Here is a 94,281-nt window from a genome sequence, read left to right as displayed (position 1 = left end):
AGTACGACTGCCAGTTCGTGTTCGCCACGAACGACGCCGCCGTGTTGAACGCCTGGTCCGCCGGGATCGACACGAACCCGAGCGAACCGGGCAGCGAACCCTGGAGACGCTGCATCAGGTACAGGAACAGCACGCTCACCGCGGAGAACGCGAGGACACCGCGCAGATAGGCGGGCCACCGCATCTCGGTGGACGGGTTGGCGCCGATGGCCCGATAGATCCACTTCTCGACACGCAGGTGCTTGTCGGAGGAGTAGACCCGGGCCATGTAGTCACCGAGGGGGCGATAGGCCAGAGCCAGGGCCGCGAAGAGGGCCAGGAACTGGAGGACGCCTGCGAGGACAGGAGACATGGCGGGGCTCAGAACCTCTCCGGATACACAAGGGCGAGGACGAGGTAACCCAGCAGGGCGACGGCCACGATCAGGCCGACGATGTTCTCGGCAGTCACAGCTTCGCCACCCCCTTGGCGATGAGCGCCACCAGCGCGAAGACCGCGACCGTGGTGACGACGAAGGCCAGGTCGGCCATCGTGGACTCCTCAGAGAGGTTCGAAAAGTACGGACTCCCTGAGCAAACCTCCTCACCAGGCGTTTTCAGCCGCCGTTGACGCCCCTCTGACGGCCCGCGGCACGTCCTTGACGGCTCTCATACGCCGATGCCCCCGCGGGCGGGCCGCAGGGGCATCGGGGCGATTCAGCCGTGTTGTCGCGTCGTTGACGCGGAGGGCTCGCGCTGCCGGGGAGCCGTGAACACCCGCGCGTCGCGGATCAGCTCGTGGGCGTCCGGGGCGCGTCGACGGCTTCGGCGGGCGTGGAGGCGAGGGTGGCCGGTGGAGGTCCGGCCACCCCGGGGTGGATCAGGCGGCCCGGCGGACCCGGGCGGCCTTGCGGGCCTCGGCGAGCTCGCGGGACTCGCCGGCGCGACGCGAGGTGCCGGCCCGGCCGGAGGACTGGCCACGTGCGGTGCCGCGGCCGCGGAACGGGGCCTGGCCGCGCTGCTTGGGGCGCTCCGCCGGGGCCGCCGCGGGGGTGACGGGGATGCCGGAGGGCGCCTGGGCGCCGGTGATGCGGCTCAGCTCGGCCTCGCCGGAGCGGACCTGGGTGATCGTCGGGGTGATCCCGGCGGTCATCATCAGGCGGCTCATCTCGCGGCGCTGGTTGGGCAGGACGAGCGTGACGACGCTGCCGGACTCGCCGGCGCGGGCGGTGCGGCCGCCGCGGTGGAGGTAGTCCTTGTGGTCGGTCGGCGGGTCGACGTTCACCACGAGGTCGAGGTTGTCGACGTGGATGCCGCGCGCCGCGACGTTGGTCGCGACCAGCACGGAGACGTCACCGGTCTTGAACTGGGCCAGCGTGCGCGTGCGCTGCGGCTGGGACTTCCCGCCGTGCAGTGCCGCGGCCCGCACACCGCTCTGGAGCAGGTGCTTGGTGAGCTGGTCGACCGCGTGCTTGGTGTCCAGGAACATGATCACCCGGCCGTCGCGGGCCGCGATCTCGGTGGTCGTGGCGTACTTGTCGGCGCTCTGCACGTGCAGCACGTGGTGCTCCATCGTGGTCACCGCGCCCGCCGAAGGGTCGACGGAGTGGACCACCGGGTCGTGCAGGTACTTGCGGACCAGGAGGTCGACGTTGCGGTCCAGGGTGGCCGAGAACAGCATCCGCTGCCCTTCCGGCCGCACCTGGTCGAGGAGCTCGGTGACCTGCGGCATGAAGCCCATGTCGGCCATCTGGTCGGCCTCGTCCAGGACCGTGATGGCCACCTGGTCCAAGCGGCAGTCACGGCGCTCGATGAGGTCCTTGAGCCGGCCCGGCGTCGCCACGACGACCTCGGCGCCGGAGCGCAGCGCACCGGCCTGGCGGCCGATCGACATGCCGCCGACGACGGTGGCCATCCGCAGCCGCAGGGCGCGGGCGTACGGGGTGAGCGCGTCGGTGACCTGCTGGGCCAGCTCACGCGTGGGGACCAGGATCAGCGCGAGGGGCTTCTTGGAGTCGGCGCGGCGCCCGGCGGTGCGCGCCAGCAGGGCGAGGCCGAAGGCGAGGGTCTTGCCTGAGCCGGTGCGCCCGCGGCCCAGGACGTCCCGGCCGGCCAGCGAGTTCGGCAGGGTGGCCGCCTGGATCGGGAACGGCTCGTTCATGCCCAGGCCGGCCAGCAGGTCGAGCACCTCGGTCGGCAGGCCGAGCTCGGCGAACGCCGTGACGGGCGGCAGGGCGGGGGTGATGGTGACGGGGAGGGCGAACTCGCCCTGCGGTGCGGCGGGCCTGCGGCCGCCGCCGGAGCGGTTCGCGCCCTGGGGCCGGAAACGGGCCCCGCGGTCGGCGCCGCTCTTGCGGGCGGCGGAGTAGCGGTCGTTCGTGCGAGCTGAACGGTTCAAGGAGAACCTTCCTCGATATGGCACGTATCGAGGGACTCCCGGTGGAATTGCCGCCGGGACATCGCAAGAACGAGCCGAAAACAGAAGTCGAATTTTCCGATCCGGCCGCACGAGGGCGTGGAAATTCCCCACCCGTTGTCGGAATGCCGGGAATCCGCCGCCTGGCTGGCGGACGGGCCGGATCGGGACAGCGGGCAGAGCCGGGCCCCGGCCGGTGGCCGTGGCGGTTCGTCCGCTGCGTGGCGGGACACCCGGGCGGCTGCCCGGCGTCCCGCGGGCCGTGTGGAATGCCGTCACGACGTGGCGGCGGGCCCGGTGGAACAGCAACGGGCTGGGGCCCGCACCCCAAGGTGCGAGCCCCAGCCGCGTGCAGAAACGCCTCAGCGTCAGGCAGGCGTGATGTTCTCGGCCTGCGGGCCCTTCTGGCCCTGCGTGACGTCGAAGTTCACCTTCTGGCCTTCCTGAAGCTCACGGAAGCCCTGGGCGGCGATGTTGGAGTAGTGGGCGAACACGTCCGGGCCGCCACCCTCCTGCTCGATGAAGCCGAAGCCCTTTTCCGAGTTGAACCACTTCACGGTGCCAGTAGCCATGTCACATCTCCTTCGGGGCCATGCCCGGGGGCCCGCACTGTGCCGACCCCGTCGTTACCGCGATGATTGCCCCGTCCGGAAAAAGCACCGGAAATACAAAAGCGCCCGACGGCATAAAACCATCAAGGCACTTGAAGTCTTTGGGAACCACAACTGCAACTGGGATCAACTGTAGCACGGATCCGTCAGGGCGGCACGGCGAATACTACTATTTCGCGCGCGCCACCAGGAAGCCTCGCCGCACTTTGCGTAAATTTCCGTGGCCGGCGCGACAAATATTCAGCTTCTGCCCTGTCGGCGGCACCTTCAACGGGATGTCCGGACTGGCCAGTTATGCACCCTCGCACTTGATCTTCCGCGGCGTCCGCGAACACTGGTCCGGGTGCACGGGCGCGGCCCGCGCCCCGGAGAAGCGAGAGCCGCCATGACCACTGTCCTGATCACCGGTGCGACCTCGGGCATCGGCGCCGCCTTCACCCACCGTTTCGCGGGCTTCGGGTGCGCTCTGGTGCTGGTCGCCCGGGACAAGGAGCGGCTGCGGCGGACGGCCGAGGAGCTGCGGGCCCGGCACGGTGTGCGGGTCGAGACCCTGGCCGCCGATCTGGTCGACCCGCAGGACTGCCGCCGGGTCGAGGAGCGGCTCGCCTCGGCCGAGGACCCGGTGGACGTCCTCGTCAACAACGCGGGCTCCGGCCTTCCCGCTCCCTTCCCGCACAGCCCCGTCGACGACGAGGAGCGGATGCTCGACCTGCTGGTGCGGGCGCCGCTGCGGCTCACGCACGCGGCCGTGCCGGGGATGACCGCGCGCGGCCGGGGCGTGGTGCTCAACGTCTCCTCGGTGGCCGGCCTGCTGCCCACGGGCACGTACGGCGCCGCCAAGGCGTGGCTGACCGCGTTCAGCGAGTCCCTGCGCGTCGACCTGGCCCCGCACGGCGTCCGCGTCCTCGCCCTCGTGCCCGGCTTCACGCGTACGGAGTTCCAGGAGCGGGCCGGGATGGACGTGAGCTCGCTGCCCGAGTGGGCCTGGCTCGATGCCGAGAAGGTCGTCGAGCAGGCCCTGAAGGACCTGCGGCGCGGGCGTCCGGTGAGCATCACGGGGCTCCAGTACAAGGCGTACGCCTTCGCCGTGCGTCATGTGCCGCGCACCGTCGCGGCGCGGATGGCCCGCTCCCGCCGCCCCGCCAAGTGACCGCCTGGCGTCGCGCGCGGGGCCTCGGGCACGGGGGTTGATAGCGTCGCGGCCGTGGGTGACATGCGCGGTCCGGACGGTGGTGGACCCCCTTCCCCTGTTCAGGCAGCCCAGGCAGTCGGGGCGGTCCGGGCGCTGCGGGCGGCTTCGGCGCTGCTGGTGCTCGGGGTGGCCGTGCCCGCCTGGCTCGCCGCCGGGGCGGGTTCCGGCGGGAGGCCCACCGTCGCGCTGGGCCTCGCCGTGGCGCAGGTCGTGGTCCTGTGGTGGGTGGTGGCCCGGCCCGATGCCGTCCTCGTCGTAAGCGCCCTGCTCGGGACCGCGATGTGGCTGCTCTTCCCGGCGCTGAGCCTGACGGGCGCCCTGCTCGGGGCCCAGCTCGCGCTGTGCGTCCTGTCGGCGCTGCGCCCGGCCCGCACCTCCCGCTGGTGGCTGCTCGGCATGCTGGCGCTCGCCCCGCTGGCCCTGGTCGGCGGCGGCCCGCTGATGCTCGTCAGCCACGTGCTGGCCGTGACGCTGGCCTGGACGGTGGGGCAGTGGCGCCGGGCCCAGCAGGACCGGCTCGCCGCCGAGACACGGCGGGCGGTGGCCGAGGAGCGGGCCAGGATCGCCCGCGAGGTGCACGACGTGGTGGCCCACACCGTGTCGGTGATGGTGATCCAGGCGGGCGCCGCCGAGGACGTCTTCGCCACCCATCCCGAGCAGGCCAGGCAGGCCCTGCGCGCCATCGACAGCGCGGGGCGCTCGGCGCTCGGGGAGCTGCGGCTCCTGCTGCGTACGGAGACCGGCGGGGACGGGGACGAGGGGCGCCGTCCACCGCGCGGGCTCGGGGATCTCGCCGAGCTGGCCGCGAACACCCGCGCCGCCGGACTCGCCGTCGAGCTCCACGAGGAGGGCCGGGCGGCCACGCCGCCGTCCGCCGTGGACCTCGCGGGCTACCGCATCGTCCAGGAGGCGCTGACCAACACGCTGCGGCACGCCGATGCGAGCCTGGTACGGGTGTCGGTCCGCTACGACGAGGAGTCGGTACGCATCGAGGTGACCGACAACGGCCGCCCCACCAAACGGAGTTGGCGCTCCCTGGGCGCGGGCCGAGGCCTGACGGGCATGCGCGAGAGAGCGACACTGCTGGGCGGCACCCTGACGGCTGCCCCCAACCCGGCCGGAGGCTTCACGGTCCAAGCGGTACTACCAACCCGCCCATCCCCCTGAACCACCCCGCCGCCCAGGAAGCACCCGAACCCAGGGGCGCGAGCAACCACACACGACCCGCAGGACGAGAGCGGGTCAGGGGCGCGGGGAACTGCGCGACCAGCCACGCACGGCCCGCGGACGAAAACGGGCCCAGGGCCGCGGGGAACCGCGCGATCGGCTCCCGGTCAGGAGGCCGACGGGACGGGGTCGCCTCGGGGCCCCTGACGGTCGGGCGGGAGCGGAACCGCGGAGGGCCGGGGCGAGCCGGGCCAGGGCGGGCCCTAAGGTACGAGGCGTGACGATCCGCGTAGTGGTGGCCGACGACCAGACCCTGGTACGCGGCGGATTCCGCATGATCATCGACGCCCGCGACGACCTCGAAGTGGTCGGCGAGGCCGCCGACGGTCGGCACGCCGTGCGCCTGGTCGCGGAGTTGCGCCCCGACGTCGTCCTGATGGACGTGCGGATGCCCGTGATGGACGGCATCGAGGCGACGCGGGCAATCGTCGCCTCGGGCAGTGCCACCCGGGTCCTGGTCGTCACGACCTTCGACCTCGACGAGCACGTACTGACCGCGCTGCGCGCCGGGGCCAGCGGGTTCCTCCTCAAGGACATCCGGCCCGCCGAGCTCGCCGAGGCCGTCCGGGTCGTGGCACGCGGGGACGCGCTGCTCGCGCCCACCGTGACCCGGCGCATGCTCGACCGCTTCGCGCACACCGCGCCCCCGCGCCCGGCCCCCGAGGCGCTGGCCGCACTGTCACCGCGCGAGCTGGAGGTGCTCACGCTGATCGGGCAGGCGCTGTCCAACCCCGAGATCGCCGCCCGGCTGCATCTCTCGGAGGCGACGGTCAAGACCCACGTCTCGGCGGTCCTGCGCAAGGCGGGGCTGCGCGACCGGGTGCAGGCGGTGGTCGCCGCGTACGACCACGGTCTCGTCGAGCCGCGCCGCGGCTGAGCGGATGCCCGCCGCCTCATCCCGCGGTATGAGCCACCCGCCCACTCATACCGGGGTCCCAGCGCGGGTCCATCCGCCGGGTGGATCCGCGCGCGGCGCGCGTTCCGTACCGTCGGTCGTATGACGCAGACCCTGTACGGCCGGATGTACCTCGCGGCCTACGACACCGATGCCGCAGCCCTGTACGACCGCACGAGGACCGGTTTCCTGCTGCGCGCGGCCGTCCTCGCCGAACTGGCTCTCCTGGGCCGTGTCACCGACGGGGCGGGCGACGTGACGGTCGCGGATTCCGGACCCACGGGCGATCCCGTCCTCGATGACACGCTGGCCCAGGCCGGGGCGCACCGGCGCACCTGGAAGGCGTGGATCCGGGCCGATCGCGCGGAGACTCTGGGGGCGGTCGAGGACCGGCTCGCCGCCGTGGGCCTGATCACTGTGGAGGAGCGGCCCGCCTTCGTCCGACCCGCCCGGCGCTCGGTGACGGTGCGGGACGCGGCGGGCGTACGCGCCCTCCAGGACGGGCTCGCCGCACAGCTGCACGGCGCTGGCCCGCTCGCGCCGCACGACGCCGTGCTCCTGGCGCTCGCCGCGGCGGGCGGGGTGCGGCACATCGTGTCCCGTGCGGACGCCCGCGCCCACCGGGACCGCCTCGACGCCGCCGCCGGACGGCTCGACGCGCTCGCACCCGCCCTCGGCAAGGCCGTGCGCGGCCTCGGGACCACGCTGGTCGCCGCGCAGGGCGGGATGGGCGGGAGCTGACGTACGACCGTACGACGCTCGGCCCCGCACCACCGTCAGGGATATGACGGGTCGTCAAGTCGTGTGCCGTCGGGGCCAGGACGGCCGGCGCCCGCTCAGATCGCAGGGAAGCTGAAGGTGTAGCCCTGCTGCGCCAGCCAGGGCAGCAGCTCCTTCAGGGCGGCGACCGTCTGGGCGCGGTCGCCGCCGCCGTCGTGGAACAGCACGATCGGGCCATTCTTGAGCTGCTGCTTCACCGTGTTCACGATGGTCGCGGTGCCGGGCTTCTTCCAGTCCTTCGTGTCGACGTTCCAGCCGAGCGGGCGCATCCCGTGGCCTGCGGCGATGTGACGGTTGTCGGGCGTGAAGGCGCCGCCGGGGGCGCGGAAGTACTGCACCTTGGCGCCGTCGGCCGCGTCCTCGATCATCTTCTGGGCGTCGAGCACCTCGGAGCTCTGGTAGGCCACGGGCTTCTTGTTCATGGCCTCGTCGTGGCTGACCGTGTGGTCGCAGAGGCGGTGCCCGGCCGCGACGACCTGCTTGACGATCCCGGGGTTGGCCTTGGCCTGCGGGCCGATCATGCAGAAGGTCGCCTTGACGTCGTACTGCTTCAGGACGGCGAGGATCTTCGGCGTCCAGACCGGGCTCGGCCCGTCGTCGATGGTGATCGAGACGGACTTGCCGCCGCTCTCGGTGGCGTGGTCGATCGTCTCGGATATCCCGCTCGCGCCGGGCGGCGCGGCCGGACCGGTCGAGTCGCCGGAGCCGTCGGAGCCGTCCGGTGCGCTGTCGCCGCCGGGCCCCGAGGGCTCCGCCGAGCCGCCGGGGCGGCCGGGCTTGTTGTCGGACTTGCCGGTGGTGCTGGTGTGGGCGAGGGCCGGGCCGGGGCCGTCGGCGGAGGTGTCACTGCCGAGGAAGACGGCGGCGGCGACGCCGCCCGTCAGGACCACGGCCGTTGCAGCGGCCATCACGATGCGGCGTGTGTGGGCGGCCAGTGGCGTCATGGTTTCCCCATCCCCTCGATACGTGCCAGTGCGGCTGCGGAGCTTCACCGGTTGGCCACGATCGCACGATCGCGCCCGAATCCCGAAATGTGAATTCTCCAGCCGGGTATCGCCGGAAAACACCCGAATTCCGGCAACTTCCCTGGCGGACAGGGAGGTTGACGCGACCTCAGTGGTGCAGGGGGTCCGGTGCGGACGCCGCGTGCCGGGACCTTCGTCCCTAACGTGCAGGCAAAGACCGCGCCAAGGGGGCTTCCGGTTCCCGCTGTGAGCAGGCTCTTCGGCGCGGGACCTTCGGCCCGGCGGCGGCCGTTCCCCGACGAGAGCCTCGTCACTCCCGGGCGGTGGGACCCCGGCCTCGGTCCCGGCCGGTCAGAACTCGTCGACCGTGTGCGGCAGTTCCCCGGTGCGCAGCGCCGCGTCCAGGGTGGCCGCCGCGTCCGGGGTGTGCTCCGTCACGAGGCCCGCGCGGACGAGGCGGCGGACCTCGGTGCCGCCGAGGTAGCAGGCGGCCAGGTCGCGGACGTCGAAGGTGAGGTCGGGCGCGGCCTCGGTCGGCTCGTAGGCGCAGCCGCGCGGGGAGGCCGTGAGGCGGAAGCGGCCCGCGTTGGCCGGGACGCGGTCGTCGCGGACCTCCAGGACGAGGAACGCCTCGGCCGCCCACGAGCGGGCGGTGAGCGCGGCGCCGACGTCCACGAGCCGGATCCACAGCGCGGGGAACTCGGCGACGGCCCGGACCTGGTCCCGGTCGGTGGCGAACAGGAGCAGCGGGTCGTCCGGTGCGAGGCCCCAGGCGCGGACGGTGCCGGTGAGGTCGATGCCGGCGAGGTAGTTCCAGAGCGCGGCCTCGCCGGCCGGGGTGTCGGCCTCCAGCTCGGCCACCTGGACGGTGCCGGGCCTGGCCGGGTCGTCCTCGCGCCGGGTGCGGTAGAGGGCGTACCCGGCGAGCGGCTCCCCGGCGGCGCCGAGGCCGACGATGCGGGGCGGGCCCAGCTCGTCGTCGTCCTCGTCCGTCTCGGGCAGCCACTCGCCGCGCCAGCGGCCGGTGTCGCGCGCGATGCGCCCGGCGCGCCGGGTGCGGGTCGCCTCGTAGTAGGGGCCGAGTTCGGCGGGCGCGTCGTCGGGGTCGATGAGCCGCAGGGGGCGCCGGTCCGGCTCGATGCGCAGGGCGAGCGGGCGGGTCGAGTTGATCTCGACCGAGGTGCCGTAGGTGCCCGCGCCGAAACCGAAGCGGCCGTAGATGGCGGCCTCGGAGGCCCACAGCGCCGCGATGGGGCGGCCGTGCTCGGCGCACCGGCGGAACACCTCGGCGATCATGCCGGAGAGCACGCCCCGTCGGCGGTGGGTGGGGGCCACGGAGACGAACGTGAGCCCGGGACACGGGAGTTCACCGCCCGGGACGGAGAGGGTGAAGCGGTGCGCGACGAGGAAGCCGACGAGCGCGTCCCCGTCGTACGCCCCGACGCGGTCGCAGCGCAGCACCATCGCCCGGTGGTAGGCGCGCTTCTCCTTCTCGTCGGGGCGGTCGTGGAAGACGAGCCACCAGAGCTCCAGGGCGCGGTCGACGTCGGACTCGGGTACGTCGCGGAACTCCAGCTCGCTCATGCGGCGACCCTAACCCGGTCGAAACCGGGCGGTCACCCGCATATCACCCGGGCCGGGGACGGCCGCGCCCTCCCGGGGCCCGCACACGACACCAGGGCCCGGGGCGGCGACCGGCCCGACGCGGGAGGCTAGGCCACCGAACCGATGCGGCCCACCGGGGTGTCCTTGCCGTCGTGGTGGATCGGGGTGTGGGCGCCGGTCAGCGAGACCCCGCTGCCGCCGCGCCGGTTGGCGACGATCTCCGCGGCGATGGACAGGGCGGTCTCCTCGGGCGTACGCGCGCCGAGGTCGAGGCCGATCGGGGAGCGCAGGCGGTTGAGTTCGAGCTCGGTGACGCCGACCTCGCGCAGCCGCTCGTTGCGGTCCAGGTGGGTGCGGCGCGAGCCCATCGCACCGACGTAGGCGACCGGCAGCTTCAGCGCGGTCTCCAGGAGCGGTATGTCGAACTTGGCGTCGTGGGTCAGGACGCACAGCACCGTACGGGAGTCGGTGGGCGTCCGCTCCAGGTACTTGTGCGGCCACTCCACGACGATCTCGTCCGCCTCGGGGAAGCGGTTCTTGGTCGCGAAGACGGGCCGGGCGTCGCACACGGTGACGTGGTAGTTCAGGAATTTGCCGACCCTGACCAGGGCGGAAGCGAAGTCGATGGCGCCGAACACGATCATCCGGGGGGCCGGCACGCTCGACTCGACCAGAACGGTCAGCGGCTGGCCGCACAGCCGGCCGTCGACGCCGAGGGAGAGGGTGCCGGTGCGGCCCGCGTCCAGGTAGGCGGTGGCCTCGTCGGCCACCGCGCGGTCCAGTTCGGGATGTCCGCCGAGCACGCCCTCGTAGCTGCCGTCGGGGTGGACGAGCAGGGCGCGGCCCATGAGTTCGGCGGGGCCGTCGGTGATCCGGGCGACGGCGGCGGCCTCGCCGCGTGCGGCGGTGGCCAGGGCGGCCGCGAACACCGCGCGGGCGGGCGCGTCGGCGTGGACCGGGGTGACGAGGATGTCGATGACGCCGCCGCAGGTCAGGCCGACCGCGAAGGCGTCCTCGTCGCTGTAGCCGAACCGCTCGAGGACGGTCTGGCCGTCTTCGAGCGCCTGCTGGCACAGTTCGTACACGGCGCCCTCCACACACCCGCCGGAGACCGAGCCGATCGCCGTGCCCTCGCTGTCGACGGCGAGGGCGGCTCCCGGCTGCCGGGGCGCGCTGCCGCCGACCGCCACCACGGTGGCCACGGCGAACTCGCGTCCCTGCTCGACCCACCGGTTCAGCTCTTCGGCGATGTCCAGCATGTTCGGTCTCCTTACGGATGTGTGGAGGGCGTCAACGGCACCGCCGCTACTTGACGCCGAGCCAGCTCTCGATGGGATGGAGGGCGAAGTAGATGGTGAAGACGGCCGTCAGGGCCCACATGAACCCGCCGATCTCGCGCCACTTGCCCTGTGCTGCCTTGATCACGGTGTAGGCGACGACGCCCGCGCCGACACCGGCGGTGATGCTGTACGTGAACGGCATGAGCGCCACGGTGAGGAACACCGGGATGGAGACGGAGCGGTCGCTCCAGTCGACGTGCTTGGCGGCACTCATCATCATCGAGCCGATCACGACCAGGGCCGCGGACGCCACCTGGGCGGGCACCAGCTGGGTGACAGGGGTGAAGAAGAGGCAGGCCGCGAAGAACAGGCCGGTGACGACCGAGGAGAGGCCGGTACGGGCGCCCTCACCGGCGCCGGAGGCGGACTCGATGAACACGGTCTGACCGGAGGCGCCGGTGACGCCGCCGATCGCGCCGCCCGCACCGTCGATGAACAGCGCCTTGGACAGGCCCGGCATGCGGCCCTGGTCGTCGGCGAGCTTGGCCTCCTGGCCGACGCCGATGATGGTGGCCATCGCGTCGAAGAAGCCGGCCAGCACCAGGGTGAAGACGATCATGCCGACGCTGATGGCGCCGATGGAACCCCAGCCGCCGAACTCGACGTGGCCGAAGAGGCCGAAGTCGGGCGTGGAGACCGCGCTGCCCTTGAGGGCGGGGGCGGTGCCGCCCCAGTCCGCGTCGGTCAGGCCGGCGACCTTGGTGACCACGAAGGCCAGGACGCTGCCGGAGACGATGCCGATCAGGATCGCGCCGGGGACCTTGCGGGCCTGGAGGGCGAAGATCAGGAGCAGGGTGACCGCGAAGAAGAAGACGGGCCAGCCGACGAGCTGTCCGGTGGCGCCGAGGGTGACCGGAGGTCCGTGCTCGGGACCCTTGCCGACGAATCCGGCCTTCACGAGGCCGAGCAGGGCGACGAACATGCCGATGCCCATGGTGATCGCGTGCTTGAGCGCCAGCGGGATGGCGTTCATGATCATCTCGCGCAGGCCGGTGACGACAAGGAGCATGATCACGACGCCGTACATGACGCACATGCCCATGGCCTGCGGCCAGGTCATGTTGGGGACCACCTGGGTGGTCAGGGCCGCGGACACGTTCAGGCCGGCGGCGAGCGCGAGCGGAACCTTTCCGATGAAGCCCATCAGCAGGGTGCTGACCGCGGCCGCGAGCGCGGTGGCGGTCACCAGGCCCGCGTGGCCCAGCGTGTGCTTGTCGACGTCCGGCGTCGACAGGATCAGCGGGTTGAGCAGGAGGATGTAACACATCGCCATGAAGGTGGTGATGCCGCCGCGCACTTCCTGCGCGAGCGTGGATCCTCGCTCGGATATGTGAAAGTACCGGTCGAGCCAAGACCTGCCGGCGGGGGGACGGGAGCCGGAGCCCGCGTCCTCGGCGGTGGTCTTCGGCTCCACAGACTGCTGGGTCATGGTGCCTACTCCCAAGGTTCACAGGGGCACCCGCATAAGACTTGAGTCCTCAGGTCAGACAAGCTGCGGGATTTGGGATGGTTCGTGGGCTGCACGACCCGGGGGACGGCCCGAGACGAACGGTGTCTGCTCCTGCCGGGGTACCCAGGTGCGGTACCGCAGTGCAGATGGCTACGGGTGTTGCTGGTGTGACTCGGTTGTGCGTGTCGCTCGTACTGCTGGTTACTGCGAGGACCGCGAGCGGTGCGGTACTTGAGTGCTCCGGGCGGTGCGGGCGTCGGAAGTGTGACGTTCCTGGAAGGCACGCACCGCCCGGAGTGCTTGTGGGGAGGGGCCCGGAGAAGGAATTCCCTTCACCCGCACCCCCCGGGGGGATCAGGCTCCTGTGCCCGTGAGGTGCTCGGGACGGACCGGGGTCTTGTTGAGCTCCAGACCGGTCGCCGCCCGGATCGCCGCGAGGACGGCCGGGGTGGACGACAGGGTGGGGGCCTCGCCGAGACCGCGCAGGCCGTACGGCGCGTTCGGGTCGGCGAGCTCCAGGACGTCGACCGGGATGGTCGGGGTGTCCAGGATCGTCGGGATCAGGTAGTCCGTGAAGGAGGGGTTGCGCACCTTCGCGGTCTTCGGGTCCACGATGATCTCCTCCATCACCGCGACACCGAGGCCCTGGGTGGTACCACCCTGGATCTGGCCGACGACGGAGAGCATGTTGAGCGCCTTGCCGACGTCCTGGGCGGTGGCCAGCTCGACGACCTTGACGAGGCCGAGCTCGGTGTCCACCTCGACCACCGCGCGGTGCGCGGCGAACGTGTACTGGACGTGGCCGTTGCCCTGGCCGGTGACGAGGTCGAAGGCCTGGGTCGGGCGGTGCCGGAACTCCAGCTCGACGTCGATCTCCTCGCCCTCCAGGACGTCCGCGAGGTCGGCGAGGACCTCGCCGCCGTCGGTGACGACCTTGCCGCCTTCGAGCAGCAGCTCGGCGGTGGCCCAGGCGGGGTGGTAGGAGCCGAACTTGCGGCGGCCGATCTCCAGGGCCTTGGCGCGGACGGCCTCGCAGGTGTTCTTCACCGCGCCACCGGTCATGTACGTCTGCCGGGAGGCGGACGTGGAACCGGCGGAACCGACCTGGGTGTCGGCCGGGTGGATGGTCACCTGCGTGACACCCAGCTCCGTACGGGCGATCTGGGCGTGCACGGTGACACCGCCCTGGCCGACCTCCGCCATGGCCGTGTGGACCATCGCGACGGGCTCGCCGTTGATGACCTCAAGGCGCACCCGGGCGGTCGAGTAGTCGTCGAAGCCCTCGGAGAAGCCGACGTTCTTGATGCCGACCGCGTAGCCGACACCGCGTACGACACCCTCGCCGTGCGTGGTGTTGGACAGACCGCCGGGCAGGGCGCGGACGTCGGGGGCCTCGCCGGCCGCGAGCCACTGCTGCTCGGGCGGCAGCGGGCGGGCCTTGACCCGGCGCAGCAGCTCGGCGACCGGGGCCGGGGAGTCCACGACCTGGCCGGTCGGCATGATCGTGCCCTGCTCCATGGCGTTGAGCTGGCGGAACTCGACCGGGTCCATGCCCAGCTTCGCCGCGACCTTGTCCATCTGGGCCTCGTAGGCGAAGCAGGCCTGGACGGCGCCGAAGCCGCGCATCGCGCCACACGGCGGGTTGTTCGTGTAGAGGGCGATGGCCTCGATGTCGACGTCGTCGATGACGTACGGGCCGACCGAGAGCGAGGAGGCGTTGCCGACGACCGCCGGGGAGGCCGAGGCGTAGGCCCCGCCGTCCAAAACGATCCTGCACTTCATGTGCGTGAGCTTGCCGTCCTTGGTGGCGCCGTGCTCGTAGTGGAGCTTCGCCGGGTGGCGGTGCACATGGCCGAAGAAGGACTCGAACCGGTTGTAGACGATCTTGACCGGCTTGCCCGTGCGCAGCGCCAGGAGGCAGGCGTGGATCTGCATCGAGATGTCCTCGCGGCCACCGAAGGCGCCGCCGACGCCGGAGAGCGTCATGCGGACCTTCTCCGGCGGCAGGCCCAGGACCGGGGCGATCTGCTGGAGGTCCGAGTGCAGCCACTGGGTGGCCACGTACAGGTCCACACCGCCGTCCTCGGCGGGCACGGCGAGGCCGGACTCCGGGCCGAGGAAGGCCTGGTCCTGCATGCCGAAGGTGTACTCGCCCTCGACGATCACGTCGGCGCGCTTGCGCGCCTCCTCCACGTTGCCGCGGATGATCGGCTGGCGGTGCACGATGTTCGGGTGCGGGACGTGACCGGCGTGGTGGTCGTCGCGGCCCTCGTGGATCAGCGGGGCGTCGTCGGCGAGCGCGGAGGCCTCGTCGGTGACGACCGGCAGCTCCCGGTAGTCGATCTTGATCTTGGCGGCCGCGCGGCGGGCGGTCTCCGGGTGGTCGGCGGCCACGAGGGCCACCGGCTCACCGTGGTGGCGGACCCGGCGGTGGGCCAGGACGGGGGTGTCCTGGATCTCCAGGCCGTAGTTCTTCATCTTGGCCGGCAGGTCGTCGTAGGTGAGCACGGCGTAGACGCCGGGCATCGCGACGGCCTCGGAGATGTCGATGTTCTCGATCTCGGCGTGGGCGACGGTGGAGCGGAGCGTCTGGCCCCACAGCATGTCCTCGTGCCACATGTCCGAGGAGTACGCGAACTCACCGGTGACCTTGAGGGTGCCGTCCGGGCGCAGCGTCGACTCGCCGATGCCGCCCTTGGTGTGGTTCTGGGTGACGTTGGTGGGTGTACCGGCCGGTGTGGTGCGGGTGTTCTGCGCCATGATCAGACCGCCTCTTCCTGACGGGCGGCCGCGAGGCGGACCGCGTCGAGGATCTTCTCGTAGCCGGTGCAACGGCACAGGTTGCCGGAGAGCGCCTCGCGGATGTCGGCGTCGGACGGCTCGGGGTTGCGCTCCAGGAGCTCGTCGGCGGCGACCAGGAGGCCCGGGGTGCAGAAACCGCACTGCACGGCGCCGGCGTCGATGAACGCCTGCTGGATCGGGGAGAGCGAGCCCGCCTCTCCAGTCTGCCCGTCCTGGGCCCGCGGGCGGAGCCCGCTGTCGGATCCGTGCGCCGTCCAGCGCTTGGCGGCGTCGATGGACGTACCGCAGGCGCCCGAGGCGCAGCCGCCGCCGGGGTGGGCGTCGGCGCGGTGGGCGGCGTAGTCGGCCAGGCCCTCCACGGTGACGACCTCGCGGCCCTCGACCTGACCGGCCGCGACCAGGCACGAACACACCGGCACGCCGTCGAGGCGGACCGTGCAGGAACCGCACTCGCCCTGCTCACAGGCGTTCTTCGAACCGGGAAGACCCATGCGCTCGCGCAGGACGTAGAGAAGGCTCTCGCCCTCCCACACGTCGTCGGCCTCCTGCTTACGGCCATTGACCGTGAAATTGACGCGCATGGTTATGCAGCTCCTTCAAGGGTGCGGCCGTTTCCGCCGCGGTACGTCTCCCAGGTCCACATCAGCGTGCGGCGCGCCATGACGCCGACGGCGTGACGGCGGTAGTTCGCGGTGCCGCGGACGTCGTCGATCGGGTTGCACGCGCCCGAGGCGAGCGTGGCGAACTGCTTCGCGACCGACGGGGTGATGATCTTTCCGTTGTCCCAGAAGCCGCCCTCTTCGAGCGCCGCGTTCAGGAACTCCTCGGCCGCCTTCGCCCGGATGGGGGTGGGAGCGGCCGAGCCGATGCCGGTCCGGACCGTACGGGTCTCGGGGTGCAGCGCCAGGCCGAACGCGCAGACCGCGATGACCATGGCATTGCGGGTGCCGACCTTGGAGAACTGCTGGGGGCCGTCCGCCTTGGGGATGTGAATGGCCTTGATCAGCTCGTCGGCCTCGAGAGCGTTGCGCTTGACGCCCTTGTAGAACTCGTCGATCGGGATGAGCCGCACGCCGCGCGCCTGCGACTCGACCTCGACGTCCGCGCCGGACGACAGCAGCGCGGGGTGGGCGTCACCGGCCGGGGAGGCGCAGCCGAGGTTGCCGCCCACGCCGCCGCGGTTGCGGATCTGCGGCGACGCGACCGTGTGCGACGCGAGCGCCAGACCCGGCAGCTCGGTGCGCAGGTTCTCCATGATCTTGGTGTACGGGACGGAGGGGCCAAGCCGGACGCTCTCCTGCCCGACCTCCCACTGGGCCAGCTCGCTGATGCGGTTGAGGTCCAGGAGGTACTCGGGCCGCCGGTGATCGAAGTTGATCTCGACCATCACATCGGTGCCACCCGCAATGGGCACAGCGGTGGGGTGCTCTGCCTTGGCGGCGAGCGCCTCCTCCCAGCTGGCGGGGCGAAGGAAGTCCATGAGTGGCTCTCTTCCGATTCTCAAATTCGGGGTCGTTCGCGCGGGTCCCGGGGACGGCAGGCCCTCGACATCTCAGTCGTTCATGTGCTGTTAACGCGGTGTGGAATCAGTACACAAGTCCCGATCCCTCGGGTGCAGTCACCGAAACCATGAAGGAGTTGGCTGGTCTCCGCTCACGTCTTGTAGATTCGTATGAAAGGCGGTGCTCCGTTACCTCACCGCTTTCCAACGGCAACATCAAGACAGATCGGCGGCGACACGCGATGCGGCTGCGCGCACTTCTGGAAACCGACGCGCTGGGGCTGCGGCTGCTCGGCGGCGAGGACGAGCTGGACCGCACGGTGCGGGGAGTCATGACCACTGACCTGCGGGATCCGAGCCGCTACCTGACCGGTGGCGAGCTCGTCCTGACGGGTCTCGCCTGGCGCCGGGACGCCGAGGATTCCGAGCCATTCGTACGCATCCTGGCGAGTGCCGGGGTCGCGGGGCTGGCGGCCGGCGAGGCCGAGCTCGGCGCCATTCCCGACGATCTCGTCATGGCTTGTTCTCGCCATCGGCTCCCGCTCTTCGCGGTGAACGAGTCGGTCGCGTTCGCGACCATCACCGAGCACGTCGTGCGTCAGGTCTCGGGCGAGCGCGCGGGCGACCTCGCGGCCGTCGTCGACCGGCACCGCAGGCTGATGACGTCGGGCCCGGCGGGCGGCGGCCCCGAGGTGGTCCTCGACCTGCTCGGCTCGGACCTCGACCTGCGGGCCTGGGTCCTCTCCCCCACCGGCCGCCAGATCGCCGGGGCCGGCGACCCGCTGACCCCCGCGGTGGGCGCCGCCCTGGCCGCCGAGCACCTGGGCGCGACCCGCACCGGACGGCGCGGCCCGCACCGGGCCACCGTCGGCGGCGTGACCTACTCGCTCTTCCCGATCCGCAACCACGGGCGGGGCGCCACGCCCGCCGCCCGGGACGTGCGCGAGACGGTGCTGTCGGACTGGCTGCTCGCCGTCGAGGCCGACGCGAGCGACTGGCCGGCCGCCCGGCTCGACCTCCTCCAGGGCGTCACCCAGCTCATCGCGGTCGAGCGCGACCGGCGCGACGCGGCCCGCACGGTGCGCCGCCGGCTCGCGCAGGAGGTCCTGGAGCTGGTGCAGACCGGCGCCGCGCCCGCCGAGATCGCGGCCCGCCTCAGAGTCGCGGCCCCGGTGCTGCTGCCCGGCCTCGGCTCGGCGCCGCACTGGCAGGTCGTGGTGGCCCGGGTGGACTGGGAGCGCGACTCGGGCGCGGAGATCGCGGGCGGCCCGGTCGCCCAGTCGCTGCTTGAGGAGATCCTGGTCGACCCCGCGGTCGTGGGCCCCGAGTCCTCCGACCGGATCGCGGTGGCCCACGCGGGCGACGAGGCGATCGCGCTCGTACCGCTGCCCGCCGTCACGCCCGAGGGCGCGGAGGGCGGCCTGCACGCCGACGCGCTGCTGTCCACCGTGCGCGCTCCGCTCTCGGCGGGCCTCGCCGACGACGGCCGCCTGACACTGGGTGTCAGCGCCGCGGTGCACTCCGCCGAGGGGCTGCGCGGCGCCCTGGAGGAGGCCCGGCACGCCCGCCGGGTCGCCGCCGCCCGCCCCGGCCGGGTGTGCGCGGCCGGCCACCACGAGCTGGCCTCGCACGTACTGCTGCTGCCGTTCGTCCCGGACGACGTGCGGCGCGCCTTCACGGCCCGGCTGCTCGACCCGCTGCGCGACTACGACCGGCGCCACCGGGCCGAACTCATCCCGACCCTGGAGGCCTTCCTGGACTGCGACGGCTCGTGGACGCGGTGCGCGACGCGCCTGCACCTGCACGTCAACACCCTGCGCTACCGGGTGGGCAGGATCGAGCAGTTGACGGCCCGTGACCTGTCCCGGCTCGAGGACAAGCTCGACTTCTTCCTGGCGCTTCGTATGAGCTGACAGTCGATCCCGGCCAGGGCCGGACGATTGTGAACTCATTCACGCACCCCCCTTGGCCCGGCGTGCCATTCCGTGTTGAGATGCGAATTCGACTCAGCAGCTCAATGGCGCGCTCGGGGAGGGCAACGTGGCGCATACCGCCATGTCTGGTTCCGGAACGACTGCAGATGACGGGGATCCGCTCCAGACCGCGGTATGGCGGCTGCGCTCGCGCGGCTGCTGGACGGACGCCGCCGCGCTGCTCGAACCACATGCGGACCAGGCGCCCCGCGCGCTCCAGCGCAGCGCCCTGCTGACCGAGCGCTGTGTGTACACCGAGTCCGGCTGGGCCGAGGCCGACGAGGCGCTGCGGGCCGCGGAGGCCGTCGCCCGCAGCGACGAGGAGCGCGGCGCCGCCGCCTGCGAGCGCGGCTATCTCGCGTACGCCTCCACGCTGTTCGGGGTGCGCGACCGGGCGGACGAGGCGCGCTCCGCGTTCGGCCGGGCCGCCGCCCTGACCGCGCTCGCGGGGCGCGGCCGTGCCCTGCTCGACTTCCGGCGCGGGCTGCTCGCCGAGAACGTCGCCGACGCGCCGCAGGCCGCCCGCGCCGCCTACGTCCGCGCCCACGAGGGCGCGGCCGCGCACGGCGACCCCCTGCTGCTGTCCTTCACCTGGCGCCATCTGGCCGGACTCGCCCTGCGCGACGGGGAGTTGGCGGAGGCGCGGCACGGCTTCACCGAGTCCCTGCGCATCCGGGAGGAGCTCGGCTACCTGATCGGCACGGCCCCCGCGCTCGCCGCGCTCGCCGACACCGAGGAGGAGCCGGTCTCGACCCGGTTGCGCACGGAGGCGGCCCGCCTCGTGCGCCTGCTCGGCGTTCCCACCTGGCTCGCGGCCCATCTGGGCGCCGCGCCGCCCCGGCCGTCCGCCGTGTGACGTGTCGTCAGGTGGCCGAACGGGCTTCGTCCACCAGGGACTTGAGATGGCTGGCGACCTGCTGGGCGTACCCCCACAGCGCGGCCCGGACCTCCGGGTGGTCCGCCAGGTAGACGACCGCCGCGACCAGCAGGACGAGCTGGAGCAGGCTGGTGAGCCGGCCCGATGAGCCGCGCCGTACGGAGGCCTGGGCCAGCCGGTGCGACTCGCGTCCCTGGTCGGACGCGCGCCGGGCCGCGTCGGCGGCCTGTCGGCTCTGCCATTGCTGCTGCTGCATCTGCTGCTGTTGCATCCACGGATCCGGCATGGTGGTCCCCCGAGGTGCGCTACGTCCCTGTACGGCCTGGGACGCGGCGATTGACGGCCCGGGTTCCTCGGCCGGAGCTCTGTTGCACGGCGCGGACGCGGCCGTGACGGGCCGGGGTTCGAGGGCCTGCGCTCAGAGCGCGGAACCCGTGAAGTGTTCCCGTACGAGCGACTGGACGACCGGCAGGTTCTGCGCGCACAGCGCGTCCAGGAGGGCCAGGTGCTCGGCGGCGTCGGCGACCAGGTCGGCGCGGCGCGTGACGGGCGCCGCGGTCAAGGGCCACTGCGCGCGCCGGTGCAGGTCGTCGGCGACCTGGACGAGCTGCTGGTTGCCGGCCAGGGCGAGGACCGCCCGGTGGAAGGCGCGGTCGCACTCGGCGTAGCCCGCCCGGTCGCCGGTGGCGGCCGCCTCGGTGGTGGCCTCGGCGAGCGGGCGCAGCTCGGCCCAGCGGGCGGCCGGGACGGTGCGGGCAAGGCGCAGCATCACCGGGACCTCGATGAGGGCGCGCACCTCGGCGAGCTCCGCGAGTTCGCGGGGGCTGCGCTCGGTGACCCTGAATCCCCGGTTCGGCACGACCTCGACGGCGCCCTCGATGCTGAGCTGCTGCATCGCCTCGCGCACGGGTGTGGCGGAGACGCCGAACCGCTCGCCGAGCGCCGGCGCCGAATACACCTCGCCGGGCACCAGCTCGCCGTCGACCAGGGCGGTGCGCAGCGCGGCCAGGATCTGGCCGCGCACCGAGTGGCGGTGAACGGTGCGGGGCGCCGAGGGCTCGCCGTGGGTGTGTTCGCCGCGCGCGCCGTCGAGGCGCTCGCCGCCGCGGGACTGGCCGGGAATCCGGGGTGACCCGTACGGCGGCACCACGGCCTCGCGCGCTCTGCCCTGCTCCACCCCGGCCTCCTACGGCTCCGCCTGCCCCACACAGACCATAGGCGGACAAAGCGCGAGTTCAAACATCGCCCTCATCCGCTAAGGTAAGGCTTACCTGCCAACGATCGTGATTCGGTGGTCCCGCATGACCGTCTCCACTCTGCTGCCCAGCCCCCTCGCCCCCTCCTACGCCCGCCTCGCCGAGGTCTTCCCCGGCCTCGGGATCAGGGAGCTGGCCGCGTTGGAGCAGGCGCCGGACGGCGCGGGCTGGGTCGGCGCGGCGGAACTCGCGGCGGGCGGCGCGGCCCTGGACGCCTTCCTCGCCTGGGACCACGCCCAGGTCGTACGGGACTACGGCCACCAGGCCCGGCCCGACGTCATCGCCTCCTTCGGCTTCCACCGCTACGCCTGGCCCGCCTGCCTGCTCGTGACGGTGCCGTGGTTCCTGCACCGCCGGGTGCCGCGGGTGCCGGTCGCCGATGTGGCGTTCCAGCGGACGCTGGGTCATATCGCCGTCCGCGTGCGGGAGTTCGCCTGTCTGCCGGACGACCCGGCCGCGGCGCTTCCCGGGGCCCAGGTCGTCGCCGACGAGGAGGCGCTGCGGGGCGAGGTGCGGGCCGCGGTGGCCGAGCACCTCGGGCCGGTCCTCGAAGGCTTCGGGCCCCGGATGCGGCGGGGCCGGCGGGCGCTGTGGGGCATGGCCACGGACGAGATCGTCGAGGGCCTCTGGTACATCGGCTCCCTGCTCGACGAGGAGCCCCGCGCGATGGCCGAGCTCGACGCGCTGCTCCCCGGCACCGCGAAGCCCTATGTCGGCACGCCGGGCTTCCGGGAGCTGACCGCGCCCGACGGGCGGCGTCTGGCGACCCGCGACCGGGCGAGCTGCTGCTTCTTCTACACGGTGCGCCCCGAGGACACCTGCGTGACCTGCCCGCGCACCTGCGACGCCGACCGGGTGCGGCGGCTCAGCGCCGCCTCCTGAAACCATGCCACCCGTCCGGGTGAGCGCCAGTCGAACTCAACTCGCGCGCCGGGCACGGCAGTTCGATGGATTCCCCCCTATCCGACTGCCCTCGGCATCCGTTGGCGCCCTCTTGCCCCGAAACCCCCTGCCGCCCCGTACGGCAGGAGCAGTATGGCGGCCGATACGCCCTACGCGATGCAAGGGACACCGCATGCGACTGACCGACATATCGCTGGACTGGCTGCTTCCGGGCGGCGTGATGATCGTGGGGGTCGTCGTGGCTCTGGTAGTGCTCGCGCGCGGCAAGCGCGCCGGTGACAACGCCACCGGCGACGACTCCTGGGAGCGCAGTGAGGAGCGCCGCAGAAGGAAGGAGGCGGTCTACGGCACCGCTTCCTATGTGCTCCTGTTCTGCTGCGCGGCGGTGGCCGCCGCGCTCTCCTTCCACGGTCTGGTCGGCTTCGGCCGGCAGAACCTCAATCTGACGGACGGCTGGGAGTACCTGGTCCCGTTCGGCCTCGACGGCGCGGCCATGTTCTGTTCCGTGCTCGCGGTGCGCGAGGCCAGCCACGGCGACGCGGCGCTCGGCTCGCGTCTGCTCGTGTGGACGTTCGCGGGCGCCGCGGCCTGGTTCAACTGGGTGCACGCGCCACGCGGCATGGACCACGCGGGCGCCCCGCAGTTCTTCGCCGGCATGTCCCTCTCGGCGGCGGTCCTCTTCGACCGCGCGCTGAAGCAGACCCGCCGGGCGGCCCTGCGCGAACAGGGCCTGGTACCGCGGCCGCTGCCGCAGATCCGGATCGTCCGGTGGCTGCGGGCCCCCAGGGAGACCTTCGGCGCCTGGTCGCTGATGCTCCTGGAGGGCGTGCGCACCCTGGACGAGGCGGTCGAGGAGGTGCGCGAGGACAAGCGCGCCAAGGAGGAGAACAAGCTCCGCAGGCGGGACCAGGAGAAGCTGGACCGGGCGCACTTCAAGGCGCTCAGCCGGCAGAACCGGGCCTGGGGGCGCGGCAGGAACGGCGGCCGCCAGGTCGACGTCCAGGGGATCGGCGCCGGGCAGGGCTCCCCGCCCAAGGCCGTCGCGGAGCCGGCCATAGCGGAGCCGGGACAGCTGCCGCTGCGCAACCGGCCCTCCCTCCTGGCCGTCGGGACCGCTGAGGCCTCGACTGCCCGCACCGTGGACCTCACCGCCGAGGACGACACCCAGGCGCTGCCCCGGCTCGACTCCCTGGAGCGCAAGCTCAAGGACCTTGAGCAGCAGTTCGGTTAGCACGGACGGGTGGTGCGGTCCCCCGCTGCCCGTCCGGATCGGGGCCGCGCGCGGCGGGCTTCCCCGGGACCTTCAGTACTGCGGCGCCGTGAGGTCCCCGAGTTCGAACCAGACGACCTTCCCCATGCCGTGCTCGCGCACGCCCCAGGCGTCCGCGAGCGCCTGGACGAGCAGGAGCCCCCTGCCGTGCGTACCGTCGTCGGCGGACGGTGCGTTCGGCGTGGGCCGCGCGGACACGAAGTCCCGCACCTCCACGCGCAGGCCGTTCTCCCCCACGGTCGCGGTCACCACGGCTCCGTGGTCGGTGTGCACGAGGGCGTTGGTCACCAGCTCGCTGGTGAGCAGTTCGGCCACCTCCGACGCCCCCGCGTGCCGCGAAGGACCGAGGAACTCCCTCAGCGCGCGACGTATCTCCCGCACCGCGGTCAGGTCCGCGTGCCCGACTCTCCTGTGCAACAGTCGCTGGTCCCCCTGCTGCACATCAGGCGCCCGGACGGGCCCGCTCCCCGCGGGGCCGAGCCCTGTCTGCTGCCCTGTCATAACCCCCACCCGCACGATGTGACGACCTTCCCCCTCGAACACGCACACGGGATGCATGCCCAACCGGGCCGTGGTCACTCATGGTGATTCCTCAACAACCGAACGGGCATGCCTTCAGGGAGCCGCGGGAGGAGACCGCATGCATGACGACCGAGCGCTGGTGGAGGGACGGCTGGAGCGGGCGCTGCGCCAGTTCGTCCGCCCGGCGCAGTACGCCGCCCGGACGCCGCTGACCCTCGCCGTCTGGCACGCGCCGGGCGAGCCGGTCCCCGTCGCAGAAGCGTTGACGGCGGCATACGAGCCGTTCACGCCCGGTACGCGGTGGGGCCGGCCATGGTCGACGAGCTGGTTCCGGATCGAAGGACGGGTGCCCGCGGCGTGGGCGGGTCGCAGGGTCGAGGCGGTCATCGACCCCGGTTTCACCGGAGAGGGGCCGGGCTTCCAGGCCGAGGGCCTGGTGTACGACGCCTCGGGCGTCCCGCTCAAGGGCGTCCATCCTCGCAACCGGCATATCCCGGTGGCAGCGCGGGCGACGGGCGGGGAAGAGGTCCGGCTGCTCCTGGAGGCGGCCGCCAATCCGGCGGTGCTGCACGACTTCGAGCCGACCCCGCTCGGGGACGTACGGACCGCGGGGCATCAGCCGATCTACCGATTCGCGTCTGCCGATCTCGCCGTACTCGACGACGAGGTGTGGCACCTGGTGCTGGACGTGGAGGTGCTGTCGGAGCTCATGCACGAGCTGCCCGCCGACCGGGCCCGCCGGCACGAGATCCTGCGGTCCCTGGAGCGCATGCTGGACGCGCTCGACCTGCACGACGTGGCCGGCACCGCGGTGGCCGCGCGCCGCGAGCTGGCCGACGCCCTCTCCAGGCCGGCGAGCCCGAGCGCCCACCGCGTCTCGGCGGCGGGCCACGCGCACATCGACTCGGCCTGGCTGTGGCCGCTGCGCGAGACGGTCCGCAAGGCCGCCCGCACCTTCGCCAATGTGACCGCGCTGGCCGCCGACTACCCCGAGCTGGTCTTCGCCTGCTCACAGGCCCAGCAGTACGCCTGGGTGCGCGACCACCAGCCGTACATCTGGCAGCGCATCAAGAAGGCCGTGGAGCAGGGGAATTGGGCGCCGGTCGGCTCGATGTGGGTGGAGTCGGACGCCAACATGCCGGGCGGTGAGGCACTGGCCCGCCAGATCGTGCACGGCAAGCGCTTCTTCCTGGAGGAGCTCGGCGTGGAGACCGAGGAGATCTGGCTTCCCGACTCCTTCGGCTACACGGCGGCCTTCCCGCAGCTCGCGAAGCTGGCCGGGGTGAAGTGGTTCCTCACCCAGAAGCTGTCGTGGAACCAGACCAACCGGATGCCGCACCACACGTTCTGGTGGGAGGGCATCGACGGCACCCGGGTCTTCACGCACTTCCCGCCCGTGGACACCTACAACTCTCAGTTCCACGGCGCCGAACTCGCCCACGCGGAGCGGAACTTCAACGAGAAGGGCCTGGCCACGCGCTCCCTGGTCCCGTTCGGCTGGGGCGACGGCGGGGGCGGGCCGACCCGGGAGATGCTGGAGAAGGCGCGCCGGCTGCACGACCTGGAGGGCTCGCCGCGGGTCACCGTGGAGAAGCCGTCGGCGTTCTTCGAGGCCGCGCACGCCGAGTACGGGGAGCAGGCCCCGGTGTGGTCGGGCGAGCTGTATCTGGAACTGCACCGGGCGACCTACACGACCCAGGCCAAGACCAAACAGGGCAACCGCCGCAGTGAGCACCTGCTGCGCGAAGCGGAGTCCTGGGTGACCGCCGCGGCCCTGCGCTCGCCCGACTACAGCGTTCCGTACGAGACTCTCGACCGGCTGTGGAAGACGGTGCTGCTGCATCAGTTCCACGACATCCTGCCCGGCTCGTCGATCGCCTGGGTCCACCGTGAGGCGCGCGAGACGTACGCGCGGGTACGCGAAGAGCTGGAGGGCGTCGTCGCGCACGCCGTCCGGGCGCTGGGCGGGGAACGGCGGCCCGCCGTGCTCAACGCCTCGCCCTACGCGCGCGGCGCGGTGGTCGAGGTCGCCGCCGAGGACGCGCCGGACGGCCAGCCGCTGCCCGGCGGCCGGGCGCTCCTCGCCGTCCAAGCCCCGCCGCTCGCGGCCACGGCGCTGGCGCGCGCGGCCACCCGGCAGCCCCCGGTCACGGCAACGCGGGACGGCTCAACGCTCGTACTGGACAACGGACTTGTGCGGATCGGCGTCGACTCCGCAGGGCTGCTCGGCTCGGTCCGCGACCTCACCGCCGGTCGTGAGGTGCTCGCCCCCGGCAGCCGCGGCAACCTCCTCCAGCTGCACCCCGATCATCCCAACCAGTGGGACGCCTGGGACATCGACCGGCACTACCGGCGCCGCCACAGCGACCTCACCGAAGCCGAGTCGGTGGAGCTGGTCGAGCAGGGGCCGCTGCGGGCGGCCGTGCGGGTGGCGCGGAGTTTCGGGAGGTCACGGCTCGTGCAGGAGATCCGGCTGACCTGCGGCAGCCCGCGCATCGACATCGTCACGGAGGTGGACTGGCGCGAGTCGGAGAAGGTGCTCAAGGCGGCGTTCCCGCTCGATGTGCACGCCGAACGATCCACCGCCGAGATCCAGTTCGGCCATGTGCACCGCGCGACGCACGACAACACCGGGTGGGACGCGGCCCGGTTCGAGATCTGCGCGCACCGCTGGCTGTGGGTCGCCGAGCCCTCGTACGGGGTGGCCGTGCTCAACGACTCGACGTACGGGCACGACGTCACCCGGGTTCCGCACGAGAGCGGCCTCGGCACCACCGTACGGCTGACGCTGCTGCGGGCGCCGCACAGCCCGGACCCGGCGACCGATGTGGACCGGCACCGCTTCAGCTACGCCCTGCTGCCGGGCGCCGAGGTGAGCGACGCCGTCGCGGAGGGGCTCGCCCTGAACCTGCCCCTGCGGGTCGCACCGGCCGCCGAGACCGCGCCGCTGGTCACCGTGGACTCGCCCGCGGTGGCCGTGGAGGCGGTGAAGCTCGCGGACGACCGTGGCGGCGACGTGGTGGTGCGGCTGTACGAGTCGGCGGGCGGGCGCGCCCGGGCGACGCTGCGGCCCGGATTCCCCTGCTCCCGGGCGCAGTTCACCGATCTCCTGGAACGGCCACTGGACGAGGCACCCCTCTCGGCGGACGGGGTCGCCCTGGAGCTGCGGCCGTTCCAGATCGTGACGTTGCGGCTGCGCAGGGGCTGACCGCGCGACCGGTCGGGCGCTTCTAGTAGGGCACCGTGCCGCACCAGGTCTGGGCCCAGGCCGAGGCACCGTACTTGTTGGCCGCGCGCACCGACACGCAGATCTCGTCCCCGGAGAACGGGCCGGTGATCGTGTAGCTGGAGCCGCCGGTGGAGTAGATGGTGTCCACGTTCTTCTGCGTGAAGTTGCTGCCCTTGTTGGTGTAGTGGACGTCGTACCTGGTCGCGCCCGAGACCCCCGACCAGCTCACCGCGAGCGGCATGGAGCACGCGCCGACGCAGGAGTTGGTGTACTCGACCTTGTATCCGGTCATGGCGGGCGGCGGGGAACCGGCGGACGAGCCGCCCGCATCGGCCGAGCCCGACGCACCCGATGAGCCGGACGCCCCCGACGAGCCCGTCTGCCCGGACGGCCCGGACCCGTCGCCGGCTCCGCCACCAGCACCGCCCCCGGCGCCCTTGGTGGAGCCGCCGCCGGGTGCGCTGCCGCCGCCGTTGGCGCCGCCCGGGGCCGGCCGACTCGCGCTCGGCGGGGCGCTCGGCCCGCCGTCCGGCCCCTTCGTGTCACCCTTGCCCTTGCCGTCGTCCGGACTCTTGCCGCTCTGGCTCGGCGACGGTGAACTTCCGTTGGGACTGGGCGAGTTGAAACTGCCGGGGGTGGCGCTCGCGGCGGCTCCGGGCGACTGGGCGCGGGCGCCGCCCCCGTCGCCGTTCGCGAAGGGCTGGAGCACGGCGATCGTGCCGCCGCCGACGGTGAGGACGGCGATGACGGGCAGCACGACGAGCCTGCGGCGACGGCGGGGCCGCTCCTCGCCCTCCCGCCGGGTGTCGCCCCCCGCCTCCGGCACGGCGCCGGGAAGCCCGGCCCGCGGCCGCAGCCCGACGGTCGCCCGGTCGACCGGCTCCTCCCGCAGCGGCGTGGCCTCGGCGTCGAGCAGCCGCGCGGACTGCTGGGCCAGACGCGCGACGACGCGGGCGGGCAGCCAGGCGCCGCGCGCGGCACCCGGCCGCGGCCGGTCCGGGTCGGCCAACAGCTCGTCCACGCCGGGCCGTTGGCCGATCTCCTTCGCCAGGCAGCGGGAGATGAGCGACCGCAGCGCCTCGTCCTGGACGCCGGTCAGATCGGGCTCGCCCTCCACGATCTGGAACATCACGGCGTGCTGGTTGCTGGCCCCGTGCCCGAACGGCAGCTGGCCGGTCGCCGCGTACGTCAGCACGCATCCGAGGGTGAACACGTCGCTCTTGACGCCCGCGCTCTGCCCGCGCACCTGCTCCGGCGACATGAAACCGGGAGAGCCGACGGCCATTCCCGTGCTGGTCAGCAACGACTCGACGGACGTCTCCAGGGCCCGTGCGATCCCGAAGTCGATGACCTTCGTGCCGTCCACGGTGAGCATCACGTTGGACGGCTTGAGGTCGCGGTGCACGATCCCCGCGCCGTGAATGTCCCTGAGCGCCTTCAACAGCCCGTCGGCCAGCGCGTGCAGGGAGTCGGTGGGCAGCGGGCCGTGCCGCCGCACGATCTGTTCCAGGGAGAGTCCGGGCACGTACCCCGTGGCGACCCACGGCGGCTCGTCCTCGGGGCCCGCGTCGAGCACCGGGGCCGTGTACCGCTCCCCGACCTTGCGCGCCGCCTCGATCTCCCGGCGGAACCGCTCCCTGAACTGCTCGTCGGACACGTGCTCCTCGTGCACGACCTTGACCGCGACGGTGCGTCCGCTGTCCGACCGGGCGAGGAAGACCCGCCCCATGCCCCCGGCGCCGAGCCGCCCCAGGAGCAGATACGGCCCGATGCGGGCCGGGTCGCTCGCCGCCAGCGGTTTGATGCCGCCGTTGACGTAGTCGTCCTTCTCGCCGTGCTCGTCCCCGTTCGTACCGCTCATGATGGTGTGCGTCCCCCGGCCCTTCTCGCCTGGTCATCGGCGTAACCCGGTTGAGCGTAGTCGCTGTTGAGGTACCGGGTGAAGGTGAGGACGCGGGGGGCGACGGAGGTGGTTCTGAGCGGCGCGGTGAAGGAGTGGTGACCTTTTCGCCTCCGTCCGCGCCCGGTTCTACGGCCTCGGCACGTTGCGCAGGTTGGAGCGGGCCATCTGAAGCATGCGGCCCACCCCTCCGTCCAGGACGATCTTGCTGGCGGAGAGCGCGAAGCCCGACACCATCTCGGCGCTGATCTTCGGCGGGATGGAGAGCGCGTTGGGGTCGGTGACGATGTCCACCAGGGCCGGGCCCTTGTGCTTGAAGGCGTCCTTGAGGGCGCCCGCGAGCTGCTTGGGCTTCTCGACGCGCACCCCGTAGGCCCCGGCCGCCCGGGCGATGGCCGCGAAGTCGGGGTTGCGGTTGGTCGTCCCGTACGAGGGCAGCCCGGCGACCAGCATCTCCAGCTCGACCATGCCGAGCGAGGAGTTGTTGAACAGCACGATCTTCACCGGCAGGTCGTGCTGGACCAGGGTGAGGAAGTCGCCCATCAGCATGGAGAATCCGCCGTCCCCGGACATGGAAATAACCTGGCGGCGCCGGTCGATGAACTGCGCGCCGATCGCCTGCGGCAGCGCGTTGGCCATCGAGCCGTGGCTGAAGGACCCGATGATCCGGCGCTTGCCGTTCGGGGAGATGTAGCGCGCCGCCCACACGTTGCACATGCCGGTGTCGACCGTGAACACGGCGTCGTCGTCGGCGAGTTCGTCAAGGACGGACGCCACGTACTCGGGGTGGATGGGGACGTGCTTGTCGACCTTGCGGGTGTACGCCTTGACGACGCCCTCCAGCGCGTCCGCGTGCTTCTTCAGCATCTTGTCGAGGAAGCGGCGGTTCGTCTTGGGCTTCACGCGCGGGATCAGACAGCGCAGGGTCTCCTTCACGTCGCCCCACACCGCGAGGTCCAGCTTGGAGCGGCGGCCCAGGTGCTCGGGCCGCACATCGACCTGGACGATCTTGACGTCGTCGGGCAGGAAGGCGTTGTACGGGAAGTCGGTGCCGAGCAGGACCAGGAGGTCGCACTCGTGGGTCGCCTCGTAGGCCGCGCCGTACCCGAGGAGGCCGCTCATCCCGACGTCGTAGGGGTTGTCGTACTGAATCCATTCCTTGCCGCGCAGCGCGTGCCCGACGGGCGACTTGATCCGCTCGGCGAATTCCATGACCTCCGCGTGCGCCCCGGCGGTGCCGCTGCCGCAGAAGAGGGTGACCCGGTCGGCCGCGTCGATGAGTGCGGCGAGCCGGTCGATCTCGCTGTCGCCGGGCCGCACCGAGGGCCGGGAGGTGACCAGGGCGTGGTCGATCGCCTTGTCGGGGGCCTGCTCGGAGGCGATGTCGCCCGGCAGGGACAGCACACTGACGCCGCCCCGGCCGATCGCGTGCTGGATGGCCGTCTGGAGCACCCGGGGCATCTGCTTCGGGCTGGAGATCAGCTCGCTGTAGTGCGAGCACTCCCGGAACAACTGGTCGGGGTGGGTCTCCTGGAAGTATCCGAGGCCGATCTCGGAGGACGGGATGTGCGAGGCGAGGGCGAGGACCGGGGCCATCGAGCGGTGCGCGTCGTACAGGCCGTTGATGAGGTGGAGGTTGCCGGGGCCGCACGACCCGGCGCAGGCGGCCAGCTGCCCGGTGAGCTGGGCCTCGGCGCCGGCCGCGAACGCGGCGACCTCCTCGTGCCTGACCTGGATCCAGTCGATGGCGGAGGTGCGGCGGATGGCGTCGACGACAGGGTTCAGGCTGTCGCCGACGACTCCGTACAACCGCTTCACGCCCGCGCGGACGAGGATGTCGACGAACTGCTCCGCAACATTCTGCTTGGCCATGGGTCCATCAACCCATGCCCGTGGCCATTACGCCTCCCAGACCGCGACGGCCGTACGGTCGTCGGCGTACCCCTTCACCCTCAGCCCCATGTCGGCGAGGAATCCGGCGAGCCCCGGCGGCTCGGGGCGGGCCCACCGTTCGGCGAGTTCCTTGGCGAGGGCGGCCTCGCCGCGCAGGGGTTCGGCGAGGCCGCCGCTGCACAGCAGGAGGGTGTCGCCCGGGCGGGCCACGGAGGCACGGAAGCGGAACGGTTCGCCGGGCGGCGCGGGCGGGTCGATGTAGGGGCGGGCGGGTTCGACTGTGCCGAGGTCCATGGTCAGGCGGTCGCCCTGCGGGGTCTCGGCGGGCGCCGAGCCGAAGCCGACCACCGGCGCCCCGAGCACTTCGCCGGGCTCGGGCACGGCGGGCTCGATGTCCTGCCAGACACCGCCGCGCAGCCGGAAGAGCCCGCCGTGGCCGATGCCGAAGAACACCCGGGTGCGGCAGGCGGGGTCCGCGGACAGCAGCAGACAGCGCAGGCTCGCGGTGTACTCCTCGGGCTCGGCCCCGAGCTCGGCGGCGCGGGCCCGCAGCATGCCGTAGCTGCGGTCGGTGAGGCGGTGCAGGCCCGATTTGAGGTCGCCCCGGCGGCCCGCTCTGATGTCCTCGGCGAGGCGGACGTGGCTGCGGCCGATGGCGCCGCCGATCCACTGGCAGGCGTCCGCGGCGGCGAGGTGGGCCCGGTCGCTGGTCCGCACGCCACTGGCCACGGCGACCAGGACCAGGGCGTTCTCGCCGGTGCCGAAGCGGGCGGTGAGCAGGGCGTCGCGGCGCGGCTCGCCCCGGAAGCGCGCGGAGTCCCCGCGCGAGGAGGCGGCCCGCAGGACGTAGGCGCCGTAGCGGGCCCCGTCGAGCACGGTGTCGGCGACGAGTTCGCCGAGTTCGTCGGGCCGGGCGGCGGGCAGCGCGGTGGGCTCGGCGTCGTAGGTGGGCGGTCCATCACCCACATGGCCGGTACGGGGCCGGGGCACCGGGACGAACTGCTCGGGCGGCGCGGTCTCGGGCGGGCCGAACTGCTCGTCGGGGGCGGTCATCGGCGGGCCGGACGGGTCGATCGCAGGGGTGCGACGGCTCCGCCGGGTGCTCGCGTGGCGCGGCTCGTGGGCGGCGCAGGCCGGATCGGGCGGGGCGGTGATCGGCGGCGTATCGGAGGGTGCGGGGTGCCTGCCTCCGGCGGCCGTGCCGGGCGGATCCGGCGGGGCGCCCTCCGTCCAGCCCGGCGGCAGATCGGGCAGGGGGGCCGGGGCCGACGGTGGGGGCGGGGCCGCCGGGACGGATTCCCACCAGGCCGCGGGTTTTCGTGGTTCGGGCGGGGTTTCGGGCGGCTCCCAGGGCGCCCGGGGTTTGGGAGCCGGGGCGGCGCCCGCGTCCGGCACCGTGGCAGGTGACTCGGCGCGTTCCGCGGGCGGATCCGTCGCCTCAGCACCCGCCGCGTCGGCCGGGCCCGGCTCCACCACGGCCGAACTCACCGTGTCCGCCGCCGAGTTGAAGCGGTCGTCGAGACTGTCGCCCGAACGGTCGGGCCCGGCGTCCGGTGCCGACTCGTCGTACAGCCGGTTCCACCAGTCGTCGTCCCGCGTTGGCCTCTCCCCCTGCTGGCTCATGCCCTTATTGTCCACCGCCGGAGCCATACGAAAACGGGGCATCGGGAAAATGTGCTCAACGGACAAGTGTGGCAACGAGACCGGAAGCCCGCCGGGTGTCCCCACCCCCCACGGGAGGGACACCCGGCAGACCGGCCGCGGTCGCCGCCCCCGGGCCCGTACGCGATATCGGGCGCATCGCTCCCCCGGGATCATTCCGGAACAAAGGGGACCCGTGCTCGACGTGCGCAAGTGCCCTGGCGCCGGAGGCTGTTGGTGCTGCGGTGGCTCCACATTGGCAGAGCGGCGGGCGGTGCGGGGATGATGTTGCGCGGCGGGTTTGCGCCGGGGCGGTTTCCCGCCATCGCGCAGGTGAGGAAGGCGGTCCGGGATGCTGGGAGCGATAGGGCTCGACGAGACGCAGGAGTCGGCGTACCGCGCGCTGGTCGCGGTCGGCGCGGCCGAGGTGACGGACCTCGCGCACCGGCTCGCGCTGCCCGAGATCGAGACCGAGCGGGCGCTGCGCCGGCTGGAGCGCCAGGGCCTGGCCGCCCAGTCCTCGGCCCGCACCGGGCGCTGGGTCGCGGCGCCGCCCGGCGTCGCGCTCGGCGCGCTGCTCACCCAGCAGCGCCACGAGCTGGACCAGGCCGAGCTGGCGGCGGCGCTGCTGGCCGCCGAGTACCGGGCCGAGGCCGCCGAGCCCGCCGTGCACGACCTGGTCGAGGTGGTGACCGGGGCGAGCGCGGTCGCCCACCGCTTCCACCAGTTGCAGCTGGGCGCGGCCGAGGAGGTGTGCGCGCTGGTGACGGGGAAGCCGGTCGCGGTCACCGGGGTGGACAACGAGTCCGAGGAGCGGGCCGCGATCCGCGGGGTGGCCTACCGGGTGGTGATCGAGCGCGAGGTGCTCTCGCTGCCCGCCGGGATCGCCGAGCTGTCCGCCGCGCTCGGCCGCGACGAGCAGGTGCGCACGGTGGACCGGGTGCCCACCAAGCTCGTGGTCGCGGACCGCGGTCTCGCGATGGTGCCGCTGACCGGCCGGGGCGCCGAGCCCGCCGCGCTCGTGGTGCACGCCAGCGGGCTGCTCGAATCCCTGATGGCGCTCTTCGAGGCGGTGTGGAAGGACGCGCTGCCCCTGCGGCTCGGCGGCGGGGGCCAGGGCGTCGTCGAGGAGGCCCGGGGCCCGGACACGACCGACCTGGAGATCCTTTCCCTGCTGCTCGCCGGGATGACGGACGCCAGCGCCGCCAAGCAGCTGGAGCTGGGACTGCGGACCGTGCAGCGCCGGGTCAAGGGCCTGATGGAGCTCACGGGCGTCACCACCCGCCTCCAGCTGGGCTGGCATGCCTACGAACGGGGCTGGGTGGCCCGCTGAGCACTCCGCGCCCCGGCATCCCGCGGGCGCGAACGCTCCGGAACTGCGGGAGCGCGCCGTGTACCGCACCCTGGGCAGATGAGCGTGTGGCAGCTCCTCGCGGTCGGGGCGGTGATGCTGATGGGCCTGTGCGGCGTGCTGGTCCAGGGCGTCCCCGGGCCCGCGATCGTCTGGGCCGCCGTGCTGTGGTGGGCGCTCGACGACATCACCGGGCTCGCCTGGAGCATCCTGGCGGGCGCCACCGGCGTCCTCCTGCTGAACCAGGCCCTGAGGCCGTTCCTGCCCCCGCGCCGCTTCAAAGCGGCCGGGGTGGCCAAGCGGTCGGTGCTCACGGCGGGAGCGGCCGCGGTCGCGGGGTTCTTCGTGCTGCCGGTGATCGGCGGGATCGCCGGGTTCGTCGGGGGGCTCTACGGCGCGGAGCGGGTACGGCTCGGCAGCCGCGGGGACGGCTGGGCGTCGGCCCGGACCGTGCTGCGCGCGGGCGGTTACTCGGTGATGGCCGAGCTGTTCGCCTGCCTGCTGGTGGCCGGGGCATGGCTGGGCGCGGTGGTCTGGGGCTGAGACGGGGCGGCGGGCGGGACCGGGAATCCCTGGTCGGCCTCCCGGTGACGGCGCGGCGGCGGGCGTGTGAGGGTGGCCCCATGAGCGAATTCAGCGAGGCCGAGCGCGCGTACCTCAAGAGCCAGCGCCTTGGCCGGCTCGCCACCGTGGACGGGAAGGGTCAGCCGCAGGCGAACCCCGTCGGGTTCTTCCCGCAGGACGACGGGACGATCCTGATCGGCGGGTACGCGCTGGGCACCACGAAGAAGTGGCGCAACCTCCAGGGCAATCCGAGGGCCGCCCTGGTGGTCGACGACGTGGTGAGCGTGCGGCCGTGGAAGGTGCGCGGGGTGGAGATCCGCGGCCGGGCCGAACTCCTCACCGGACCCCACGAGTTGGGCCCGCACTTCAGCGAGGAGCTCATCCGCGTCCACCCCGACAAGATCCACAGCTGGGGTCTGGAGTAGGCCCCGGCCGCTAGGCCGTCTTGAGTTCCGGCCGGTACAGGTCGAGCCAGATCGCCAGGTCGAGCGTGCGCTCCAGGCCGCGGCGCGAGGCCTGGTGGATCTGCGGGGCGCTCGCCTCGGCGGCCCGGCGCAGGCCCTCGCGGTCGATGAGGTCGAAGACGGGGTGGGAGGGCTGGGCCAGCAGGTCCTTGGCGTGGCCCTGGAGGGCGGTGGCGTACTTCGGGTCCTGCGTGGAGGGGTAGGGGCTCTTGACCCGGTCGTACACGGAGCGCGGGATGACGTCGCGGGCCGCCTCGCGCAGCAGGCTCTTCTCCCGGCCGTCGAAGGACTTCAGCGACCAGGGCGTGTTGTACACGTACTCGACGAGGCGGTGGTCGCAGAACGGCACCCGCACTTCGAGCCCGACGGCCATGCTCGCGCGGTCCTTGCGGTCGAGCAGTACGCGTACGAAGCGGGTCAGGTGGAGGTGGCAGATCTTGCGCATCCGGTACTCGAAGTCGCTCTCGCCGTCCAGGCGTTGGATGCCCGCCACCGCCTTGTCGTAGGAGTCCTTGACGTAGGCGGGGACGTTGAGCGCGGCCGCCAGGTCTGGGCGTATCAGACCGGAGTCGTCGCCGAACTGCTCGGCGAACCTGACCAGCCAGGGGAAGGTGTCGGCCTGGCGGGCGGTCTCGTCGAAGAACTGCTTGTAGCCGCCGAAGACCTCGTCCGCCGACTCGCCGGACAGCGCGACCGTGGAGTGTTCGCGGATCGCCTTGAACAGCAGATAGAGCGAGGCGTCCATGTCACCGAAGCCCATGGGGATGTCGCGGGCCCGGATGACTTTGGCGCGGACCTCGGGGTCGGCCAGCGAGAGCGCGTCCAGAACGATGTCCTGATGGACGGTGCCCGAGCCTCGGGCCACGTCGTGGACGAAGGGGGTGTCGGGGGTGGCGCGGAGTTCGTCGGCGACGAAGTTCTCCGTCTGGCCGACGAAGTCGACGGCGAAGCTGCGTACCCGCTCGCCGACTTCACCGAGCTGACGGGCGGCGATCGCGGTCAGGGTGGAGGAGTCGAGGCCGCCGGAGAGCAGCATGCAGCGCGGTACGTCGGCGACGAGCTGGCGCCGGACGATGTCGTCGAGCAGTTCGCGCACGTGGGCGACGCTGGTGTCGCGGTCGTCCTCGTGCGGGCGGGTCTCCAGGGACCAGTAGGTGTGGGTGCGCAGGCCGCCGCGGTCGAGGGTGACGACGGTGCCGGGCTCGACCTCCTTCATGCCGTCCCACACGGCGTGGCCGGGCGTCTTGACGAAGGTGAACAGCTCGCGCAGGCCGTCGAGCGAGACCGACCGGCGGGCCAGCGGGTTGGCGAGGATCGCCTTGGGTTCGGAGCCGAACAGCACGCCGTCGGCGGTCTCGTAGTAGTAGAAGGGCTTGATGCCCATGCGGTCCCGGATCATGACGAGGCGTCCGCTGCGCTCGTCCCAGATCGCGAACGCGTACATGCCGTTGAGGTGTTCGGCGACGGCCTCGCCCCACTCCAGGTAGCCGTGCAGGACGACCTCGGTGTCGGAGTCGGTGGTGAACCGGTGCCCGCGGGCGGTGAGTTCGGCCTTCAGCTCGGCGAAGTTGTAGGTCTCGCCCGAGTAGACGAGGGCGACGGTCCGGCCGCCCGCCTCGACGGTCATGGGCTGGCGTCCGCCCGGAAGGTCGATGATCGCCAGCCTGCGATGGCCGAGAGCCGCCGGCCCGTTGGCCCAGACACCGCGGTCGTCGGGCCCCCTGCAGTCCATCGTCTCGGTCATCGCGTCGAGGGTGTCCCGCTCCGCGCGCAGTTCACGGTCGAAAGATATCCAGCCGGTGATGCCACACATACGTGCCTCCTGCTCGGCCTCTCCGGACGGTGGGGGGACGTTCCGCCGGCCGAATCGGATGTATGGAGCAACTACCTTTCGATCGTCCGACCGGGAGGTCGTGCCGTCAACAAGGCTGTAACGGCGCTGACTCGAATGCTGCGCTTAGTCGGCCGGGAACGTACGCCGGGCGAGGCAGGAGACACGGAAGGAGTCGGAAGGAGTCAGGGGTTGACCGCGAGCTCGACGTACGCGGCGAACAGCGAGAGGTGCACACCGCCCTGCATCAGGGTGGCGCGGCCGGGCACCACCGTGAGGATGCCGACCGCCACAGTCAGGGCGAGCAGCACCATGTGGCTCGCACCGAGCCCGAGCACCAGCGGCCCGGGCAGCCAGATGGTGGCGAGCGCGACGGCGGGAACGGTCAGGCCGATGCTGGCCATGGCCGAGCCGAGGGCCAGGTTGAGGCTGGTCTGTACGCGGTCGCGGCGGGCCGCGCGCACCGCGGCGATGGTCTCGGGCAGCAGCACGAGCAGCGCGATCACGACGCCGACGACCGAGGCGGGCAGGCCCGCGGCGGCCACCCCGCTCTCGATGGTGGGCGAGACCCCCTTGGCCAGGCCCACCACCGCGACGAGCGCCACTGCGAGCAGGGCGACGCTGGTCCAGGCGGTGCGCGCGGAGGGCGGGTTGGCGTGGCTGTCGTCCCGCATGACGTCGCCCTGCTGGGTCACCGGCAGGAAGTAGTCGCGGTGGCGCACGGTCTGGGTGGCGACGAAGAGCCCGTACAGGAACACCGAGGCGATGGCGGCGAAGACGAGCTGCGCGGGCGAGAACTCGGGGCCCGGCTTGCTGGTGGTGAACGTCGGCAGCGCGAGGCTGAGACCCGCGAGGGTGGTGACCGTCGCGAACGCCGTGACGGTGCCCTCGGCGTTGAACACGGCGAGCCTGCGGCGCAGGGCGCCCACGAGCAGGCACACCCCGACGATCCCGTTGCAGGTGATCATCACGGCGGCGAAGACGGTGTCCCGCGCGAGTGAGGCGCTCTTGTCGCCGCCGTCCGACATCAGGGTGACGATCAGCGCCACTTCGATGACGGTCACCGCGACCGCGAGGACCAGCGACCCGAACGGCTCGCCCACCCGGTGCGCGACGACCTCGGCGTGGTGCACCGCGGCGAGCACCGCGCCGGCCAGGAAGCAGGCCACCAGGGCGACCAGCGCGGCGGGCAGCGAACGGCCCCACGTCAGCGCGAGCAGCGCGAGGGCGAGCGGCGGCAGCACGGCCGACCAGCGGTCCAGGGGCAGGCGTGCGAGACGGATCATGCCTTCGACGTTCTCAGAAGTGCCCCGGGCCCGCCCGTCGGACTACTGCTCCGCGGCGGGCTCGACCTCCAGGTGGCGCAGGGCGTAGGAGCGCCAGGGCCGCCAGGCGTCCGCTCCGGCCGGGCCCACGTCCGGGTCACCGAGCGCCCGCGTCAGGATCGTCCGGACGGTCGTCTCGGCCATGCCCGGGAGCGTGCGCAGGACCCGCGCGGCCTCCTCGCGGTCGGCGCCGGCGTCCAGACGCAGGGCGCCGTCGGCGAGCGCGGCCGCCAGGGCGGCGAGGTGCGGATCGGGGTGGGCGGCGAGCGCGTCGGGTTCGGGGAACAGATGGGTGAGCGTGCCGCAGGGCAGGTCGAGCCGTTTGCCGTACGTCTCCACGAGAGCGGCCGCGCGGTCCCGTCCGGCCAGCGCCCGCACCGCGCACTCGTCGGGATCGGCCGCGCCCGGCGAGCGGAGCCCCGGGGTCCGCGCGACGAGCGGGGCCAGCCGAGGATCGGCGCCGAGCCGCTCGTCCACGGCGTACGGGTCGGCGTCCAGGTCGAACAGGCGGCGCAGGCGCTGCACGGCGGTGGTGAGGTCGCGCAGGTCGGTGAGGTGGATCCGGGCGTCCAGCCATCCCTGGCGGGCCGCGGTGTGCGCGGGCGCCGCCTCGTCGACGGCCACGACCGCGGTGCCGTGGGGCAGGCGCAGGGTGCGCCGGTACGTGCGGGCGCCCGGCGCTCCGACGACCTCCTCCACGCGGGCCACGGCCTCGGCCGCCAGCAGGTCGAAGGTCTCCTTCGTCGCGTACGGGCCCCGGTGGGCGAGCCGGAGCGGCACTCCGGCGCTCGCCGCGACCCCGGCCTTCGTCGCCCGGGTCCCGGCCTCCTCGCGCAGGCCGCTGGGGGTGCGGGCGTAGATCTGCCGGATGGTGTCGTTGAACTGCCGCACGCTGGCGAACCCGGAGGCGAAAGCGATCTCGGTGACCGGCAGCGAGGTGGTCTGGAGCAGTACCCGAGCCGTATGGGCGCGCTGCGCGCGGGCCAGGGCGACCGGGCCCGCGCCCACCTCGGCGGTGAGCTGGCGCTGCACCTGCCGGGTGCTGTAGCCGAGCCTTCCCGCGAGGCCGGGCACGCCCTCGCGGTCGACCACGCCGTCCCCGATCATCCGCATGGCCCGGCCCACGACGTCGGCCCGCGCGTTCCACTCGGCGGAGCCGGGTACCGCGTCCGGGCGGCAGCGGCGGCAGGCCCGGAAGCCGTGGCCCTGGGCGGCGGCCGCGCTGGGGAAGAACCGGACGTTCTGGCGGCGGGGGGTGACGGCGGGGCAGCTCGGCCGGCAGTAGATGCCGGTCGTTTTCACGGCGAAGAAGAACTCGCCGTCGAACCGGGCGTCGCGGCTGGTGACCGCCTCGTACCGCGTGTCGTCGTCCATCACGCTTCCAGTGTGCGGGGTCCCTCCGGGGGTGGCTGGCGGATTTCGGACGCGGCGCTCCCCCCACCCCCTCGGGCTCCGCCCCAGACCCGGGCTCCGTCGCCTGGCACCTGGGGCTGCGCCCCAGACCCCGTTCGCGCCTGAACGGCGCTCGTCCTCAAACTCCCCCAAGGCCTCAAGGGCCAGGGGGGACCCCCATGACGGGCTGAAATGCCCCGTGCGGGCCAGCACCATTCCGCCAGGGGCGGGATGGTGAACTGCGCGAGAAGCGAGCACGATCCGCAGATCGAAGGGGGTTCGAGGGGCGCGGGGAACTGCGCGATCAGCCACCCGCGGCCCGCGGACGAAAGCCGGGTTGAAAGGGGCGCGGGGAACTGCGCGAGGGGGTGGGGCGGGGCGGCGCCGCGAGGGGGCGCGGGGGCAGCCCCCGCGCCCCGCAGGGTCAGCGCAGGCGCCCCCGCTTGGCCGACGCGTTCGCCCGCCCCTCCGCCCCCTTCGCCTTCCAGTCCCGCCGGATCTCCGCCCGCAGCCGCGCGTCCGTCTTCGCGACGATCCGCTGGTTCTCGCGCAGGAGCTTGCGGTAGCTCTCCAGGCGCCGCCGCGCGAGCGACCCGTCCTCGATCGCGGCGAGCACCGCGCATCCCGGCTCAGCCTGGTGCGCGCAGTCGTAGAAGCGGCAGTCGGCGGCCAGTTCCTCGATCTCGGAGAAGACCTGCCCGACGCCCGTCTCGGCGTCGTAGAGGCCGACGCCCCGCAGTCCCGGCGTGTCGATGAGGACGCCCCCACCCGGCAGTACCAGCAGGTTGCGGGTGGTCGTGGTGTGGCGGCCCTTGCCGTCGACCTCGCGGGCCGCCTGGACCGCCATCACCTCCGCGCCGAGCAAGGCGTTCGCGAGCGTGGACTTGCCCGCGCCGGACTGCCCGAGCAGCACGCTCGTACCGCCCGCGACGACCGCGGCGAGGATCTCGACGCCCTCGCCGGTGGCCGCGCTGACCGGCAGGACCTGCACTCCGGGCGCGCTGGTCTCCACGTCCCGGACGAGGTAGGAGAGTCCGACCGGGTCGGGGACCAGGTCGGACTTGGTGAGGACGACCAGCGGCTGCGCGCCCGACTCCCAGGCCAGCGCCAGGAAGCGTTCGATACGGCCGAGGTCGAGCTCGACGGCGAGCGACACCGCGATGATCGCGTGGTCGACGTTGGCCGCGAGGATCTGCGCCTCGGACCGGTTGGAGGAGGTGCTGCGCACGAACGCGGTGCGGCGCGGCAGGTAGGCGCGGACGAACCGGGGGTCGCCGCCCGGCTCGACGGCGGCCCAGTCGCCGGTGCAGATGACCCGCATCGGGTCGTGCGGGGTGACGAAGGCGGTGTCGGCGCGCAGGGTGCCGTCCGCTGTCACCACGTCGCACTGGCCGCGGTCGACCCGCACGACCCGGCCGGGCACCAGGCCCTGCGCGGCGTACGGGGCGAACTCGGCCGCCCAGGCGTCGTCCCAGCCGTATGCGGCGAGCGGGCGCGACGAAGTGGAGGTGTTGAAAGCAGAGAAAGACAAGGGGGACCCTTCGAAGGGCGGTCCCGGCGCCACGCGCTCAGGCGTGGAGGCAGTAGTCGGTCAGCCGGAGACCACGGGGGTGTGAGGGATGAACTTCGGGATGCGGGCAGCGCCCTTCGCAACGACAGCCATCGTTCACACCTCCCCAACCGACATACGCCGACCGCGGCGACCCTGCGTCGCCGCTCGAACAGTCCCCGACTCTAGAGACACCCCGGCCAAGGCGCCAGCTATTTAATCGCCGTGCCTGTGAGCGTGAGTGTGTGCGGGCATGCGGCGGGCCGCCACTCCCTGCCCGGTTCCGTCAACTCTTCGCCCCATCAAGGGACTTCGGGGCCGGATTCCGTCGCCCCGACTGCGGCCGGGCGCACGGACCGGCCGCGGACCAGTCGTACGCCCCGACCGGCGGGTACCGGTCGGCCCCGGCCGACCTCCCCGCACCGCCCACCCAGGACTTTATTTGCGTATCAGCGCAAGAAACGGCACACTGCACACGTCACAGGAAACCGCATCACCGAAGGGGGCAGCCATGGACGCCGATCCTCCCAGTCCGCGCCGCCCCGCCGGGCGTCGCTGATCCTTTCCCCACGCCTCCCGCCCGTCACCATGGGGCCGGTGCGGCGGTGCGGTGCGGCCGGGTTCTCCGGGCCCGCCGCCCTCCCCTTTCCTTTCTCACCACGTCGGGCTCCGCCGCGCCGGGGTGCGCGGTCGCGCCTCCGGGACTCCTGTGCCCACAGTGTGGTCGGAGGTCTCTTGTGATGTCGTTCCGGACGAGCGGTCCCCCTACCCGGGCCACCTCCCGCCTCGCCGGCCGCCTGGCCCGGCTGAGCTGGGTCGACGCGGTGGTCGCCGCGGCCGTGCTCGTGCTCTTCTACGTCGTGCTCCAGGTGGGCCACGGAACCACGGTCCGGTTCTCCACCGATCAGTCGCTCAAGGTCGACACCGATCCGTGGCGGCTGCCCTACGACGCCGCGCGCTCGCTGCTGCGGATGTTCATCGCGCTCGCCGCCTCGATCGTGTTCACCTTCGTGTACGCGCTCGCCGCGGCCAAGAGCCGGCGTCTGGAACGCATCCTGATCCCGGCGCTCGACATCCTCCAGTCGGTGCCGGTGCTCGGCTTCCTCACGGTCGCCGTCAGCGGGTTCATCGCCCTGTTCCCCGGCTCCATGCTGGGCCTGGAGTGCGCGTCGATCTTCGCGATCTTCACCTCGCAGGCCTGGAACATGACGTTCGGCTTCTACCACTCCCTGACCTCGCTCCCCCGCGAACTCGACGAGCTGTCACGGTCGTTCAGGTTCACCCGGTGGATGCGGTTCTGGCGGGTCGAGCTGCCGTCGGGGATGATCAGCCTCATCTGGAACGGCATGATGAGCTTCGGCGGAGGCTGGTTCTTCCTCGTGGCCTCCGAGGCCATCAGCGTCAACAACCGGGACTACGCGCTGCCCGGCGTCGGCTCGTACGCGGGCGCGGCCATCGCCGACGGTGACCTCGGCAGGGTCGGCTGGGCCATTCTCACCATGGCGCTCATGGTCATCGGCGTGAACTTCCTCTTCTGGCGGCCGCTGACCGCCTGGGCCGAGAAGTTCAAGAACGAGCAGTCCGAGGCCAGCGAGATCCAGCGCTCCGTGGTCCTCGACTTCCTGCGCCGCTCCACCTGGCCGCAGCTGCTCGGCAAGGCGCTGCGGCCGGTAGGGCGCGCGCTCGGCCGAGCGGGCCGCGTCTTCGGCACCGACGACCGGCCGCTTACCGTCGACAAAGCGCGCCGGCGCACCGGGGACATCACCTTCACCGTCGTCGCGGGCGCGCTCATCCTGTGGGGCCTGTTCGACCTCGGCCGCTACCTCCACGACAAGACCGGGCTGGGCGTCTTCGGCGAGCCCCTCCTGCTCGGCCTCGCGACGCTGGCCCGGGTGGTGGTCCTGGTGGCCGCGGCCACCGTGATCTGGGTGCCGATCGGCGTGAAGATCGGCTTCTCGCCGCGGCTGACCCGCATCGCCCAGCCCGTCGTGCAGGTCCTCGCGAGCTTCCCCGCCAACTTCCTCTTCCCGCTGGCCGTCTGGTTCTTCCTGAGGACGGGCCTGTCCATCAACATCGGCGGCATCCTGCTGATGGCGCTCGGCGCCCAGTGGTACATCCTCTTCAACACCATCGCGGGCGCCATGTCGATCCCCAGCGATCTGCGCGAGGCCATGGACGACCTGGGCGTCCACGGTTGGCAGCGCTGGAAGCGGCTGATCCTGCCCGGCATCTTCCCCTCGTACGTCACCGGCGGCATCACCGCGTCGGGCGGCGCCTGGAACGCCTCGATCGTCGCGGAGGTCGTCACCTTCGGCGGCACCACCCTGACGGCCACCGGCCTCGGCGCCTACATCGCCAGGGCCACCGCCTCCGGCGACTTCCCGCACCTGCTCGCGGGCGTGGCGGTGATGAGCCTGTACGTCGTGGGCCTCAACCGCCTGCTGTGGCGCCGCCTGTACCGGCTCGCCGACACCCGCTACGCCCTCTGACACCCCTGACTTTCCCTGGAGCCCCCTCATGGTGCTGAACACCCTTCGCGCCCTGCGCAACGCACGGCACGCGGTCACCCCGGCCGCTCCCCGCCCGGCCGACGGCGAGATCCTGCTCGAAACGGTCGGCCTGACCAAGGCGTACGCCGGCGCCGACGGCGAGCTGCCCGTCCTCGGCGGCATCGACCTCCAGGTGCGGGCCGGTGAGGTCGTGGCGCTGCTCGGCAAGTCGGGGTCGGGCAAGTCGACGCTGCTGCGCTGCCTGGCCGGGCTCGTGCCGCCGAGCTCCGGCACGGTGTCCTACCGCGGCGCCCCGCTGAAGGGCGCCAACCCGGGCACCGCCATGGTGTTCCAGACCTTCGCGCTGCTGCCCTGGCTGACCGTGCTGCAGAACGTCGAGCTGGGTCTGGAGGCCCGGGGCGTACCGGCGGACGCGCGGGCGGACGCGGCCCGCCAGGCCATCGACCTGATCGGCCTCGACGGCTTCGAGTCGGCCTACCCCAAGGAGCTGTCGGGCGGCATGCGCCAGCGCGTCGGCTTCGCCCGCGCCCTGGTGGTCGAGCCGGACGTCCTGATGATGGACGAGCCGTTCTCCGCGCTCGACGTACTGACCGCGGAGAACCTGCGCGGCGAGCTGATGGAGCTGTGGGAGTCGGGCCAGTTCCCGACCCGGGCGATCGTCCTGGTGACCCACAACATCGAGGAGGCGGTCCTGATGGCCGACCGGATCGTGGTGCTGGGCTCGCGGCCGTACGGCACGATCCGCGAGACCTTCGAGGTGGGGCTCGAAAGGCCCCGCGACCGCGACGCGCCCGCCTTCGACGAACTCATCGACCGGGTCTACCGCACGATGACCGGCCGTCCGAAGGAGACGGCCCAGCAGGCCGTGCGGGCGGGCGAGCCGTCGTCGGGCCGCGTCGAGGGCATCGAGGTGGACCGGCGCACCCCCGCGAACACCCCGCTGCCCGGTGCGAGCGTGGACGGCCTGTCCGGCCTGGCCGAGATGGTCGCCCACCGCGGCGGGCGCTGCGACCTGGCGGACCTCGCCGACGACCTCGGCCTGGAGATCGACGACGTGCTTCCGCTGGTGGACGCGCTCGAACTGCTCGGCTTCGCCGTCGTCAGCGACGACGACCTGATGCTGACCGACCGGGGCACGACGTTCGCGGGCGCCGACGTACAGACCTCCAAGCAGATCTTCGCGGAGGCCGCACTGGAGGCCCCGCTGGTCCGCCTGATCACTACAAGCCTGCGCCAGAGCCCCGAGGCCACCTTGCGCGCGGGCTTCTTCCGCGACGTGCTGGCCCACCACTACACGAGCGAACAGGTGGCCCAGCAGCTGGAGACGGCCACGGACTGGGGCCGGTACGCGGAGCTGTACGGCTACGACGCGGAGCGGGAGGAGTACCGGCTGGACGAGAGCGCCGCGTGACCCCGCGCCCCCGACGCCTCCCGCCTCCACGCGCCCCGTCCGCTCCCGCGGGGGTATTGGTGTTCGTCCGCGGGCCGTCCGGGGCTGGTCGCATGGTTCCCCGCGCCCTTCAGAGCGCCGCCGTGCCGGAGTGGAAACGGCTCACTGGTCGGTGACCGGGCGCGGGGCCCTGGCCCTGCGGGCGGCCCGCACCGGCACAGCACCCTCCGCCAGGGCGGGCGTCGGCGCGGCTCCCTCGGTCGACACGGCGAGGGCCACCACGGACGCCTCCTCCAGGAGTGAGCGCACGCCCGGCCCGGCCGCCCGGTAGAAGATCCGCGTGCCGTCCCGGCGCGACGTGACGAGCCCGGCCGCACGCAGCTTGGCCAAGTGCTGCGACGTGGCGGCGACATGCGCGCCGATGGTTTCCGCGAGCGCGCTCACCGGCAGCTCGGCCCCGCTGAGCGCCCACAGCAGGCGGTACCGCGACGGGTCCGCCACCGCCTTCAGTACGGCGACCGCCCGGTCGGCCCGCTCCGCGTCCCAACTCTCCATTTGCGCTCCCATGCAAATAGCGTAACGGAGCGGGGGCCCGGCGGGCGTGTCCGTTTCGTACAAGACCCCCGCGCGCCGCGCTGCCTACCGTGAGGCCATGACTCCACGACTCGACTCCATCGGCCTGGTAGTGGCCGACATGGCCGCATCCCTCGCCTTCTACCGCCGCCTCGGCCTGGACGTTCCGGCCGACGCGGACACCCAGCCCCATGTGGAGTGCACGCTTCCCGGCGGCACCCGGGTGCTGTGGGACACCGAGGACACCATCCGCTCCTTCGACCCGGACTGGACGCGCCCCGAGGGCAGTGCCCGTACCGGACTCGCCTTCGCGTGCGACTCGCCCGCCGAGGTCGACGCGACCTACGACGCGCTGACGGCGGCCGGGTACGACGGCCACCTCAAGCCGTGGGACGCGTTCTGGGGACAGCGTTACGCGGTCGTCCACGACCCGGACGGCGTCGAGGTCTCGCTGTTCGCCGCGCTCGCGTAGTCGGTCAGCGTCATCCCGGCCAGCGCGCGCATCTCCCGCGCCAGGTGCGCCTGATCGGCGCAGCCGGCGGTGAGCGCGGCCTCGGCGAACGGCACGCCCCTCCGTACGAGGTCCAGGGCGCGCTGGAGGCGCAGGATGCGGGCCAGCGTCTTGGGTCCGTAGCCGAAGGCGTCGAGGCAGCGGCGGTGCAGCTGGCGGGCGCCGAGCCCGGCCTCGGCGGCGGTCGCGGTGACGCTCCACCCGGCGGCGAGGCGCTGGGCCACCGCCCGCGTCAGCGGGTCGGGGACGGGCGCCCTCGCCAGGGCCGCGGCTTCGAGGGCGGTGGCCGGGTCGGGGGCCTCGGTGATCCGCTCGGCCAGCGCGCGCACCTCCGGGCCGGCCCACAGCGCGTCGAGCGCCACCCGGCTGTCGCGCAGTTCGTGGGCCGGAACCCCGAAGAGGGCGGGCCCGGCGCCGGGCGCGAACCGGATCCCGGCGTACCGCGTGCCGGGGGCGGCATCGGGCACGTACGCCCGGGTGTCGGGCCCCGCCACCAGGAGGCGCCCCTCGCACCAGAGCAGGTCCATGCAGCCGTCCGGAAGGACCGGCCGCTCGTCGCCCCCGGCCACGGTCCGCGTCCAGACCACGGCGCCGGACACCCTCGACGGCCGCTCTCGGTACATGCTGTCGAGGGTAGCTCCGGCCGCGGACGGGACGCCGGTCAGTCGGGGTCGCGCGGGAGCCTCTCGTGCTCGCGCGGCGCCTTCTCCTCGGGCCTCTTCGCATGGTGCAGCCGGGACTTCACATCGGCCGGGGGCAGGAACTTCGACCAGCGCTCGGGGAACTCGGACGGCATCCCGGGGTCGAGCGCCTCGTCGCCGTCCTCGCTCTCGTCGAAGAGCATCGGCTGGACGGGGTGGGCGCGGGCCACGAGCTGGGCGGCCTGCGCGGTGCGCACCCGGTCGCTCGCCTCGCGGGCGGCGGCCGTGGCGACCGACGGCCAGACCCGGTCGATGGCGGCGTTCACGGCCGCCCCCACCAGCACCGCGAACGCCGAGATGCCGATCCACAGCAGCACCGCGATGGGCGCCGCGAGGGAACCGTAGATGGTCGGGCCCTCCACCGTGCTGGTCAGGTAGATCCGCAGCAGGAACGAGCCGAGCACCCACATCGCGAGGGCGACCAGCGCGCCCGGCACGTCCTCGATCCACGGGGAGCGGACCGGCACCGAGACGTGGAAGAGGGTGGTGAGGAAGGCGATGGACAGCAGGATCATCGTCGGCCAGTACAGGAAGCTGATCACGTCCGTGCCCCACGGGATCAGCTCGACCACCCGGTCCGGGCCGACCACCGCGAGCGGCAGCACGACCGCACCGATCAGCAGCGCGACGACGTACAGGAGCAGCGACAGCAGCCGGGTCTTGACGATGCCCCGCGTCCCGTCGAGCCCGTACATGACGGTGATGGTGTCGATGAAGACGTTGACGGCGCGCGAACCCGACCACAGGGCGATGGCGAAGCCGATCGAGACGATTTCCGGTCGCTTGCCCTTGGTGACGTCGTCCAGGAGCGGCTGCGCGAACTCGTGCACACCGCGGTCGGACAGCACGGTTCCGGCCGCGTGCAGGATGTTCTGCTCGATGCTCGCCACGGTGTGGGTGTTGGTCCAGCCGTCCACGTAGCCGAGCAGCGCGATGACACTGAGCAGCAGCGGGGGCAGCGAGAGCAGCGTGAAGAACGCGGCCTCGGCGGCCAGGCCCAGGATGCGGTACTCGACACAGGAGTTGACGGTGTCCTTGAGGAGCAGCCAGCCCAATTTCCGCTTCGATACGTTGCGGTAGATGACGCGGGCCCGATGAAGGCGGCCGGATGTCCGCTCGGGTGTTTCATTTGCTGGCTGCACGTCCTTACCGTATCGGCATGGCACCCACCACCCACACAGTGACCAACCAGGCTCCGCCCCTGGTGGGGTACGACGTCTTCACCGCCGACCGGGCCCTCACGGAGGCGGTCGGGCGGCACATCGCGCCGGAGCTCGCCGACGAGGTGCGCGAGGAGCTCGCGGTCCTCGGACGGTCGGCGGGATCGGCCCAGGCGCAGGAGTGGGGTGTGCTGGCCAACGAGAATCCGCCGAAGCTGCGCACCCACGACCGGTACGGCAACCGCGTCGACGAGGTCGAGTTCCACCCGAGTTGGCACCGGCTGCTCGGCAAGGCCGTCTCCGCCGGGCTCACCGACGCCTGGGGGCGGCCCGCCGGGCATGTGCGGCGGGCCGCCGGATTCCTGGTGTGGACGCAGGCGGAGGGCGGGCACGGCTGCCCGGTCTCCATGACGCACGCGGCGGTGCCCGCGCTGCGCACCGACCCGGAGCTGGCCGCCGAGTGGGAGCCGCGGCTCACCTCGCACGTGTACGAGGAGGGGCTGCGGCCCGCCGCCGAGAAGGGCGGGGTGCTCTTCGGGATGGGCATGACGGAGAAGCAGGGCGGCAGCGACGTCCGGGCGAACACGACGTCCGCGGCGCCGCTCTCCGCCGACGGCGAGTACGTCCTGACCGGGCACAAGTGGTTCTGCTCGGCGCCGATGAGCGACGGGTTCCTGGTGCTCGCCCAGGCTCCCGGCGGCCTGACCTGCTTCCTGGTGCCGCGGGTCCTCGCCGACGGCACCCGCAACGCGTTCGCGATCCAGCGGCTCAAGGACAAGCTGGGCAACAAGTCGAACGCGTCGAGCGAGGTCGAGTTCGACGGGACGTGGGCGCGCCGGGTCGGTGAGGAGGGGCGCGGGGTGCGCACCATCATCGAGATGGTGGCGGCCACTCGGCTCGACTGCGTCATCGGCTCGGCGGCGATCATGCGGCAGGCCGTGGCGCAGGCGGTCCACCACGCCTCGTACCGAAGTGCGTTCGGCGGGTTGCTCATCGACAAGCCGCTGATGCGCAACGTGCTCGCCGATCTGGCGCTGGAGTCGGAGGCGGCGACCACGCTGGCGCTGCGGCTCGCGGCCGCCTACGACGCCGACACCGAGGAGGAGCGGGCGTTCCTGCGGCTCGCGGTGCCGGCCGCCAAGTACTGGGTCACCAAGCGGTGTACGCCGGTGGCGGGCGAGGCGCTGGAATGCCTCGGCGGCAATGGGTACGTGGAGGAGTCCGGGATGCCGCGGCTGCTGCGCGAGGCGCCGCTGAACTCGATCTGGGAGGGGTCCGGCAACGTCCAGGCCCTCGATGTCCTGCGGGCCCTGCAGCGCGAGCCGCAGGCCATCAACGCCTTCCTCCAGGAGGTCGGCAAGGCGCGCGGGGCGGATCACCGCCTGGACGGCGCGATCAAGGACCTGCTGACCGAACTCGCCGACCTGGACGGCATCGAGGCACGGGCGCGGCGGCTGGTGGAGCGGATGGCGCTGGTGCTCCAGGGTTCGCTGCTGGTGCGCTGGGCGCCGCCCGAGGTCGCGGACGCGTTCTGTGCCTCGCGGCTCGGCGGCGACTGGGGGGCGGCGTTCGGGACGCTGCCGCACACGCTGGATCTGGCGTCCGTGGTGGAGCGGGCCCGCGCCGAGGTGTGAGCGGCGGCCCGCGCCGCGGCTGAAAACCGCTGCCCGCGCCGGGAGGTCCGTCGGGGGTGGTGCTGCGCCGACACGGCACCACCCCCGCGCTCTCATGCGTCCGACGACGGAGCATGACGACCGGACTTCCGGTGCTCTTTCACTTTCGTACACACGCGCGGCCGTTCGCGAGAGTTGCAAAGGGTTGCAACCATGTGGGGCATATCGCCGCACGCCAACTCCCGGACGGGCAGGATGAATTCAGGACACGCGGGCTCAGCACGTGCCGGACGCCGGTGTCGACAGCAGGAGGATTCCGTGGGGACCAACACGCTCGACGTGGCCCGGCTGGCCGCGATGGACTCCGAGGCGGCCACCCGGCTCCTGAAGAGCATGCGCGCGGCCGCCCTGGAGGGCCGACGCACCAAGGTCGTGCCGCGTACGGACATCGAGGAGTCCTGGCGCCGGATGCTCAGCAGCGGCCTCGACCCGGACGGGAACCACCACGGCGGCCTGCTCCCGCTGGACGAGGTCGAACGGCGCAGGCGCAACTCGCCGTTGACGGAGGTGCTGCCGGTGCTGCGCGAGGCGCTGGTGTCGGTCGCGGACGCGGCCCAGCACATCATGGTCGTCTCCGACGCCGACGGGCGGCTGCTGTGGCGCGAGGGCCACCCGTCCGTCCTGAAGCTGGCGGACACCCTCGGCTTCGAGGTGGGGGCCGACTGGAGCGAGGCGGTCGTCGGCACCAACGGGGTGGGCACCCCGCTGGTGACCGGCCGACCGGTGCAGGTGTTCTCGGCCGAGCACTTCGTCGCCGCCCACCACACCTGGACGTGCGCGGGCGCGCCCATCGTCGACCCGCGCGACGGCCGGCTGCTGGGGGTGGTGGACATCAGCGGCCCGCTCAGCACCATGCACCCCGCCACGCTGTCCTTCGTGACCTCGGTGACCCGGCTCGCCGCGGCCGAGCTGCGCAACCGGCACTTCGCGGCCCTGGAGCGGCTGCGCACGGTGGCCGCGCCGGTGCTGTGCCGGGTGGGCGGGCGCGCCCTGGCCGTCGACGACAACGGCTGGGTGGCGGCGGTCACCGGCATGCCGCCGACGGAGCGGCTCGCGCTGCCGAAGTCGCCCCGCAGGGGCCGGGTGTGGCTGCCCTCGCTCGGCATGTGCACGATCGAGCCGCTGCCGGGCGGCCGGCTCGTGCAGGTGGCCGAGGAGTCGGGCGGCCCGGGTGCGCCGACGGCCCGGCGGGTGGTGCTCGACCTCAGCCGCCCCCGGCGCTGCTCGGTGACGGTCACGGGCGACGCGGGGAGCTGGACGCAGGAGCTCAGCCCCCGCCACGCGGAGCTGCTGTTCGTCCTGGCCCTGAACCGGGAAGGGCGCAGCGCGGCCGAGCTGGCGCGGGACATCTTCGAGGACGCGACGCGCACGGTGACCGTGCGGGCCGAGATGTCGCGCCTGCGCCGCCATCTCGCGGAGGTGCTCGCGCACCGCCCGTACCGCTTCAGCGAGGACGTGCGGGTGGAGGTGGTCGAGCCCGACCGGCCGCAGGACCTGCTCCCCCACTCCGCGGCCCCGGCGGTCAGACTGGCCCGGGGCCGCCACCCCTGACCTGCGTTGGAAGCCGTGCGGGACGCGTGATTGCCTGGCGCCATGAGTATCACCGTGACCACCTGGTCCCTCGAACAGACCTCCGCCGACGATCTGCGGCCGGCCGCCGAGCCGTCCGGCGACATCCGGATCGTGCGCGCCGAGGTCCCTTCGCCGGAGTTCAGCCGCTTCCTCTATACGGCGGTCGGCGGTGACATCAAGTGGATCGACCGGCTGGGCATGACGTACGCCGAGTGGGAGCGGGCGCTGGACAAGCCGGGCACGGAGACCTGGGTGGCGTACGAACGAGGCACGCCCGCGGGCTACGTCGAGCTGGAGGCCCAGCCCGGCGGCTCGGTGGAGGTCGTCTACTTCGGCCTGATCCCCGCCTTCCGCGGCCGGCGCATCGGCGGCCACCTGCTGACGTACGGGATCCGGCGGGCCTGGGACCTGGCCGAGCGCTGGCCCGGGCTGCCGGCCACCGAGCGGGTGTGGCTGCACACCTGCTCGCTGGACGGGGAGCACGCCATGGACAACTATCTGCGGCGCGGGTTCAAGCTCTTCGAGACCAAGGAGGAGCAGGCCGAGGAGACCGCCGCGCCGGGTCCCTGGCCGGGGGCGTTCTGAGCGGTCGGCCGGGCCGCCGGAGGGCGGCCGTGACGGGCCCGTGAGGGGCTCCACCGAAACGGAGCCCTGACCTCCACCGGTGACCCGGACCACACCGTCTCATGATGCAGGACAGCTTTGTCCACATTCTGGATAGTGGTGGACTGGGCCGAAAGTCCCGTGACACGCTTCCGTCATGTCTGGAACTGGAATTGCCTTGGTGAGTCGGCGGCACGTCGACCTCGGCCGCATGTCCAGCGCCATCTGTCCGGCACGCTGACACCTCCAGCACCGCCGCGAAACTCTTTCCCTCTGTCCTGCCTGCGCACCGCCGCGCCGAAGCGCGAGTGTGCAGGTCAGAGCCGCCCTCCTGCAGTCCCGAAGGACATAAGCCATGGCCTCCACCCCAGAAAACCCTGCCGCCGCGACGCCCCGCCGCAAGCCGGGCCGCCACCGCGGTGAAGGCCAGTGGGCCGTGGGCCATTTCACGCCGCTCAACGGGAACGAGCAGGTCAAGAAGGACGACGACGGTCTCAATGTGCGGACACGTATTGAGACGATTTACTCCAAGCGCGGCTTCGACTCCATCGACCCCAGCGACCTGCGCGGCCGGATGCGCTGGTGGGGGCTCTACACCCAGCGCCGGCAGGGCATCGACGGCGGCAAGACCGCGGTCCTGGAGCCGGAGGAGCTGGACGACGAGTACTTCATGCTCCGCGTCCGCATCGACGGCGGCCGGCTGACCACCGAGCAGCTCCGGGTGATCGGCGAGATCTCGCAGGAGTTCGCGCGCGGCACCGCCGACCTCACCGACCGGCAGAACATCCAGTACCACTGGATCCGCATCGAGGACGTCCCCGAGATCTGGAACCGCCTCGAAGCGGTCGGCCTGTCCACCACCGAGGCCTGCGGCGACACCCCGCGCGTCATCCTCGGCTCGCCCGTCGCCGGCATCGCGGCGGACGAGATCATCGACGGCACCCCGGCCATCGAGGAGATCCACCGCCGCTTCATCGGCAACCCGGCCTTCTCCAACCTGCCCCGCAAGTTCAAGACGGCCGTCTCGGGCTCCCCGCAGCTGGACGTCGCGCACGAGATCAACGACATCGCGTTCGTGGGCGTCGAACACCCCGAGCACGGACCCGGCTTCGACCTGTGGGTCGGCGGCGGCCTGTCCACCAACCCCAAGCTCGGCGTGCGGCTCGGCGCCTGGGTGCCGCTCGACGAGGTGCCGGACGCCTTCGAGGGCGTCATCTCGATCTTCCGCGACTACGGATACCGGCGGCTGCGCACCCGTGCCCGCCTGAAGTTCCTCGTCGCCGACTGGGGCCCGGAGAAGTTCCGCCAGGTCCTGGAGGACGAGTACCTGGGCCGCAAGCTCCTCGACGGGCCCGCGCCCGAGCAGCCGAAGGACGTCTGGCGCGACCACCTCGGCGTGCACCGCCAGAACGACGGCCGGTACTACATCGGCTTCGCGCCCCGGGTCGGCCGCGTGGACGGCGCCACCCTGAGCAAGATCGCCGAGCTCGCCGAGACACACGGCTCGGGCCGCCTGCGCACCACCGCCGAGCAGAAGCTGATCGTGCTCGACGTCGCCGAGGACCGGGTCGACTCGCTCGTGACCGGACTGGAGTCGCTCGGCCTCAAGGTCAACGCCTCGCCGTTCCGCCGCGGCACCATGGCCTGCACCGGCATCGAGTTCTGCAAGCTCGCCATCGTCGAGACCAAGGCGCGCGGTGCCTCGCTCATCGACGAACTGGAGCGCCGCATCCCGGAGTTCGACGAGCCCCTCACCATCAACATCAACGGCTGCCCCAACTCCTGCGCCCGCATCCAGGTCGCCGACATCGGCCTCAAGGGCCAGCTGGTCCTGGACGCCGACGGCAACCAGGTCGAGGGCTTCCAGGTGCACCTGGGCGGCGCGCTCGGCCTGGAGGCCGGGTTCGGCCGCAAGGTCCGCGGCCTGAAGGTCACCTCCGCCGAGCTGCCCGACTACGTCGAGCGGGTCCTCACGCGCTTCCAGGCGGAGCGCGCCGAGGGCGAGCGGTTCGCCGCCTGGGCCGCCCGCGCGAGCGAGGAGGCCCTGTCGTGAGCGAGCGTGCGGCGCCCTTCTACTGCCCCTACTGCGGGGACGAGGACCTGCGCCCCAACGAGAGCGGCCACGGCGCCTGGGAATGCGCGGCGTGCAACCGGGCCTTCCAGCTGAAATTCCTCGGGCTGCTCGCCCGCGGAGTTCAGCGCAACGACAGTGGAGGGGAAGCGACATGACGGCCACTCAGGCTGGCGGAGACCTCAAGGCCCTCGCCGAGCGGGCGGGCCGGGACCTCGAAGAGGCCTCCCCCCTGGAGATCCTCCAGTGGGCCGCCGACACCTTCGGCAAGCGGTTCTGCGTCACCTCCTCCATGGAGGACGCGGTCGTCGCGCACCTCGCCTCGCGCGTTCTGCCCGGCGTGGACGTGGTGTTCCTCGACACCGGATACCACTTCCCCGAGACGATCGGCACCCGGGACGCGGTCGCCGAGGTGATGGACGTCAACGTCATCACCCTGACCCCGCGGCAGAGCGTCGCCGAGCAGGACGCCGAGTACGGCCCCCGGCTCCACGACCGCGACCCCGACCTGTGCTGCGCGCTGCGCAAGGTCAAGCCCCTTGAGGACGGCCTCGGTTCGTACGCCGCCTGGGCCACCGGGCTGCGCCGCGACGAGTCCCCGACCCGGGCGAAAACCCCGGTGGTCGGCTGGGACGAGAAGCGGCAGAAGATCAAGGTGTCGCCGATCGCCCGCTGGACGCAGGACGACGTGGACGCCTACGTCGCCGAGCACGGTGTGATCACCAACCTCCTCCTCATGGACGGCTACCCGTCGATCGGCTGCGCGCCCTGCACCCGCCGGGTCGCCGAGGGCGGGGACGCGCGGGCCGGACGCTGGGCCGGACGCAACAAGACCGAGTGCGGGCTGCACGGATGACGGCCAGTCAGAACGATCAGGAGACTTCGATGAGCGTGACGGAGGCGGGAGCCACCATCTGGCTGACCGGTCTGCCGAGCGCGGGCAAGACCACCATCGCGTACGAGCTCGCGGGCCGGCTGCGCGCGGGCGGGCACCGGGTGGAGGTGCTCGACGGCGACGAGATCCGCGAGTTCCTCTCGGCGGGCCTCGGCTTCAGCCGCGAGGACCGGCACACCAACGTGCAGCGGATCGGCTTCGTCGCCGAACTGCTCGCCGCCAACGGCGTCAAGGCGCTGGTCCCGGTGATCGCCCCGTACGCCGACAGCCGCGAGGCCGTGCGCAAGCGCCACCAGAACGAGGGCACCGCCTATCTGGAGGTGCACGTCGCCACGCCCGTGGAGGTCTGCGCCGTCCGCGACGTGAAGGGTCTGTACGCCCAGCAGGCCGCGGGCGAGATCAGCGGTCTGACCGGCGTCGACGACCCGTACGAGGCGCCCGAGGCGCCGGACCTGCGCATCGAGTCGCACACCCAGACCGTGCAGGAGTCCGCCGCGGCCCTCTTCGCGCTGCTCACCGAAAGGGGCCTGGCATGACGTCGGCAACCGGCTTGACCGAGGGCGTCGACAGCCCGTACGCGCTCAGCCACCTGGACGCCCTGGAGTCCGAGGCGGTGCACATCTTCCGCGAGGTGGCGGGCGAGTTCGAGCGGCCGGTGATCCTGTTCTCCGGTGGCAAGGACTCCATCGTCATGCTGCACCTGGCGCTCAAGGCGTTCGCGCCGGCCGCCGTGCCGTTCTCGCTGCTTCACGTGGACACCGGGCACAACTTCCCCGAGGTCCTCGCCTACCGCGACCGGGTGGTGGCCGAGCACGGCCTGCGGCTGCACGTCGCCTCGGTGCAGGAGTACATCGACGCGGGCACGCTGCGCGAGCGGCCCGACGGCGTGCGCAACCCGCTCCAGACGGTGCCGCTGACCGAGGCGATCCAGCAGCACCGCTTCGACGCGGTGTTCGGCGGCGGCCGCCGCGACGAGGAGAAGGCACGCGCCAAGGAGCGGGTGTTCTCGCTGCGCGACGAGTTCTCGCAGTGGGACCCGCGCCGCCAGCGCCCCGAACTGTGGCAGCTCTACAACGGCCGGCACGCCCCCGGCGAGCACGTCCGGGTGTTTCCGCTGTCCAACTGGACCGAGCTGGACGTGTGGCAGTACATCGCCCGCGAGGACATCGACCTGCCGGAGATCTACTTCGCCCACGAGCGCGAGGTGTTCAAGCGGTCCGGGATGTGGCTGACCGCCGGCGAGTGGGGTGGCCCCAAGGCAGGCGAGAGCGTCGAGACCCGTCTGGTGCGCTACCGCACCGTGGGCGACATGTCCTGCACCGGCGCCGTCGACTCCGACGCGACGACGCTGGACGCCGTCATCAGCGAGATCGCCGCGTCGAGGCTCACCGAGCGGGGCGCCACCCGCGCCGACGACAAGCTGTCCGAGGCCGCGATGGAAGACCGCAAGCGCGAGGGGTACTTCTAAATGTCCAACTCCGTTGAGAACGCGGTGCAGTTGGCCGACGTGTCGGCCACCACCCTGCTGCGCTTCGCGACCGCCGGGTCCGTCGACGACGGCAAGTCCACCCTGGTGGGCCGCCTCCTGCACGACTCCAAGTCGGTCCTCACCGACCAGCTCGAAGCCGTCGAGGCCGCCTCCCTCAAGCGCGGCCAGGAGGCACCCGACCTCGCGCTGCTCACCGACGGCCTGCGGGCCGAGCGCGAGCAGGGCATCACCATCGACGTGGCCTACCGCTACTTCGCGACCCCGCGGCGCCGGTTCATCCTGGCGGACACCCCCGGGCACGTGCAGTACACCCGCAACATGGTGACCGGCGCCTCCACCGCCGACCTCGCCGTGGTCCTGGTCGACGCCCGCAACGGCGTGATCGAGCAGACCCGCCGGCACGCCGCGGTCGCCGCCCTGCTGCGCGTCCCGCACGTCGTCCTCGCCGTCAACAAGATGGACCTGGTGGCCTACGAGGAGAAGGTCTTCGCGGCCATCGCCGAGGAATTCACCGCGTACGCGGGCGAGTTGGGCGTCCCGGAGATCACCGCGATCCCGATCTCGGCGCTCGCCGGGGACAACGTGGTGGAGCCCAGCGCCCACATGGACTGGTACGGCGGCCCCACCGTCCTGGAGCACCTGGAGACGGTCCCGGTCAGCCACGACCTGACCGGCTGCCACGCCCGCCTTCCCGTGCAGTACGTGATCCGCCCGCAGACGGCCGAGCACCCCGACTACCGGGGATACGCGGGCCAGATCGCCGCCGGCACGTTCCGCGTCGGCGAGCCGGTGACCGTGCTGCCCTCCGGGCGCACGAGCACGGTGGCCGGGATCGACCTGCTCGGCGAGTCCGTGGACATCGCCTGGACGCCGCAGTCCGTCACCCTCCTGCTGGAGGACGACATCGACATCTCGCGCGGCGACCTGATCGTGCCGAGCGGGGACGCGCCCGCCACCACCCAGGACATCGAGGCGACCGTCTGCCACGTCGCCGACCAGCCCCTGACGGTGGGGCAGCGGGTGCTGCTCAAGCACACCACCCGCACCGTCAAGGCGATCGTCAAGGAGATCCCCTCCCGGCTGACCCTGGACGACCTCTCCCAGCACCCGAACCCGGGCCGGCTCGTCGCCAACGACATCGGCCGGGTCCTGGTGCGCACCGCCGAGCCGCTCGCGCTCGACTCCTACGCCGACTCGCGGCGCACCGGGTCGTTCCTGCTGATCGACCCGGCCGACGGCACCACGCTCACGGCCGGGATGGCGGGCTCCTCCTTCGCCACCGAGAAGGTCCTCACCACCGTCGACGACGAAGGCTGGGACTTCTGATGGCCCGCCAGGACATCTACTCGACGTTCGCCAAGGAGGGCGGCCGCGTGGGCAGCGGCGCCCTCGGCAGCGGCCAGGGCGGGGTCTCCCGATGTGCGCGATGACGTACGCGCACCGCTCGCGCGCCCCGAGGCACCACCCTCCCCCACGCCGAAGACCCGCCGACTCCCCGGCCGCGTCCCGGAGTTGAGACTCCGCGAGACGTAAGCACCGGGCCTCCGAGAGGACACCCTCCCGTGCCTGCCAGCTCCGCTGTGAAACGCAGCCTCGCCGCCGCCGCCACCCTGCCGCTGCTCTTCGGAGCCCTCGCCGCCTGCGGCTACGGCTCCGCCTCCAAGGACGACGCGGGCAAGGCCGCGCCCGCCGCGGACGGCAAGAAGCTCTCCGCCGACTCCGTGAAGATCGGCTACTTCCCCAACCTCACCCACGCCACCGCCCTGGTCGGCGTGCAGGAGGGCCTGTTCCAGAAGGAGCTGGGCGGCACCGCCGTCAAGTCGTCCACCTTCAACGCGGGGCCCTCCGAGATCGAGGCCCTCAACGCGGGCTCGATCGACATCGGCTGGATCGGCCCCTCGCCCGCGATCAACGGGTACACCAAGTCCAAGGGGCAGAGCCTGCGCATCATCGGCGGCTCCGCGTCCGGCGGTGTGAAGCTCGTGGTCAACCCGGGCAAGATCAAGTCGGTCGACGAGCTCAAGGGCAAGAACATCGCGACGCCCCAGCTCGGCAACACCCAGGACGTCGCCTTCCTCAACTGGCTGGCCGACAAGGGCTGGAAGGTCGACGCCCAGAGCGGCAAGGGCGACGTCAACGTGGTCCGCACCGACAACAAGATCACCCCGGACGCCTACAAGTCCGGCTCGATCGACGGTGCCTGGGTGCCCGAGCCGACCGCGTCCAAGCTGGTCCAGGAGGGCGGCAAGGTCCTCCTGGACGAGTCCGACCTGTGGCCCGACCACCAGTTCGTGATCACCAACATCATCGTGTCGCAGAAGTTCCTGAAGGAGCACCCCGACGTCGTCGAGGCGGTCCTGCGCGGCTCGGTGAAGACCAACGAGTGGATCGCGACCCACCCCGACCAGGCGAAGGCCTCGGCGAACGCCGCGCTCAAGAAGCTCTCCGGCAAGGAGCTGCCGGCGGACATCATCGACCCTGCGTGGAAGTCGATCCGGACCCTGGACGACCCGCTGGCCGCCAGCCTCCAGGCGCAGGCCGACCACGCGGTGAAGGCCGGCCTCCTCAAGAAGCCCGACCTCAAGGGCATCTACGACCTGGACCCGCTCAACAAGGTCCTCAAGTCCCTGGGCAGGCCCGAGGTCGGCGACGCCGGTCTCGGCGCCAACTAGTCCCCCACCCAGCCGGTTCTCAGGTTTCCCAGGAGGTGACGACCATGGCCACCGCACTCGCCAAGGCCACGGACCGCACGGCGGCAGCGCACGAGTACGCCGCCCGGATCGAGCATGTCTCGAAGTCCTTCGGCGGTCCCGCGGGACCGCAGCTCGTCCTCGACGACATCTCACTCGATGTCGCACCGGGTGAGTTCGTCACCCTCCTGGGCGCCTCCGGCTGCGGGAAGTCGACCCTGCTCAACCTGGTCGCGGGTCTGGACGCGCCCACCGCGGGCACCATCGAGACGCCGGGCGGGCGGCCCGCCCTGATGTTCCAGGAGCACGCCCTGTTCCCGTGGCTGACCGCGGGCAAGAACATCGAGCTCGCCCTGCGGCTGCGCGGGGTGCCCAAGAACGACCGCCGCGAGCGCGCCGAGGAGCTCCTCGCGCTGGTCCGCCTCCAGGGCGCGTACGGCAAGCGCGTGCACGAGCTGTCCGGCGGCATGCGCCAGCGCGTGGCGATGGCCCGGGCCCTCGCACAGGACTCCCAACTCCTGCTGATGGACGAGCCGTTCGCGGCCCTGGACGCCATCACCCGCGACGTCCTGCACGACGAGCTGACCCGCATCTGGCACGAGACGCACCTGTCGGTCCTGTTCGTGACGCACAACGTGCGCGAGGCGGTCCGGCTCGCCCAGCGCGTGGTGCTGCTCTCCTCGCGACCGGGCCGGGTGGCGCACGAGTGGACGGTGGACATCGACCAGCCGCGCCGCATCGAGGACGCCGAAGTGGCGGAGCTCTCCGTCGAGATCACTGAACAACTGCGTGGGGAGATCCGCCGCCATGGCCAGCACTGAGACCACCGAGGTCGAGGACGCCCCGGAGCTCGGCAGCCTCGAAGCGGGGCTCGACGCCCTCGAAGCCGTCCAGCCGCACCGCACCCCGGTGCGCGAGGTGTTCGTCAAGAAGGTCCTGCCCCCGCTGACCGCGGTCGCCCTGGTCCTGGTGGTGTGGCAGGTCCTGGTCTCGGCGAAGGTCACCGACGAGTACAAGCTGCCCGCGCCGGCCACGGTCTGGTCGAGCCTGCGGGACATGTGGCTCCAGGGGACCCTGCTCGACGTCGTGTGGACCAGCGTCTCGCGCGGCCTGCTCGGCTTCCTGCTCGCCCTGGCCATCGGCACCCCGCTGGGGCTCCTCGTGGCCCGGGTCAAGTTCGTGCGGGCGGCCATCGGCCCGATCCTGTCCGGTCTCCAGTCCCTGCCGTCGGTGGCCTGGGTGCCCCCGGCGGTGCTGTGGCTGGGCCTCAACGACTCGATGATGTACGCCGTGATCCTGCTCGGCGCGGTCCCCTCCATCGCCAACGGCCTGGTCTCCGGCGTCGACCAGGTGCCGCCGCTGTACCTGCGGGCGGGCCGCACGCTGGGCGCGACCGGGGCGCGGGGCGCCTGGCACATCCTGATGCCCGCCGCCCTTCCGGGCTATCTGGCCGGCCTGAAGCAGGGCTGGGCCTTCTCCTGGCGTTCGCTGATGGCCGCCGAGATCATCGCCTCCTCGCCCGATCTGGGCCTGGGGCTCGGCCAGTTGCTGGAGAACGGCCGCAACAACTCCGACATGCCGGGCATCTTCCTCGCGATCGTCCTGATCCTGCTCGTGGGCATCGCCATCGACCTGCTGATCTTCAGCCCGCTGGAGCGCCGTGTGCTGCGCGGCCGCGGGCTGCTCGTGAAGGGCTGACCCGTGCACCGCCCGGTCCTCCTCGTCATCGCCCACGGCAGCCGCGATCCGCGGCACGCCGCGACCGTGCACGCCCTGGTGCGGCGGGCCCGGTCGCTGGCGCCCGGCCTGCGCGTGGAGACCGGGTTCCTGGACTTCAACGCGCCGTCCGTCCCGCAGGTCCTGGACCGCCTCGCCCTGGAAGGCGTACGGGACGTAGTGGCGCTGCCCCTCCTCCTGACCCGCGCCTTCCACGCCAAGGCGGACATCCCGGCCGTGCTGAGCCAGGCCCCGGCCCGCCTGACCATCCGCCTCGCCGATGTCCTCGGCCCCTCGCCCCTGCTGCTCGCCGCGCTGGAGCGACGGCTGTACGAGGCGGGGCTCAGCCCCGCCGACAAGCCCTCGACCGGGGTCGTCCTGGCCTCGGCGGGCTCCACCGACCCGGAGGCGATCGCAGTGATCGCTGAAATCGCGCGGGAGCTGCGGCACACCGGTTGGTGCGCCGTGCGGCCTGCGTTCGCCTCCGCGGCCCTGCCCCGTACGGAAGACGCCGTACGGGACCTGAGGGCCCAGGGCGTGCGACGCGTAGCGGTCGCCCCCTACGTCATAGCCCCCGGCTTCCTCCCCGACCGCATAGCCCGGGGCGCCGCGGAGGCTGACGTCCTCTCCGAAGTCCTGGGAGCTTCCCCGGAGTTGGCCCGCCTCCTGCTGACCCGCTACGAGGAAGCGAGAACCGGCACCCGCACCCCGGCATTGACGGCGTGAGCGCACCGGCCAGGAGGAATGCCGGGACGAACGGGGCTGGTCGCGGGGCAGGGTTCCGTCTTCCTACGCTGCCGCTTGCTCCAAGGCCTTGCAAACGTCCTGGATCGTGGGACGGTCCTCGGCGTGGTACCTCAACATGTCGGTGACAAGCGCTCCGAGCGAGCCGGCGATGTTGACGGGGCGGTGTGTGCCGTTGACGATGGCTTGTCGTTGCGCCGGCCGCGACGCGTCATCCGGGTACTCGACGTGGCGCCACCCGGTCGCCGCCATGAACAGGGTTGCCCCGAGTGCGTACACGTCCGCTTCCCGCGTCGGCACCGCCGAGCCGTCTTCCAGTACTCGGCGAGAAGTCTCGGGGCTCTCGTAGTGGACGAGACACCCCCGATATGCGAAGTCGAACCGCGGGGGGATCTCCGCCCCACGGGCCAGGGCAAGGTCGATAAGGGCTGCCCTCGCCGGCTCGTCCCTCACGAGGAAATGGGCGGGCTGTACGTCGCCGTGGACGTAGCCGCGCTCGTGCAACTCGGCGAGGGCTCGCGCACATGCCAGCGCGTCGGACAGGGGAGGACGGGACACGCCGTCTCGGGTCCGGTGGTGCTCCCAGAGGTGCTGCAGGTCCGTACCAGCCTGCCAGGGTTGGACATTCCAAGTGCCGTGGTCCCACTGGCCGTACGTCACCGTCGCTGTGCCCAGCGCTTGCAGGATGACACCCTCACGGGCGGGCGCCAACGCCGTCCACACGTGCGTCTTGCTCGCGTAACCCAGCTTGACTACGACGCGGCCTGTGGGCGTCTCTACGTCCCACACCGTTGAGCCGCGCCGGTTCAGTACGAGCCGCTGAGTCGTAAGTGTCACGGGGATGTGGTCAGGAATTTCGAATGGACCGCTTCCGGTCATCGACTTGTCCTCTCAATGACAGGGGCCGACCCCTGGGAGAGGTCGGCCCCTCGGATCAGGCGAGACCAGTGGCCGTGGTGGTAGTCGCGTCCGTCGTCACTGTCGCCTGTCGACGGGTTGCCGCCTCCGCTGTCGCTGTCGTCGCCACTGTCGCCGTTGCCGTCTCCATTACCGCCTGCACTTCCGTACGGGCGCCCACAGTCCGAGTCGCACGGTGAGGCGTTCTCGCCGTTCACGGTCCACAGGTCGTCCAGGACCACGAACCCGGCGGCTTCCATGGCGTGCGCGAACTTGGTGACGGCTTCCATCCTGTGGCCACCGCCCCCGGGGGCTGCCGTCGCGACGCATGCGAATGCCTGGTCCGTCTGCCGCTCGGTCCTCGCCTGGTCTTGGCCGAAGTGGGCCACGGTGAATTGCGCGACACTGTTGAACGGTGCGTCGCTGACGAGTGCGCGCCCCGTCTTCAGGTCGTTCTGTACTGCTGTCATGGTGCGGTACCTCCTCGATGGAGTGGTGCACTTCATTTGCAGCCCGTCCGGCCGTCCCCGATTCACGGGGCGTACGACCGGCCGGACACGTGCCCGCCCCTGCCTGGATTCCTGCCGCAGACGGGGGAGCAGACCGGGACGGGCCTAGGTGGGCGTCCGGGACGGGGCAGCACTGACGGGCGCTGCAATCACACGGCGTGCGCGCAGTTCCACCGTGGACGCGCCTTGGCAGACGCGTACGTGGGCGCACTGACTGGCTGTGAGGGTCGCGTACAACGTCCACTGCGCGGTCTCGTTGGCCAACCAGGCACGCAGCTCATCGGCCGAGCGGTCGGCCGCCCCCAACTGTTCTGCGCACCAGTCGACTTGGGCCCGAAGCCAAGAGGCGGCGAGAACCGGCGAGGGCGTGCCGTGGGAATTGGTCAGGAGCTCGACGCTCTGGCCCTGGAGGTGCAGGGCGGCGCGGACGGTGCACCGGTACTCATCCATGGCCGGGCTCCCGCCGGGCCACGAACCGCGCCGCCTCGTCCGCCCCGAAGATGCGCGCCAGCAGCACGGCTTCCTGATCGGGGACGCGTAGGGCGCGCTCGGCCCGGTCCAGATCCTGCGCGAGTACCGAAGCGCACAGCGGGACCCTGTCGAGCGCCTGCCGCACGAACGCGGCTTCGCTCTGCCACCGCTTGTACCGCTCGAACGCCTCGGCCGCCGACGCGTACGCGCGGCGCCGGCTCGGGCTCACGATGCGCACCACGAGCGAGAACTGCCCGGTTTTGAGCCACCAGCGGTGGAGGAGTCCGAACCCGGGACGTGTGAGGCGGGCGGTCACAGCGCCCCCGCACTTCTGGCGTTCGCGCTGACCACCTTCGCCCACAGGTCCGGGTGACGTAGCCGCATGGCGGCGTCAGGTTCGGCCCGGCCCGGATCGGGCGCGCTGGGCGGTACGCGCGGAGGGGGCTGCGCTTCACGGTTCGCGTTCACGGATCGGCTCCCGCCGCTAGGTGATCTCTCCTGCCTCTACGCAACCGCACGGACACGCTCGGCGGTACCGTTGGCACTGCGCGACGGTTTTAAAGCGTTTAAAGTGCCTACGTGCGCGGGGAGTTGGCGGCATTGGCAACCGAGCTCAACGATCACTTGCAACGCCTGTTCACAGAGAGCGGCTGGACACTGAGCCAGTGCGCGCGGGCTGTGAACCGGGTTGGTACCGAGAGCGGTACGCCCCTGCGCTACAACGCTTCGGCCGTACATCACTGGCTCAATGGCACAAAGCCACGCAAAGAGGTTCAGACGTTCATCGTCGAGGCGTTCTCGCGACGACTCGGGCGCGCTGTGACACTGCCGGAATTGGGCTACTCATCTCCAGTCGATCAAAGCTCCGACCATCCGGATACGGTTGCGGAACTGATCGAGCTGGGGAGGCAGGACATGGACCCGTCGCGACGTAGCATCCTCGGCGCGGGTCTGTTCTCTGTTGCATTGACGATCCCCGGGTGGCCCGATGTGATCGACAGGGTCGAAGCGATTCAAAGCGGAAGGTCGACTCGCATCGGCATGAACGAGGTCAACATGGTCTCGGCCATGACCGAGCGAGTATCCGACCTTGACGATCAGTTCGGAGGTCGCCATGCGCGACCCATGGCCGCCAGTTTCATGGTCAATACCGTTGCAGGCTGCCTACGCGCCGACGCTCCCCCAGAGGTGCGGCAAGCCATGCTGTCTGCCGCTTCTGACCTCTCGTACCTCACGGGGTACATGGCTGTTGACGAGGGCTTGCACGGACTGGCGCAGAGTTACTACGTCAAAGCACTGGAACTGGCCGGAGCCGCAGAAGACCACCTGACCTACTGCACCACGCTCCGAGGGATGAGCGTTCAGGCCGTCGATCTCCGGCACGGCAACAAAGCCCTGGAATTGGCCGACGCGGCGGCGGCCGCTTCCCCCAAGGCTGGTCCGCGGATGCGAGCATTCCTCGCGGGCCAACAAGCCCATGCAGCCGCGCAGACTGGAGACCGAACCAGCGCCATGCGGTACATCCGTGAAGCGGAAGCCGCTATGGACCGAGCCGAGTCCCGCGGAAAGGCGTTCGGCTCGTACGATCCGGCCTCACTGCACTATCACGTCAGCCAGGTGCGCTACGAACTCGGCGACGTTGCGGGCGCAGTCGAAGCGATGCAGGAGTCCGACAGGACCCGCTACAGCGTGTATCGGCGCTCGCGGGTGCATCGTCGGGGCCTCCTCGCGGAACACCAGCTACAGGTGGGTCACCTCGAAGCGGCGTGCCAGACATGGCATTTGGCACTCGACGATTACCCATTGGTGCAGTCGGGCCGCGCAGATGACCGCATGGCCCGAATGTTCGCGCTACTGAGGCCGTACCTCAAAAATGCCACCGCTCGTGATCTGTACGAGCGCGCACATGCGGTGGTGCCGAGCCGACTTCCCACCTGATGGCCCCAGAGCCTCCCCACCCCCGGAGGGTTTAGGGAAGGGGCGGGGTGGGGGCAATCGCCCCCGGGCCCGTTCCCGCCGCCGTGACGGCGGCGATCGAGAACGTGTACGCCCGCCCCGGCACCAGGCCTCCCACCACCCGGAACATCCCCTTCCCCGACGGCTGCGTCACCAGCACGTCCCGTCCCGCGACCTCGATGACCCGGCCGTCGGAGACGGTGATCCGGTATCCGATGACCTTGGCGTCACCCGTCGCGGCCGGTGGCGTCCAGGCGAGGGTGGCGGCGTGCGACCCCGCCCGCACCTTGGCGGCGGTGGGCGCAGCGGGCAGCGCGACGGGCACGGTGGGCGCGAGGGGCGCCGAGGCGAGGGACGGCGCGCTCTCGCCGCGGGCGTTGTGCGCGGTGACGGTCACCCTGAACGGGCCCTGGGAGAACGGGAGTTGACCGAGGCGTACGTACGCCTGCCGTTCGAAGTCCGCCGCCGTGATGCTCGCGGTCGCGGCCTGTGTCCCGTCGGGCCGCAGCGCGTGCGCGGTGTAGCCGGTCACCGGGGAGCCGCCGTCCACGTGGCTCGGGTTGAAGATGACGTACAGCGCGTCGGCACCCCCGGTGCTCGTGCCCACGCGCGCCGGGGCCTCGGGCACCGAGACCGCCTGGGTCACGCGGTCGAGGACGGAGCGCTGGGCGGGCTCGATCCCGGCACCGGCGAGGATGTCCGGCGGCACCTCGGCGAGCGAGGACATGATGTGGTTTCCGGTGGTCACCAGGCCCTTGCTGTCGGCGTCGGCGGTGCCCTCCTCCCACCAGTTGTCCTTGATGAGCGTCGGGTCGTTGTTGCCGAGCTTGTCGCGGTAGTCGGTGTGACGGCCGGCGACGTTGGCGTACGCGGCGCCGTAGAGGACGTTGCCCTGGACCGTCTCGTAGGTGCAGCCGTTGTCGGTGTAGACGCTCTTGCCGAGACCCCACTGGCCGTGGATGACGTTGCCGGTGACCTTCTCTCCGTCGGCCATCGACGTGCCGGTCAGGCCCTGGGTGTAGACGCCCCCGCCGTCGTCGAGGAGCTGCAGGTAGTCGAAGATCAGGTTGTCGCGCACCGCGTTGTCGTGGCTGGGGTTGGGGGTCGCGGGCGAGCCGATCTTGTCGGGCCAGCCGCCCCAGCCCAGGGAGATCGCGCTGTAGCCCAGGTGGTCGAGCTGGTTGTGCGCGATCGTCGTGTGCTGGGTGTAGCCGTTGAGGATGCCGACGCCGCCGTGGAACTCCCGTGGCAGCGCGTAGAGGTGATTGTCCGACACCTCGATGCCGGAAGCGGGGGTCTGTCCGTCCACTCCGCCGATCTCCAGGCCGTTGCCGGAGATGTCGGTGAACACGCTGGTGCGCACGGTGGAGTCGGCGGTACCGGCGCCGAGTTCCAGCCCGGCGGCGCCCAGGTGCGCGAAGGTGCTGTCGCTGATCTCGATGCCGCGCGCGTACGAGAAGGACACGTTGCCCGGCATTTTCGTCCAGGAGGCGAAGGGACAGGTGCCGCCGGGGGTGAAGCCGCACAGCCCCTGCGTCGCCCAGCCCTGGGCGCCGGTGATGGTGTAACCGGCCTGGATCTCGGAGAAGCCCTCGGGGCCGGACGGCGTCAGCCAGGTCGCGTAGCTGAACTGGAGGCCCTGGAAGGCGACATCGTGCAGCGGCGCCTTCGCCGTGCCGTGTCCGTCGACCAGCTTCTCGGCCGAGGCCGCCTCGATGTCGGCGCTCCTCGGGTCCTCGCCCGGGCGGGGCAGGTAGTACACGGTGCGCGCGGAACGGTCGAGGTACCACTCGCCCGGCTCGTCGAGGAGCTCGAAGGCGTTCTCCACGTAGGACGCCTTGGCTTTGTTGGTGAGTGTGCCGGGGCCGACCATGCTCACGGTGCGTCCGGGCCGGTCGGGGAACTCGACGCGCCGGGTGGAGTTGTCCCAGCACGGCCGGGCCATGGTGATCGTGGTGCCCTGGGCGGCGGCGATCGGGCAGCGGGGTTCGGTCCACTGGCCGAGGCCGTTGCGCTCGACGTTCCAGAGCGCTTCCCCGCTGGTGTACACGAACTCGGCGTCGCCGGGGTGGCGCCAGTGCGCGATGGCGTCGGAGCTCGCGGTGTAGCCGGTGGGCGTGAGGGTGAGGCTGACCGGCACCTCACCGCCGGCGCGCCGGCCACGTACGCCGTCGACGTACAACTGCCGTGTATCGGTGAGGCCTTGGGGCGCGGGCGCGGACCAGAGACCGGGGCGGCCCGGCACCGGCTGCCAGCCCTCGACCTTGCGGCCGCCGCTGATCACCGTGGTCCCGGCGCCCGCACCCTGCCAGATGATGCGGTGACCGCCTTGGCCCGAGTCGCGGGCGTCGAGCTGGAGCGGCCCGTCCACGCGGTACGTACCGGCGGCCAGGTGGATGGTGAGGTCGGCGTTCTGGTGTGCCGACCTGCCGCGCGCCAGGTCGCGGGCGCGCGGCAGGGTGCTCACGGGGTGCTGGGCGGTGCCGTCAGAGGAGTCGCTCCCGGCCGGGGACACATACACGTCGGCGGATGCCGTGGGCGGCGTGTGCGCCGTGGCCGAGGGCACGAGACCCGGGACCCCCAGGGCCAGGGCGGCGGCGAGCGTGACGATCGGGGCGGATCTTCGGGGCGCCGTCCGTGGCGCGCTCCGGGACGCGGGCATGTTCCCTCCCAAGGGGCTCACAGGATCGGACCCTTGAGCCCCTGAAAAGGTAGGAGCACTGACGCAGCACGGTCAACACATCACCCAGAACCGTCCTCGAATTCTCCCCAACTCTCGATAGTCATCGGATCACTTGGTCAGGACCGAGTGGATGGTCCAGCCGCCGAGCGCGCCAGGATCCACGGACCCGTGGCCCCGGGCAGGGCTCAGGCGGCCCAGTGCGGGTCGCGGCCCGATGCCGACAGGGCCCGCTCCAGGGTGTCGGCGTCGGCGGGCGGTTCGACCGGGTCGGCGAAGCCCTGGTACTGGCGGTAGAGCTCGGCGTTGTCCTCGACGACCTTCAGGACGAAGGCGGCCGACTCCTCGGAGAGCCGGACCTGCTGTCCGGTGGCGCGCGCGACGTCCCAGCCGTGCACCACCATCTCCTTGACGACCATCGAGGCGATCTGCCGGGCGGGCAGCGCCGCCCCGCCCAGGTCGACGTCGCCCTCCCACACGGCCGGGTCGGCCCAGGCGGCCACGGCCCGGTCGAGCTGGGCGGCGTACCGCTGCGCCCAGTCGGCGTCGGCGGTGAAGTCGCGCGCGCCGAGCTCGTCCGGCAGCGGCTTGCGCAGGGCGCGGTGCTCCAGGCCGTGCGAGGTGTACAGGACCCAGTGGTTGACCAGCGCCCGCACGTCCCACTCCGCGCAGGGAGTGGGCCCGGCGAGCCGGTCGGGGGTGACGCCGCGCGCGATGCGGGCGGCCTCGGCTGCGCATTCGGTCATGGCACGGTGTTCGCTCTTCATGGGAGCAGCGTCCCGTCGCGCCCCGTGCCGCGTATTGAAAAAACGCGACAGCACTCCCCCACGGGCGACCTCAGTCGAAGTTGAGCGATCCCGTCCGGGTCCGCTTGAGCTCGAAGAAGTCCGGGTACGCGGCGATCGTGCGCACGCTGTCGAAGAGCCGCCCCGCCTCCTCGCCGCGCGGAATCGAGCTGAGCACCGGGCCGAAGTAGACCTTGCCGTCCAGGTGCATGGTCGGGGTGCCGACGTAGCCGTCCTCGGCCGGGTCCTTGCCCGCGTCGTGGCTGCGGCGCACGGCCTCGTCGTACGCGGGGTCGTGGGCCGCGGCGGCGAGCGAGGCGGGCAGGCCGAGCTCTTCGAGGGACTGGACGATCACCTCGTCGAAGTCCTGGTTCTTGTCCTGGTGGATGCGGGTGCCGAACGCGGTGTACAGGTCGCGCAGCACCTGGTCGCCGTGCGCCTCGGCCGCCGCGACCGCGACCCGGACGGGACCGATCGAGCGGTCCACCAAGTCCCGGTACCAGTCAGGGAGTTCGTTGCCCGTGTTGTGCAGGTACAGGCTCATCGGCCGGAATCTCAGCTCGATGTCGCGGTGCTTCTCGACCTCCAGCATCCAGCGGGAGGTGATCCAGGCGAAGGGGCAGGCCGGGTCGAAGTAGAAGTCGACGGTGGCGCGCTGCGCGTCCGTCGCGGTGTGGGTCGTGGTGTCCGTCGTCGTGTTGGTCATGGGTCGACCCTAGCCCGGCAGTGGCCCTCGGCCATGGGCCATTGCCCCCTACATTCACTGGGCCATTTCGCACCGGCCCGCCTCCCTGGCCCGGGCGCGCCGCAGCCAGGCGCCCCGGATCGCGAAGGGACGCACGGGCCGGGGTCCGCAGGGGTCCGATACCGTCCCGCCATGACCTCTGAGACCTTTGCGCTCGGCGGGGACCGCCCCCTGCGACGGCTCGGCTTCGGCACCGCCCAGCTCACGGGCCCCGGCTACTGGGGACCCCGGGGCGCTCGGGCGGACGCCCTCGCGGTGCTGCGCCGGGCGGTCGAGCGCGGCGTCACGCTGATCGACACCGCCGACAACTACGGTCCCGGCCTGGCCGAGGAGCTCGTCGCGGAGGCCCTCCATCCCTACCCCGCCGAGGTGGTGGTCGCGACCAAGGGCGGTGTCGTACGGACCAGCGACAGCGCCTGGCACATCGCGGGAAGGCCGGAGCAGCTGCGGGCGATGTGCGAGGCGAGCCTGCGCCGGCTGCGGGTGGAGACGATCGACCTGTACCAGCTGCACCGGCTCGACCCCGAGGTACCGCCGGCCGAACAGCTGGGCACGCTCGACGAGTTGAGGCGGGAGGGCAAGATCCGGCACATCGGCCTGGACACCGTCTCCGCCGAGCAGGTGGAGCAGGCGCTCCGGCTGACCCGCGTCGCCTCGGTGCAGAACCGCTTCAACCTCCTGGACCGGGAGTCGGAGGCGGTCCTCGCCCTGTGCGAGGCGCACGGCCTGGCGTTTCTGCCCTGGTTCCCGCTGGCCAACGGCGCCCTCACCGGCGACGCGGCGGCCGCGCTCGACCGGATCGCGGGGCGGCACCGCGCGACCAGGGGACAGATCGCCCTCGCCTGGCTGCTGCACCGCTCCCCCGTCCTGTGCCCGACCCCCGGCACCGGCTCCCTCGATCATCTGGACGAGAATCTGGACGCGGCTCATATCCACCTGCGCCAGGCCGAGTTGGAGGAGCTGGACGCGGTTCGGGCATGACGGCCCGGCTCAGGCTCCCGCCTCTGTCATCCCCACCAGCGCCTTGACGGTGTTCCAGTTGCGCGAGGTCACGTCGACCCCCTTGAGCAGGCCGGGCCGGGACAGGGCGGCGGCGAGCGGCGACCGCCCGACGCCCTGGGGCGCGTACAGATAGAGCACCTGGTCGCCCAGGCGGAACTCCTCCGGGAGGAAGGCGGCCCGGTCGATCGAGGCGAAGCGGTCGGCGGTGACCGTCGGGCCCCCGAAGAACGTCGCGTGCAGCTGCTTGCCCTCCAGCTCGGCGGCCGGGAAGGGGCAGGCGTCCAGGACGGACCGGAGGTAGGGGCCGCCGCGCACCATGCAGGCGACGTGGAAGCCGAAGCGCTTCTCCAGGGCGGCCTCCAGGTCGGCGGCGAGCGCGTCCGGGTCGTCGCGGGCGGCGGTGAAGACGGCGTTACCGCTGTTGAGGTACGTCTTCACAGCATCGTGGCCCAGCTCGCCCAGGACCTTTCGGAGCTCGGCCATGGGAACCTTCCGGTTCCCGCCCACATTGATGCCGCGCAGCAGAGCGGCGTACGTCGTCGTCATGGGCACACCCTAGGACGGCCCCCGCGCCCCGTGGGGGACGGGCGCGGGGGCCGCCGTTCAGTGCTGCCGGACGCCGTCTACTCGACGATCTTCAGCAGCTTGTTCGGGGTGCCCGGACTCGCGTTGGAGATCTTGTCCGCCGTGGCGCCCTTGGTGAGGGCGTCGGAGACCTGGGCCGGGTTGGCGTCCTTGTGGCCGGCGAGGTAGACCGCTGCCGCGCCGACGACATGCGGGGTCGCCATGGACGTACCGGAGATGGTGTTGGTGGCGGTGTCGCTGGTGTTCCAGTCGGAGGTGATGTCCGAGCCGGGGGCGTAAAGGTCCACCACGGAGCCGAAGTTGGAGAAGCTGGACTGCTGGTCGTCCTTGGTGGAGGAGGCGACGGTGATCGCCTCCTTGACGCGCGACGGCGAGCCGTTGCCCGCGTCGGCGGACTCGTTTCCGGCCGCCACTCCGAAGGTGACCCCGGAGGCGATCGCCTTCTGGACGGCCTCGTCGAGCGCCGGGTCGGCGGTGCCGCCGAGGCTGAGGTTGGCGACCGAGGGGCCCTTGTGGTTCTTGGTGACCCAGTCGATGCCCGCGACGACCTGCTCGGTGCTGCCGGAGCCCTGGTTGTCGAGGACCCGCACCGCGACGATCTTCGCCTTCTTGGCCACGCCGTGCTCGGTCCCCGCGATGGTGCCCGCGACGTGCGTGCCGTGGCCGTTGCCGTCGTCGGCCTTGTCGTTGTTGTCGACCGCGTTGAAGCCGTAGGAGGCCCGCCCGCCGAAGTCCTTGTGGGAGATGCGGACTCCGGTGTCGATCACGTACGCGGTGACGCCGTCCCCGGCGCTGTCCGGGTACTTGTACGTGCCGTCGCCCTTGGTGTCGGTCTGGTCGATCCGGTCCAGGCCCCACGACGGCGGGTTCGCCTGCTCCGCGTTGATGTGGAACTTCTTGTTCTGTACGACCTTGCCGACGGAGGGATCTGCGGCCAGACGCTTGGCCTGGGTCTGCGAAAGCCCGCTCGCGGAGAAGCCGTTGAGGGAGGAGGAGTAGTCGCGACGCAACGTTCCGCCGTATTCCTCGGCGAGCTTGCGCTTGGCTTCGGCCGTCGCCGACTTGTCGAGGAGGACGATGTAGCTTCCATCGACCGCGTCCTGGGCGTTCAGTCCGAAGACCGTGCCTTCGGCGGGGGCGGCTCCGGCGAACGGGGAGTTCAGCGCGGTCACTCCGGCCGCCGCTACGACGGCGGTTATGGCTGCGGTGAGCTTGATCTTCTTGCTCGCACGCTTGTGAGATGCCATGAAGAGGGGTCTCCTCGTCACTATTTGTGGGGGGTTTGCCTACCGGACGGAAACTTTCCGGGGCTGGTTCGAAACCCTTGCCGATTGACGAGCGCAGATCAAGGCCTTCATTCAGCTGTGACTTACTCAACAATCTTCTGTAATCAGAAACCGGCCAGCAGGGGGCAACTCGGGCTCTGTGGAGGGCTGGTGGACACGCTGTGTGAACTCGTCGACCTTGAGTCCGCTTCAACTCCCTTTACGTGTAAGGGGCTTCGGTACTCCTCGGTGGGGATGTCGCCACACCGCAGGGATGAGCCGGAGTCCCACGAGCTCACCTGGGAGCAGGACGAGGCGGCCGGATCGCGCCCCTAGCGTCGAAGGGTGGCGACGGCACCCGGCCGTCGTCCACCACCAGGGGGGAAGCGGGACATGGGGCATGGGGTCACGAAGGTGCGCGGCGTCGCCGCCCGGGCGGGTGGCTGGAGCGCGCGCCATCGATGGGCGGCGGTACTGATCTGGCTGCTGTTCGTCGTCCTGGCGACGGTGGTGGGATCGGCGTCGGGGCGGACCGATGTGCAGCAGAGCCGGCAGTTGTCGGGCGAGGTCGGCCAGGCCGCGGGGATCATCGAGGACGCGGGTCTGAAGGAGCCGGCGGGCGAGACCGTGCTCATCCAGTCCGTGGGACAGGGCGGTTCGGCGGCGAACGCCACCGCGCCGGAGTTCCGCTCGGCGGTGGCCGCCGTGCTGAAGGCGGTCGAGGGCACGGGCCAGGTCACCAAGGTGACCTCTCCGTACGACACCCGGACCATCTCCAAGGACGGGCACAGCGCCCTCGTCCAGTTCGACGTGCGCGGCGATCCGGACACCGCCAAGGACCGCGTCGCGCCGGTCCTCGACGCGGTGGCCGCCGTGCAGAAGGACCACCCGGGGCTGCGGATCGAGGAGATCGGCGGCGCCAGCATGAGCAAGACGTTCAGCGACGCGTTCGGCGACGACTTCAAGCAGGCCGAGTACTCGGCGGTGCCCGTCGCCTTCGGCATCCTGCTCATCGCGTTCGGCGCCCTGGTCGCGGCGCTCCTCCCGGTGGCCCTCGCGCTGACCGCGATCGTCGCGACGATGGGCCTGATGGCCGTGGTCAGCCACCTCCAGCCGATGAGCGACACCGCCAACTCGGTGATGCTCCTGGTGGGTCTGGCCGTCGGCGTCGACTACTGCCTGTTCTATCTGCGCCGCGAGCGCGAGGAGCGGGCCGCCGGGCGCGACGCGCAGACGGCGCTGCGGATCGCGGCCGCCACCAGCGGCCGGGCGATCATCGTCTCCGGGGTGACGGTGTGCGTCGCCATGGCGGGCATGCTCTTCACCGGTCTCGCGGAGTTCGAGGCCATGGGCCTGGCCTCCCTGATGGTCGTCGCGGTCGCGATGGTCGGCTCGGTGACCGTGCTGCCCGCACTGCTCTCGCTGCTCGGCGAGCGTGTGGAGAAGGGCCGCGTCCCGTTCCTGAACCGGCTCAAGGGCGGCACGGCCAACCGGAACGGCGAGAGCCGTATCTGGCGCGCCGTCCTCGGCGCAGTCCTGCGCAGGCCGAGGACCGCCCTGATCGTGGCGGCGGGCGCGCTGGTCGCCATCGCGCTGCCCGCACTCGGCATGCACACCCAGAACCTCACCCTGGACCAGGAATTCGGCGACTCGCTGCCGGTCGTGCGCACCTACGACCGCGTGAACGAGGCCTTCCCCGGCGGGGCGAGCCCGGCCGAGGTCGTGGTGAAGGCCGCCGACATCAACGCCCCCGAGGTCCGCAAGGCGCTCGCGGACTTCCGTGCGCAGGCGCTCGGTTCGGGCGCCTCCCACGGCCCGGTCGTCCTCGCCACGCACGACGCCGAGAACGTGGCGACCATCTCGGTCCCGCTGGTCGGCGGCTCCGACCAGGGCAGGGCCGAGAAGAGCCTGGACCTGCTCCGCGACCACGTACGCCCCGACACGCTCGGCAAGGTGGCGGGCCTCAAGGCGCCCATCACCGGTCAGGTCGCGGGGTCGAAGGACTTCAACGCCCAGATCGTCGGTGCGGTCGCCCCGGTCTTCGCGTTCGTCGTCGTCTTCGCCTTCCTTCTGATGCTGCTCTGCTTCCGGTCCCTCACCATCGCCGTCACCTCGATCGTGCTCAACCTCCTGTCGGTGGGCGCCGCCTACGGCATCCTGACCGCCGTGTTCCAGCACGGCTGGGGCGCCTCGCTGGTCGGTGCGCAGGGTGTCGGCGCGATCGTGTCCTGGCTGCCGCTCTTCCTCTTCGTCATCCTGTTCGGCCTGTCGATGGACTACCACGTCTTCGTGGTCTCCCGGATCCGCGAGGCGAAGCTCCAGGGCCGTACGACCCGGGACGCCGTCGCCCACGGCGTGGTGACGACGGCGGGGGTGGTGACGAGCGCGGCCATCATCATGGTGGCGGTCTTCGCGATCTTCGGCACGCTGTCCATGCAGTCGATGAAGCAGATGGGCGTGGGCCTGGCCACCGCCGTCCTGATCGACGCGACCCTGATCCGCGGCGTCCTGCTCCCGGCGGTGATGGCGCTGCTCGGCGACCGCAACTGGTACTTCCCGACGTGGCTGCGTTGGCTGCCCGACCTCACCCACGAGGACCCGGCGCACGCGCCGGCACAGACCGCCCCGGCCCGTTCGGGGGACGGGCCGGGGCACCCGGAGGGAGCGGTACGGGTCTGACGGACCCGGCCGGATGCCGGGGGCGGCGGCCTCAGGGAGCCGCCCCCGGTCCAGAACCTGGCGGGCCATCAGCCCGTCGCTGATGGCCCGCCGGGTTCTGCTCGCTCGCCCTCCCACTCCGGGTGCCCGCGCGGACCGCTCGATCGTGGACGCGGCCACCACCGCCCGCACACCAGGACGACCTGCCTGAATGCGAGACTTGGCCGGTACGGGACGAGCACCGGGAGACGAGCATGGACGAGGCACGGGCGCGCGAACTGCTGGCCGCCGCGGCACTGAGCGACCCCGGCGGTCTCGCCGGAGCCGCCGAGGCCGAGCTGCTGGCCCTGGGCGAGAACGCGGTCTTCGCGCTGCCCGGCGCCGCGCACACCCCGGCGGACGCTCTGGTGGTCAAGGTCGGCCGCGATGCCACCGCCCACCCCGAGCTCCTCGACCGCGCCGAGCGCGAACTGGCCATCGCCACCTGGCTCGCCGAGGCCGGCATCCCCGCGGTCCGGGCCGCAGAACCCGAGCCCCGGCTGGTCGAGGGCCACCCGGTGACCGTGTGGCACCGGCTGCCCGCCGCCGAACGCCCGGCCACCCCGGCCGATCTGGCCGCACTCCTGCGACGCGTCCACGCCCTGCCGGAGCCTCCCTTTCCGCTGCCCCGCCGTGAGCTCCTCGGGGGTGTCGAGCGCTGGCTACGCCTGGCCGGTGACGCGATCGACCCGGCCGACGCCGCGTATCTGAGGGCCCGCAGGGACGGCTTCGCGGCCGCGGCCGCCGCGCTCACTCCCCATCTGCCGCTCGGCCCCATCCATGGCGACGCCCTCCCCCGCAATGTGCACATCGGCCCCGAAGGGCCGGTCCTGGTCGACCTGGAGACGTTCTCCGCCGACTTCCGCGAACACGACCTGGTCGTCATGGCGCTGTCCCGCGACCGGTACGGCCTGCCCGCCGAGCAGTACGACGCGTTCGTCACCGCCTATGGCTGGGACGTACGCGAGTGGGACGGCTGCGCGGTGCTGCGGGGCGCGCGGGAGACGGCCAGCTGCGCCTGGGTCGCCCAGCACGCCCCCACCAACCCGAAGGCGCTCGACGAATTCCGCCGCCGCGTGGCCTCGCTGCGCGACGGGGACCCCGCGGTCCGCTGGTATCCGTTCTGAGCGACCCGCCGGGCGCGCCCCGGCTCCGGCCTCAGGCCTGGGCCTGGGCCTGGGCCGGGGTCAGTTCGCGCAGCGGCCAGGAGCCGTCGACGACCGCGTCGGCCGTGCCCTTCGTGCGCAGGAACCGCTGGAAGTCGGCGGCCCACTCGGCGTACCAGTGGATCTGACGGTCATGCAGCTCCCCCGGTGCGAGCCGCGCCACCTGCGGGTGGCGCTCGGCTATCGCCACGGCCACCCGGGCCGCCGCCAGGGCGTCCGACCCCGCGTCGTGCGCCGCCTCCAGGACCACTCCGTACTCGACACACACCGCTTCGAGGGTGCGCCTGCCCTTGCGGTAGCGGTCGACCGAGCGGTCGATCGTGTATGGATCGACGACGGGCCCTATGGGGGCTCCGTCGAGCCGGTCGGTCAGCGAGGGCAGGTGGTGCCGCCGCAGCTCGGCGGCGAGGAGCGTCAGATCGAAGGCCGCGTTGTAGGCGACCACGGGCACGCCCCGGCGCCAGTGCCCGGTCAGCGCCTCGGCGACCTCGTCGGCCACCTCGGCGGCGGGCCTGCCCTCAGCCGAGGCCCGTTCGTTGCTGATCCCGTGGACCGCGGAGGCCTGCGCCGGGATCCGTATCCCCGGATCCGCGAGCCAGCCGCGCCGCCCCACCACGTCGGCCCCCCGCAGTTCGACGATCGCGGCCGTCACGATGCGCGCCTCGCGCGGCTCGGTGCCGGTCGTCTCCAGGTCGAAGCCGACCAGCGGCTCCAGGTGCCAGCTCATGCTGCCCCTCCTTCGTGGTGCTTTCCCCCAGTTGACGACCACCCTCGCACGCGGCACTGACAATCGGCCGGGCGGCCGGAATCCATCGAGGAAACCTCGCCACAATTCAGGACACGGGGCGCGAATCAGTCCAGACGGACTCGAACTCCTCGCGGTACGTCTCGAAGAGCCCGTGCTCCACGTCCTGGCCCGGCCGCACGACGCCCCGCCGCCCGCCCCCGCGCAGCACCAGCACCGGCGCCTCCATCCCCCGCGCGCGCCGCAGATAGGACTGCACGACCGCGACGCCGTCCGCGCCGTCGCCGTCCACGAGGTAGGCGGTGAAGCGCGGCGTCTCGTCGAAGACCTGGATCTCGAAGGCCCCCGGATCGCGCAGCCGGGCCCGCACCCGCCGCATGTGCAGAATGTTCATCTCCACGGAACGGCTCAACTCGCCCTTCTTCAGGCCGAGTTCACGCTCACGGCGCTTGACGGCGCTGCTCGCCGGATTGAGGAAGAGCAGTCGCACGCGGCAGCCCGACTCGGCGAGCCGCACCAGTCGGCGGCCCGAGTAGTTCTGCACCAGGAGGTTGAGCCCGATGCCTATCGCGTCCAGCCGGCGGGCGCCGCCGAAGAGGTCCTCGGCGGGCAGCTGGCGCTGCAGGCGCACCCGGTCGGAGTGCACGGAGACGACATCGGCGTACCGGTCGCCGACCAGTTCCTCCACCGCGTCGATGGGCAGGCGGTGTGCGCCCGGGGCGCCGCCCGCACCGCCGAGCACGTCCAGGAGCCGCGCCGAGGCCCGCTCCGCCTGGGCGAGCACGGCCTCGTTCAGCGCCCGGTTGCGGGAGACGACGTTGCGCGCCACCTCCAGCTCGTCCAGGGCGAGTTCGACATCGCGCCGGTCGTCCACATACGGCTCGAAGCAGGGCCAGTGCTGCACCATCAGCTCGCGCAGCTGCGGGAGCGTGAGGAAACTGAGCACGTTGTCGTCCGCGGGGTCGAGCAGATAGCCCTTGCGGCGCGAGACCTCGCGGACCGCGACGGCGCGCTGCACCCACTCCTGGCCCGCCGGCCCGGCCGCCGCGACCACCCAGTCGTCGCCGTGGACCGGCTCGTAGATCGGCCGCAGGACGGCCGCCACCACGGCGCGCAGCCGCTGCTCCACCAGGTTCAGCCAGATGTAGGCACGCCCGGCCCGCTGCGCTCGCGTACGCACCTCGCTCCAGGCGTCCGCGCCCCAGTCCAGCTCCGCCCCGATCTCCATCGGACGCGCGAGGGAGACCGCCCCGGGCGGGATGTCGCCGGACTCCCCCTCATGACCCGTGTCACCAGGGGGCAGCTCAAGGCCTCCCGAGCTCACCCGCGCACCGCCTTCCGCCCCCCGGCAAACCCCTGCGGGCCCGACCCGCCCCGCACAGCCTTCAACGATCAAGGAAGGGTACTCCGGGAGCCGGAGGCGCTGCAGCCCGATGCCGAGTCGAGTTTCCCAACTCGGCAGAGGATACGGCCTGTTCTGATGGGCACTATCTGACGGGGTGAGCTGATTCATAGCGCTTGCCCGCACCGAGCTGACCGGGGTCACCCATTGGCGCACGCGCACGTCCTGGGTGACCGTCGTCTTTTCAGGGAGGATCTGGCCGAACAGCCCCTCAGCACCCCGAGCGGAAGTGGAAGAGTCTTGCCCATGCAGGTATGGCCGGGACAGGCTTACCCACTCGGCGCCACGTACGACGGCGCCGGGACCAATTTCGCGGTCTTCTCCGAGGCCGCCCGTCGGATCGAGTTGTGTCTGCTGCACGACGACGGCTCGGAGACCGCCGTCGAGCTGCGCGAGTCCGACGCGTTCGTGCGCCACGCCTATCTGCCCGGCGTCCTGCCGGGCCAGCGCTACGGCTTCCGGGTGCACGGACCGTACGAGCCGCAGCAGGGACATCGCTGCAACTCGGCGAAGCTGCTGCTCGACCCGTACGCACGTGCCATAAGCGGCAGCATCGAATGGAACGAGTCGGTCTACGGCTACCACTTCGGGCGGCCCGACAGCCGCAACGACCTGGACTCGGCGCCGCACACGATGGCCTCGGTGGTGGTCAACCCGTTCTTCGACTGGGGCGACGACCGGCCGCCGCGGACCGACTACCACCACACCGTCTTCTACGAGGCCCACGTCAAGGGCCTGACGATGCTCCATCCGGAGCTCCCCGAGGACCAGCGCGGCACCTATGCGGCCCTCGCCCATCCGGCCGTCATCGACCACCTCACGCAATTGGGCGTCACGGCCCTTGAGTTGATGCCGGTGCACCAGTTCGTGAACGACCACCGGCTCGCGGACGCCGGGATGTCGAACTACTGGGGCTACAACACCATCGGGTTCTTCGCCCCGCACAACGCCTACGCCTCCTGGGGCGACCGCGGCCAGCAGGTCCTGGAGTTCAAGCAGGCGGTCCGGGCGCTGCACGAGGCGGGCATCGAGGTCATCCTCGACGTCGTCTACAACCACACGGCCGAGGGCAACCACCTCGGCCCGACCCTCTCCTTCCGCGGCCTGGACAACGCGCAGTACTACCGGCTCGCCGAGGACCCTCGCTACTACGAGGACACCACCGGCACCGGCAACAGCCTCCTCATGCGGTCCCCGCACGTCCTCCAGCTGATCATGGACTCGCTGCGCTACTGGGTCACCGAGATGCACGTGGACGGCTTCCGCTTCGACCTCGCGGCGACGCTGGCCCGCCAGTTCCACGAGGTGGACCGGCTCTCCTCGTTCTTCGACCTGGTCCAGCAGGACCCGGTGGTCAGCCAGGTCAAGCTGATCGCGGAGCCGTGGGACGTGGGCGAGGGCGGCTACCAGGTGGGCAACTTCCCGCCGCTGTGGACCGAGTGGAACGGCAAGTACCGCGACACCGTACGGGACTTGTGGCGCGGCGAGCCGCGCACGCTGGCCGAGTTCGCCGGGCGCCTCACCGGCTCGTCCGACCTCTACCAGGACGACGGGAGGCGGCCGCTGGCGTCCATCAACTTCCACACCTGTCACGACGGCTTCACCCTCAACGACCTCGTCTCGTACAACGACAAGCACAACGACGCCAACGGCGAGGGCAACCGGGACGGCGAGAGCCACAACCGTTCCTGGAACTGCGGCGTCGAGGGCCCCACCGACGACGGTGAGGTGAACGCGCTGCGCGCCCGGCAGATGCGGAACTTCGTCGCCACCCTGATGCTGTCGCAGGGCGTGCCCATGCTCAGCCACGGCGACGAGTTCGCCCGCACCCAGGGCGGCAACAACAACGCGTACTGCCAGGACACGGAGCTGTCGTGGGTGCACTGGCCGGACCCAGGTGACGACGCCGACGGCACGCTGCTGGCGTTCACCCGGGCCATGGTGGGGCTGCGCCGGGACCATCCGGTCTTCCGGCGCAGGCGCTTCTTCCACGGCCGCCCCGTGCAGGGCACGCACGACGAGCTCTCCGACATCGCCTGGTTCACCCCCGAGGGCGAGGAGATGGCGGACCGGGACTGGCAGTCCGCGAACGCGAAGGCGCTGTCGGTGTTCCTCAACGGCAACGCGATCTCCGAGCCGGGCCCGCGCGGCGAGCGCATCGGTGACGACTCGTTCCTGCTGATGTTCAACGCCAGCGCGGAGGAGATCGACTTCGTGGTGCCGGTCAACCACGGCCGGCAGTGGCAGGTGGTGGTCGACACCGCACGGCCCGAGGGCGTGCCGCCGGGTGAGGGCCCCAAGGTGGCCGCGGGCGAGCGGGTGGTGTTGATCGGGCGGAGCCTGACCGTGCTGCGGCGTCCCGCCTAGCGTCCCCTTCCGGGGCCTCAACGGCCGTGACCTGTGCCGGAGTCCGATGGTCAGTGGGCTCCGGCACAGGGCGGCCGTGTACGCGACCACCGTTCGGTCGGCCGTCGACCGGGGATGCCGGGGGCGCCGGGAGACGTCCGGAACCGGGCCGGTCACGGCGACCAGGGGCACCCTGCCCGGTCGGCACCTGGCCGTCGGCAGCCGTCCGTGGAAGGAGCACGGGAAGCAGCGGCCCCGGCAGGGCAGGCACCTTGCGCAGGCCTGCGGGGATCCGGCCATCGGGCGAAGCCGAAGCGGCCGACCGGGGCATACACGGGGACCGAAGGAACAGAAGCGGCCGGACGGGGTACGTAGGTTCATATGACCCAGCCCACCGCGACCTACCGGCTCCAGCTCCAGCCCGGTTTCCCGTTCGCCGCCGCCGAGGAGGCGCTGCCCTACCTGGCGGAGCTCGGAGTCTCACATCTGCATCTGTCGCCGGTCCTGGAGGCCGTGCCCGGCTCGGCCCACGGCTACGACGTCACCGACCACTCCACCGTACGTGAGGAGCTGGGCGGCGAGGCCGGACTGCGCCAACTGTCCTCGCGGGCACGCGAGTTCGGGCTCGGCCTGATCCTGGACATCGTGCCCAACCACATGTCGGCGGCGGCGCGCCACAACCGTCAGCTGTGGGACGTGCTGCGCTCCGGCCCGGCCTCGCCGTACGCGTCGTGGTTCGACATCGACTGGGCGGCGGGCGAGGGGCGGGTCCTGCTGCCGGTGCTCGCCGGGCCGCTGGGCGCGGAGCTGGACCGTCTGACGGTGGACGGCGACGTACTGCGGTACGGCGAGCAGTGCTTCCCCCTGCGGGAGGGCACGGCGGGCCTGCCGCTGCCGGAACTGCTCGACGCCCAGTGGTACCGGCTCGGCTGGTGGCGGCTGGCCAGGACCGAGCTCAACTACCGGCGCTTCTTCACCATCGCGGACCTGATCGGCATCCGGGTGGAGGACGAGGACGTCTTCGCCGCGACGCACGCCAAGATCCTGGAGCTGGTCCACGACGGAGTCGCGGACGGGCTGCGCGTCGACCATCCGGACGGCCTCGCGGACCCCGAGGCCTATCTGCACCGCCTGAACGAGGCGACGGGCGGCCGCTGGACGGTCGTCGAGAAGATCCTCACCGGCGACGAGCGGCTGCCCGCGGGCTGGGCGGTCGCCGGGACCACCGGGTACGACGCGCTGCGGCACATCGACGGCCTGTTCACCGACCCGGCCGGACTTAAGGAACTCGGCGGCCAGTACCGGGAGTTCACCGGGGTGAGCGGCGATCGGGGCGGGCACTGGGCGCCGACGGTGCGCCGCGCCGCCTACCGGGTCCTGACGCACGAGCTGGCGGCCGAGACCGAGTACCTGGTGCGCCTGGCGGGGCGCATCTGCGCGGCGGGCGCACCCGAACTGCGCGATCACGCGCCCTGGGCGCTGCGGCTCGCCCTGCGCGAGCTCCTCGTCCGCGTGCCCGTCTACCGCCCCTACCGGTTCGGTGGGGAGCCGGCGCTGCCCGCCTCGGCAGCCCTGGAGACAAAGGCGGCGTTCCCGGTCGCGGAGGAGTCGGCGGCGGTGGACGTGGTGCGGGACCTGGCCCTCGGTCGGCTCGGCGAGGGCCAGGAGCGGGAGCGGTTCCGTACCCGCTTCGCCCAGACGTCGTCGGCGCTGCACGCCAAGTCCGTCGAGGACACGGCCTTCTACCGGTACACGCCCCTGCTCTCGGTGAACGAGGTGGGCGGGGACCCGGGGCGGCCTTCGGTGGATCCGGGCGAGTTCCACGCGTTCTGCTCCCGCCTCGCCCGTGACTGGCCGAGCACCGGCACGGTGCTGTCCACGCACGACACCAAGCGCAGCGCGGAGGTGCGGGCCCGCATCGCGGTGCTGTCCGAGTGCCCGGGGCGGTGGGCCGCCCTGCTCGACCGCGTGGCGGGGGCGCGGGCGCCCGATCCGCATCTCGCCTGGGTCGCGTGGCAGACGTCGGTCGGCCTCGGCGGCGCGGCGGAGCCGGAGCGGCTCGGGGCGGCGCTGCTCAAGGCGGTGCGCGAGGCCGGTCTGCACACGGGCTGGACGGAACAGGACCCCGGCTACGAGAAGGCGGTGAGCGACTTCGTCGAGGCCGGTCCGGGCGGGCAACTGGCTTGCGCAGTAGAGGAGTTCGCGCGGGAGACGCGGTCCGCCGCGCGGGCCAACAGCCTCGGCGCCGCGCTGCTGCATCTGACGATGCCGGGCGTGCCGGACCTCTACCAGGGCACGGAGGCGGAGTACGCGGCGCTTGTGGACCCGGACAACCGGCGTCCGGTGCGGTTCGACCCGGCCGCCCTCGCCGACCCCGGCGACAAGCTCCGGGTGACCTTGGCGGCGGTGCGGCTGCGACGTGAACTGCCCGGGGTGTTCGGCGAGTCGGGGACCTACGCGGAACTGACGGCCCTGGGCCCCCGCGCCGCGCACTGTGTGGCCTTCTGCCGCTCGGGCGAGGTGGTGACGGCCGTGACCCGGCTCTCGCTGCGTCTCGCGGAAGCGGGCGGCTGGGCGGACACGCGGCTGCCGCTGCCGGAGGGCCGCTGGGCCGATGTCCTGGAGCCCGGGCGGCAGTTCACCGGGGCGGTGGACCTGGCGGACCTGTTCGCCCCCTTCCCGGTGGCGCTGCTCAGGAGGGCCACACCAGGAGACGGCGCGGGGAGCGGGTGAGCAGGCCGCTCTCGGTCGGCTCGAAGGCGTCGGCCCTGCGCAGCCCGGGCATGGCGGTGAGCAGGGCGCTGACCGCGCACTCCGCCTGGAGTTCGGCGACCCGGGCGACCGGGCAGTCGGCGGGGCCGAGGGCGAGGGCCTCGGGGGCGGTGCGGTGCAGGTCGAAGCGGTCGGGGTCGGGGAAGCGGTCGGGGTCACGGTTCGCGGCCCCGACGAGCAGGGCGACCGCGGCCCCGGCCGGGACGGTGCCGCCGGATATGGAGAGGTCGCCGACGGCCCGGCGGAGCACCACGTGGACGGGCGGGTTGCGCCGCAGCGCCTCGTCCCACGCCTGCCCGATCAGCGCCGGGACCGCCCTCACCAGCTCCAACTGCTCGGGATGGTCGAGGAGGTTGGCCAGGAGTGAGGCAAGGGCCTGGCCGGTGAGCGCCGCCTGGTCCGCGCAGCGCGCCGCGAGGAGCGCCACCCCGGTGCCGCCCCGGCGGCGGCCCAGGTCCGTGGCGGCGGGTGCCTCCGCGCGGTTGCGGTCGGGCGCCGAACCGGTGCGGCCCATCACGGCGGCGTAGGAGCGTCCGGTCGCGGCGGCGATCGTGCCGGTCGGGAGCCAGCGGCAGAACTCCTCGACCAGGTCGGCCTCCCGGCGTCCGGCGAGCCGCCGGGCCAGTACGTACGCGGTGCGTGCGCACACCTCGCGCAGCAGCGCGAAGGCGCTCTCGGGCGCGGCGTACTCCTGCGCGCAGCGCACGGTGCCCGGCCCGCAGCACGACCCGTCGCGGGGTCCGGCGAGGCCGGGGGCGCCGAACGCGGGGGCGACATCCGCGTACCGGCTGACCAGCCAGGCCCCCAGTCTGCCGTCCCACAGCAGGGGGTGGTCCTCGCGCAGGGTCCGGTAGAAGGCGTACGGATCGCGACGGGACGCGGGAGCGAGCAGCGAGAGGGTGCGGGGCGCGGTGGCGACGGCCGGGGCCGTTGCCGCCCCGGGCGGCTCGACGGTCGTCATGGCGCGCCTCCCCGCTCGGCGCCCGGCGGGGCGCGGTCGGGCGGCTTCGAGCGGTCCCGCTCGGGCGCCGCCGGGCCCGGTGACTGCTCTCAGCGGACCACCTCGGCCGGGCAGCCGCGATCGGCGTTCGGCCGTACGGGTGAGGGCTCACGCCGGCCGTACGGCGCTGAGCCGCGCAGCAGTTCGGTGAAGGAGGCCGCGGCGCCGACCAGCTCGACCCGTGAGAACACGGTCAGGGGGCGCTTCCAGGAGGGCTCGACGCGGAGCAGCACACAGTCCTCACCGATCCCGCCGCGCACCACGTGGGTAGGGGCGGCGACCACCCCGACCCCGGCCGCGGCCATCCGTACCGCCGTCGAGGTGTGCTCGGTGCGCACGACGGTGCGCGGGGTGAACCCGGCCCGTTCGCAGACCAGGTCGAGGAAGGGCCGGCCGTCGACGACGGGCTCCATCGCGCACCGCACCCAGTCGTGGTCGGCGAGTTCTTCGAGCCGGACGGACGAGCGTCCCGCGAGCGGATCGTCGAAGGCGACGACCAGGGCGACCTCCTCCTCACCGACGGGCACGACGGGGCCCTCCCAGCGCTGCGGAGGGGGCCCGACGGCGAGGTCGGCGGCGCCCCGTTCGAGCGCCTCCTCCAGCGCCTCGGCGGTGGCGTACTCGTGAAGGATCAGCCGCACGCCGGGGTGGGTGCGCCGCCAGCGGGCGAAGGCGTCGGGCAGCACGCCGACGGCGATCGCGTGCACGGAGGCGATGTGGAGTTCGCCGCCCTCGGCACCGGCCGCCGCGCGGGCCGCGCGCTGGGCCTGGAGCGCGCTGCGCACCGCGAGCCGGGCGTGCGGCAGGAAGGCGCGGCCCATGGAGGTGAGCCGCACACCACGCGGCAGCCGTTCGAGCAGCTCGCCGCCGACGGACCTCTCCAGCGCCTTGATCTGGTGGGACAGCGCGGGCTGGGTGACGTGCAGGAGCTCGGCGGCCCGGGTGAACGACGCCTCCTCGACGACCGTGACGAAGTACTCCATCTGTCGCAGGCTCACTCCATGTCCCCCTGGTCCCGCTGGTCTCGGGTGCCCCCTGCACGCCATAAGCATTGTGCATCGGTGTCACAAGAACATTGCCTTGGACTCATGGCAGCGGCGGGGCGGAGGCTTGCCGCATGACCGATCCCATGATGACGCCCCCGACCGAACCCCTGGCCACGTACGTGACCGAGCCCGTGACCGGACGCGCGGGCGACCGCGTGACCGAGAGCCCTGGGGCCGGGTCCCGCGTGGCCGATGTGATCGTGATCGGCGGCGGAACCGGCGGCTATTCCACCGCCCTGCGGGCCGCCGCCCTGGGCCTGACGGTCGTGCTCGCCGAGCGCGACAAGGTCGGCGGCACCTGCCTGCACCGCGGCTGCATCCCCAGCAAGGCGATGCTGCACGCCGCCGAACTGGTGGACGGGATCGCCGAGGCGCGCGAGCGGTGGGGGGTGAAGGCGAGCGTGGACTCGATCGACTGGCAGGCGCTGGTGGCGAACCGCGACGACATCGTCTCCCGCAACCACAAGGGCGTGGAGGGCCATCTGTCGCACGCGCACGTCCAAGTGCTGCGGGGCGGGGCCCGGTTGACGGGCCCCAGGAGCGTCCATGTCGAGGGTCACGGACACGTGGTGGCCCGGCGCGGCATCGTGCTGGCCACGGGGTCGCGGCCGCGCATGCTGCCGGGGCTGGCGGCGGACGGGCGGCGCGTGGTCACCAGCGACGACGCCCTGTTCGCCCCCGGACTTCCCCAGTCGGTGCTGGTCCTGGGCGGCGGCGCGATCGGCGTCGAGTACGCCTCGTTCCACCGCTCGATGGGCGCCCAGGTCACGCTGGTGGAGGCCGCCGACCGGCTGGTGCCGCTCGAAGACGCCGATGTCGGCCGCCACTTGACGCGGGGACTCAAGAAGCGCGGCATCGATGTGCAGACCGGAGCCCGCTTCATCGACGCGACCGTCCTGGAGAACGGGGTGCGTGCCTCGGTGCGCACCGCGCGCGGCGAGGTCCGCACCCTTGAGGCCGAGCGGCTCCTGGTCGCGGTGGGCCGCGCTCCGGTCACCGACGGGCTCGACCTGGCCGCGGCCGGACTCGCCGTCGACGAGCGGGGCTTCGTCGCCCCGGCCGACTGGTCGCGTCTGGAAACCGCGGTCCCCGGCATTCATGTGGTGGGCGATCTGCTGCCGCCTCCCTCCCTCGGTCTGGCCCACGCCTCGTTCGCGGAGGGCCTGTTGGTCGCCGAGGCGCTCGCCGGGGTGGGCTCCGCGCCGGTCGACTACGCGGCGGTGCCCCGGGTCACGTACTCCTCGCCGCAGACCGCTTCGGTGGGACTGACCGAGGCGGACGCCCGCGGCCGCGGACACGACGTCGTGGTCAACACCATGCCGCTGACGGCGGTCGCCAAGGGCATGGTGCACGGGCAGGGCGGGGTGGCGAAGGTCGTCGCCGAACGCGAGGGGCGGGTGCTCGGCGTCCACCTCGTCGGCCCGAACGTCTCCGAGATGATCGCCGAGAGCCAGCTGATCGTGGGCTGGGACGCCGAGGCCTCGGACGTGGCCCGCCACATCCACGCCCACCCCACGCTCTCGGAGGCCGTCGGCGAGACCTTCCTCACCCTGGCCGGACGAGGCCTCCATCAGCAGTGAACGCTCCAAGTCCCCTGCCCGCACGCCTACTTACCGGCCGGACGGACCAGGGGTCACCGGCAGCGCGTACCGCACCTTCGCCTTGCCGGTGGCACCCAGGCGCTCGTAGAACCTGACCGCCCCCTCGTTCCACTCCGGGGTCTGCCACTGGATCTCCACGAGCCCGAGCGCCCGTGCCTCGGCCGCCACCGCCTCCATCAGGAGCGGTCCGAGGCGCAGGCCGCGGTGGCCATCGCGCAGGAACAGGCAGTCCATGTGCAGGTACTCGCGGGCGTCCCAGGTCGACACCTCCGGTGCGCAGGTGGCGTATCCGACGACCTCACCGCCCGGTATCTCGGCGACCAGGCAGCGCAAGCGGGGCCGCTCGGCGGTGAAGAGCAGCGCGCCGAGCCGCTCGGCGAAACCGGGTGCCGGACCGGCCGACTTCTCGTACGCGGCGTGCTCCGCGGCAAGTTCGGCCAGGCGGGGCAGGTCGGCGGGGCGGGCGTGCCGCACCCGAGGCTGATCGTTCATACCGCCATGATGCGACACCCCACTGACAACACCCCGAGTCAGCGGCATTAGCCCTGGTCAGCAGCGCTGCGGGAGCGGAAGGGGCTCAGCGGGTGGCGAGCCGGAAGGCCATCCGGCCGAAGCTGACCTGATCGCCGTCGGCCACGGCCACGGCGCCCGTCACCCGACGCCCGTTCACACACGTCCCGTTGGTCGAGCCGAGGTCGCGCAACTGCCACATCCCGGCCTGGAAGACGAGCTCGGCGTGCACGCGCGACACCGTCTCGTGGCTCAGCCGGAGCCCGTTGGCGGGGTCGCGGCCGATCCGCAGCGGGTACGGGCCCGGCGCGGGGAACAGGAGCTTCGGCAACCGCTCGCCCTGCCAGGCCCTGCGCAGCGAGACGGAGAACTCCGAGACCCGGCCGACCGCCCCGAAGACCGCCTTCGACCAGCGGCCTCCGCTCTGCAAGTCGGCGGTGAGGGCGACCAGTTCGTCGGACCGGCGGGCGGCCAGGGCCAGCTCCATCCGGCGCAGGAACGTGTCGTGCGACAGCTTGCCTTCGGCGGCGCCCTCGCGCAGCACCTCCAGCACCCGGTCGCGCTCCGCGTCGGAAAGCCGAGCGGGCGCCGAGGAGGTCGGGAACTCGAAGGAGGGCGTCACATCAGCGATTGTCCGTCCCCGGGGCCGGACGTGTCCAGCAGCGGGCCGCCCTCCCCCGGGAGCCCGCCCCCACGTTCGCTCAGGCGCTGACCTGCGACGCAGAGAGACCGGTTCCGACAATTGCCTTGCCGACCACACCTCGTGCGCTGTTAGGGTCTGCCGACTTCGTAAACCTCTGAGGGGACCCTCTTGACGACTTCCGCGTCGGACGTGACCATTCGTCCGCTCGCCGGGCCCGACGAACTCGGGCTCTTCCACCAGCTTTCCTACGTTCTCGACCACGAACTCGAGGACGATCTGGCCACTGGTCGCCGCATCCCGGACTGGATGTGGGTGGCCCTGCGCGACGGCCGGGTGCTGGCGCGCATCGCCTGGTGGACCGCGAAGAGCGGCGGGCCGCCGCTCAGTCTCGACTTCTTCGACGTCGACGACACCCTGCCCGCGGCGGAGCGCCACGAGATCGGCCTGCGGCTCCTGGAGACCGCCACCGCCGAGGTCGTCCCCGCGGGCGCGGACCGCCCCGAGTACGGCCGCTTCGTGCCCGGCGACTGGCGCGAGGACGCCGCCGCCCGCGAGGTCGTCGAGACGAGGCTGAACATCCTCGCCGCCTCCGGCGCGACCCCGCTCGTCGAGCGGCTGCGCCTGGAGTGGCGTGCGGGCACCCCGGTCCCCGAGCCCTCCACGAGGCTGTCGTTCCGGCCGGCCACCGACCGCGAGGAGCTCATCGCACTGATGACGCTCGTCGTGGAGAACTCGCTGGACGAGCACACCCGCGAGGAGCTGCGCACCATGACCCCGCGCGAAAGCGCGGAGCGCATGTACGAGGAGGAGTTCGCGACCTTCAGGTCGCCGCCCACATGGTGGCGGATCGCCGAGCTCAAGGACGGCGGCGGGCCCGTCGGGTTCGTGATCCCGGCCCGCAACAACTACAACCCCGTCATCGCGTACATCGGGGTGCTGCCCGCCCATCGCGGCCACGGCTACATCGACGACCTCCTCGCCGAGGGAACGCGCGTCCTGGCCGCCCAGGACGTGCCCCGGATCCGCGCCGCCACGGACCTGCCGAACGTCCCCATGGCCAACGCGTTCGCCCGCGCGGGCTATGTCACCTTCGAGCGCGCGATCAACATGGTCTGGAAGTAGTCCCGAATTGCGGGCGTGTCCCCCTCCTGTGTCGCACCATGGTCGCAACCGGCTACGACAGGGGGACCGCCAGTGCTGTTCGAAGTGTGGGCGCCGAACGCCGACCGGACCGCCCTTCTTCTGGAGGGCGCGACCCATCCCATGACCCGCCATCCCGTGCGCGCGGGCTGGTGGCTGGCCGAGGCCGAAGGGCATCCCGGCGACCGCTACGGATTCGTACTGGACGACGGCCCGGTGCGGCCCGACCCGAGGTCGCGCCGCCAGCCCGACGGCCCGGACGGCCTCAGCGCGGTCGTCGTCCACGACACCTTCACCTGGCAGCACCCCTGGGCGGGCCGCCCGCTCCAGAGGGCCGTCCTGTACGAGCTGCACGTGGGCACCTTCACACCCGAGGGCACCCTGGACGCGGCCGTTCAACGGCTGCCCCACCTGGCCGAGTTGGGCATCACGCACATCGAGCTGATGCCGGTGTGCCCCTTCCCGGGGCGCCACGGCTGGGGGTACGAGGGGGTCTCCCTGTGGGCGGTGCACGAGCCCTACGGCGGGCCCGACGCGCTGAAGCGGTTCGTCGACGCGGCGCACGCCCAGGGGCTCGGCGTGGTCCTGGACGTCGTGCACAACCACCTCGGCCCGTCCGGCAACCACCTGCCCGCCTTCGGGCCGTACTTCACGGACACCCACCACACGCCCTGGGGCTCGGCCGTCAACCTGGACGCCGCGGGCTCCGACGAGGTGCGGGCCTACCTCCTGGAGAGCGCGCTGGCCTGGCTGCGCGACTACCGCCTGGACGGGCTGCGGCTGGACGCGGTGCACGCGCTGGCCGACACCCGCGCGTTCACCTTCCTGGAAGAACTCTCGACGGCGGTCGACGTGCTCGCCGCCGAGCTGGGCCGGCCGCTCTTCCTCGTCGCCGAGTCCGACACCTGCGACCCGCGCACCACCACGCCGCGCGGCGAGGGCGGCCTCGGCCTGCACGCCCAGTGGAACGACGACTTCCACCACGCCCTGCACACCGCCCTCACCGGCGAATCCCAGGGCTACTACGCCGACTTCGCACGCGCCCCGCTCTCCGCCCTCGCCAAGACGTTGACCAGGGTGTTCTTCCACGACGGTACGTATTCCAGCTTCCGCGGCCGCCTCCACGGCCGCCCCGTCGACCGCGCCCGCACCCCCGCCCACCGCTTCCTCGGCTATGCGCAGACCCACGACCAGATCGGCAACCGGGCCCAGGGCGACCGCCTCTCGGCCTCCCTGTCGCCGGGCCTGCTCGCCTGCGCGGCGACACTGACGCTGACCAGCCCGTTCCCGCCGATGCTCTTCATGGGCGAGGAGTGGGGCGCGCGCACCCCCTGGCAGTTCTTCACCGACCACACCGACCCCGACCTCGCGCGGGCCGTACGGGAGGGCAGGCGGCGGGAGTTCACGTCCCACGGCTGGGCCGCCGAGGACATCCCCGACCCCCAGGACCCGGCGACGCGGCAGCGCTCGTGCCTGGACTGGACGGAGCCCACGGGCGAGCCGCACGCCAGGCTGCTGGCCTGGTACCGCGAGCTCATCGCCCTGCGCCACGCCCGGGCCGATCTGACGGACCCCGACCTGGCGGCCGTCAAGGTGGCGTACGACGAGGAGGCACGCTGGCTCACCTACCGGCGCGGCGACCTGCGGATCGTGGTCAACCTCTCCAAGGAGGCGGTCAGGATCAGGCTCGGGGGCGGCGGCCGGGTCCTCGCGGCCTGGGAGCCGGTCGGAACGCCGGGCGCGGACGGGGTGCTGCTGATGCCGCCGGAGTCGTGCGCGGTCCTCGACCGCTGAGGCCCGCGCAGTCAACGCCCTTGACGAGGGCGGCGGTTACTCGACGATGGCCATGGCGCGGTCGGTGTTGTTGAAACGCCGCCCGCCGTCATCCGTCACGGTGACGATGTCCTCGATCCGGACGCCGAACCGGCCGGGCAGATAGATGCCCGGCTCGATGGAGAAGCACATCCCGGGCACGAGCGGCCGCTCCTCGCCCTCGATCATGTACGGCGGCTCGTGCGTGGTCACGCCGATGCCGTGGCCGGTGCGGTGGATGAAGTACTCGCCGTACCCGGCGTCCGCGATCACCGCGCGGGCCGCGCGGTCGATGTCCTGGCAGGCGACGCCGGGCCTGACCGCCTCGAAGCCCGCCTGCTGTGCCGCGCGCACCACGTCGTGGACGCGCCGCTCCTCCTCGCTGGGCTCGCCGACGTGGACGGTGCGGGTCGTGTCGGAGCCGTAACCGTGCTTGAGGCCGCCGAAGTCGAGGACGACCATGTCGCCGTGCCCGATCGTGCGGTCGCCGGCCTCGTGGTGCGGGTTGGCGCCGTTGGGCCCGGAGCCGACGACGGTGAAGTCCACCTGGGAATGGCCGTACTTCATCAGGAGGGCGGCCAGATCGGCGGCCACCTCCGTCTCCTTGCGGCCCGCGAAACGCACCTTCACGATCTCGCCGTACGCCTCGTCCGCCGCCGCGCCCGCCGCTTCCAGGCGGGCCAGCTCGTGCTCGTCCTTGACGGCCCGCAGCATGGGCAGCGCCTCGGTCAACGAGACGTACGACGTGCCGGGCAGCTCCTTCTGCAGGCCCAGCAGATGCATCGCCCACGCGTTGTCGCTGACCCCGAAACGCCCGTCGACGTCGAGGAGCGGGGCCGTCACGGTGTACGGGTCCTTGCCGTCGGTCCAGTCCCGCAGGGTGAGCGCGGCGGCCCCGGCCGCGTGCGCGGCGTCGGGCGCCTCCAGGGTCGGCACGACGAGGACCGGGTCCTGGCCGGCCGCCAGCACCAGGACGGTGAGCCGCTCGGTGATGGCGGTCGGCTGGTAGCCGGTGAGGTAGACGAGATCGGGGCCGGGCGCGACCAGCACACCGGCCAGCCCGGCATCTGCGGCGGACTCGGCGGCGCGAGCCATCCGGGCCCGGTAGTCGTCGGCGGTGAAGGGTGCGGGAGTGGGCGTCGTAGGCATGGCCTCATCCTGCCCGGACGCCCCCACGCCCGCGAGGGGAATGAACGGCCCGGCCGCCCTCCCCCGATCCCGTTCAGCCGGTCACAGTCCCTCCGTCTCCTCGTCGACGAGGCGCTCGAGCAGTTCGCCGAACTCCTCGCCCACCACGATGCGCAGCCCCTCGCCGTCCCGGTCGCTGAGCTGGGTGAGCGTGCCGCCGCGCCACCAGTAGACGTACGGGCTGATCGACCCGGGAGTGTCCTCGTACCCCGAGGCCGCGAACGAGGCCATGGCGTTGAGGGCGAGCACCATGCCGGAATCGCGGATGACGTGGAAGGCGAGCTGGTGGCGGAAGGGCATCGCCACCAGAGCCCCCTCCGGCGGGAGCTCGCGTCCCGTGACCTGACGCACGACGGCTTCCAGGGCGAGCACGCGACTCGCCGTGTAGAAGGAGTCTCCGACGACGAGGTCGAAGCGCATCCCGTCGTCGCCCTTGACCGTCTCATGCGCCTCGACGGGCAGCTCCCGCAGATTGCGCAGGGCCTGCTCACGCAGGTCGGGCACCTTGCCGAGCGGTTCGAGAGCCTCGTCGGTGAGCATCATGACGCTCTCCGGTAGGTCGAGCGCGAGGATCTCGTAGAGCCCGGGCGCGACGCTGCGCGCATAGCCGAAGCTCTGTGCGTCGAGCCCGTCGCCGCTGATCACCCGGGGATAGAGCTGGGCCCGGATCTGCTCGGGAGCCATGGTTTCGAGCGCAGAGGGCGCTTCCATGGTGCGCAGCACCATGCCGACGTGCTTGCGAATCAGTTCCGGCCACACCCGCGGGCCGCGCGGTTCGTTGTGGCAGACGGCCGCGAGGTTGCCGAGGCCGAACTGGCGGCCGGCGCTGTCCTTGACCATGTCCGCGTAGACGGTGACCTCCAGGCCCAGCTCGGCGAACGCCTCCCGGACCACGGCACGGAAACGGGCGCCCTCGTCGGTCGAGAAGAAGCCGAACTCGGGGTCCCTCGGAACGTCGCTCGCGTCCCGCTTGGGCCCTCGTCGGAATATCCCCACGTCTGCTGCCTTCCCCTCGCACAGTCGCCAGAGCTGCGAGCCTACCCAGTGAGCGTGCCGGTGATGACAAGATCCGCCCGCGCGCGCCCCTCGGCCACGAGACGTGCGTTGACCTCGTCGGACTCACTGACCCATCGCTCGGCCCGAGGCCGGGGTCGGCCGTGCCGCACATGCCGCTCGACGAGTCTGCGCACCCGCTCGCCGTCGTCGAGATGGAGATACCAGACCTCGTCGACGAGATCCCTGACCTTCGCCCAGTCCCCCTCGTCGTGCAGCAGGTAGTTGCCCTCGGTGACGACGAGCGGCACCTCCGCGGCGACCGGAATGCTCCCGGCCAGCGCCTCCTCCAACGACCGGTCGAAGTCCGGAGCGTAGACCACCGTGCCACGTTCCGGCGTACGCAGCCGGGCGAGCAGCGCGGCGTATCCGGCGGCGTCGAAGGTGTCGGGCGCGCCCTTGCGTTCGGTACGTCCCAGACGGCGCAGCTCGCGGTTGGCCAGGTGGAACCCGTCCATGGGCACGAGGACGGCCTGGCCGCCGAGCCGCTCCACCAACTCCCCCGCCAGCGTGGACTTTCCGGCGCCGGGCGGCCCGGCGATGCCGAGGATGCGGCGACGGCCGGGAACGACGAGCCCGCGGGCCCGCCCGACCAGCCGCTCAAGGTCGAGTTCCATCCCCGCATTGTTCCACCGCCTCCCGGGCCACCCACGTAGTACGTATAACCTTGGGGGCATGCCACACATCGCACTGATCACGCTTGTCGTCCGCGACTACGACGAAGCCATCGACTTCTACACCCGGGCCCTGGGCTTCGAACTGGCCGAGGACACCGATCGCGGAGACGGCTCGCGCTGGGTGGTGGTCCGGCCGCGCGGCACCGGCGACGGCGCGGTCTCGCTGCTCCTGGCTCGCGCGAAGGACGAGGCCCAACGGGCGAGCGTGGGCGCCCAGACCGGTGGCCGGGTCGGCTTCTTCCTCCATACCGAGGACTTCAAGGGCGACCATGCCCGGATGCTGGCGGCCGGGGTGCGCTTTCTGGAGGAACCCCGCCACGAGCCGTACGGTTCGGTCGCGGTGTTCGAGGACCTCTACGGAAACCGCTGGGACCTGCTGGAGCCGGCGGCGGGGTAAAGCTGCGTATACCGACGGCGCAGCTCATGCCACAACGCGAAAAAGCCCCGCACCGTGACCTGTATTCCTACAGATCTGGTGCGGGGCTTTCCCCACAATTTGTTCGGCGGCGTCCTACTCTCCCACAGGGTCCCCCCTGCAGTACCATCGGCGCTGAAAGGCTTAGCTTCCGGGTTCGGAATGTAACCGGG

At 72.1% G+C, this 94,281-nt stretch carries 81 protein-coding genes and 1 rRNA gene; 39 read left to right on the top strand and 43 right to left on the bottom strand.

Going from position 1 to position 94,281, the window contains the following annotated elements:
- From DT019_RS35190 to DT019_RS35175, 4 genes are all read right to left on the bottom strand, one after another.
- A partial coding sequence (locus tag DT019_RS35190) for a potassium-transporting ATPase subunit KdpA (protein WP_147267384.1) occupies nucleotides 1-352 on the bottom strand: 352 nt, incomplete at its 3' end.
- 8 nt (nucleotides 353-360) lie between these two features.
- On the bottom strand, nucleotides 361-450 hold the full coding sequence (gene kdpF / locus DT019_RS35185; protein ID WP_063801986.1) for a K(+)-transporting ATPase subunit F: 90 nt from the start codon (nucleotides 448-450) through the stop codon (nucleotides 361-363).
- Nucleotides 451-858: 408 nt separating this feature from the next.
- Complete coding sequence (locus DT019_RS35180) at nucleotides 859-2,376, bottom strand: DEAD/DEAH box helicase (RefSeq protein WP_114041063.1); 1,518 nt, start codon at nucleotides 2,374-2,376, stop codon at nucleotides 859-861.
- Between the two features lie 386 nt (nucleotides 2,377-2,762).
- Entirely contained in the window at nucleotides 2,763-2,966 is a 204-nt protein-coding gene (locus DT019_RS35175) for a cold-shock protein (protein ID WP_114041062.1), read from the bottom strand.
- A 424-nt stretch (nucleotides 2,967-3,390) separates the two neighbouring features.
- Here DT019_RS35175 and DT019_RS35170 point away from each other — a divergent pair, with 424 nt between their 5' ends.
- The 4 genes from DT019_RS35170 (at nucleotide 3,391) to DT019_RS35155 (ending at nucleotide 7,060) form a co-directional block, all read left to right on the top strand.
- A complete protein-coding gene (locus DT019_RS35170; RefSeq protein ID WP_114041061.1) occupies nucleotides 3,391-4,155 on the top strand; it encodes an SDR family NAD(P)-dependent oxidoreductase in 765 nt (254 codons plus the stop codon).
- 63 nt (nucleotides 4,156-4,218) lie between these two features.
- Nucleotides 4,219-5,364 carry a sensor histidine kinase gene (locus DT019_RS35165; RefSeq protein WP_114041069.1) on the top strand — a complete coding sequence of 382 codons (1,146 nt, stop codon included), beginning with the start codon at nucleotides 4,219-4,221 and terminating at the stop codon, nucleotides 5,362-5,364.
- A 277-nt stretch (nucleotides 5,365-5,641) separates the two neighbouring features.
- On the top strand, nucleotides 5,642-6,301 hold the full coding sequence (locus DT019_RS35160; RefSeq protein WP_114041060.1) for a response regulator: 660 nt from the start codon (nucleotides 5,642-5,644) through the stop codon (nucleotides 6,299-6,301).
- A gap of 120 nt (nucleotides 6,302-6,421) precedes the next feature.
- Nucleotides 6,422-7,060: a GOLPH3/VPS74 family protein gene (locus DT019_RS35155; protein ID WP_114041059.1), complete on the top strand. Its 639-nt coding sequence runs from the start codon at nucleotides 6,422-6,424 to the stop codon at nucleotides 7,058-7,060.
- Nucleotides 7,061-7,155: 95 nt separating this feature from the next.
- Here DT019_RS35155 and DT019_RS35150 read toward each other — a convergent pair whose 3' ends face one another.
- The 7 genes from DT019_RS35150 to DT019_RS35120 all read right to left on the bottom strand — a co-directional run bounded on the left by DT019_RS35150 (nucleotide 7,156) and on the right by DT019_RS35120 (nucleotide 16,741).
- On the bottom strand, nucleotides 7,156-8,043 hold the full coding sequence (locus tag DT019_RS35150; RefSeq protein WP_223279915.1) for a polysaccharide deacetylase family protein: 888 nt from the start codon (nucleotides 8,041-8,043) through the stop codon (nucleotides 7,156-7,158).
- A 372-nt stretch (nucleotides 8,044-8,415) separates the two neighbouring features.
- On the bottom strand, nucleotides 8,416-9,648 hold the full coding sequence (locus DT019_RS35145; RefSeq protein ID WP_114041058.1) for a GNAT family N-acetyltransferase: 1,233 nt from the start codon (nucleotides 9,646-9,648) through the stop codon (nucleotides 8,416-8,418).
- A gap of 128 nt (nucleotides 9,649-9,776) precedes the next feature.
- Nucleotides 9,777-10,928: an XdhC family protein gene (locus DT019_RS35140; RefSeq protein ID WP_114041057.1), complete on the bottom strand. Its 1,152-nt coding sequence runs from the start codon at nucleotides 10,926-10,928 to the stop codon at nucleotides 9,777-9,779.
- A gap of 46 nt (nucleotides 10,929-10,974) precedes the next feature.
- Nucleotides 10,975-12,438 carry an NCS2 family permease gene (locus DT019_RS35135; RefSeq protein ID WP_114041056.1) on the bottom strand — a complete coding sequence of 488 codons (1,464 nt, stop codon included), beginning with the start codon at nucleotides 12,436-12,438 and terminating at the stop codon, nucleotides 10,975-10,977.
- A 375-nt stretch (nucleotides 12,439-12,813) separates the two neighbouring features.
- Nucleotides 12,814-15,219 (bottom strand): xanthine dehydrogenase subunit D, encoded by a 2,406-nt coding sequence (gene pucD / locus DT019_RS35130; protein ID WP_114041055.1) that lies wholly within the window; start codon nucleotides 15,217-15,219, stop codon nucleotides 12,814-12,816.
- A 2-nt stretch (nucleotides 15,220-15,221) separates the two neighbouring features.
- Nucleotides 15,222-15,842, bottom strand: a complete 621-nt coding sequence (locus DT019_RS35125) for a (2Fe-2S)-binding protein (RefSeq protein WP_114041054.1) — start codon at nucleotides 15,840-15,842, stop codon at nucleotides 15,222-15,224.
- A 2-nt stretch (nucleotides 15,843-15,844) separates the two neighbouring features.
- A complete protein-coding gene (locus DT019_RS35120; RefSeq protein ID WP_114041053.1) occupies nucleotides 15,845-16,741 on the bottom strand; it encodes an FAD binding domain-containing protein in 897 nt (298 codons plus the stop codon).
- A 263-nt stretch (nucleotides 16,742-17,004) separates the two neighbouring features.
- On the opposite strand from DT019_RS35120, the gene DT019_RS35115 reads away from it, so the two are divergent.
- Together DT019_RS35115 and DT019_RS35110 are read left to right on the top strand one after the other, a co-directional pair.
- Nucleotides 17,005-18,675, top strand: a complete 1,671-nt coding sequence (locus DT019_RS35115; protein WP_114041052.1) for a PucR family transcriptional regulator — start codon at nucleotides 17,005-17,007, stop codon at nucleotides 18,673-18,675.
- A 142-nt stretch (nucleotides 18,676-18,817) separates the two neighbouring features.
- Nucleotides 18,818-19,591: a hypothetical protein gene (locus DT019_RS35110; protein ID WP_189390210.1), complete on the top strand. Its 774-nt coding sequence runs from the start codon at nucleotides 18,818-18,820 to the stop codon at nucleotides 19,589-19,591.
- 7 nt (nucleotides 19,592-19,598) lie between these two features.
- Here DT019_RS35110 and DT019_RS35105 read toward each other — a convergent pair whose 3' ends face one another.
- Nucleotides 19,599-19,883, bottom strand: a complete 285-nt coding sequence (locus tag DT019_RS35105; RefSeq protein ID WP_114041050.1) for a hypothetical protein — start codon at nucleotides 19,881-19,883, stop codon at nucleotides 19,599-19,601.
- A 147-nt stretch (nucleotides 19,884-20,030) separates the two neighbouring features.
- The gene (locus DT019_RS35100; protein ID WP_114041049.1) at nucleotides 20,031-20,789 is read right to left on the bottom strand and encodes a GntR family transcriptional regulator; all 759 of its coding nucleotides are present in this window, start codon (nucleotides 20,787-20,789) and stop codon (nucleotides 20,031-20,033) included.
- Nucleotides 20,790-20,913: 124 nt separating this feature from the next.
- On the opposite strand from DT019_RS35100, the gene DT019_RS35095 reads away from it, so the two are divergent.
- Together DT019_RS35095 and DT019_RS35090 are read left to right on the top strand one after the other, a co-directional pair.
- Nucleotides 20,914-21,750 (top strand): (2Fe-2S)-binding protein, encoded by an 837-nt coding sequence (locus tag DT019_RS35095; RefSeq protein WP_114041048.1) that lies wholly within the window; start codon nucleotides 20,914-20,916, stop codon nucleotides 21,748-21,750.
- 193 nt (nucleotides 21,751-21,943) lie between these two features.
- Nucleotides 21,944-23,002, top strand: a complete 1,059-nt coding sequence (locus tag DT019_RS35090; protein ID WP_114041047.1) for a DUF2637 domain-containing protein — start codon at nucleotides 21,944-21,946, stop codon at nucleotides 23,000-23,002.
- Between the two features lie 72 nt (nucleotides 23,003-23,074).
- On the opposite strand, the gene DT019_RS35085 is transcribed toward DT019_RS35090, so the two are convergent.
- Complete coding sequence (locus DT019_RS35085) at nucleotides 23,075-23,458, bottom strand: ATP-binding protein (RefSeq protein WP_223279914.1); 384 nt, start codon at nucleotides 23,456-23,458, stop codon at nucleotides 23,075-23,077.
- Between the two features lie 223 nt (nucleotides 23,459-23,681).
- Between DT019_RS35085 and DT019_RS35080 the strand changes: the two genes are divergently transcribed.
- Entirely contained in the window at nucleotides 23,682-26,771 is a 3,090-nt protein-coding gene (locus tag DT019_RS35080) for an alpha-mannosidase (RefSeq protein ID WP_114041046.1), read from the top strand.
- 22 nt (nucleotides 26,772-26,793) lie between these two features.
- Here the strand turns inward: DT019_RS35080 and DT019_RS35075 are convergent, their stop codons facing one another.
- From DT019_RS35075 to DT019_RS35065, 3 genes are all read right to left on the bottom strand, one after another.
- Nucleotides 26,794-28,653 (bottom strand): serine/threonine-protein kinase, encoded by a 1,860-nt coding sequence (locus tag DT019_RS35075; protein ID WP_114041045.1) that lies wholly within the window; start codon nucleotides 28,651-28,653, stop codon nucleotides 26,794-26,796.
- 168 nt (nucleotides 28,654-28,821) lie between these two features.
- The gene (locus DT019_RS35070) at nucleotides 28,822-30,564 is read right to left on the bottom strand and encodes a pyruvate dehydrogenase (RefSeq protein WP_114041044.1); all 1,743 of its coding nucleotides are present in this window, start codon (nucleotides 30,562-30,564) and stop codon (nucleotides 28,822-28,824) included.
- 27 nt (nucleotides 30,565-30,591) lie between these two features.
- Nucleotides 30,592-32,208 (bottom strand): protein phosphatase 2C domain-containing protein, encoded by a 1,617-nt coding sequence (locus tag DT019_RS35065; protein WP_114041043.1) that lies wholly within the window; start codon nucleotides 32,206-32,208, stop codon nucleotides 30,592-30,594.
- A gap of 370 nt (nucleotides 32,209-32,578) precedes the next feature.
- Between DT019_RS35065 and DT019_RS35060 the strand changes: the two genes are divergently transcribed.
- From DT019_RS35060 to DT019_RS35050, 3 genes are all read left to right on the top strand, one after another.
- Nucleotides 32,579-33,559, top strand: coding sequence for a helix-turn-helix domain-containing protein (locus DT019_RS35060; RefSeq protein WP_114041042.1), 981 nt, complete (start codon nucleotides 32,579-32,581; stop codon nucleotides 33,557-33,559).
- Nucleotides 33,560-33,637: 78 nt separating this feature from the next.
- The gene (locus DT019_RS35055) at nucleotides 33,638-34,120 is read left to right on the top strand and encodes a DUF456 domain-containing protein (RefSeq protein WP_189390208.1); all 483 of its coding nucleotides are present in this window, start codon (nucleotides 33,638-33,640) and stop codon (nucleotides 34,118-34,120) included.
- Between the two features lie 80 nt (nucleotides 34,121-34,200).
- Nucleotides 34,201-34,566 (top strand): PPOX class F420-dependent oxidoreductase, encoded by a 366-nt coding sequence (locus tag DT019_RS35050; protein ID WP_114041041.1) that lies wholly within the window; start codon nucleotides 34,201-34,203, stop codon nucleotides 34,564-34,566.
- A gap of 10 nt (nucleotides 34,567-34,576) precedes the next feature.
- Here DT019_RS35050 and asnB read toward each other — a convergent pair whose 3' ends face one another.
- The 4 genes from asnB to rsgA all read right to left on the bottom strand — a co-directional run bounded on the left by asnB (nucleotide 34,577) and on the right by rsgA (nucleotide 40,684).
- Nucleotides 34,577-36,418, bottom strand: a complete 1,842-nt coding sequence (asnB, locus tag DT019_RS35045) for an asparagine synthase (glutamine-hydrolyzing) (RefSeq protein ID WP_114041040.1) — start codon at nucleotides 36,416-36,418, stop codon at nucleotides 34,577-34,579.
- Nucleotides 36,419-36,621: 203 nt separating this feature from the next.
- Entirely contained in the window at nucleotides 36,622-37,722 is a 1,101-nt protein-coding gene (locus DT019_RS35040; RefSeq protein WP_114041039.1) for a calcium:proton antiporter, read from the bottom strand.
- Nucleotides 37,723-37,764: 42 nt separating this feature from the next.
- Nucleotides 37,765-39,135, bottom strand: coding sequence for a bifunctional transcriptional activator/DNA repair enzyme AdaA (locus DT019_RS35035; RefSeq protein WP_114041038.1), 1,371 nt, complete (start codon nucleotides 39,133-39,135; stop codon nucleotides 37,765-37,767).
- A 442-nt stretch (nucleotides 39,136-39,577) separates the two neighbouring features.
- Nucleotides 39,578-40,684: a ribosome small subunit-dependent GTPase A gene (gene rsgA / locus DT019_RS35030; protein ID WP_114041037.1), complete on the bottom strand. Its 1,107-nt coding sequence runs from the start codon at nucleotides 40,682-40,684 to the stop codon at nucleotides 39,578-39,580.
- A gap of 758 nt (nucleotides 40,685-41,442) precedes the next feature.
- Between rsgA and DT019_RS35025 the strand changes: the two genes are divergently transcribed.
- Nucleotides 41,443-43,191 carry an ABC transporter permease gene (locus tag DT019_RS35025; RefSeq protein WP_114041036.1) on the top strand — a complete coding sequence of 583 codons (1,749 nt, stop codon included), beginning with the start codon at nucleotides 41,443-41,445 and terminating at the stop codon, nucleotides 43,189-43,191.
- A 28-nt stretch (nucleotides 43,192-43,219) separates the two neighbouring features.
- Nucleotides 43,220-44,623: a nitrate/sulfonate/bicarbonate ABC transporter ATP-binding protein gene (locus DT019_RS35020; protein WP_114041035.1), complete on the top strand. Its 1,404-nt coding sequence runs from the start codon at nucleotides 43,220-43,222 to the stop codon at nucleotides 44,621-44,623.
- 141 nt (nucleotides 44,624-44,764) lie between these two features.
- Here DT019_RS35020 and DT019_RS35015 read toward each other — a convergent pair whose 3' ends face one another.
- Nucleotides 44,765-45,169: an ArsR/SmtB family transcription factor gene (locus tag DT019_RS35015; protein WP_114041034.1), complete on the bottom strand. Its 405-nt coding sequence runs from the start codon at nucleotides 45,167-45,169 to the stop codon at nucleotides 44,765-44,767.
- Between the two features lie 85 nt (nucleotides 45,170-45,254).
- On the opposite strand from DT019_RS35015, the gene DT019_RS35010 reads away from it, so the two are divergent.
- Nucleotides 45,255-45,647, top strand: coding sequence for a VOC family protein (locus DT019_RS35010; RefSeq protein ID WP_114041065.1), 393 nt, complete (start codon nucleotides 45,255-45,257; stop codon nucleotides 45,645-45,647).
- Here DT019_RS35010 and DT019_RS35005 read toward each other — a convergent pair.
- Nucleotides 45,587-46,309, bottom strand: coding sequence for a helix-turn-helix transcriptional regulator (locus DT019_RS35005; RefSeq protein WP_114041033.1), 723 nt, complete (start codon nucleotides 46,307-46,309; stop codon nucleotides 45,587-45,589). The genes DT019_RS35010 and DT019_RS35005 overlap by 61 nt on opposite strands.
- 38 nt (nucleotides 46,310-46,347) lie before the next feature.
- Nucleotides 46,348-47,529 (bottom strand): YihY/virulence factor BrkB family protein, encoded by a 1,182-nt coding sequence (locus DT019_RS35000; protein WP_114041032.1) that lies wholly within the window; start codon nucleotides 47,527-47,529, stop codon nucleotides 46,348-46,350.
- Nucleotides 47,530-47,546: 17 nt separating this feature from the next.
- On the opposite strand from DT019_RS35000, the gene DT019_RS34995 reads away from it, so the two are divergent.
- The 14 genes from DT019_RS34995 (at nucleotide 47,547) to DT019_RS34935 (ending at nucleotide 60,982) form a co-directional block, all read left to right on the top strand.
- Nucleotides 47,547-49,181, top strand: a complete 1,635-nt coding sequence (locus DT019_RS34995; protein ID WP_114041031.1) for an acyl-CoA dehydrogenase family protein — start codon at nucleotides 47,547-47,549, stop codon at nucleotides 49,179-49,181.
- A gap of 297 nt (nucleotides 49,182-49,478) precedes the next feature.
- Nucleotides 49,479-50,771 (top strand): helix-turn-helix domain-containing protein, encoded by a 1,293-nt coding sequence (locus DT019_RS34990; RefSeq protein WP_388983633.1) that lies wholly within the window; start codon nucleotides 49,479-49,481, stop codon nucleotides 50,769-50,771.
- A 42-nt stretch (nucleotides 50,772-50,813) separates the two neighbouring features.
- Nucleotides 50,814-51,377 (top strand): GNAT family N-acetyltransferase, encoded by a 564-nt coding sequence (locus tag DT019_RS34985; RefSeq protein ID WP_114041029.1) that lies wholly within the window; start codon nucleotides 50,814-50,816, stop codon nucleotides 51,375-51,377.
- 175 nt (nucleotides 51,378-51,552) lie between these two features.
- Nucleotides 51,553-51,636: a putative leader peptide gene (locus DT019_RS40980; RefSeq protein WP_310591794.1), complete on the top strand. Its 84-nt coding sequence runs from the start codon at nucleotides 51,553-51,555 to the stop codon at nucleotides 51,634-51,636.
- 114 nt (nucleotides 51,637-51,750) lie between these two features.
- Nucleotides 51,751-53,448 carry a nitrite/sulfite reductase gene (locus DT019_RS34980; protein WP_114041028.1) on the top strand — a complete coding sequence of 566 codons (1,698 nt, stop codon included), beginning with the start codon at nucleotides 51,751-51,753 and terminating at the stop codon, nucleotides 53,446-53,448.
- Nucleotides 53,445-53,624 (top strand): hypothetical protein, encoded by a 180-nt coding sequence (locus DT019_RS34975; protein ID WP_114041027.1) that lies wholly within the window; start codon nucleotides 53,445-53,447, stop codon nucleotides 53,622-53,624. The genes DT019_RS34980 and DT019_RS34975 overlap by 4 nt, the downstream gene beginning before the upstream one ends.
- Nucleotides 53,621-54,322 (top strand): phosphoadenylyl-sulfate reductase, encoded by a 702-nt coding sequence (locus DT019_RS34970; RefSeq protein WP_114041026.1) that lies wholly within the window; start codon nucleotides 53,621-53,623, stop codon nucleotides 54,320-54,322. Before DT019_RS34975 ends, DT019_RS34970 begins: the two co-directional genes overlap by 4 nt.
- A 29-nt stretch (nucleotides 54,323-54,351) precedes the next feature.
- Nucleotides 54,352-54,897 carry an adenylyl-sulfate kinase gene (gene cysC, locus DT019_RS34965; RefSeq protein WP_114041025.1) on the top strand — a complete coding sequence of 182 codons (546 nt, stop codon included), beginning with the start codon at nucleotides 54,352-54,354 and terminating at the stop codon, nucleotides 54,895-54,897.
- Complete coding sequence (cysD, locus tag DT019_RS34960; RefSeq protein WP_114041024.1) at nucleotides 54,894-55,829, top strand: sulfate adenylyltransferase subunit CysD; 936 nt, start codon at nucleotides 54,894-54,896, stop codon at nucleotides 55,827-55,829. The genes cysC and cysD overlap by 4 nt, the downstream gene beginning before the upstream one ends.
- Nucleotides 55,830-57,176, top strand: coding sequence for a sulfate adenylyltransferase subunit 1 (locus DT019_RS34955; protein ID WP_114041023.1), 1,347 nt, complete (start codon nucleotides 55,830-55,832; stop codon nucleotides 57,174-57,176).
- A 236-nt stretch (nucleotides 57,177-57,412) separates the two neighbouring features.
- Nucleotides 57,413-58,522, top strand: a complete 1,110-nt coding sequence (locus DT019_RS34950; protein ID WP_114041022.1) for an aliphatic sulfonate ABC transporter substrate-binding protein — start codon at nucleotides 57,413-57,415, stop codon at nucleotides 58,520-58,522.
- Between the two features lie 44 nt (nucleotides 58,523-58,566).
- Complete coding sequence (locus DT019_RS34945) at nucleotides 58,567-59,361, top strand: ABC transporter ATP-binding protein (protein WP_114041021.1); 795 nt, start codon at nucleotides 58,567-58,569, stop codon at nucleotides 59,359-59,361.
- Nucleotides 59,348-60,238 carry an ABC transporter permease gene (locus DT019_RS34940; RefSeq protein WP_114041020.1) on the top strand — a complete coding sequence of 297 codons (891 nt, stop codon included), beginning with the start codon at nucleotides 59,348-59,350 and terminating at the stop codon, nucleotides 60,236-60,238. The genes DT019_RS34945 and DT019_RS34940 overlap by 14 nt, the downstream gene beginning before the upstream one ends.
- Nucleotides 60,239-60,241: 3 nt before the next feature.
- Complete coding sequence (locus DT019_RS34935; RefSeq protein ID WP_114041019.1) at nucleotides 60,242-60,982, top strand: sirohydrochlorin chelatase; 741 nt, start codon at nucleotides 60,242-60,244, stop codon at nucleotides 60,980-60,982.
- Between the two features lie 63 nt (nucleotides 60,983-61,045).
- Here the strand turns inward: DT019_RS34935 and DT019_RS34930 are convergent, their stop codons facing one another.
- From DT019_RS34930 to DT019_RS34915, 4 genes are all read right to left on the bottom strand, one after another.
- Entirely contained in the window at nucleotides 61,046-61,879 is an 834-nt protein-coding gene (locus DT019_RS34930) for a protein kinase domain-containing protein (RefSeq protein ID WP_114041018.1), read from the bottom strand.
- Nucleotides 61,876-62,367, bottom strand: coding sequence for a hypothetical protein (locus tag DT019_RS40975; RefSeq protein ID WP_317617842.1), 492 nt, complete (start codon nucleotides 62,365-62,367; stop codon nucleotides 61,876-61,878). Before DT019_RS40975 ends, DT019_RS34930 begins: the two co-directional genes overlap by 4 nt.
- A 144-nt stretch (nucleotides 62,368-62,511) precedes the next feature.
- Nucleotides 62,512-62,856 (bottom strand): hypothetical protein, encoded by a 345-nt coding sequence (locus tag DT019_RS34920; protein ID WP_114041017.1) that lies wholly within the window; start codon nucleotides 62,854-62,856, stop codon nucleotides 62,512-62,514.
- Entirely contained in the window at nucleotides 62,849-63,193 is a 345-nt protein-coding gene (locus DT019_RS34915) for a hypothetical protein (protein WP_114041016.1), read from the bottom strand. The genes DT019_RS34920 and DT019_RS34915 overlap by 8 nt, the downstream gene beginning before the upstream one ends.
- A 263-nt stretch (nucleotides 63,194-63,456) precedes the next feature.
- On the opposite strand from DT019_RS34915, the gene DT019_RS34910 reads away from it, so the two are divergent.
- Entirely contained in the window at nucleotides 63,457-64,815 is a 1,359-nt protein-coding gene (locus tag DT019_RS34910; RefSeq protein WP_223279913.1) for a tetratricopeptide repeat protein, read from the top strand.
- A gap of 31 nt (nucleotides 64,816-64,846) precedes the next feature.
- On the opposite strand, the gene DT019_RS34905 is transcribed toward DT019_RS34910, so the two are convergent.
- The 3 genes from DT019_RS34905 to DT019_RS34895 all read right to left on the bottom strand — a co-directional run bounded on the left by DT019_RS34905 (nucleotide 64,847) and on the right by DT019_RS34895 (nucleotide 69,004).
- Entirely contained in the window at nucleotides 64,847-67,495 is a 2,649-nt protein-coding gene (locus DT019_RS34905) for a fibronectin type III domain-containing protein (protein WP_114041014.1), read from the bottom strand.
- 206 nt (nucleotides 67,496-67,701) lie between these two features.
- Nucleotides 67,702-68,280 (bottom strand): TIGR03086 family metal-binding protein, encoded by a 579-nt coding sequence (locus DT019_RS34900; RefSeq protein ID WP_114041013.1) that lies wholly within the window; start codon nucleotides 68,278-68,280, stop codon nucleotides 67,702-67,704.
- Between the two features lie 70 nt (nucleotides 68,281-68,350).
- Nucleotides 68,351-69,004 (bottom strand): DsbA family protein, encoded by a 654-nt coding sequence (locus tag DT019_RS34895; RefSeq protein WP_114041012.1) that lies wholly within the window; start codon nucleotides 69,002-69,004, stop codon nucleotides 68,351-68,353.
- A 171-nt stretch (nucleotides 69,005-69,175) separates the two neighbouring features.
- On the opposite strand from DT019_RS34895, the gene DT019_RS34890 reads away from it, so the two are divergent.
- Complete coding sequence (locus DT019_RS34890; RefSeq protein ID WP_114041011.1) at nucleotides 69,176-70,024, top strand: aldo/keto reductase; 849 nt, start codon at nucleotides 69,176-69,178, stop codon at nucleotides 70,022-70,024.
- Nucleotides 70,025-70,033: 9 nt separating this feature from the next.
- On the opposite strand, the gene DT019_RS34885 is transcribed toward DT019_RS34890, so the two are convergent.
- Nucleotides 70,034-70,591: a DUF1697 domain-containing protein gene (locus DT019_RS34885; protein WP_114041010.1), complete on the bottom strand. Its 558-nt coding sequence runs from the start codon at nucleotides 70,589-70,591 to the stop codon at nucleotides 70,034-70,036.
- Between the two features lie 77 nt (nucleotides 70,592-70,668).
- On the bottom strand, nucleotides 70,669-71,877 hold the full coding sequence (locus tag DT019_RS34880; protein ID WP_114041009.1) for a S8 family peptidase: 1,209 nt from the start codon (nucleotides 71,875-71,877) through the stop codon (nucleotides 70,669-70,671).
- A 411-nt stretch (nucleotides 71,878-72,288) separates the two neighbouring features.
- Between DT019_RS34880 and DT019_RS34875 the strand changes: the two genes are divergently transcribed.
- Both DT019_RS34875 and DT019_RS34870 read left to right on the top strand, forming a co-directional pair.
- Nucleotides 72,289-74,574 (top strand): MMPL family transporter, encoded by a 2,286-nt coding sequence (locus DT019_RS34875; protein WP_114041008.1) that lies wholly within the window; start codon nucleotides 72,289-72,291, stop codon nucleotides 74,572-74,574.
- 233 nt (nucleotides 74,575-74,807) lie between these two features.
- Nucleotides 74,808-75,719 carry a phosphotransferase enzyme family protein gene (locus tag DT019_RS34870; protein ID WP_114041007.1) on the top strand — a complete coding sequence of 304 codons (912 nt, stop codon included), beginning with the start codon at nucleotides 74,808-74,810 and terminating at the stop codon, nucleotides 75,717-75,719.
- A gap of 31 nt (nucleotides 75,720-75,750) precedes the next feature.
- Here the strand turns inward: DT019_RS34870 and DT019_RS34865 are convergent, their stop codons facing one another.
- Both DT019_RS34865 and DT019_RS34860 read right to left on the bottom strand, forming a co-directional pair.
- Nucleotides 75,751-76,485, bottom strand: coding sequence for a 3'-5' exonuclease (locus DT019_RS34865; protein ID WP_114041006.1), 735 nt, complete (start codon nucleotides 76,483-76,485; stop codon nucleotides 75,751-75,753).
- A 106-nt stretch (nucleotides 76,486-76,591) separates the two neighbouring features.
- Nucleotides 76,592-77,827: an SAV2148 family HEPN domain-containing protein gene (locus DT019_RS34860; protein ID WP_114041005.1), complete on the bottom strand. Its 1,236-nt coding sequence runs from the start codon at nucleotides 77,825-77,827 to the stop codon at nucleotides 76,592-76,594.
- A gap of 324 nt (nucleotides 77,828-78,151) precedes the next feature.
- Here DT019_RS34860 and glgX point away from each other — a divergent pair, with 324 nt between their 5' ends.
- Together glgX and treY are read left to right on the top strand one after the other, a co-directional pair.
- Nucleotides 78,152-80,272 carry a glycogen debranching protein GlgX gene (gene glgX, locus DT019_RS34855; RefSeq protein WP_114041004.1) on the top strand — a complete coding sequence of 707 codons (2,121 nt, stop codon included), beginning with the start codon at nucleotides 78,152-78,154 and terminating at the stop codon, nucleotides 80,270-80,272.
- Nucleotides 80,273-80,632: 360 nt separating this feature from the next.
- The gene (gene treY / locus DT019_RS34850) at nucleotides 80,633-82,984 is read left to right on the top strand and encodes a malto-oligosyltrehalose synthase (protein WP_114041003.1); all 2,352 of its coding nucleotides are present in this window, start codon (nucleotides 80,633-80,635) and stop codon (nucleotides 82,982-82,984) included.
- Here the strand turns inward: treY and DT019_RS34845 are convergent.
- Nucleotides 82,944-83,984 (bottom strand): cytochrome P450, encoded by a 1,041-nt coding sequence (locus tag DT019_RS34845; protein WP_114041002.1) that lies wholly within the window; start codon nucleotides 83,982-83,984, stop codon nucleotides 82,944-82,946. The genes treY and DT019_RS34845 overlap by 41 nt on opposite strands.
- Nucleotides 83,985-84,073: 89 nt before the next feature.
- Complete coding sequence (locus tag DT019_RS34840) at nucleotides 84,074-85,006, bottom strand: LysR family transcriptional regulator (protein WP_189390212.1); 933 nt, start codon at nucleotides 85,004-85,006, stop codon at nucleotides 84,074-84,076.
- Nucleotides 85,007-85,140: 134 nt separating this feature from the next.
- Here DT019_RS34840 and lpdA point away from each other — a divergent pair, with 134 nt between their 5' ends.
- Nucleotides 85,141-86,649, top strand: a complete 1,509-nt coding sequence (lpdA, locus tag DT019_RS34835; protein ID WP_223279912.1) for a dihydrolipoyl dehydrogenase — start codon at nucleotides 85,141-85,143, stop codon at nucleotides 86,647-86,649.
- A gap of 30 nt (nucleotides 86,650-86,679) precedes the next feature.
- Here the strand turns inward: lpdA and DT019_RS34830 are convergent, their stop codons facing one another.
- Nucleotides 86,680-87,162 carry a GNAT family N-acetyltransferase gene (locus tag DT019_RS34830; RefSeq protein WP_114041000.1) on the bottom strand — a complete coding sequence of 161 codons (483 nt, stop codon included), beginning with the start codon at nucleotides 87,160-87,162 and terminating at the stop codon, nucleotides 86,680-86,682.
- An 85-nt stretch (nucleotides 87,163-87,247) separates the two neighbouring features.
- A complete protein-coding gene (locus DT019_RS34825) occupies nucleotides 87,248-87,802 on the bottom strand; it encodes a DUF1707 and FHA domain-containing protein (RefSeq protein ID WP_114040999.1) in 555 nt (184 codons plus the stop codon).
- A gap of 189 nt (nucleotides 87,803-87,991) precedes the next feature.
- Here DT019_RS34825 and DT019_RS34820 point away from each other — a divergent pair, with 189 nt between their 5' ends.
- Together DT019_RS34820 and treZ are read left to right on the top strand one after the other, a co-directional pair.
- The gene (locus DT019_RS34820) at nucleotides 87,992-88,945 is read left to right on the top strand and encodes a GNAT family N-acetyltransferase (RefSeq protein WP_114040998.1); all 954 of its coding nucleotides are present in this window, start codon (nucleotides 87,992-87,994) and stop codon (nucleotides 88,943-88,945) included.
- A 72-nt stretch (nucleotides 88,946-89,017) separates the two neighbouring features.
- Complete coding sequence (gene treZ, locus DT019_RS34815) at nucleotides 89,018-90,757, top strand: malto-oligosyltrehalose trehalohydrolase (protein ID WP_114040997.1); 1,740 nt, start codon at nucleotides 89,018-89,020, stop codon at nucleotides 90,755-90,757.
- Between the two features lie 36 nt (nucleotides 90,758-90,793).
- Here treZ and DT019_RS34810 read toward each other — a convergent pair whose 3' ends face one another.
- From DT019_RS34810 to DT019_RS34800, 3 genes are all read right to left on the bottom strand, one after another.
- Nucleotides 90,794-91,924, bottom strand: a complete 1,131-nt coding sequence (locus tag DT019_RS34810) for an aminopeptidase P family protein (RefSeq protein WP_114040996.1) — start codon at nucleotides 91,922-91,924, stop codon at nucleotides 90,794-90,796.
- 81 nt (nucleotides 91,925-92,005) lie between these two features.
- Nucleotides 92,006-92,959, bottom strand: coding sequence for a hypothetical protein (locus tag DT019_RS34805; protein ID WP_114040995.1), 954 nt, complete (start codon nucleotides 92,957-92,959; stop codon nucleotides 92,006-92,008).
- A 41-nt stretch (nucleotides 92,960-93,000) separates the two neighbouring features.
- Entirely contained in the window at nucleotides 93,001-93,633 is a 633-nt protein-coding gene (locus tag DT019_RS34800) for a nucleoside/nucleotide kinase family protein (RefSeq protein ID WP_114040994.1), read from the bottom strand.
- A gap of 58 nt (nucleotides 93,634-93,691) precedes the next feature.
- On the opposite strand from DT019_RS34800, the gene DT019_RS34795 reads away from it, so the two are divergent.
- Entirely contained in the window at nucleotides 93,692-94,090 is a 399-nt protein-coding gene (locus DT019_RS34795; protein WP_114040993.1) for a VOC family protein, read from the top strand.
- A 101-nt stretch (nucleotides 94,091-94,191) separates the two neighbouring features.
- Here the strand turns inward: DT019_RS34795 and rrf are convergent.
- Nucleotides 94,192-94,281: ribosomal RNA gene (gene rrf, locus DT019_RS34790) — 5S ribosomal RNA — on the bottom strand; the annotation flags it as partial.

This window comes from Streptomyces sp. SDr-06, from assembly GCF_003324565.1.
Classification (GTDB): domain Bacteria; phylum Actinomycetota; class Actinomycetes; order Streptomycetales; family Streptomycetaceae; genus Streptomyces.
This window is presented reverse-complemented; position numbering and strand designations above follow the sequence as displayed.

Coding starts and splice junctions, on each gene's coding strand:
- DT019_RS35175 (WP_114041062.1), bottom strand. CDS start 2,966: ATGGCTACTGGCACCGTGAAGTGGTTCAACTCGGAAAAGGGCTTCGGC.
- DT019_RS35170 (WP_114041061.1), top strand. CDS start 3,391: ATGACCACTGTCCTGATCACCGGTGCGACCTCGGGCATCGGCGCCGCC.
- DT019_RS35165 (WP_114041069.1), top strand. CDS start 4,219: ATGCGCGGTCCGGACGGTGGTGGACCCCCTTCCCCTGTTCAGGCAGCC.
- DT019_RS35155 (WP_114041059.1), top strand. CDS start 6,422: ATGACGCAGACCCTGTACGGCCGGATGTACCTCGCGGCCTACGACACC.
- DT019_RS35150 (WP_223279915.1), bottom strand. CDS start 8,043: ATGACGCCACTGGCCGCCCACACACGCCGCATCGTGATGGCCGCTGCA.
- DT019_RS35145 (WP_114041058.1), bottom strand. CDS start 9,648: ATGAGCGAGCTGGAGTTCCGCGACGTACCCGAGTCCGACGTCGACCGC.
- DT019_RS35140 (WP_114041057.1), bottom strand. CDS start 10,928: ATGCTGGACATCGCCGAAGAGCTGAACCGGTGGGTCGAGCAGGGACGC.
- DT019_RS35135 (WP_114041056.1), bottom strand. CDS start 12,438: ATGACCCAGCAGTCTGTGGAGCCGAAGACCACCGCCGAGGACGCGGGC.
- pucD (WP_114041055.1), bottom strand. CDS start 15,219: ATGGCGCAGAACACCCGCACCACACCGGCCGGTACACCCACCAACGTC.
- DT019_RS35125 (WP_114041054.1), bottom strand. CDS start 15,842: ATGCGCGTCAATTTCACGGTCAATGGCCGTAAGCAGGAGGCCGACGAC.
- DT019_RS35120 (WP_114041053.1), bottom strand. CDS start 16,741: ATGGACTTCCTTCGCCCCGCCAGCTGGGAGGAGGCGCTCGCCGCCAAG.
- DT019_RS35115 (WP_114041052.1), top strand. CDS start 17,005: ATGCGGCTGCGCGCACTTCTGGAAACCGACGCGCTGGGGCTGCGGCTG.
- DT019_RS35110 (WP_189390210.1), top strand. CDS start 18,818: ATGTCTGGTTCCGGAACGACTGCAGATGACGGGGATCCGCTCCAGACC.
- DT019_RS35105 (WP_114041050.1), bottom strand. CDS start 19,883: ATGCAACAGCAGCAGATGCAGCAGCAGCAATGGCAGAGCCGACAGGCC.
- DT019_RS35095 (WP_114041048.1), top strand. CDS start 20,914: ATGACCGTCTCCACTCTGCTGCCCAGCCCCCTCGCCCCCTCCTACGCC.
- DT019_RS35090 (WP_114041047.1), top strand. CDS start 21,944: ATGCGACTGACCGACATATCGCTGGACTGGCTGCTTCCGGGCGGCGTG.
- DT019_RS35080 (WP_114041046.1), top strand. CDS start 23,682: ATGCATGACGACCGAGCGCTGGTGGAGGGACGGCTGGAGCGGGCGCTG.
- DT019_RS35075 (WP_114041045.1), bottom strand. CDS start 28,653: ATGAGCGGTACGAACGGGGACGAGCACGGCGAGAAGGACGACTACGTC.
- DT019_RS35070 (WP_114041044.1), bottom strand. CDS start 30,564: ATGGCCAAGCAGAATGTTGCGGAGCAGTTCGTCGACATCCTCGTCCGC.
- DT019_RS35065 (WP_114041043.1), bottom strand. CDS start 32,208: ATGAGCCAGCAGGGGGAGAGGCCAACGCGGGACGACGACTGGTGGAAC.
- DT019_RS35060 (WP_114041042.1), top strand. CDS start 32,579: ATGCTGGGAGCGATAGGGCTCGACGAGACGCAGGAGTCGGCGTACCGC.
- DT019_RS35055 (WP_189390208.1), top strand. CDS start 33,638: ATGAGCGTGTGGCAGCTCCTCGCGGTCGGGGCGGTGATGCTGATGGGC.
- DT019_RS35050 (WP_114041041.1), top strand. CDS start 34,201: ATGAGCGAATTCAGCGAGGCCGAGCGCGCGTACCTCAAGAGCCAGCGC.
- asnB (WP_114041040.1), bottom strand. CDS start 36,418: ATGTGTGGCATCACCGGCTGGATATCTTTCGACCGTGAACTGCGCGCG.
- DT019_RS35040 (WP_114041039.1), bottom strand. CDS start 37,722: ATGATCCGTCTCGCACGCCTGCCCCTGGACCGCTGGTCGGCCGTGCTG.
- DT019_RS35035 (WP_114041038.1), bottom strand. CDS start 39,135: ATGGACGACGACACGCGGTACGAGGCGGTCACCAGCCGCGACGCCCGG.
- DT019_RS35025 (WP_114041036.1), top strand. CDS start 41,443: ATGTCGTTCCGGACGAGCGGTCCCCCTACCCGGGCCACCTCCCGCCTC.
- DT019_RS35020 (WP_114041035.1), top strand. CDS start 43,220: ATGGTGCTGAACACCCTTCGCGCCCTGCGCAACGCACGGCACGCGGTC.
- DT019_RS35015 (WP_114041034.1), bottom strand. CDS start 45,169: ATGGGAGCGCAAATGGAGAGTTGGGACGCGGAGCGGGCCGACCGGGCG.
- DT019_RS35010 (WP_114041065.1), top strand. CDS start 45,255: ATGACTCCACGACTCGACTCCATCGGCCTGGTAGTGGCCGACATGGCC.
- DT019_RS35005 (WP_114041033.1), bottom strand. CDS start 46,309: ATGTACCGAGAGCGGCCGTCGAGGGTGTCCGGCGCCGTGGTCTGGACG.
- DT019_RS34995 (WP_114041031.1), top strand. CDS start 47,547: ATGGCACCCACCACCCACACAGTGACCAACCAGGCTCCGCCCCTGGTG.
- DT019_RS34985 (WP_114041029.1), top strand. CDS start 50,814: ATGAGTATCACCGTGACCACCTGGTCCCTCGAACAGACCTCCGCCGAC.
- DT019_RS40980 (WP_310591794.1), top strand. CDS start 51,553: ATGTCTGGAACTGGAATTGCCTTGGTGAGTCGGCGGCACGTCGACCTC.
- DT019_RS34980 (WP_114041028.1), top strand. CDS start 51,751: ATGGCCTCCACCCCAGAAAACCCTGCCGCCGCGACGCCCCGCCGCAAG.
- DT019_RS34970 (WP_114041026.1), top strand. CDS start 53,621: ATGACGGCCACTCAGGCTGGCGGAGACCTCAAGGCCCTCGCCGAGCGG.
- cysC (WP_114041025.1), top strand. CDS start 54,352: ATGAGCGTGACGGAGGCGGGAGCCACCATCTGGCTGACCGGTCTGCCG.
- cysD (WP_114041024.1), top strand. CDS start 54,894: ATGACGTCGGCAACCGGCTTGACCGAGGGCGTCGACAGCCCGTACGCG.
- DT019_RS34955 (WP_114041023.1), top strand. CDS start 55,830: ATGTCCAACTCCGTTGAGAACGCGGTGCAGTTGGCCGACGTGTCGGCC.
- DT019_RS34945 (WP_114041021.1), top strand. CDS start 58,567: ATGGCCACCGCACTCGCCAAGGCCACGGACCGCACGGCGGCAGCGCAC.
- DT019_RS34940 (WP_114041020.1), top strand. CDS start 59,348: ATGGCCAGCACTGAGACCACCGAGGTCGAGGACGCCCCGGAGCTCGGC.
- DT019_RS34930 (WP_114041018.1), bottom strand. CDS start 61,879: ATGACCGGAAGCGGTCCATTCGAAATTCCTGACCACATCCCCGTGACA.
- DT019_RS40975 (WP_317617842.1), bottom strand. CDS start 62,367: ATGACAGCAGTACAGAACGACCTGAAGACGGGGCGCGCACTCGTCAGC.
- DT019_RS34920 (WP_114041017.1), bottom strand. CDS start 62,856: ATGGATGAGTACCGGTGCACCGTCCGCGCCGCCCTGCACCTCCAGGGC.
- DT019_RS34905 (WP_114041014.1), bottom strand. CDS start 67,495: ATGCCCGCGTCCCGGAGCGCGCCACGGACGGCGCCCCGAAGATCCGCC.
- DT019_RS34900 (WP_114041013.1), bottom strand. CDS start 68,280: ATGAAGAGCGAACACCGTGCCATGACCGAATGCGCAGCCGAGGCCGCC.
- DT019_RS34895 (WP_114041012.1), bottom strand. CDS start 69,004: ATGACCAACACGACGACGGACACCACGACCCACACCGCGACGGACGCG.
- DT019_RS34890 (WP_114041011.1), top strand. CDS start 69,176: ATGACCTCTGAGACCTTTGCGCTCGGCGGGGACCGCCCCCTGCGACGG.
- DT019_RS34885 (WP_114041010.1), bottom strand. CDS start 70,591: ATGACGACGACGTACGCCGCTCTGCTGCGCGGCATCAATGTGGGCGGG.
- DT019_RS34880 (WP_114041009.1), bottom strand. CDS start 71,877: ATGGCATCTCACAAGCGTGCGAGCAAGAAGATCAAGCTCACCGCAGCC.
- DT019_RS34875 (WP_114041008.1), top strand. CDS start 72,289: ATGGGGCATGGGGTCACGAAGGTGCGCGGCGTCGCCGCCCGGGCGGGT.
- DT019_RS34870 (WP_114041007.1), top strand. CDS start 74,808: ATGGACGAGGCACGGGCGCGCGAACTGCTGGCCGCCGCGGCACTGAGC.
- DT019_RS34865 (WP_114041006.1), bottom strand. CDS start 76,485: ATGAGCTGGCACCTGGAGCCGCTGGTCGGCTTCGACCTGGAGACGACC.
- glgX (WP_114041004.1), top strand. CDS start 78,152: ATGCAGGTATGGCCGGGACAGGCTTACCCACTCGGCGCCACGTACGAC.
- treY (WP_114041003.1), top strand. CDS start 80,633: ATGACCCAGCCCACCGCGACCTACCGGCTCCAGCTCCAGCCCGGTTTC.
- DT019_RS34845 (WP_114041002.1), bottom strand. CDS start 83,984: ATGACGACCGTCGAGCCGCCCGGGGCGGCAACGGCCCCGGCCGTCGCC.
- DT019_RS34840 (WP_189390212.1), bottom strand. CDS start 85,006: ATGGAGTACTTCGTCACGGTCGTCGAGGAGGCGTCGTTCACCCGGGCC.
- lpdA (WP_223279912.1), top strand. CDS start 85,141: ATGACCGATCCCATGATGACGCCCCCGACCGAACCCCTGGCCACGTAC.
- DT019_RS34830 (WP_114041000.1), bottom strand. CDS start 87,162: ATGAACGATCAGCCTCGGGTGCGGCACGCCCGCCCCGCCGACCTGCCC.
- DT019_RS34810 (WP_114040996.1), bottom strand. CDS start 91,924: ATGCCTACGACGCCCACTCCCGCACCCTTCACCGCCGACGACTACCGG.
- DT019_RS34800 (WP_114040994.1), bottom strand. CDS start 93,633: ATGGAACTCGACCTTGAGCGGCTGGTCGGGCGGGCCCGCGGGCTCGTC.
- DT019_RS34795 (WP_114040993.1), top strand. CDS start 93,692: ATGCCACACATCGCACTGATCACGCTTGTCGTCCGCGACTACGACGAA.